The organism is Nocardia sp. A7 (assembly GCF_046549215.1).
GTDB lineage: Bacteria > Actinomycetota > Actinomycetes > Mycobacteriales > Mycobacteriaceae > Nocardia.
On record NZ_JAJPWE010000002.1, the window covers coordinates 1,030,824 to 1,146,166 of the forward strand.

The 115,343-nt window shown below is 66.4% G+C and carries 107 protein-coding genes (2 of these 107 cut by a window edge); 62 read left to right on the forward strand and 45 right to left on the reverse strand.

Translation table 11 applies throughout. The annotated features are described in order from the left end of the window. The 5 genes from ACLJPD_RS16195 to ACLJPD_RS16215 form a co-directional block, all read left to right on the forward strand. Positions 1–5 carry the 3' end of a CHAT domain-containing protein gene (locus tag ACLJPD_RS16195; RefSeq protein WP_410872962.1) on the forward strand. It extends 1,213 nt beyond the left edge of the window, so the window shows 5 of its 1,218 coding nt (coding positions 1,214–1,218); the start codon falls outside the window, past its left edge; it ends in the stop codon at positions 3–5. Then, complete coding sequence (locus ACLJPD_RS16200; RefSeq protein ID WP_410872963.1) at positions 2–2,101, forward strand: caspase family protein; 2,100 nt, start codon at positions 2–4, stop codon at positions 2,099–2,101. Before ACLJPD_RS16195 ends, ACLJPD_RS16200 begins: the two co-directional genes overlap by 4 nt. Before the next feature lie 219 nt (positions 2,102–2,320). Then, on the forward strand, positions 2,321–2,728 hold the full coding sequence (locus ACLJPD_RS16205; RefSeq protein ID WP_410872964.1) for a hypothetical protein: 408 nt from the start codon (positions 2,321–2,323) through the stop codon (positions 2,726–2,728). Between the two features lie 163 nt (positions 2,729–2,891). Further along, positions 2,892–4,094, forward strand: coding sequence for a histidine decarboxylase (locus ACLJPD_RS16210; RefSeq protein ID WP_410872965.1), 1,203 nt, complete (start codon positions 2,892–2,894; stop codon positions 4,092–4,094). An 89-nt stretch (positions 4,095–4,183) separates the two neighbouring features. Beyond that, complete coding sequence (locus ACLJPD_RS16215; protein WP_410872967.1) at positions 4,184–4,495, forward strand: hypothetical protein; 312 nt, start codon at positions 4,184–4,186, stop codon at positions 4,493–4,495. On the opposite strand, the gene ACLJPD_RS16220 is transcribed toward ACLJPD_RS16215, so the two are convergent. Together ACLJPD_RS16220 and ACLJPD_RS16225 are read right to left on the reverse strand one after the other, a co-directional pair. Continuing rightward, the gene (locus tag ACLJPD_RS16220; RefSeq protein ID WP_410872968.1) at positions 4,477–5,058 is read right to left on the reverse strand and encodes a dihydrofolate reductase family protein; all 582 of its coding nucleotides are present in this window, start codon (positions 5,056–5,058) and stop codon (positions 4,477–4,479) included. The two genes, ACLJPD_RS16215 and ACLJPD_RS16220, sit on opposite strands and share 19 nt — an antisense overlap. 67 nt (positions 5,059–5,125) lie before the next feature. Beyond that, on the reverse strand, positions 5,126–5,971 hold the full coding sequence (locus ACLJPD_RS16225) for an AraC family transcriptional regulator (protein WP_410872970.1): 846 nt from the start codon (positions 5,969–5,971) through the stop codon (positions 5,126–5,128). Between the two features lie 433 nt (positions 5,972–6,404). On the opposite strand from ACLJPD_RS16225, the gene ACLJPD_RS16230 reads away from it, so the two are divergent. Further along, positions 6,405–6,989 (forward strand): copper resistance protein CopC, encoded by a 585-nt coding sequence (locus tag ACLJPD_RS16230; protein ID WP_410872971.1) that lies wholly within the window; start codon positions 6,405–6,407, stop codon positions 6,987–6,989. Positions 6,990–7,352: 363 nt separating this feature from the next. Further along, positions 7,353–8,003 carry a double zinc ribbon domain-containing protein gene (locus tag ACLJPD_RS16235; RefSeq protein WP_410872972.1) on the forward strand — a complete coding sequence of 217 codons (651 nt, stop codon included), beginning with the start codon at positions 7,353–7,355 and terminating at the stop codon, positions 8,001–8,003. Between the two features lie 264 nt (positions 8,004–8,267). On the opposite strand, the gene ACLJPD_RS16240 is transcribed toward ACLJPD_RS16235, so the two are convergent. From ACLJPD_RS16240 to ACLJPD_RS16250, 3 genes are all read right to left on the reverse strand, one after another. Continuing rightward, on the reverse strand, positions 8,268–9,011 hold the full coding sequence (locus ACLJPD_RS16240; RefSeq protein WP_410872973.1) for a dienelactone hydrolase family protein: 744 nt from the start codon (positions 9,009–9,011) through the stop codon (positions 8,268–8,270). A 403-nt stretch (positions 9,012–9,414) separates the two neighbouring features. Further along, positions 9,415–9,657, reverse strand: a complete 243-nt coding sequence (locus ACLJPD_RS16245; protein ID WP_410872974.1) for a hypothetical protein — start codon at positions 9,655–9,657, stop codon at positions 9,415–9,417. Between the two features lie 141 nt (positions 9,658–9,798). After that, a complete protein-coding gene (locus tag ACLJPD_RS16250; protein ID WP_410872975.1) occupies positions 9,799–10,005 on the reverse strand; it encodes a hypothetical protein in 207 nt (68 codons plus the stop codon). Between the two features lie 482 nt (positions 10,006–10,487). Between ACLJPD_RS16250 and ACLJPD_RS16255 the strand changes: the two genes are divergently transcribed. Together ACLJPD_RS16255 and ACLJPD_RS16260 are read left to right on the forward strand one after the other, a co-directional pair. Next, positions 10,488–11,144 (forward strand): helix-turn-helix transcriptional regulator, encoded by a 657-nt coding sequence (locus ACLJPD_RS16255; RefSeq protein ID WP_410872976.1) that lies wholly within the window; start codon positions 10,488–10,490, stop codon positions 11,142–11,144. 36 nt (positions 11,145–11,180) lie between these two features. Continuing rightward, positions 11,181–12,083 (forward strand): alpha/beta hydrolase, encoded by a 903-nt coding sequence (locus ACLJPD_RS16260; protein WP_410872977.1) that lies wholly within the window; start codon positions 11,181–11,183, stop codon positions 12,081–12,083. Between the two features lie 34 nt (positions 12,084–12,117). On the opposite strand, the gene ACLJPD_RS16265 is transcribed toward ACLJPD_RS16260, so the two are convergent. Continuing rightward, complete coding sequence (locus ACLJPD_RS16265; RefSeq protein ID WP_410872978.1) at positions 12,118–12,597, reverse strand: DUF6326 family protein; 480 nt, start codon at positions 12,595–12,597, stop codon at positions 12,118–12,120. A gap of 159 nt (positions 12,598–12,756) precedes the next feature. Here ACLJPD_RS16265 and ACLJPD_RS16270 point away from each other — a divergent pair, with 159 nt between their 5' ends. The 4 genes from ACLJPD_RS16270 (at position 12,757) to ACLJPD_RS16285 (ending at position 16,292) form a co-directional block, all read left to right on the forward strand. After that, positions 12,757–13,896 carry a sensor histidine kinase gene (locus ACLJPD_RS16270; RefSeq protein WP_410872979.1) on the forward strand — a complete coding sequence of 380 codons (1,140 nt, stop codon included), beginning with the start codon at positions 12,757–12,759 and terminating at the stop codon, positions 13,894–13,896. Continuing rightward, on the forward strand, positions 13,893–14,549 hold the full coding sequence (locus ACLJPD_RS16275; RefSeq protein ID WP_410872980.1) for a response regulator: 657 nt from the start codon (positions 13,893–13,895) through the stop codon (positions 14,547–14,549). The genes ACLJPD_RS16270 and ACLJPD_RS16275 overlap by 4 nt, the downstream gene beginning before the upstream one ends. Before the next feature lie 279 nt (positions 14,550–14,828). Then, positions 14,829–15,608 carry a type II CAAX prenyl endopeptidase Rce1 family protein gene (locus ACLJPD_RS16280; RefSeq protein WP_410872981.1) on the forward strand — a complete coding sequence of 260 codons (780 nt, stop codon included), beginning with the start codon at positions 14,829–14,831 and terminating at the stop codon, positions 15,606–15,608. Positions 15,609–15,737: 129 nt separating this feature from the next. Beyond that, a complete protein-coding gene (locus tag ACLJPD_RS16285) occupies positions 15,738–16,292 on the forward strand; it encodes a DUF3558 family protein (protein WP_410872982.1) in 555 nt (184 codons plus the stop codon). Positions 16,293–16,382: 90 nt separating this feature from the next. Here the strand turns inward: ACLJPD_RS16285 and cysC are convergent, their stop codons facing one another. Continuing rightward, complete coding sequence (gene cysC / locus ACLJPD_RS16290) at positions 16,383–16,961, reverse strand: adenylyl-sulfate kinase (protein WP_410872983.1); 579 nt, start codon at positions 16,959–16,961, stop codon at positions 16,383–16,385. A 221-nt stretch (positions 16,962–17,182) separates the two neighbouring features. Continuing rightward, a complete protein-coding gene (locus tag ACLJPD_RS16295; RefSeq protein WP_410872984.1) occupies positions 17,183–17,785 on the reverse strand; it encodes a TetR family transcriptional regulator in 603 nt (200 codons plus the stop codon). 147 nt (positions 17,786–17,932) lie between these two features. Between ACLJPD_RS16295 and ACLJPD_RS16300 the strand changes: the two genes are divergently transcribed. The 10 genes from ACLJPD_RS16300 to ACLJPD_RS16345 all read left to right on the forward strand — a co-directional run bounded on the left by ACLJPD_RS16300 (position 17,933) and on the right by ACLJPD_RS16345 (position 26,040). Then, positions 17,933–19,159, forward strand: coding sequence for an alkane 1-monooxygenase (locus ACLJPD_RS16300; protein ID WP_410872985.1), 1,227 nt, complete (start codon positions 17,933–17,935; stop codon positions 19,157–19,159). Continuing rightward, the gene (locus ACLJPD_RS16305; RefSeq protein WP_410873428.1) at positions 19,156–19,332 is read left to right on the forward strand and encodes a rubredoxin; all 177 of its coding nucleotides are present in this window, start codon (positions 19,156–19,158) and stop codon (positions 19,330–19,332) included. The genes ACLJPD_RS16300 and ACLJPD_RS16305 overlap by 4 nt, the downstream gene beginning before the upstream one ends. Further along, entirely contained in the window at positions 19,329–19,511 is a 183-nt protein-coding gene (locus tag ACLJPD_RS16310) for a rubredoxin (RefSeq protein WP_410872986.1), read from the forward strand. The genes ACLJPD_RS16305 and ACLJPD_RS16310 overlap by 4 nt, the downstream gene beginning before the upstream one ends. Next, the gene (locus ACLJPD_RS16315; protein WP_410872987.1) at positions 19,508–20,686 is read left to right on the forward strand and encodes an NAD(P)/FAD-dependent oxidoreductase; all 1,179 of its coding nucleotides are present in this window, start codon (positions 19,508–19,510) and stop codon (positions 20,684–20,686) included. The genes ACLJPD_RS16310 and ACLJPD_RS16315 overlap by 4 nt, the downstream gene beginning before the upstream one ends. A 359-nt stretch (positions 20,687–21,045) precedes the next feature. Beyond that, positions 21,046–22,764, forward strand: coding sequence for an AMP-binding protein (locus ACLJPD_RS16320; protein ID WP_410872988.1), 1,719 nt, complete (start codon positions 21,046–21,048; stop codon positions 22,762–22,764). Further along, positions 22,713–23,501, forward strand: a complete 789-nt coding sequence (locus tag ACLJPD_RS16325; protein WP_410872989.1) for a ferritin-like domain-containing protein — start codon at positions 22,713–22,715, stop codon at positions 23,499–23,501. The genes ACLJPD_RS16320 and ACLJPD_RS16325 overlap by 52 nt, the downstream gene beginning before the upstream one ends. A gap of 5 nt (positions 23,502–23,506) precedes the next feature. After that, positions 23,507–24,049 (forward strand): PaaI family thioesterase, encoded by a 543-nt coding sequence (locus tag ACLJPD_RS16330; RefSeq protein ID WP_410872990.1) that lies wholly within the window; start codon positions 23,507–23,509, stop codon positions 24,047–24,049. Beyond that, a complete protein-coding gene (locus tag ACLJPD_RS16335; RefSeq protein WP_410872992.1) occupies positions 24,046–24,309 on the forward strand; it encodes an acyl carrier protein in 264 nt (87 codons plus the stop codon). The genes ACLJPD_RS16330 and ACLJPD_RS16335 overlap by 4 nt, the downstream gene beginning before the upstream one ends. Beyond that, positions 24,306–25,139 carry an SAM-dependent methyltransferase gene (locus ACLJPD_RS16340; protein WP_410872993.1) on the forward strand — a complete coding sequence of 278 codons (834 nt, stop codon included), beginning with the start codon at positions 24,306–24,308 and terminating at the stop codon, positions 25,137–25,139. The genes ACLJPD_RS16335 and ACLJPD_RS16340 overlap by 4 nt, the downstream gene beginning before the upstream one ends. Positions 25,140–25,155: 16 nt before the next feature. After that, positions 25,156–26,040, forward strand: a complete 885-nt coding sequence (locus ACLJPD_RS16345) for an acyl-ACP desaturase (RefSeq protein WP_410872994.1) — start codon at positions 25,156–25,158, stop codon at positions 26,038–26,040. On the opposite strand, the gene ACLJPD_RS16350 is transcribed toward ACLJPD_RS16345, so the two are convergent. Genes ACLJPD_RS16350 through ACLJPD_RS16360 form a run of 3 tightly spaced genes read right to left on the reverse strand, consistent with a single transcriptional unit; the run spans position 26,012 to position 29,720 of the window. Beyond that, entirely contained in the window at positions 26,012–27,343 is a 1,332-nt protein-coding gene (locus tag ACLJPD_RS16350; RefSeq protein ID WP_410872995.1) for a cytochrome P450, read from the reverse strand. The genes ACLJPD_RS16345 and ACLJPD_RS16350 overlap by 29 nt on opposite strands. 2 nt (positions 27,344–27,345) lie before the next feature. After that, complete coding sequence (locus ACLJPD_RS16355) at positions 27,346–28,581, reverse strand: aminotransferase class I/II-fold pyridoxal phosphate-dependent enzyme (protein WP_410872996.1); 1,236 nt, start codon at positions 28,579–28,581, stop codon at positions 27,346–27,348. A gap of 11 nt (positions 28,582–28,592) precedes the next feature. After that, positions 28,593–29,720: a sulfotransferase family protein gene (locus ACLJPD_RS16360; RefSeq protein ID WP_410872998.1), complete on the reverse strand. Its 1,128-nt coding sequence runs from the start codon at positions 29,718–29,720 to the stop codon at positions 28,593–28,595. 205 nt (positions 29,721–29,925) lie between these two features. Between ACLJPD_RS16360 and car the strand changes: the two genes are divergently transcribed. Then, positions 29,926–33,414 (forward strand): carboxylic acid reductase, encoded by a 3,489-nt coding sequence (gene car / locus ACLJPD_RS16365; protein ID WP_410873429.1) that lies wholly within the window; start codon positions 29,926–29,928, stop codon positions 33,412–33,414. A gap of 55 nt (positions 33,415–33,469) precedes the next feature. On the opposite strand, the gene ACLJPD_RS16370 is transcribed toward car, so the two are convergent. Then, positions 33,470–33,664: a three-helix bundle dimerization domain-containing protein gene (locus ACLJPD_RS16370; protein WP_410873000.1), complete on the reverse strand. Its 195-nt coding sequence runs from the start codon at positions 33,662–33,664 to the stop codon at positions 33,470–33,472. Positions 33,665–33,865: 201 nt separating this feature from the next. On the opposite strand from ACLJPD_RS16370, the gene ACLJPD_RS16375 reads away from it, so the two are divergent. Further along, positions 33,866–34,816 (forward strand): LLM class F420-dependent oxidoreductase, encoded by a 951-nt coding sequence (locus ACLJPD_RS16375; protein ID WP_410873002.1) that lies wholly within the window; start codon positions 33,866–33,868, stop codon positions 34,814–34,816. A gap of 162 nt (positions 34,817–34,978) precedes the next feature. Next, entirely contained in the window at positions 34,979–36,802 is a 1,824-nt protein-coding gene (locus ACLJPD_RS16380; RefSeq protein WP_410873003.1) for an alkyl/aryl-sulfatase, read from the forward strand. Between the two features lie 40 nt (positions 36,803–36,842). Here the strand turns inward: ACLJPD_RS16380 and ACLJPD_RS16385 are convergent, their stop codons facing one another. Next, positions 36,843–37,562, reverse strand: a complete 720-nt coding sequence (locus ACLJPD_RS16385; RefSeq protein ID WP_410873004.1) for a TetR/AcrR family transcriptional regulator C-terminal domain-containing protein — start codon at positions 37,560–37,562, stop codon at positions 36,843–36,845. Between the two features lie 436 nt (positions 37,563–37,998). Here ACLJPD_RS16385 and ACLJPD_RS16390 point away from each other — a divergent pair, with 436 nt between their 5' ends. Together ACLJPD_RS16390 and ACLJPD_RS16395 are read left to right on the forward strand one after the other, a co-directional pair. Beyond that, a complete protein-coding gene (locus ACLJPD_RS16390; protein WP_410873005.1) occupies positions 37,999–39,387 on the forward strand; it encodes a hypothetical protein in 1,389 nt (462 codons plus the stop codon). Positions 39,388–39,569: 182 nt separating this feature from the next. After that, complete coding sequence (locus tag ACLJPD_RS16395; RefSeq protein WP_410873006.1) at positions 39,570–40,052, forward strand: DUF4333 domain-containing protein; 483 nt, start codon at positions 39,570–39,572, stop codon at positions 40,050–40,052. Positions 40,053–40,196: 144 nt separating this feature from the next. Here the strand turns inward: ACLJPD_RS16395 and ACLJPD_RS16400 are convergent, their stop codons facing one another. Then, entirely contained in the window at positions 40,197–41,678 is a 1,482-nt protein-coding gene (locus ACLJPD_RS16400; protein ID WP_410873008.1) for an FAD-dependent oxidoreductase, read from the reverse strand. Between the two features lie 375 nt (positions 41,679–42,053). On the opposite strand from ACLJPD_RS16400, the gene ACLJPD_RS16405 reads away from it, so the two are divergent. From ACLJPD_RS16405 to ACLJPD_RS16425, 5 genes are all read left to right on the forward strand, one after another. Then, positions 42,054–44,111: a hypothetical protein gene (locus ACLJPD_RS16405; RefSeq protein ID WP_410873009.1), complete on the forward strand. Its 2,058-nt coding sequence runs from the start codon at positions 42,054–42,056 to the stop codon at positions 44,109–44,111. Between the two features lie 16 nt (positions 44,112–44,127). Then, a complete protein-coding gene (locus tag ACLJPD_RS16410) occupies positions 44,128–45,126 on the forward strand; it encodes a hypothetical protein (protein ID WP_410873010.1) in 999 nt (332 codons plus the stop codon). Between the two features lie 266 nt (positions 45,127–45,392). Further along, positions 45,393–46,322: an anti-sigma factor RsbA family regulatory protein gene (locus ACLJPD_RS16415; protein ID WP_410873011.1), complete on the forward strand. Its 930-nt coding sequence runs from the start codon at positions 45,393–45,395 to the stop codon at positions 46,320–46,322. Positions 46,323–46,546: 224 nt separating this feature from the next. Then, positions 46,547–50,809: a HAMP domain-containing protein gene (locus ACLJPD_RS16420; protein WP_410873012.1), complete on the forward strand. Its 4,263-nt coding sequence runs from the start codon at positions 46,547–46,549 to the stop codon at positions 50,807–50,809. Continuing rightward, complete coding sequence (locus ACLJPD_RS16425; protein WP_410873013.1) at positions 50,806–53,136, forward strand: SpoIIE family protein phosphatase; 2,331 nt, start codon at positions 50,806–50,808, stop codon at positions 53,134–53,136. The genes ACLJPD_RS16420 and ACLJPD_RS16425 overlap by 4 nt, the downstream gene beginning before the upstream one ends. A 67-nt stretch (positions 53,137–53,203) precedes the next feature. Here the strand turns inward: ACLJPD_RS16425 and ACLJPD_RS16430 are convergent, their stop codons facing one another. After that, complete coding sequence (locus ACLJPD_RS16430; RefSeq protein WP_410873014.1) at positions 53,204–54,571, reverse strand: APC family permease; 1,368 nt, start codon at positions 54,569–54,571, stop codon at positions 53,204–53,206. A 404-nt stretch (positions 54,572–54,975) separates the two neighbouring features. Between ACLJPD_RS16430 and ACLJPD_RS16435 the strand changes: the two genes are divergently transcribed. The 4 genes from ACLJPD_RS16435 (at position 54,976) to ACLJPD_RS16450 (ending at position 60,787) form a co-directional block, all read left to right on the forward strand. Then, positions 54,976–56,571, forward strand: a complete 1,596-nt coding sequence (locus tag ACLJPD_RS16435) for a GMC oxidoreductase (RefSeq protein ID WP_410873015.1) — start codon at positions 54,976–54,978, stop codon at positions 56,569–56,571. 34 nt (positions 56,572–56,605) lie between these two features. Continuing rightward, entirely contained in the window at positions 56,606–57,949 is a 1,344-nt protein-coding gene (locus ACLJPD_RS16440; protein ID WP_410873016.1) for a GDSL-type esterase/lipase family protein, read from the forward strand. A 100-nt stretch (positions 57,950–58,049) separates the two neighbouring features. Continuing rightward, positions 58,050–59,342 (forward strand): family 1 glycosylhydrolase, encoded by a 1,293-nt coding sequence (locus ACLJPD_RS16445; RefSeq protein ID WP_410873018.1) that lies wholly within the window; start codon positions 58,050–58,052, stop codon positions 59,340–59,342. A 620-nt stretch (positions 59,343–59,962) separates the two neighbouring features. Further along, positions 59,963–60,787 carry a DUF1206 domain-containing protein gene (locus ACLJPD_RS16450; protein WP_410873020.1) on the forward strand — a complete coding sequence of 275 codons (825 nt, stop codon included), beginning with the start codon at positions 59,963–59,965 and terminating at the stop codon, positions 60,785–60,787. A 44-nt stretch (positions 60,788–60,831) separates the two neighbouring features. Here the strand turns inward: ACLJPD_RS16450 and ACLJPD_RS16455 are convergent, their stop codons facing one another. Continuing rightward, positions 60,832–61,482, reverse strand: coding sequence for a response regulator (locus tag ACLJPD_RS16455; protein ID WP_410873022.1), 651 nt, complete (start codon positions 61,480–61,482; stop codon positions 60,832–60,834). Next, positions 61,479–62,618, reverse strand: a complete 1,140-nt coding sequence (locus tag ACLJPD_RS16460) for a sensor histidine kinase (protein WP_410873024.1) — start codon at positions 62,616–62,618, stop codon at positions 61,479–61,481. The genes ACLJPD_RS16455 and ACLJPD_RS16460 overlap by 4 nt, the downstream gene beginning before the upstream one ends. A gap of 192 nt (positions 62,619–62,810) precedes the next feature. On the opposite strand from ACLJPD_RS16460, the gene ACLJPD_RS16465 reads away from it, so the two are divergent. Together ACLJPD_RS16465 and ACLJPD_RS16470 are read left to right on the forward strand one after the other, a co-directional pair. Next, positions 62,811–63,482: a class I SAM-dependent methyltransferase gene (locus tag ACLJPD_RS16465; protein ID WP_410873026.1), complete on the forward strand. Its 672-nt coding sequence runs from the start codon at positions 62,811–62,813 to the stop codon at positions 63,480–63,482. Then, positions 63,479–64,105, forward strand: coding sequence for a DedA family protein (locus tag ACLJPD_RS16470; protein ID WP_410873027.1), 627 nt, complete (start codon positions 63,479–63,481; stop codon positions 64,103–64,105). The genes ACLJPD_RS16465 and ACLJPD_RS16470 overlap by 4 nt, the downstream gene beginning before the upstream one ends. Positions 64,106–64,140: 35 nt before the next feature. Here the strand turns inward: ACLJPD_RS16470 and ACLJPD_RS16475 are convergent, their stop codons facing one another. The 7 genes from ACLJPD_RS16475 to ACLJPD_RS16505 form a co-directional block, all read right to left on the reverse strand. Then, a complete protein-coding gene (locus ACLJPD_RS16475; protein WP_410873028.1) occupies positions 64,141–64,938 on the reverse strand; it encodes a SigB/SigF/SigG family RNA polymerase sigma factor in 798 nt (265 codons plus the stop codon). Positions 64,939–64,988: 50 nt separating this feature from the next. Further along, the gene (locus ACLJPD_RS16480) at positions 64,989–65,189 is read right to left on the reverse strand and encodes a hypothetical protein (RefSeq protein WP_410873030.1); all 201 of its coding nucleotides are present in this window, start codon (positions 65,187–65,189) and stop codon (positions 64,989–64,991) included. Between the two features lie 150 nt (positions 65,190–65,339). Next, positions 65,340–65,798 carry a hypothetical protein gene (locus ACLJPD_RS16485; protein WP_410873031.1) on the reverse strand — a complete coding sequence of 153 codons (459 nt, stop codon included), beginning with the start codon at positions 65,796–65,798 and terminating at the stop codon, positions 65,340–65,342. Between the two features lie 49 nt (positions 65,799–65,847). Then, a complete protein-coding gene (locus ACLJPD_RS16490) occupies positions 65,848–66,381 on the reverse strand; it encodes a sulfurtransferase (RefSeq protein ID WP_410873032.1) in 534 nt (177 codons plus the stop codon). Between the two features lie 21 nt (positions 66,382–66,402). Continuing rightward, complete coding sequence (locus ACLJPD_RS16495; RefSeq protein WP_410873033.1) at positions 66,403–66,726, reverse strand: hypothetical protein; 324 nt, start codon at positions 66,724–66,726, stop codon at positions 66,403–66,405. Between the two features lie 263 nt (positions 66,727–66,989). Further along, a complete protein-coding gene (locus tag ACLJPD_RS16500; RefSeq protein WP_410873034.1) occupies positions 66,990–67,265 on the reverse strand; it encodes a nuclear transport factor 2 family protein in 276 nt (91 codons plus the stop codon). Between the two features lie 361 nt (positions 67,266–67,626). Continuing rightward, entirely contained in the window at positions 67,627–68,109 is a 483-nt protein-coding gene (locus tag ACLJPD_RS16505; protein ID WP_410873035.1) for a nuclear transport factor 2 family protein, read from the reverse strand. A 231-nt stretch (positions 68,110–68,340) separates the two neighbouring features. Between ACLJPD_RS16505 and ACLJPD_RS16510 the strand changes: the two genes are divergently transcribed. From ACLJPD_RS16510 to ACLJPD_RS16525, 4 genes are all read left to right on the forward strand, one after another. Next, a complete protein-coding gene (locus ACLJPD_RS16510; RefSeq protein WP_410873036.1) occupies positions 68,341–69,957 on the forward strand; it encodes an ABC transporter substrate-binding protein in 1,617 nt (538 codons plus the stop codon). A 6-nt stretch (positions 69,958–69,963) separates the two neighbouring features. Then, complete coding sequence (locus ACLJPD_RS16515; protein ID WP_410873037.1) at positions 69,964–70,917, forward strand: ABC transporter permease; 954 nt, start codon at positions 69,964–69,966, stop codon at positions 70,915–70,917. Positions 70,918–71,006: 89 nt separating this feature from the next. Continuing rightward, on the forward strand, positions 71,007–71,822 hold the full coding sequence (locus ACLJPD_RS16520) for an ABC transporter permease (RefSeq protein ID WP_410873430.1): 816 nt from the start codon (positions 71,007–71,009) through the stop codon (positions 71,820–71,822). Then, positions 71,819–73,444, forward strand: coding sequence for a dipeptide ABC transporter ATP-binding protein (locus ACLJPD_RS16525; RefSeq protein ID WP_410873038.1), 1,626 nt, complete (start codon positions 71,819–71,821; stop codon positions 73,442–73,444). Before ACLJPD_RS16520 ends, ACLJPD_RS16525 begins: the two co-directional genes overlap by 4 nt. Here the strand turns inward: ACLJPD_RS16525 and ACLJPD_RS16530 are convergent. Next, complete coding sequence (locus ACLJPD_RS16530; protein WP_410873039.1) at positions 73,433–74,275, reverse strand: LLM class flavin-dependent oxidoreductase; 843 nt, start codon at positions 74,273–74,275, stop codon at positions 73,433–73,435. The two genes, ACLJPD_RS16525 and ACLJPD_RS16530, sit on opposite strands and share 12 nt — an antisense overlap. Then, the gene (locus ACLJPD_RS16535) at positions 74,272–74,928 is read right to left on the reverse strand and encodes a TetR/AcrR family transcriptional regulator (RefSeq protein WP_410873041.1); all 657 of its coding nucleotides are present in this window, start codon (positions 74,926–74,928) and stop codon (positions 74,272–74,274) included. Before ACLJPD_RS16535 ends, ACLJPD_RS16530 begins: the two co-directional genes overlap by 4 nt. 224 nt (positions 74,929–75,152) lie before the next feature. Between ACLJPD_RS16535 and ACLJPD_RS16540 the strand changes: the two genes are divergently transcribed. The 4 genes from ACLJPD_RS16540 (at position 75,153) to ACLJPD_RS16555 (ending at position 78,965) form a co-directional block, all read left to right on the forward strand. Further along, complete coding sequence (locus tag ACLJPD_RS16540; protein ID WP_410873042.1) at positions 75,153–75,611, forward strand: helix-turn-helix domain-containing protein; 459 nt, start codon at positions 75,153–75,155, stop codon at positions 75,609–75,611. Next, complete coding sequence (locus ACLJPD_RS16545) at positions 75,611–77,077, forward strand: MFS transporter (RefSeq protein WP_410873043.1); 1,467 nt, start codon at positions 75,611–75,613, stop codon at positions 77,075–77,077. Before ACLJPD_RS16540 ends, ACLJPD_RS16545 begins: the two co-directional genes overlap by 1 nt. A gap of 222 nt (positions 77,078–77,299) precedes the next feature. Then, positions 77,300–78,415, forward strand: a complete 1,116-nt coding sequence (locus tag ACLJPD_RS16550) for a MerR family transcriptional regulator (protein WP_410873044.1) — start codon at positions 77,300–77,302, stop codon at positions 78,413–78,415. Positions 78,416–78,599: 184 nt separating this feature from the next. Next, on the forward strand, positions 78,600–78,965 hold the full coding sequence (locus tag ACLJPD_RS16555; protein ID WP_410873045.1) for a VOC family protein: 366 nt from the start codon (positions 78,600–78,602) through the stop codon (positions 78,963–78,965). A 131-nt stretch (positions 78,966–79,096) separates the two neighbouring features. Here the strand turns inward: ACLJPD_RS16555 and ACLJPD_RS16560 are convergent, their stop codons facing one another. From ACLJPD_RS16560 to ACLJPD_RS16575, 4 genes are all read right to left on the reverse strand, one after another. Further along, on the reverse strand, positions 79,097–80,461 hold the full coding sequence (locus ACLJPD_RS16560) for an NtaA/DmoA family FMN-dependent monooxygenase (RefSeq protein ID WP_410873046.1): 1,365 nt from the start codon (positions 80,459–80,461) through the stop codon (positions 79,097–79,099). 10 nt (positions 80,462–80,471) lie between these two features. Beyond that, positions 80,472–81,680 carry an LLM class flavin-dependent oxidoreductase gene (locus ACLJPD_RS16565; RefSeq protein WP_410873047.1) on the reverse strand — a complete coding sequence of 403 codons (1,209 nt, stop codon included), beginning with the start codon at positions 81,678–81,680 and terminating at the stop codon, positions 80,472–80,474. A 251-nt stretch (positions 81,681–81,931) separates the two neighbouring features. Beyond that, on the reverse strand, positions 81,932–82,393 hold the full coding sequence (locus tag ACLJPD_RS16570; RefSeq protein WP_410873048.1) for a cupin domain-containing protein: 462 nt from the start codon (positions 82,391–82,393) through the stop codon (positions 81,932–81,934). Next, positions 82,390–83,484 (reverse strand): LacI family DNA-binding transcriptional regulator, encoded by a 1,095-nt coding sequence (locus tag ACLJPD_RS16575; RefSeq protein ID WP_410873049.1) that lies wholly within the window; start codon positions 83,482–83,484, stop codon positions 82,390–82,392. The genes ACLJPD_RS16570 and ACLJPD_RS16575 overlap by 4 nt, the downstream gene beginning before the upstream one ends. Positions 83,485–83,641: 157 nt before the next feature. On the opposite strand from ACLJPD_RS16575, the gene ACLJPD_RS16580 reads away from it, so the two are divergent. From ACLJPD_RS16580 to ACLJPD_RS16595, 4 genes are all read left to right on the forward strand, one after another. Continuing rightward, a complete protein-coding gene (locus ACLJPD_RS16580) occupies positions 83,642–84,937 on the forward strand; it encodes an aryl-sulfate sulfotransferase (RefSeq protein WP_410873050.1) in 1,296 nt (431 codons plus the stop codon). Between the two features lie 69 nt (positions 84,938–85,006). Next, entirely contained in the window at positions 85,007–85,864 is an 858-nt protein-coding gene (locus tag ACLJPD_RS16585) for an ABC transporter permease (protein WP_410873051.1), read from the forward strand. Position 85,865: 1 nt separating this feature from the next. Beyond that, positions 85,866–86,624: an ABC transporter ATP-binding protein gene (locus ACLJPD_RS16590; RefSeq protein ID WP_410873052.1), complete on the forward strand. Its 759-nt coding sequence runs from the start codon at positions 85,866–85,868 to the stop codon at positions 86,622–86,624. Between the two features lie 25 nt (positions 86,625–86,649). After that, the gene (locus tag ACLJPD_RS16595; RefSeq protein ID WP_410873054.1) at positions 86,650–87,612 is read left to right on the forward strand and encodes an ABC transporter substrate-binding protein; all 963 of its coding nucleotides are present in this window, start codon (positions 86,650–86,652) and stop codon (positions 87,610–87,612) included. 92 nt (positions 87,613–87,704) lie between these two features. Here ACLJPD_RS16595 and ACLJPD_RS16600 read toward each other — a convergent pair whose 3' ends face one another. The 4 genes from ACLJPD_RS16600 to ACLJPD_RS16615 form a co-directional block, all read right to left on the reverse strand. Then, a complete protein-coding gene (locus ACLJPD_RS16600) occupies positions 87,705–87,878 on the reverse strand; it encodes a CsbD family protein (protein ID WP_410873055.1) in 174 nt (57 codons plus the stop codon). A 115-nt stretch (positions 87,879–87,993) separates the two neighbouring features. Beyond that, the gene (locus tag ACLJPD_RS16605; RefSeq protein WP_410873056.1) at positions 87,994–89,499 is read right to left on the reverse strand and encodes a phospholipase D-like domain-containing protein; all 1,506 of its coding nucleotides are present in this window, start codon (positions 89,497–89,499) and stop codon (positions 87,994–87,996) included. 200 nt (positions 89,500–89,699) lie between these two features. Further along, on the reverse strand, positions 89,700–90,092 hold the full coding sequence (locus tag ACLJPD_RS16610; protein WP_410873058.1) for a hypothetical protein: 393 nt from the start codon (positions 90,090–90,092) through the stop codon (positions 89,700–89,702). 124 nt (positions 90,093–90,216) lie between these two features. After that, positions 90,217–90,951, reverse strand: a complete 735-nt coding sequence (locus tag ACLJPD_RS16615; protein WP_410873059.1) for an ATP-binding cassette domain-containing protein — start codon at positions 90,949–90,951, stop codon at positions 90,217–90,219. A 109-nt stretch (positions 90,952–91,060) separates the two neighbouring features. On the opposite strand from ACLJPD_RS16615, the gene ACLJPD_RS16620 reads away from it, so the two are divergent. From ACLJPD_RS16620 to ACLJPD_RS16635, 4 genes are read left to right on the forward strand one after another with little or no spacing between them, the layout of a single operon-like run. After that, a complete protein-coding gene (locus ACLJPD_RS16620; protein ID WP_410873060.1) occupies positions 91,061–92,431 on the forward strand; it encodes an MFS transporter in 1,371 nt (456 codons plus the stop codon). 46 nt (positions 92,432–92,477) lie between these two features. Further along, a complete protein-coding gene (locus ACLJPD_RS16625) occupies positions 92,478–93,137 on the forward strand; it encodes a response regulator transcription factor (protein ID WP_410873061.1) in 660 nt (219 codons plus the stop codon). A 16-nt stretch (positions 93,138–93,153) separates the two neighbouring features. After that, entirely contained in the window at positions 93,154–94,608 is a 1,455-nt protein-coding gene (locus ACLJPD_RS16630) for a sensor histidine kinase (RefSeq protein ID WP_410873063.1), read from the forward strand. Next, positions 94,605–95,528 carry a TAXI family TRAP transporter solute-binding subunit gene (locus tag ACLJPD_RS16635; RefSeq protein ID WP_410873064.1) on the forward strand — a complete coding sequence of 308 codons (924 nt, stop codon included), beginning with the start codon at positions 94,605–94,607 and terminating at the stop codon, positions 95,526–95,528. Before ACLJPD_RS16630 ends, ACLJPD_RS16635 begins: the two co-directional genes overlap by 4 nt. Before the next feature lie 67 nt (positions 95,529–95,595). Here the strand turns inward: ACLJPD_RS16635 and ACLJPD_RS16640 are convergent, their stop codons facing one another. The 6 genes from ACLJPD_RS16640 to ACLJPD_RS16665 all read right to left on the reverse strand — a co-directional run bounded on the left by ACLJPD_RS16640 (position 95,596) and on the right by ACLJPD_RS16665 (position 101,984). After that, positions 95,596–97,401 carry an AMP-dependent synthetase/ligase gene (locus ACLJPD_RS16640; protein WP_410873066.1) on the reverse strand — a complete coding sequence of 602 codons (1,806 nt, stop codon included), beginning with the start codon at positions 97,399–97,401 and terminating at the stop codon, positions 95,596–95,598. Continuing rightward, positions 97,394–97,849: a MarR family winged helix-turn-helix transcriptional regulator gene (locus ACLJPD_RS16645; protein ID WP_410873067.1), complete on the reverse strand. Its 456-nt coding sequence runs from the start codon at positions 97,847–97,849 to the stop codon at positions 97,394–97,396. Before ACLJPD_RS16645 ends, ACLJPD_RS16640 begins: the two co-directional genes overlap by 8 nt. A gap of 50 nt (positions 97,850–97,899) precedes the next feature. Beyond that, positions 97,900–98,325 (reverse strand): cupin domain-containing protein, encoded by a 426-nt coding sequence (locus ACLJPD_RS16650; protein WP_410873431.1) that lies wholly within the window; start codon positions 98,323–98,325, stop codon positions 97,900–97,902. A gap of 439 nt (positions 98,326–98,764) precedes the next feature. Continuing rightward, positions 98,765–99,637, reverse strand: coding sequence for a sugar phosphate isomerase/epimerase family protein (locus ACLJPD_RS16655; RefSeq protein WP_410873068.1), 873 nt, complete (start codon positions 99,635–99,637; stop codon positions 98,765–98,767). Further along, positions 99,634–100,824, reverse strand: coding sequence for a dihydrodipicolinate synthase family protein (locus ACLJPD_RS16660; protein WP_410873069.1), 1,191 nt, complete (start codon positions 100,822–100,824; stop codon positions 99,634–99,636). Before ACLJPD_RS16660 ends, ACLJPD_RS16655 begins: the two co-directional genes overlap by 4 nt. Continuing rightward, on the reverse strand, positions 100,821–101,984 hold the full coding sequence (locus ACLJPD_RS16665; RefSeq protein ID WP_410873070.1) for a Gfo/Idh/MocA family protein: 1,164 nt from the start codon (positions 101,982–101,984) through the stop codon (positions 100,821–100,823). Before ACLJPD_RS16665 ends, ACLJPD_RS16660 begins: the two co-directional genes overlap by 4 nt. Before the next feature lie 177 nt (positions 101,985–102,161). On the opposite strand from ACLJPD_RS16665, the gene ACLJPD_RS16670 reads away from it, so the two are divergent. From ACLJPD_RS16670 to ACLJPD_RS16690, 5 genes are all read left to right on the forward strand, one after another. Further along, the gene (locus ACLJPD_RS16670) at positions 102,162–103,202 is read left to right on the forward strand and encodes a LacI family DNA-binding transcriptional regulator (RefSeq protein WP_410873072.1); all 1,041 of its coding nucleotides are present in this window, start codon (positions 102,162–102,164) and stop codon (positions 103,200–103,202) included. 126 nt (positions 103,203–103,328) lie between these two features. Further along, a complete protein-coding gene (locus ACLJPD_RS16675; protein ID WP_410873073.1) occupies positions 103,329–104,201 on the forward strand; it encodes an ABC transporter permease in 873 nt (290 codons plus the stop codon). Positions 104,202–104,244: 43 nt separating this feature from the next. Further along, entirely contained in the window at positions 104,245–105,285 is a 1,041-nt protein-coding gene (locus tag ACLJPD_RS16680; RefSeq protein WP_410873074.1) for an ABC transporter substrate-binding protein, read from the forward strand. Between the two features lie 17 nt (positions 105,286–105,302). After that, positions 105,303–106,106 carry an ABC transporter ATP-binding protein gene (locus tag ACLJPD_RS16685; protein WP_410873075.1) on the forward strand — a complete coding sequence of 268 codons (804 nt, stop codon included), beginning with the start codon at positions 105,303–105,305 and terminating at the stop codon, positions 106,104–106,106. Between the two features lie 31 nt (positions 106,107–106,137). Next, a complete protein-coding gene (locus ACLJPD_RS16690; RefSeq protein ID WP_410873077.1) occupies positions 106,138–107,250 on the forward strand; it encodes a glycerate kinase in 1,113 nt (370 codons plus the stop codon). A gap of 22 nt (positions 107,251–107,272) precedes the next feature. Here the strand turns inward: ACLJPD_RS16690 and ACLJPD_RS16695 are convergent, their stop codons facing one another. Further along, positions 107,273–108,451: an AI-2E family transporter gene (locus tag ACLJPD_RS16695; RefSeq protein WP_410873079.1), complete on the reverse strand. Its 1,179-nt coding sequence runs from the start codon at positions 108,449–108,451 to the stop codon at positions 107,273–107,275. Positions 108,452–108,555: 104 nt separating this feature from the next. Here ACLJPD_RS16695 and ACLJPD_RS16700 point away from each other — a divergent pair, with 104 nt between their 5' ends. Then, the gene (locus ACLJPD_RS16700) at positions 108,556–109,197 is read left to right on the forward strand and encodes a TetR/AcrR family transcriptional regulator (RefSeq protein ID WP_410873080.1); all 642 of its coding nucleotides are present in this window, start codon (positions 108,556–108,558) and stop codon (positions 109,195–109,197) included. Further along, positions 109,194–110,786 carry an MDR family MFS transporter gene (locus ACLJPD_RS16705; protein ID WP_410873081.1) on the forward strand — a complete coding sequence of 531 codons (1,593 nt, stop codon included), beginning with the start codon at positions 109,194–109,196 and terminating at the stop codon, positions 110,784–110,786. The genes ACLJPD_RS16700 and ACLJPD_RS16705 overlap by 4 nt, the downstream gene beginning before the upstream one ends. A gap of 297 nt (positions 110,787–111,083) precedes the next feature. On the opposite strand, the gene ACLJPD_RS16710 is transcribed toward ACLJPD_RS16705, so the two are convergent. The 4 genes from ACLJPD_RS16710 to ACLJPD_RS16725 all read right to left on the reverse strand — a co-directional run. Then, positions 111,084–112,085, reverse strand: coding sequence for an AraC family transcriptional regulator ligand-binding domain-containing protein (locus ACLJPD_RS16710; RefSeq protein WP_410873082.1), 1,002 nt, complete (start codon positions 112,083–112,085; stop codon positions 111,084–111,086). An 87-nt stretch (positions 112,086–112,172) separates the two neighbouring features. Further along, positions 112,173–113,864, reverse strand: coding sequence for a dihydroxy-acid dehydratase (gene ilvD, locus ACLJPD_RS16715; protein ID WP_410873084.1), 1,692 nt, complete (start codon positions 113,862–113,864; stop codon positions 112,173–112,175). Between the two features lie 182 nt (positions 113,865–114,046). Further along, positions 114,047–115,024: a fatty acid desaturase family protein gene (locus ACLJPD_RS16720; protein WP_410873085.1), complete on the reverse strand. Its 978-nt coding sequence runs from the start codon at positions 115,022–115,024 to the stop codon at positions 114,047–114,049. Between the two features lie 96 nt (positions 115,025–115,120). Next, on the reverse strand, positions 115,121–115,343 hold the 3' portion of the coding sequence (locus tag ACLJPD_RS16725) for a hypothetical protein (RefSeq protein ID WP_410873086.1). 71 nt of this gene lie beyond the right edge of the window; the window shows 223 of its 294 coding nt (coding positions 72–294); its start codon lies off the right edge, out of view; its stop codon occupies positions 115,121–115,123.

Consider the following 115,343-nt stretch of genomic DNA (forward strand, 5'->3'; position numbering starts at 1 on the left):
CATGACACACCCCGTCTCATCCGCGCGAGCAAGCTCCGGTTTGACTCGCGATGAGTTGGAAGCACTGCGCCCCCACGTCATCAACCTCCGCGACGGACGCCTCGCTGAGACGCCGGTCGGCGAAGGCGAGTTCTTCACCACCGCCGAAGATGTTGCCGCGATATTCGACGAGTACCTGCCGGCATTCGTAGCAAAGAACGGTACGCGCCCCGTCCCGCTGGTGCTTTACGCTCACGGGGGGCTTATCGCCGAGGCGAACGGCCTGCGAATCGCGCACCGCCAGGTCCGCTGGTGGCTCGATAACGGCGCCTACCCCATTCACTTCATCTGGGAGACCGGACTTCTCGAGGCGCTCTCCGATGCTCTTGCCGGCTGGCTCAGCCCGAGCACCCGCGGCTGGCTCGGCGACGCCAGGGATCGAGTCCTCGAAACAGTCGCTCGGGTCGGCCAAGGCAAACGCCTGTGGGATGCGATGAAAGACGATGCCGAGGCCGCGTGCGCAGACGGCGGGGGAGGGCAATTTTTCGCCGACGTCCTCGGCACGTACATCACGGCTCACCCCGGGGCCGTCACCGTGCACTTGGTCGGGCACAGTGCCGGCTCCATCCTCCACGCCCATCTGCTGCCGACGCTGCTCGATGCGGGCGTCGATCACGTCGACACCATCTCGTTCCTGGCCCCGGCCGTGCGCGCTGACCTGTTCGCACGGAACGTGCTGCCAGCTCTCGAGGACGAGCGCGTCCGCCATCTGACGATGTTCACTATGAACCAGCAGGCCGAACTCAACGACACGTGCGGCGACATCTATGGCAAGTCGTTGCTCTACCTGGTCAGCGCGTCGTTCGAGCCAGAGATCGGCGCGCCGATCCTCGGCCTACAGCAATCCGTCCATGCCGACCGCCGGCTCGACAACCTGTTCTCCGGTGCGTCGAACTCGGTCACAGCGGTGTGGTCGTCAGTTAACGCGGGCCCTCGCGACTCCAGCACCGCACTCAGCCACGGGGCTTTCGACGACGACACCACCACCATGGACAGCGTGGCCCGCCGCGTTCTCGACCGCGACGACATCGTCTCCTTCCCGGCGCCGCGCGGCACGCAGCGTGCAGCGGAATCCTCCGTCCTCCATACAGCATCGGTAGCGGCGCCGCTATGGTCGAACAGGGCGACCCGGAAGGCGCTGTGCATTGGGGTCGACCGGTATCCGAACACCGAGGACCGCCTCGCCGGATGCGTCGCCGACGCCCGCGATTGGGCCGCCGCGTTCCGCGGCGTCGGATTCGACGTCGCAGAACTGCACGACGCGCGGGCCGACCGGGACGGGATCCTGCGTGCGCTGGTGGAACTCGTCTCCGGCGCCACCGCCGGGGACGAGCTGATCGTGCAGTATGCCGGACACGGCACGAACGTCGACGACCTGGACCACGACGAGAGCCTCGGTGGCGATCTCGGCGACGACCGGGACGAGGCACTGTGCCCGGTGAACTTCCGTGACGGGGAACTGCTCATTGACGACGACCTCGGACGGGTCTGGGACCTGCTGCCCGACGGAGTCGTCCTCACTCTGATCTTCGACTCCTGCCACTCCGGTTCCGCCCACCGTGGCTTCACCGCTGCGGAGATCGGTGGTGCCCAGGACGACACACCGCCGGACACACGCCCACGCTATGTGGCGCTCGACAACGACACCCGGGCAAAGTATCGGAAACTACGTGGCCATGCGTCCCGGGCGGTAGAACGACTGGATAAAGAACTGCTGTTCAGCGCCTGTCGCGCTTCCGAACTCGCTTTCGAAACGGCCGGTCACGGCGATTTCACCGCAAGGGCGGCGCCCCTCGTCGTCGCGTCCGCTGGATCCCTCACCAACCGCGAATACCTGGACCGCATCCTCGCCGGGTTCGGTTCCCGGCAGACCCCGGAGATCCACGGTGCGCCAAACCTTTACGACAGGAAGTTTCTGATCAAGACGGTCGGAGATCTCCCGGTCGCGGCTGACCGAATCCCGGTGCCCGGATCTGGCTTGGCCGCGACCGACGGCGATGCCCGGACCCTCGCCGTGGCTGCATTTCTGCGCGCCACCGCAGACCTCCTCGACCCCAGATGAATGCGGACCGAAGTGCACCCGAGTCGACAGGTCCTGATCAACCGATCGTGATCGAGATCCGTTGGGACAGTTGGTGTGTAGTGGTCGAGTCGTCCTCCGGACAAGTGAAATAGCAGTTCAGGGGGCGTAATCGAAAGATTGCGCCCCTTCTGCGTCCACATTGCGGTCCACAAACTAAGGAATCTGAGGGGATTCGGCCTCAGCCGAAGGACCATGCCGATGGCACGTCCCCGCAAGACCACTCCACGCGTCCGTGTTCGCGAGGACGGCTCGACCGTGAGCCAAGTGCACTACCGGATCCCTCGCCCCGGCCTCCCCGAGCCGATCGCAACCTCTCAGAGTTTCGACGACCATGCCGCCGCGATCCGCTGGGCCGAGCTGCTCGACCGCGTCGGCCCCGTCGAGGCCGAGCGCGTACTCGCCGCCCAGCTCGCCGCGGCGCCGGATGTGATCATGTTGACACCGTGGCTTCGCCGTCACCTCGACTCGCTCGGCGAGAGCGTCGAGGAAGAGACCAAGCGTAAATACCGGAGCATGATCGACCACGACATCACTCCGTTCTTCAACGGCGAGCATTTGCCTGTCGACGCGGTCACGACCGATATGAATGTCGCGTGGGTCGAGTGATGCGGATCGGTAGCTCTTTTCTCAGGTCGCGGTCGATGGCGGCGTTGCGTCGGACCGGCAGAGTTCACTGCTGGTTCACCGGTGGGCCAAGGGCAGGCGGGCGATCAGCGATAGCTTGACCGCGATGCGGTTGCTCGAAAGTGCCTGGAGAACTGGAGAACTGGTGAACACGACTGCTGAACTCGGAATCGTGAGCGGGGACCGTCGGTCGGCGGCCGACGACTACGCCATCGGGTCGTTTCCCCGGCCGACCGGAGAGATCCGCGACCGCGTGGACACTTTCATCTCCGAACTGAGGGCGGACAAACCCTACTTCCTCGGGTTCCCGGCGAACCTGGATTTCTCCTTCAGCGGGCTGAGTGGACTTCTCGACATCTTCGTCAACAATGTGGGCGATCCCAGGAGCACGGAGAAGGCCGCGATCAGTGCCAAACCGATGGAATGCGCTGTCGTGGACGCCATCACGGAATTGGCGAACGGTCGTCCCGAACACACCTACGGTTACGTCGGCGCGAGTGGTAGCGAGGCGAATCTGTTCGGCCTCGACCGTGGGTGCACGCTGCTACCCGACGCGAAAATCTATTGCAGCGCGGCGACTCACTACTCGGTCCGCAAGGCCGCGCGTCTGATGCGAAAAGAACTCGTCGTCCTCGACTGTGACGAGTCGGGCCGAATGGATGTCGACGCGCTCGCCGACGCCTGCCGCCGCGACGCGGGCCGCGGCGCGGTGGTGGTGGCGACCCTCGGTACCACCATGACCGGAGCGATCGACGATGTCGACGCCATCGTTGACGCGGCCGCGTCGGCCGGTCGGGTTTACGTGCACCTGGACGCCGCGCTCGGCGGCCTGATCGTGCCGTTCACCGAGCACGGTACGACGTGGGGGTTCGCGAAGGCCGAGGTAGGAAGTCTCGCGATCAGCATGCACAAGGGGCTCGGGATGCCGGTGCCCTGCGCGTTGGCGCTGTGCCGCGCGGAACTGGTGCGAACCGCGGTCGAAGGCGAATACGTCGGTGCGACCGATGCCACACTCGGCTGCTCACGCGCGGGAATGGCCAGTGTCCTGCTGTGGTACGCGCTGTCGGACAAGGGGATCGCGGGGCTGGAACAGCACGCCCGACGCGCTCTGACGACGGCCGAATACGCCGTCACCACCCTGGCGGCGTCGGGGCTGAATCCGATGCGGCATCGGGAGTCGATCATCGTCGTCTTCGACCGGCCCGCCGAGTGGATCTGCCGCAAATATTATCTCGCCACCGAAGGCGAGCGCGCGCATATCGTCACGTTGCCGCATGTTCGCGAGTCCATGATCGATTCGCTGTGCCTCGACATCCTGGAACCGGGTGCGGCGGTCACTCGCGGATAACCAACAAGGGCACGGCGTCGACCTGTCCCGTGGCGAATTTCTCCAGGGGTGGTTTGGATCCGGCGAGACCACCGAAGCCAAGGATGGATATGGAGTTCAAGGCGCTCTTCAACATGGTGCAGGCCTCATGTTTTGATTGCGTGGAACGAATTCGCGGACTTCCCATGGAGTCGTATATTCCGACGAAATGCTATAGCCAGGTGCTCGACGCCTACATCGAGAACAGGTGGCGGCATGCGGTGCAGTGGGTTTCAAAAGCCGCCCGCGGCGTCATCGTCTTCGAAGGCACTATCTCCAACAGAGCAGTTGTCGGGCCACTTCGATTTCGGGGTTGTGTGATGGTTGCGCGTCCGCGCGGGTTGCCAGTAGCCACGCAGATCGGTCACCGGCGCACCCGATAGCGCAGGTGAAGCACTCGGTTGCCTTGAATCACCACGTCTGGATCCTCCAACAAGTGCTGCGCGTCGACGGAACCGAAGTAGCGCTTGCCGGACCCGAACGCGACGGGCGCAACGTCCATGCGAACCTCGTCGACGAGTCCCGCGGCAAACACCTGCCCACCGACGTCGCCGGCGGCTACCTCGACAATGCGGTCACCGGCAAGCTCCCGCGCCTTGGCCACGGCTGCCTCGATGCCGTCGACGAAGTGAAACGGCGCCTCGGCCCGCCAGCCCTCGGGCGTACCCCGGTGGGTCACGACGACCACGTGGTCGATCCCGCTCGGAGGCGTGCCGTCCCAGCCCTCGGTCATGTCGAAGACGTGGCGGCCGGTGATTGTCACCCCGATCTGGTCCCAGTACGGCCGGATGTAGTCGTAGGACGTCTGCGACACCTTCAAGAAGCCGCTGTCGTCCAACAGCACGTCACCGCTGGACAACCACTCGAACAGTGCACCGGGGTCGTCGTTCTCGGCCGCGATGAAACCGTCCACCGACACCGAGGCGTACATGACCACCTTGCTCACGGGCTTCCTCCTCTGCTTTTGGGTGCCCCAAGTGTGGCGTGTCGTGAGCTGTCGCTCTTGTAAGAAATCAATCGGCCGGCAGCGGCCAGCCGTCCAGCACGTGGCCGGGATGATCGCGCAGGAATCGCTGCCGGACTTCGACGTACCGGGTCGGCGTGAGCCCGGTGAACTCCCGGAACTCGTGGCCGAAGTGGGCCTGGTCGAAATAGCCCGCGCCCGCGGCGACGTCACCCCAGTCGATCGGTGCAGCGACGTTGATCGCCAACGTGGTGGCGGTGAAGCGGTAGCTGCGCGCCAGCCGCTTCGGCGTGACACCGATGATCTCCTTGAACCGCTTTGCCAAATACGTGCTGCTGACACCCGCTGCCACGCAGAGGTCGCTGACCGCCACCGCCCCGCCGGTCGCCGCGATGACGCTGCTCGTTCGGCGGACCAGTTCCAGACCGTCGGTCTCGTGCAGCCGTCGCATCAGCGCCTCCTGAAGCAGCATCAGCATCTGTTTCGGCGCGTCCGCCGAGGTCAGTCGGTTACGTAGCTCAGCAATCGCGGGCTGGCCCCAAATCTGCTCCACCGTCGCCGGCCGGTCGCACAACTCGGCCGCTGGCATCGGCAGGAACGGCGCCAACCCCCACGGCTTGAAGTGCACGCCGACGGACCTGGTCTGGGGTGGGTAGCCGAACTCCCATGCGCGGGTGGGCGTAGTGACCACGCAGCCGTCGGCGTACTCCGCCGCCTCGACGGCGGTGCCGGCGCGGATGTGGAACGGCGCCCCGAGGTTGACGATGAGCAACGGCGCCGGCGCCGCAGGCAGCATCAACCGGGCGTACGGCGGCACGCCCTCCAGGTAGTAGAGATCGTCGATCAGCCCGTCCAGCGGCGGAGGCGGCACTATGGACACATACTCCACGCCCACATCATCGCTGACGGCCCGCAGGGCATCGCGCGTCGGGATGGTTCGGCCGCGCCGATATAGATCGAACAGGTGCGCCGTTCGTCACGATGAATCAGCCTGAAAGTGGTTGCGTGCCAGGAAGAAGCGAGTTCGCTCATCGGTACGGCATGGCATGCCCAACTCGGGTTGCCACGAACACTCACAGAAGCCATCATGTCGTCCGGCCAGTTCCTCGTCGATTCTGGAGCTATTCAGACACCGCGCGGCTACGACACAGATCTCGTACTTCAGGGCGATCAACTCGTGCGTGTGCGACAGACATCGAGGCGAACGGGCGAAGTCGTTCGAGATGAGGAAATATCGGACCCGGTCGGCGCACAAGCGGACAAGGTCTTCGGTACGGTTTCAGATTCCGGCAGGTGATCACACGAGTGAGGCTCGGTACTGTGCCGATATGAGTCGTCCCCTGGTTCGTTTCAGCACCCGCACGCTGGTGCGTACCGCTACCTTGTTCGCCGCTGTTTTCGCCGCTCTCGCCTTGACCGCAGGGCCCGCCGCTGGCCATGCTGCCCTCTCTGGCAGCGACCCCGCCGCCGGTGCGCGGATCGACACCGCGCCGACACGCGTCACCCTGACCTTCAACGAAGCCATTCAGTTGAGTTTCGCCTCGTTGACCGTGCTCGGGCCCGACGGCACTCACTACGAAGGCGGCGACCTGCGCGCCAACGGAAGCGATCTCTCCACCGACCTGCGCGCTCTCGGGGCGGCGGGGCAGTACACGGTCGGATTCCGGGTGGTGTCCGAAGACGGTCACCCGATTCAGGGCAGCTACAGCTTCGAACTCACCCGTGCGGCGACCCCGGCTCCTGCGGCCACTGACGCTGCCGCTCCTACCAGCACACCGGTCGCGGCGGCCGAATCCGAAGACGACCCCGCCGGAGTGCCGATGTGGATCCTGGTTGTGGGCGCGATCCTGCTGGTGGGTGCGGGTCTTGGCGTGGTGCTCGGTGTTTCTCGGAGCAAGGGCAGCGGCAACTGATCCACTGCGGTGTCCGCTGCACGATGGCAGTGGGCGCGGACCAGAACCATCCGATGACCTACTCGAGTCAGTCACCGATCTTCCCAGCTGGATCGCGATCCTGCCGGGCGCCGGATTCGGGTTCCTGTACTTCGTCGTCTTCGAAGGGGGTGGCTCGGCGGGCTGCTGTGGTTCATCGCGGCCATCGGCATCGCGGTCACGGTGAGTTCGAGCCCGAGTAAGCAGGGCTGGCAAGACGCGTTCGCAGGTGGTCAAGGACTGATGCGGCCATGGTGCGGTCGTGTGTTGCGTTCTTCGCGGCCCCGGCGATAAGGATTCGGCGAACGCCGAAATTTCCTGCGCCGGAAGAGGAACCGAGCACACATGGCCGCACCGGTGGTTTTCACCAGCAACTATTCCGATCAGTCCAACGACAACGGTTTCCAGTGGGAGTTCCGTTGCGAACGCTGCACCACCGTCCATCGGTCAGCGTTCCAGCAGAACTACCTGTCTCGTGGTCGCGGTGCGCTGCGCTCGATGCGTGATCTACTCGGCGATCGAATCCCGCTCCTTCACAAGGCATCCGCGGCGGCAGAGAGCTACTCCAACAGTTGGGGTGGCTCCGCGTCGAGCACCAAGGACGCTGCGTTCGCCAAGGCCGTCGACGAGGTCGCGCGTGAGTTCCGCCTGTGCGCGGGTTGCGGTTCGTGGACGTGTGCGCGTATCTGCTGGAACGACCATGTCAGTCAATGCACCAATTGCTCGCCGCAGGTGGGGCACCAGATCGCGCGGGCGCAGGCAGCTGCCCGCGGCGCGCAGATCCACCAGGCGGCCCAGCGGCAGGAGTGGGCCGGACAACACGACCTCGGTACTCCGGCGCGCGTGGCCTGCCCCACCTGCGCCGCGGCCACCGACGGCGGCCGGTTCTGCCCATCCTGTGGCACCGCGCTCGACATCCGCGTCGATTGCCAAGGCTGCGGCTCCCAGATCGGTGCGGGCGCGGTGTTCTGCTCGAACTGCGGTCGTCCCCGATAAGCGCGCGCGATCGAACGCGATCACGGCACCGGCGAGAGCGCCATTGTTTATCGGACGGTGTCGGGCCGACCGAGCCCGCCGCCACAGTGACGTAGACATCGAAGCCCCAGGACCCGCCCGGTCGAACCGCCGTGCTCTGCTTTAACTGTCATCCTGCCCAACCCAACTCGCGCCACAGGCCGGCAACTGCGTTGGTGGGCTCACGCGGAAGGGCCGCCCACCGATCCGACCGAGTGCCCGGTTACGCGGAGCCGACGTTTCCGGTTACGAGCCGACGATGATCTCCGCTTCGTCGTTGAGATTTTCACCGAGCAGCTCGACGACATCGCGCCAAGCCCGTTGCGCGTGCCGGGCGTGATAGCCGACGCCGGGGACCACGGGTTGGTCGACCGGCGGGTGATGGAAGGCGTGCAGGGCGCCGCCGTAGACCACGAGGCGCCAGTCGAGGCCCGCGGACTGCATCTCGGTGGCGAACGCCTCGCGTTTCGCGGCGGACATGATCGGGTCTTCGGACCCGATCCCGGCCCAGACGGGGCAGCGGATGCGCGCCGCCTCGCCCGGCTGGCCGGTGATCAGTCCATTGACAGTCGCGATCGCGCGCAGGTCGACTCCGGCCCGCCCGAGTTCCAGTGCGATCGCGCCGCCGGTGCCGTAGCCGATCGCGGCGATGCGGCCGGGATCGGTCCGTGGTTCGGCGCGCAGCACGTCGAGCGCCGCGTAGCCGATGTCCCGCATCCGGCTGGGGTCGTCGAGCAGCGGCATGCAACGAGCCAGCATGGCCTCGGGGTCGGCCAGGTACTGGCCGCCGTGCAGGTCGAAGGCGAGGGCCACGTAGCCGAGCTCGGCCAAGGCCTCGGCCCGGCGGCGCTCGACATCGCTGAGCCCTGGCCCTTCTGGGCCGAGGAGCACCGCCGGCCGGCGCTCGTCACCGGCAGGGAGAGCGAGGTGTCCGGCCATTGTCAGGCCGTCGGCATGGTATTGGACCGTGCGCGTGGTAACCGTTGCCATGAGATCAACCGTAGTGATCTCCGACCCGGCCAGCTTGCTGTTCTGCCGCAGGCAGAACGCGGTATCGGTCAGGACGGCGCAATGGTAGGGAGCCGCGCGAACCTCGCAGACCCAACTACGCCGCGAGCGACTCCGGGTGGTGGACGCGGCGATGCGCCAGCCAGGGCTCGCGCCGCTCCTGTTCCGACATCGCTGGCGCGCAGGTTTGGGGGCAACGCAGGTCAGGCGCTGAGATGATCTCAGCGCGTGGATCTTTGGCGCATGACGCGTGACCGATCGGATCGCCCGAGTCCGCCTGAACCCGCACCGCTGTGAGCGCACAGCCCGGATGCGTTGCCTACCAACCCCGATGTGGGTGATCCGCTCGAGCTTGCCGATGCGGTGCGGGCGGGGTGGGCTGGATTCAGCGGGCCGATGAAGTGAACAGTTTCGCGGCGAAAATGGTTGCGGTGGCGGGTATTTCATTGGCAATCGGGAGTGCGCCAGCCATAGCTTCGGCCGCGCCGGTCGCGGCGAACAGCGGTTCGGCTTTGCTCGAACCGCTGGCCACGGCGTCGTCGTCCGGATCCACCAATCTGGCGAACACGCCCCGGTGGCTGCTGCGCTGTCTGACGACCGGCTCCAAGACGCAGCCCGGCGATCCCATGGGTTTCCCCGGTCTCTGCTGACTTCGGCTACGGTGTGCGCGCTGCCCGTGCCGAGCTCGCGGCCACCGGCGGCGAGCTCGGCATGACGGATACCCATCGTCGACATCGGCCCAGGTGCCGAACTCACACCCGGGCGCGGCTCAGGAGTCGGGTATCAGGTCCGCGGCTTCTGTCAGGACCTTCTTGTAGAGGCCGTCGAGCTCCTCGTACTTGGTGGTGGCCGCTTCGAGGTCGACTTGCAATTCGCCGACTTGCCGTTCGAGACCCGCTACCTTGACGTCCAATTCGCGGTTCTTCTGCTGCTCCTCGATCAGCGCGTGTTTGAGGTCGTCTTCGTGGTCGCTCATCGGCTCTCCCGCCTATCTCGGGTCGGTCCGCCCGACCCAGCGGCAACTCTAGAGCGTCGCGGACTATCGGGAGATCTGTTGCACCACAGTCACATCGGATCGCGAGTCGACGACCTCCCCCGCCTGCGATTATGCGGACTACGCACCGATCGATTGCCACGCAGGTCGCCTCCTCGGTGAGCCTGCACGTTCGGTCAGCTAGGAAAGCCCGACCGCGGTCTGCACGGTCTACTCGATGTTTCGGCCGCGCTGGCGCGGGCCGGCTGTCGCCGGCTCGAGGACTCGGCCATCCATCTTGACGACCGGCCATCCACGGTGACGATTCAAGGGCCGCCGTTTCGCGGCGGTGTCGGAGCGCTTCCGTGTCGCGTATATTCCAGCCGATGCACGCGTCGGACGAGCGACAGCCATTGATCTCGCGGTGGTCTGGCACAGGGCGCTTGCGTCCCGGTGTACTCGAGATCGAGGGTCCGCTGGGAAGTTTGCCGCGACATTCTCACCACTCCGTGCAGGTGGCCGTCGCCCACCAGGGGACGTTCGTCATCGAGGATCGCCAGGGCCGTCAGCGACGTACGAACGCGGCGATCGTTCCCGCCGATCAGTCGCACGCGTTCAGCGCCGCCGGCGCCTGGGGCGTCGTGGCGCACGTCGAGCCCGAGTCATCTCTGGGTGCCGAGCTGATCGAGCTGGTCGACGATCCGTCCCACGCTCGCGCCTGGGATCACGCTGGACAGGCCCTGACCAAGGGGCACAGCGCGTACGAGGAAGGGCGCCTGCGCTCTCCCGGAAACACCTCGCACCCGCTTCATCCGGGAGTCGCCGCCGCGCGCGCCCGCCTTCAGACCGAGCTGGACTCACGACCCATCCGGCTTCGCGACCTCGCCGCGACTGTTCATCTGTCGGAGAGCCGGCTGTCCCATCTCTTCGCCCAGGACCTCGGAATCACCTTCCGGGCTTACGTGCGATGGCTTCGGCTGCTCCGGGCGACCGCAGCGGTCGCGCAGGGCCGGACGCTCACCGATGCGGCTCACCTGGCGGGGTTCACCGACAGCTCCCATCTCACGAGGACGTGTCGCCGAACCTTCGGCGGCGCTCCCACCGCGTTCAGCACGATCCGTTGGGAGATCCTGCCGATCTAGCAGGTTGGTCCAATCCTGGACCAAGGTGAAGCGGCGATGCTCGAGCAGACCAGAAAGGAACTGCTCGTGCACAAATCACCCATCTTCGACTCCTTCACACCGGACGGCGGCGGCCCCCGACTCACCTCACTGCGCTGGGTCCCGAGCGGGCCCGCGCGGGCCAGTGTCGTCATCATGCACGGTCTCGGCGAGCACGCCGCCCGCTATGACAGCACGGCTCGGTTGTTCACTGCGGCCGGTTTCTCCGTGCTTGCCATGGACTACGAAGGATTCGGGCGATCCGAAGGGCGCCGCGGCGACGTCCGATACCAGTCGACGGCGCGGGCCGTGGACCATCTCATCGCACACGAGCGTGTGCGAACGGGCGGCGCACCGGTCGTGCTGTACGGCCACAGCCTGGGCGGGCTATACGCGTTCCTCTACGCAGCGGACCGGCCGGGGACGGACGTGGCCGCGGTGGTGGTGACCGGACCCGCTTTCGACTCGGAGCTGCGGAATCAGCGGCTGAAGGTGGCCGTGGTCAGGAGCCTCGGCCGCGCCTTCGCCACCCTGACGTTGCCGAACGGGCTGCGGTTCGAGCGTGTCAATCGCGACCCCGACGTCGTCGCCGAACGGTACGCCGATCCATTGGTCCATGGGCGAGCGACCGCACGCTTCGCGATCGACGTCTTGGCACAGATGGATCGCGTGGCATCGGCTGCCACCCGAGTCGCCGTACCGCTACTCGTGGTTCATGGAGACGCCGATCTGATCAATCCGCTCTCCGCCAGCCGCCGGGTGGTCGACCTCGTGCCGTCGGCGACACTGAGGACCTGTCCGGGCGTCTACCACGGGTTGGAGGATGAAGCCGAGGGGCCGGTCATCCTGGCCGACGTCATCGCGTGGATCGACCGCACGCTTCGCGGCGAGACGTCCGACACCAAAGGGCTTCCGGGGTAACCACTTTACGAACAGGACGGGGACTGCTCTTGGTTCAGGCTTGCTGCTGCGCGCGAACGGTTTCGAGGTCCGGGCTGGTCGCCGAAGGCGCGGTGCGGGGCCAGGTCCAGGCGTACCGCAGGATGAGCACGAGAAGGATCAATTCCAATACGACGCCGAGGCCGTAGAAGTACAGCCAGGACTCGCCCACCACGTTGAATACCGTGACGGGGACATAGAGCGAAGCCACGATGAGGTTCACGATGCGGTTCACCCTGGCGGGCAGCGTCATCGACAGCACGATCATGAAGATCGGGATGGCCATGAGGGTCAGCGCCGTGGTCGAAAAGGTCTGGGAGAGGTCGAACTCGAAGACCCTGCCGTCGAGGATGTCCTCGATGGTGCCGGGCGTGAAGAAGTTGAGAATGTCGACGTAGGCGTACAGGAACATGAAGCTCGTCCACGCTGCGGCGAGCTTGGCTCGCACCGGGATCGGCTGGTCGTCCAGGGTGGTGGTGGGTTGACGTGTTCTCATCATGGGCTCCGTTGTGGTGCGAATCGGTAGGTCCACGATCGCTGAACCCGGCGGCGGGCACACCGGCCCGGAGGCTGGAGTTCACCTGGCCGATGGCATGATCTCCATCTCGTTCTTTCGGCGGATACGCCGGCACTCGCCGATCCCTAAGCTGGAGCAGTGGTCACTGTCCGGCGCTCCATCTGGCATGAGCCGCGGCCTGCTGACGCCCCACCCATCGGTCGTCTCGACTGGCTGCTGGTTGGCGTGTTCGCGGCCGCCGCCTCGGTCGAGAGCATCGTTGCGCCGGGCTCGGCCTGGCGCCCCCTGGTGGCGGTGCTCGCCCTGACGCTGATACCCGCCCTGCTCTGGCGGCGGAAACGACCCTTGACGGCCGCTCTGCTCGGGTGGGGCGTCGCCGGGCTGCTCTCGGTCCTCCAGTTGACTGCGCACACCGGGGACCTCGGCCTCTACTCCATGATGGCCGTCCTGATCCTGCTCTACTCCCTGGTGCGGTGGGGCTCGGGACGGGAGATGGTCTTGGGGACGGCATTCGTGGCAGTCGTCGTCGCGCTGGGGATGTACGCCTCCGCCGCGGGCTGGGCCGACGTTTTCGGCGGAAGCGTTCTCTTGCTGTTGTTCGTCGCCTTGGCGGCGGTGTTCCGCTACCGCGCGGACCTCTGGCATCGCCAACAGCGCGAGATCCGCAATCAGGAACGGGTGGCGCTGGCGCGCGAGCTGCACGACACCGTGGCCCACCACGTCTCGGCCATCGCGGTGCAGGCGCAGGCCGGTCGCGTGGTCGCCGCCATCCAGCCCGAGAAGGCTGCCGAGGTCCTTGCCGCGATAGAGTCCGAAGCGTCGCGAACCCTGGCAGAGATGAGATCCATGGTGCGGGTGCTGCGTGAGGACGAAGCCGTCACCTACTCACCGCAGCCGGGTGTCGCGGACCTGTCTGCTCTGGCGCGCGCCGACACGACGCCCACCGTCGAGGTCTCGCTGGACACTTCGTCGACCCGGCTGGCACGACCCGTGGACGCCGCGATCTACCGGCTCGCGCAGGAGTCACTGACCAACGCCGTACGGCACGCCCGGAGCGCGACCCGCATCGGGATCGACGTACGCCGGGACGGCGACACCGTCAGGCTGCGGGTCAGCGACGATGGAAAGACCGAGCCGGGGCTGGTCCCGGAGCCCGGATTCGGCCTGCTCGGCATGGCCGAACGCGCCCAGCTCCTGGGCGGATCGCTCTGCGCGGGACCGGGGCCCGAGGGTGGCTGGGTGGTCGAGGCCGTGCTGCCGGTGGCGGCGCCGACATGAGCATTCGTGTGCTCGTAGCCGACGACCAGGACTTGGTCCGGACCGGGCTGGTGATGATCCTCGGCGCGCAACCCGACCTCGAGGTCGTGGGGGAGGCGGCAGACGGGCTCGCAGCGCTCGACCTGGCGACCCGGCTGCGTCCCGATGTCCTCCTGGTCGACATCCGGATGCCCGGGCTCGACGGCGTCGAGGTGACGCGACGCCTCGCCGGGCCAGGCGTCACAGGCCCGATGGCGGTCGTCGTGATCACCACCTTCGACCTCGATGAGTACGTCCTCGGAGCCCTACGCGCCGGCGCCCGCGGCTTCCTGCTCAAAGACGCCGGGCCGGAGCTCCTCGTGCAGGCCATCCACGCGGCGGCCAACGGGGACGCGCTGATCGCCCCCAACGTCACCCGCCGGCTGCTGGCGACCTTCGCCGACCAGGCGCCGGTGGTACCGGTCCAGCCCATCGACCCGCTCACCGAGCGCGAGGAGGAGGTGCTCGCACTGGTGGCACGCGGCCGGACCAACGCCGAGATCGCCACCGACCTCTTCGTCGGCCTGAGCACGGTCAAGACCCACGTCGCATCGTTGATGACCAAGCTCGGCGCCCGCAACCGCGTCGAGATCGCGATGTGGGCATACGACACCAGACGGATGCGAGCCGATTAGCGATATTCATCGGCGGCGAGGACGTCGGGTAGGGGAGCTTTTCAGGGTAAATTCCGGGTCTTTCCGGGATTCGGAGACCGAAACCTATTGCTACGGTCCGTGAATGAACCATGATGGCTGCTTTTCAACAGTGAACTCTGGTCGTTGTGGCCCGTTGTCACCGTCGAGATCGAAGCGAACACGGGTCGGCGAGGATTCTGTCGCCAGAGCTGGCAGACAGTCATGACGACCGTCCGTGCGCGCGGCAGTGCTACCGGATCGAATTTCATCGAAGTCGCGTTGTTCTTCGCGATCGCCATCGTGCTGTGCTACACGCTGTCCGTTCCGATGGTCTTTCGGCTGGTCTCCACGGACTTCAACAACCTGATCGTTCCGATCCTGCAAATGACCCCGCTGCTCGCTGCGATCATCATGTGGCTCGCCCGACGACCCGCAACGTTCGGAGAAACTTTCGCCACCGGGTGGCGCGGCGCACCCAAGTGGGCAGGCATCGGCATCGGCCTCATCGCCGCGATTGCCGCCATCCAGGCCTGCATCGCACTGACATCGGGGATCTGGCCGCTCAACCCGCTCGACCAGATCTTGGCGGCGACAGTATGGGTCATTCCGGTCTTCCTCCTGCAGTCGGTCTTCGCTATCGGAGAGGAGTTCGGCTGGCGCGGCTGGCTGGCGACCCGCGCCGCGTCATGGGGATTCTTGCCGCTGGCCCTTGTCAGCGGTGTGGTCTGGATCGTCTGGCACCTGCCGGTGCTCGCCGTCATCGGAGACCGCCCACCGTGGGACATCGTCATCTATTTCGCGGGCATGCTGCCGTGGGCGCCGCTGCTGCTCGCGCTTCGCTGGCGGTCGGGGAGTGTCTGGCCGGCAGTCATGACGCACGGGGCGATCAACAGCGTCCGGGTGTACCTGCTGCAATCGGTCCCCGACGCGACAGATCATCTGCTCATCGAAGTGATCGGCTGGGTGCTGACGCTCGCCGCTGCGCTGTGGCTGATGCGCACGAGCCCGGCGCCGGTCGTCCAGGCCGCCGTTGAATCTCGCGCCGTTCCCAGGCGATGACGTCGTCGAGGTTGGAGCGCCGAATTGTGCGCCGTGAAGCGAGCTCTGGTTTCATTGTGGTGGGAGGGATATCTGATGGCGGTGAATTCCTGTGCCCGTCCATGGTGGCTGGGATGGTCGGCTGTGGGGATGGTTGCCGCAGCGACGGCCGGGTGTGGCATCGGTGTCGGCTCGGGGCCTGCGGTTGTGACGACGGCGAGCACACCGACCTCGCAACCTCCAACATTGGCACCGCAGCCGTGGACGTTGGCCGACCTCACTTATCATCCGTGCAGCGTGCTCGACAGCGAGTATCTCGCGCGCTTCGTGCTCGACCCCGCCGCCCGAGCCGAAACACCCCCGCAGGATCTGCCCGCGTGTTCGTGGTTCTCGATCCAGACGTCGCTGGCAGGGCGTTTCAACATCCGATTCGCTCCGGCCACAAGCGACCTCACCGATCTCGCACAGCGCAGGGTGTCGAATCCGGCCGAACGACAGATCACGATCGCGGGGCAGCGCGCGGTGTTGAACCCTCAGGTTCGTCCCGATGGCCGAAACGGCAGCTGCAGTGTGCATGTATCGGTGCCCTCCGGTGGCTCGTTCTACCTCGGCACCGCCGCTCCGGGGATTGCCACCGGCGTCGATTGGGACGTGTGCGCCAAGACCGTCGACATCGCCACCGTTGTCTCCGCGCGCTTACGTTGAGTCAATTCAGGCCGAACGCCGCCGGGTCGAACCGGATCGGGGCGCGGTCAGAGGCCGAAGATCGCGCGTGCGCGAGGTGGTTCGCCTGCTTCACGGTTGTGGGCCCGATACGGGGGCAGTGAACAGACCCCGTCGGATCAGGAGTTCGAGCACGCGGTCGGCAGATTCGGCGACCGACTCGACAGTGGTATCTATCCGCAGATGGGGGAGCAGAGGTTCCTCGTAAGCCGCATCGACCCCGGTGAGCTGGGTCAGCTCGCCCCGCAACCGGCGCCCGTACAGGCCTTTGACATCGCGTTGTTCGCAGGCAGAGAGCGCGGTGGCGATGTGTACTTCGACGAAGTCCAGGCCGGCCTCATCGTGGCGGGCCCGCATCAGTTCACGATCGGCAGCGTACGGCGCGATGGCCGCCACGAGGACCAGCACGCCGTGGCCCGCCAGCATCAGCGCGAGGGTGGTGATCCTGCCGAGGTTCTGCCCGCGGTCGGCGCGGGTCAGGCCGAGTTCCGGCCACAGCCGCCCGCGCACGTCGTCGCCATCGAGTACCTCGACCGGGTACCCGGCGTCTGCCACGCGGTGCCGGGTGGCGGTGGCGATGGTGGTTTTGCCTGAACTGGGCAGCCCGGTCAGCAGCACTGTCCCGCCCGGTCTGCAAGGCCCGTCATTCATCAGACATTTCTGACAGGGCGAAATGATGTGGGGGCATCGATTGCACGATCCACGCGTAAACGCGTGCTGCCCAAGGGAATGCGTCCTGGTCCGATAGAAGAAGCGTTGCCACTGATAGTGAATCAGCGCATATCAGGTGCGCGGAGCGGACAGGTCGAGGCCCGAGAGCCAAGTGGATGGATTCCACAGTTGTCGGGCCGACGAGGTGGCGGAGCCGACTCTCAGGCGGCGGGCATCACTCCGGACAGGACAGCGCCGATCTGCGCCACCGCGCGGTCGACGCTGCCGGTCGGCTGGAACAGGTGGCTCAGCGTCAGCCGGACCATGATCTCGACGACCGAGGTCAGCTCGTCATCGGTCAGGGTGGCGAATTCATACCGCTCGCGGACGGTGGCGGTGAGTGCGGCGACAGCCCGGCCGAGTACCGGTTCCGGGTCGCTCACCAGGGCAGGCAGCAAGGCGGTGTCGCCGTCCTGACGAGCTGACAGCACGGCCTTGATCAGCGTGTTGTCACCCGCGGTGCGCAGCGTGTACTCGGCGGCCGCTGTCATGCCCGAGATCGGATCGGCCGGGTGTTCGGCCAGCGTCTCGGTGATCCCGGCCAGGTAGACGCCGGTCTCGCGCTCGATGAGGGCATCCGCGAGCGCCTGCTTGGTGCCGATCTCCTTGTAGAGGACCGGCCTACTGATGCCGACCTCCTTGGCGACCCGCGACATGTTGACCGCGCCCCAGCCCTCCGTGACGACCATCGTGCGCGCGGCGTCGATCATCCGGTCGCGCAATAGCTGGCGCATTTCTGCTTGAAAGTTCGGTGGTTCGGCCACGTGATCATCCTACATGTGTGGGGCGATGTGCTCGAACGTTGACAATATTCTCATGGTGTATCCAATAGGAACACAACGCGCTATTGTGTAAACGAAACGACTTCGAGCGGGTTGTTGTTCGAAGTCTCGGTGATCAGGAGAATGGCAATGACGACATCTCGAATCGGTGACCACGAAGCATCGACCACGCCGTCGCACTGGCGAGACCCCAAGCGCTACCTGTGGCTGTTCGGCCTCGTCGCCCCGAGCGCGACCCTGCTGGCGACCGGTTTGGTGTGGGTCTTCAACCAGTTCGGCTGGCAGGTGGTCGCGCCCGTGTGGTGGTGGCTCGGGCCGATCCTGGTGTACGTGCTGCTGCCGACACTGGACCTGTTCTTCGGGCCCGACGGCAAGAACCCGCCCGCAGAGGCGATGGAGCAGCTGGAGAACGACAAGTACTACCGCTACTGCACCTACGCCTACATTCCGGTGCAGCTGGTCAGCCTGGTGTTCGCCTGCTACCTGTGGACAGCGGACAATCTGTCCTGGCTCGGCATCGACGGGGGTCTCGGCCTGATCTCCCAGATCGGGCTGGCCTTCACCATCGGCGCGATGGGCGGTGTCGGCATCAATACCGCGCACGAACTCGGCCACAAGAAGGACGAACTCGAGCGATGGCTGTCGAAAATCACGCTGGCACAGACGTTTTACGGCCACTTCTACATCGAGCACAACCGTGGCCACCATGTGCGCGTCGCGACGCCGGAGGATCCGGCGAGCGCTCGATTCGGCGAGTCGTTCTGGGGTTTCCTGCCACGCAGCGTGTGGGGCAGCTTGACGTCGTCATGGGAGCTGGAGCGCAACCGCATGCAGCGGTTGGGCAAGAGCACGTTCTCCCTGCGCAACGACGTGCTCAACGCGTGGCTCATGTCGGTCGTGTTGTGGGCGGCGCTGGTCGCGGTGTTCGGTCCGTCGATTCTGCCGTTCCTGGTGATCCAGGCGATCTACGGATTCTCGTTGCTGGAGACGGTGAACTATCTCGAGCACTACGGTCTGCTGCGGCAGAAGACCGCCTCCGGCCGCTACGAGCGCTGCACCCCCGAGCACAGCTGGAACTCCGACCACCTAGTCACCAATATCTTCCTCTACCACCTGCAGCGGCACAGCGACCATCACGCCAACCCCACCCGCCGCTACCAGATCCTGCGGCACATGGACGGCGCGCCCGAACTGCCCAGCGGCTACGCGAGTCTGATCGGCCTGGCATATCTGCCTCCGATGTGGCGCAAGGTGATGGACCATCGCGTCCTCGCCCACTACAGCGGCGACATCACCCGGGTGAATATCCAGCCCAGCAAGCGGGCGAAGGTCCTGGCGAAGTACGGGGTGAACTGATGGCCTACGTCTGCCCTGTGTGCGATTACGTCTACGACGAGCGATCCGGCGCTCCCCGCGAGGGTTTCGCCCCCGGCACGGTGTGGTCGGAGATTCCCGACGACTGGTGCTGCCCTGACTGCGGTGTACGCGAGAAGGTCGATTTCGAACTGCGGGAAGGCGCGTCCAGATGAGCGACTACAAACTGTTCCAGTGCGTCCAGTGCGGTTTCGAGTACGACGAAGCGCTCGGCTGGCCCGAGGACGGCATCGAACCCGGTACCCATTGGGACGACATCCCCGACGACTGGTCCTGCCCCGACTGCGGCGCTGCCAAAGCCGATTTCGACATGCGTGAGGTGAGCCGCGGATGACCGGGCGGATCGTCATCGTCGGTACCGGTGTCGCCGGTGCTACCGCTGCCCAGACCCTGCGACGGGAGGGTTATGTAGGCGAGATCGTGCTCGTCGGCGCGGAACCCGACCTGCCGTATCGGCGGCCCGCGGTCTCCAAGGAACTGCTCGCGGGCACCGCGCCGTTTCAGCGCGCGGTACTGAAGCCGGTGAAGTTCTGGGCCGACAACGCGATCGATCTGCGCCCGGCCACCTGGGTGCGTGCGGTCGACACCGGCAGCGCGACAGTACGATTGAGTACCGGCGAGGTGCTCGGCTACGACAGTCTGCTACTCGCCACCGGGGCCAAGGCACGCACCATCGACACCGCGTCCACCCGCGTGCATACGCTGCGGACACAGTCCGACGTCGCCGCCCTCCGAACAGCGATCGACACCGATGGCTCGCTGCTCATCATCGGCGGCGGATTGATCGGCTGTGAAGTCGCCGCCACCGCCCGCGGTCTCGGTGCCGAGGTGACCGTGTTGAACGCGGGCCCGGCATTGCTCGATCGGGTAGTGCCACAGACCGTGTCGGATCTGGTGCGCGACATCCATGTCGAGCACGGCGTCGTAGTCGAAAACGGTGTCGCCACAACGCAGCTCGTCGATACCGACGGTGGCGTCACCGCCACCACCGCCGACGGCCGCACCTTCACTGCGGCCGCCGCCCTGGTCGCCATAGGCTCGGTCCCCGACGCAACCTTGGCCGAATCCGCGGGCATAGCGGTGAACGACGGCATCGTCATCGATCAGCACTACCGTACGTCGGCACCCGCAGTTTTCGCCGCGGGCGATGCCACCACCGGATTCAACCCCCGCCGTGGTGAATTCGAACGCGGCCAACACTGGAACACGGCGATGTCGGACGGCGCCGCGGCGGCGAAAGCTATCCTCGGCCACCCCGCCGCCCTCGCCGAAATCCCTTGGGGCTGGACCGACCAACACGGACTGTCGATGCAGTTCTCAGGCTGGATACACCCCCACGACGAACTGGTCGTCGACGGCGACCTGGACTCCAGAGACTTCCTCGCGATCGCCCTGCTGGACGGCCGTCCCGTCGGCGCCGTCGCCATGGCGAGGCCGAGAGAACTCCGCGCGACCCGCACCCTTATCGCCGCGGGCGAGCCGTGGTCGTCGGGAGTAGTCGTTCGATAAAACTCGTGGGTGATCGCGGTCAGGATTTGGCTGCGATGGGTGGGATCAGCGTGACCACCCCGGTTACCTGGTCGCCGATCGGATAGAGGCGATGCGCAGTGTGGAGTTCTTCTTCGAGTTGGGGGTCGGATTCGATCATCGTCGGACAATCTCAGCGGTCTGCGTTGTCGGTTGTCAATGGTCAGGATCTAGTGGCAGAGCCGTCAACCCAGGGTCCGCGAAGCATTATGCCGCCTGCCGTGCGGTGAAGCTATGGAATTTTCGCGGTATTGTTATTGGCGCAGCGGACTATGTTATCGCCGCCCCGCATTTAACTGATCGTTCAGGGTTTGGATACCTGGGGCCTTTGTCATACAACAATGACATCGTCCGCATCGGGCCCGACGCTGCATCAGCGGCTGGCCGAGGTCGCGACCGCACACCCGCAGGTCCGCACCACGTTCTGGTCATTGTCGCAGTCGACGCTCACCTACGCCAAACTCCGGGAACGGTCCGTTGTCGGCGCTGCGGCGCTGGTCGCCCGCGGCATCGGGCGCGGTGAGCCGGTCGGCCTGCTGTGCCCGAACTCGCCGGAGTTCCTCATCGGCCTGTTCGCGACCACGACCGCGGGCGGGGCGGCCACCCCGCTGCCACTGCCCGCCGGGGCCCGCCAATTAGCTTCCTACCCAGCGCGTTTGGCGGGAATCGCCGCCGCAGCCGGGATGCGGACCATCCTGGTGTCGCCGCAGTTCGCCGCCATCGTCGAACCACTGCGAGCGGCCATGGACGTCGAATTCCTCGATACCGCAACCCTGTTCGCTGAATCGACGACAGCGGGGCTGCCCCGGGTCGATCCGGACGATGTCGCGGTCGTGCAGTTCACCTCGGGGAGCACCGCCGCACCGAAGGGCGTGCGTCTCACCCACCGGCAGGTGCTGGCCGGGCTGGCCGCCATCCGCACCGGGATCGACCTCGGCCCGGCTGATCAGGGCGGGTTCTGGCTGCCGTTGTTCCACGATATGGGCCTGATCGGTACGCTGTCGGCGATCCTGCGCGGTATCCCGTCGCATCTGTGGTCGCCGACGGCGTTCGTCAAGGATCCCGAGCGCTGGTTGCGCGAGTTCGCCGCCAGCGGGTCGACCATCTCCGCGATGCCGAACTTCGGCTACGAGGCTCTGCTGGCCGCCGTGCCGCCGGACCGCGCGGCCGACTACGACCTGCGAAACTGGCGGATCGCCTTCAACGGCTCCGAACCCATCGTTCACCACGTGGTGCGAGAGTTCTGCGCGCGCTTCCGTCCGGCCGGATTCGACCCCGCGGCCATGTTCGGGGTCTACGGCATGGCCGAGGCCACCCTCGCGGTCACCTTCCCGCCGCTCGGTCGCGAACCCGTCTTCGACTGGGTCGACCGTGTGACGCTGTCGGACTCCGGTAGGGCACAGCGGGTTTGCCCCGAGGCCGAGGGGGCCCGGGCTGTCGCGGGCGTCGGCACGGCGGTCGCCGGTCTGCAGCTGCGCGTGGTCGACCCCGACTCGCGCATGACCGTGCCCGACGGCGAGGTCGGCGAGATCCTCATTCGCGGCGAGTCGGTGACCGACGGCTACCTCACCGCCGACCCCGAAGCCACCGCCGAGCTGTTCAGCGAGGGCTGGCTACGGACCGGCGATCTGGGCTACCAGCGCGACGGCGAGCTGTATGTGACCGGTCGCAGCAAGGACATGATCACCGTGCGCGGGGTCAACTACTACGCGCACGACGTGGAAGCCGTCGTACGTGATCTCGACGGTGTCTACAAGGGCCGCTGCACCGCCGCGGCCGACCCCGACGGTGGCGACACCATCGCCGTCATCGCCGAAACCGAATTCGCTGTCACCGCCGGAGCGGAGCTCACCGCCGCCATAGCCGGACGGATCACCGCCAGGCTCGGCTTGACCGCTGTGCGGGTGCATCTGGTGCCGCCGCGCAGCATCCCCCGAACCAGCAGCGGCAAACTGCGGCGGCTGGCCGCCAGGGAACTGATCGTCACCGAAAGAGATTCGGAGCAACCATGCACAGCTACGACGTCTTCCGCCACTACGAGCGCCAGCACTGGCGGCTAGGTGACCTCGACCTCGACTCCATCGACCCCGCACTGGTCCGGCCCGAGTACGTGACCCTTGCCAAGAGCGCGACCATGGGCGAATCCAATGTCATCGCCGCCGTGCACGGATTCCTCAACGAATTCGTCGACGACTATGATTTCTCCACCTTCGCCGTGGTGTGGGGCTACCAGGAGGTGCAGCACCACTACGCCTTCCGGGCTTGGCTGGCCGCGGTCGGCGAGAGCGTCGACGACAAGGCGGTCGGGGCGATGCGTGCGCCGTACGCGCCTGGCACGACGCCGTCGGCGACGCTGGCCACCAACATCATCTCCGAGCTCACCGTCAACCACGTCTACCGCGCGGTGTCGCAGTGGGTGGAGGAGCCGGTGCTCGAGGGGCTGCTGTTGAACGCGAGCCGCGACGAGGCAGGCCACGCACGGGAATTCATCCACTACACCACGCAGCGTCTCGCCGCGCGACCCGAGGAATTGCCGTCGGTGCTGGAAACGCTCTACGTCTACAGTTCCGAGGCCAAGATCAAGCATCCGGTGAGCACTTTCAAGTCCGGCCTCACCGAACTCGGCGAGCACGAGACCATCGACACCGGCTTCGAGCTGTTCTTGGAACAGATCGCCGCCGAAGGCGAGCTGGAGGTGCTGCACGACAAGGTTCGGCGCACCTTCGCCGGCATCACCGGACTCGACCTGTCCTCCAACGCCCGGGTGCGGCGCGCCTTGGCCGACGCGATCTCCTGAGCTGAATGCGTACCCCTGAGCCCGCCGGCGCGGGCACCCCCGACCTCGCGGTACGGCTGCCCTGGGAAGCGGTGCCGGACTACCACTGCTTCGGCTGCTCGCCGCACAACCCGGCGGGTCTCGGGCTGCGCTTCACCCGCCACCCCGGCGGTCTGCGAGCCGGCTTCCGCCCGACCCGGTCCTTCGAGTCCTATCCCGGTGTCCTGCACGGCGGTCTGGTCGGCGTGATCTGCGACGAGGTGATGGCCAACGTGATCATGTTCGAGCGTGGCGTGCCTGCCTTCACCGTCTCGATGCGCACTCGCTTCCTGACGCCGCTACGGGTCGACCGCGACTACCACTGCACCGCGACAATCTCCCGCGCGGGCGCCGCAGTCATCACGGCGAGCGCGGAGATTCACGACGTGGACGACGAGCTCTGCGCGTCCGCCTCGGCTACCTACCGGCCGTTCGCTCTCGGCGATGTCCGCCACCTGCTCACCCTTGACGACGCCGACGCCGCCCGGCTCGAGCACGCCATGTCAACCCAGAACGGAGCTCGCTTATGAGCACCCCTACCGTCGCCGACATCCTGCTCACCGTCACCGAGATAGCCACCGCCGAGATCGGCGTACCCGCCGCCGAACTGGGGTCCGACGTCGACCTGCGCGGTGTGGCCGGCGTCGACTCGGTCCGCGTGCTGCGCATGGTGGCCCGCATCGAGCGCGCCTACGACATCGAGCTCGACGACCAGGACGTGTTCGGCATGTCCACTCTCGACGACGTGGCGGTTGTGGTGCACAAGGCGTTGGCCGAGGTTCCCGCGTGACCGAGGTCGCCGACACCAACCAGCATTACGATCTCGATCCCGAGGTCTTCGGCGAATTCCTCGACCCGTTGCGCAAATACAGCTCCGGTCGGTACTCGACCGACACCGACACCCTCGAACAGGCGCAGCGGAACAAGTTGCGTTTCGTGGCGGGGCGGCTCGGCCTCTCTGGCGGTGAGCGGGTGCTCGACGTCGGCTGCGGTTGGGGTTCGCTGATCCTGTTCATGGCCGAGGAATTCGCCTGTCAGACGGTGGGGGTCAGCCCCGCGCCGCGCCAGCACGAGTACATCGCCGAGCAGGCCGCTGCCCGCGGCCTCACCGACCGCGTGCGAACGCAGGTCGCGCACTTCGAGCAGCTGGAACTGCCCGCCGCCACCTTCGACGCGGTGACGATGCTCGGGTCGATCGTGCACATGCCCGACCTGGACACCGCGTTCGCCCGCGCCCGGCGCGCACTGCGACGCGGCGGCATGCTCTACGTGTCGGAGAGCTGCTTTCGCAACGCTCGGGCGCGAACCGCGTTCGACGATCGAACCGGCACCCGGTTCATCCGTTCGGACATCTTCGGATTCGGCGAGCTGCGCCCGCTGTCGGAGCTGGTGGCCGGTGCCGAGAACGCCGGGTTCGCCATCGACTCGGTGGACGATCTCACCGACGACTACCGCCGCACCATCGACGACTGGATCGCCAACGTGGACGCGGCCGCGGAGCGGATCGACGCGCACGGGCCGGGACTGGCCGCCAAGCTGCGGCGGTATCTGGAGATCGCCAACGCCGGCTGGGGTTACACCACCAAGCATTACGCCCTGACCTGCCGCAATGCCCGCTGACCGGGAGGGAGTCCCCATGTCCGAGAAGTCCATGCCTGAGCGTCTTTCGGCCGAACGCCCGATGGTCGGAGCCGAGATGATCCCGGCCGGCGACGTCGGTGCCGCCGTCGACGGATTCTTCGCCGCCTCCCCGGCCGCGCGCGGCTGGGACGTGGAAACCGCCTTCGACTGGGCTTGCGCCGACGCGGGCCGACTCACCGAGGGTCAGCGCTCGGCCGTGCAGTTCATCACCTATATCGAGGATCACCTGCCCGGCTATTTCGATGTCTATCACCGGTATTTCCCCGTGGACGACTCGGTCGACGCAGAGACCTTCGTCCACAATCGCGAGCTGTATCACTTCACCGTGCGCTGGGCGGCCGAGGAGGACACTCACGCGCGGGCGCTCGCGCGCTATCAGGAGGCCGCCGGGATGGCCGACCGCGCGTCGCTGCGTACCGATCTCGCGGTGGAGGGGCGCAAGCCGTTCGATCTGCCCTACCGGCATCCGGTGCAGTTCTTCGCCTACGCACTGGTGCAGGAGAAGGCGACTCAGCTGTACTACCAGCAATTACGCGATGTGGTCGCCGATCCGGTGCTCGGCGCGGTGTTGACTCGCCTGTCCCGTGACGAGGCCCGGCATTTCACCTTCATGGCCGACGTCGTGAGCCGGTACGTGCGGGTGCACGGCGACGCGGTGGTCGAACCGATCCGTGAGGTCATCGAGGGATTCCGGATGCCGTTGGCCGACACCATGCGCGGCTACTGGCGCTGGGCTCTGCGCATCGCAGACGTCGCCGACTACGACCACACCGCCGCCTACGCGCACCTGGTCAAGGTGGTCGACCGCGCGGTCGACGTGCGCTCGGACCGGGCCGACGAGCTGGTCCGCTTCATCGAGCAGTGTCGCGCTCTCGACTGACCTGTCGACGACGCAAGGCCACCCGACCGCCTTTCCCCGGCATATAGGCGATACCGCGATCGCGCATCCGCTCCCCGGTCGCGGTAGTCGGCAACAGCTCGAAATCCCTGAGCAGGCTGCGCAGGATGACCTTCAGCTCGGTATCGGCGAAGTCGGAACCGAGACAGCGGCGATTCCCGCCGCCGTACGGAAGCCACGACAGGGGATCCGGTCGGCGTCCGCGAAAACGGTCGGGATCGAAGACATCGGGGTCGGGATAGACGGTTTCGTCGCCGTGGATCAGGGCGATCGAGACGATGATCCGGTGGCCGCGCGCGATCACCCACTCGCCCAACTGCAAGCTCGGTGCCTTCACCTGCCGGGAAACCGTGCCGATCACCGGTCGAACGCGCTGAACCTCCCAGATCGTGTGCTGGAGCACCTCGTCGTTTCCGGCGTTCAGGTCGTCTACCAGCCGGGCCAGCGCCTCCGGGTGTCGGCGCAGGCGTTCCAACGTCCAAGCCAGGGTGTTGGCGGAGGTCTCGTTGCCCGCGGTGAGCAAGGTCGCCAACTCGTCGGCGATATCTCTGTGCGACAGCGTCTTTCCGTCTTCGTAGTGGTTTCGCAGCAGCAGCGCGAGGATGTCCCCTCGATCCGACAGGCGCGGATCAGCGAGTGCGCGGTTGATCAGCTTCGCGATCAGCGCGTCGTATTCGCTGCGGTGCTCATCGAGTCGGGTCCGCGCCGAACGGCCACGACCGAACCCGATCGCACGGCCGGTCGCCAACCGCGAGCCGATCGCGCCGAGGGTCGGCATCAGTCGGCGCAGTGCAGCGAGTTCCGCGCCGTCCGCGCCGAAGACCGCGCGCAGGATGGTGTCGAGCGTGATGCGGATGGTCGCGGGCAGGATCGGGAATTCGATGTTCTCCGGCCACGTCGCCGCCTCGTCCGCGTACGCCCGTTCGATGAGCGCCTCGTACTCGCGCATCCGTGTGCCGTGAAAGAGCGGAGACAGCAGCCGGCGCCGTCGGCGGTGGGGATCGTCGTCGAGACTGAACAACGACCCGGGGCCGAGCAACGCACCGAGGTTGGGTTCGGCTTTCCCCGCGACCGAGGGACCGGCCGCGAACACCTGACGGGCCAGCACCGGGTCGCCGACGAAGACCGACGGTCCGATGACCGGCAGATTCAGCGTGAACACCGGGCCGAACCGGCGGCGTGAGCGCCGCATCATCCGGCGGCGACCGCTGAGGTAGAGAAGTCCCTGGACCGAACGGGGTAGTCGAGAACCCGGCGGCAGCGAGATCGCCGGCGCGGCGGTCATGTTCAGAACCCGTACTTCTCTCGGAGTTCGGCGAGGGTGTCGACGAAGCCGTCGAGCTGCTCGTCGGAGATCCGGTTGTTCATCAGCAGGCGGATCACCGCGCGGTCCTTCGGCACCGCCGGGTAGCCGAACATCGGCACCAGGTAGCCGCGGTCGATGAACTCCTGTCGCACCCGCACGGCGGTGTCGTTCGCGCCCACCAGGATCGAGGTGACGTACGTGGGTGTCGGGTTGATCGTGCAGCCGATCCGGACCAGTCGCTCCCGCAACCGATCGACCCGGTCGAGATAGTTCTCCATGATCGACGGGTCACGCCGCATCCGACGCAGCACGTGCACGATGGCGCCGACGGTCGGCGGCTGAATGTTGGTGGTGAAAACCGTTGTGCCGGAGAGGAAGCGAAACGCGTTCAGGGCGTCGGCCGGTCCGGCGAGCGCACCGCCGCTGAGCCCGACGCCCTTGCCGAAGGACACCATCAGGAAGGTCGCCCGGCGCAGCGCCGCGTACTCGGCGGCGAACCGGTGACCGCCGTTGCCGTAGACCATGAACCCGTTGGCGTCGTCGACGAAGCTGATCGCGCCGAACTCCTCGCACAGATCGAGGATCTCGGCGACCGGGGCGAGCGACCCGTCCGCGGAGTACACGGCCTCGAATCCGACGATGATCTTGCGTCCCGCCAGCTGCTCCAGCTCGCGTCGAAGACTGGCGGTGTCGTTGTGGTCGAACATGATCAGGTTGCGGCCGAACTTGAATCGTTCGGCGGCCTTCCACATGCTCCAGTGGCATTCCCGGTCCAGCACGAGCACGGTGTCGGTGTTGTCGACCCCGTGGGTGTTGTTGAACGAGAACCGGGTGCTCATCGCGTTCACGAAACCGAGGTTGGCCAGCATTCCGGTGGCGAAGGTGAGCGCTCGCTCCTTGCCGGTGATCTCGGCGACGAGCGTCTCCAGCTCGAGGTGCGGCCGGGAGACGCCTTGGATGATCCGGGAGCCGCCGACGACAAGGCCGTAGTCCGTGGCTGTCTCGGTGAAAACCTCGCGCACCCGCGGGTCGTGCTGCCAGCCCAGGATGCCGATGCCGGAGAAGTTGACCAGCTTCTTGCCATTGATGCTCACGACCGCGTCGTTGATGCCGTCGAGCTCGGGCAAGGTGATGAATTCGCCGCTCTCGCGTGCGCTTTCGAGCCAGGCGGAGAAGCCCCAGCGATCCAATGCCGATACCGAGGACTGCGTCGCCATGATCGTTCCTCTCAGAGCAGAGTGCTGAGTCGGGCGTCGACCTCGTCGGCGGTGATGCCGTAGTCGGTCAGATCGTAGGTGTGTGAGCGGAGGCGATCGTCCTCTGCGACCACCGCGAGCATCGCGGTTCGGACCTCGTCGGTGATCTCGCGGCCGAGACGCCGGTAGATGTCGCCGACGATGGCCAGCGGGTCGGCCGTGAACTCGTCGAACTCGACGTCGTGGAAAACGGCCGGGTCGTATTTCGCCCGGTCCGTGGCGTAGCGCTCGAGCGAGCGAACAGCGAATTCGAGCAGGATGGGGCCGATCGCCTCGCCTTGGAAGCTCGCTGACCGGCCGGCGACCATCTTGTTCACCATGCTGCACGCCGAGGCGAGCACCACGCTCGCGGGCCGACGATGGGTCTGGATCACCAGCGCGTCCGGGAACGTCGCCAACAGCGCGTCGAGGCACACGAGATGGCTCGATGACTTGAGCACCCAGCGTTTGCCTGCGTCGGGCAGCCCGATCAGTTGCAGGTTGCGACGGTACCGCTGATAGGTCTCGGTGAAGTCCTGCTCAGCCAGCCACGCGGAATACGACGGCAGGTTCCCGGTGAACTCGAAATACGCCGAGAGCATCGACTGGCGGGTCAACAGCCAGCATTCCTCGACCTCGTCGGCTCGACGATTGTGAATACCCAGGTAGCCGGGGACCTGTTCGACGAACCCGTCGATGCCTTTCTGCACCATCTGGAAGACCGGGTCGGCCGCCCAGTCCGCGCGCGCCGGCCGGGGCTGTGGCGCGTAACCGAGCCACATCTGCAGGCCCTGGTGCGCTGGGTCGGCGGTCAACATCCGGTGCAGGGTCGTCGTCCCGGTGCGCGGCATGCCGACGATGAACACCGGCCGCTCGATCGCGACCTCGGCGTATTCGGGGCGTGCCGCCCACTGGGCCTGACTGATCAGGCGGGACGCGAGGATGCCGGTCAGCTCGCCCTGAACCGCTTGGATGCCCTGCGGGCTCAGATCGGCCTCGTCCTGGTAGGAGGACAGGAGCACCCCGAGCCCTTCCCGGTACTCCGACGGGCCGAAGTCGGTGAGCCCGGTGAGGTTGGAGGCCGCCGCCTCTAGTTCCTCCGCTGCGCCGAGTCTGTTCACGTCAAATCCTTTGATTCGTCCTCGTTTGAATCGAAACCTTAAGGAAGAGAGCCGATCTCGTGTGGCCTGGTCGCATTTTCGAATCGGTCGATAGGAAAGCGATTTATCGACTTCACCATCGAATGCGCAGTGGTCGATCGCCGTATATTCCCTATCCGGGGTCGCGGGTGGCGAACAGGGAAATTGCATACGGAGGCTGGCAATGGTGACGGTTTCGCGCTCGGGGACCAGCGATCTCGACGCTCGACGCGCGCGCCGTATCGCCGAGTTACACGCCGCAGACCGACAGTTCCGCGACACCGAGCCGAACACGGCGGTCACCGTGGCGATCCGGAAGCCGGGGTTGTCGCTGGGGCGGATCGTGGCCACGATCATGGAGGGTTACGCGGATCGGCCCGCCGTAGGGGAACGCGCGCGGGAAACGAGCACCGATCCGGCGACCGGTCGGACGACACTGCGCCTGCTGCCGGCCTTCGAGACCATCAGCTATGGCGAACTGTGGTCGCGGGCGGGCGCCGTCGCGACCGAATGGCACCACCATCCCGAGTCGCCGTTGCGCGCGGGCGAGTTCGTCGCCGTCGTCGGTTTCACCGGTACCGACTACGCCACCATCGAGCTGGCCTGCGTCCGGCTCGGCGCGGTGTCAGTGCCGTTGCCCGCCAGCGCCTCCGCCGACCAGCTGACACCGATCATCGCCGAGACGGCGCCCCGCGTGCTGGCCACCAGCCTCGAACGGCTGAGCACCGCCGTCGAGTGCGTACTGGCGAGCACATCGGTGCGCCGCCTTGTGGTCTTCGACTATCAGGCGGCCGTCGACGAGCACCGCGAGCAGGTCGAGGCAGCGTGCCGACGCCTGGCAGACAGCCCGATCGCGCTCGACACACTGGCCGACGTGCTCACGCGCGCAGCGACCCTGCCGCCGATACCGCCGTTCGAAGCCGATCCGGCCGACGACCGACTGGCCATGCTCATCTACACATCAGGCAGCACCGGGGCACCCAAGGGCGCCATCTACACCGACCGCATGGTCATCCCGGCGTGGCGCGGGTTCTGGCCGGGGACCGACGAGCTGCCGATCATCGGCGTGCACTGCCTACCCATGAGCCACGTGTCGGGACGTGCCGCGTTCTCCGGCACCCTCGCGGCAGGCGGCATCGGCTACTTCACGGCGAAGAGCGACCTGTCCACGCTGTTCGAGGACATCGCCCTGGTCCGGCCGACGACACTGCGGCTGGTGCCACGCGTCTGCGACATGCTTTTCCAGCGCTACCACAGCGAACTGGACCGACCGGCGTCCGGCGACCAGGTCGAGGTCGCGGCGCGGGTGCGCGAGGAACTGCGTGAACGGTTCCTCGGCGGCCGCGTGGTGTGGGTCGGCACCGGGTCGGCGCCGATGTCCGCGGAGATGACCGCCTTCGTCGAATCCTGTGTCGACCTTCCACTACAGGACGGCTTCGGCTCGACCGAAGCGGGTCGAATCATGGTCAACGGGAAGGTATGCCGACCACCGGTGCGCGACTACAAGCTGGTCGACGTGCCCGAACTGGGCTACTCGCGTACCGACTCGCCATATCCGCGCGGGGAGCTGCTGGTCAAGACCGATGCCATCATTCCGGGGTACTACCAGCGTCCCGAGGCCACCGCGGAGATCTTCGACCGCGACGGCTACTACCGGACCGGCGACATCATGGCAGAGATCGGGCCGGACGACCTGGTTTACCTCGATCGCCGCACGAACGTGCTCAAGCTGTCCAACGGCGAGTTCGTGGCTATCGCCCGGTTGGAGGCGCTGTTCGTCACCAGCCCGCTGGTGAGGCAGATCTTCGTCTATGGCAACAGCGAGCGCGCCTATCCGCTCGCGGTCGTGGTGCCGACCTCGGCGGCGCTCGAACGCGTCGGCGCGGCCGTTGCGGACCTGAAACCGCTGATCGGCGAATCGTTGCGGAGGATCGCGAAGGACGCGGACCTGCCGCGCTACGCGATCCCGCGCGACTGCCTGATCGAGACCGAGCCGTTCAGCACGGTGAACGGCCTGCTCTCCGACATCCGTAAACCGTTGCGCCCCAGGCTGAAAGACCGCTACGGCGAGCGCCTGGAGCGGATGTACGCCGAGCTGGCGGAACGGGAGACCGGTGAGCTGAGCGCACTGCGTCGTGCCGGTCGGAACCAGCCGGTCGCCGACGCCGTCCTGCGGGCCACCCAGGCGTTGCTGGGTTGTGAGAGCGGCGGGTTGCTCGGGGAGGCGCATTTCACCGACCTCGGCGGCGACTCCCTGTCCGCGCTGTCGCTGTCCGGCTTGCTCGGGGAGATCTTCGATATCGAGGTGCCGGTGAGCGTCATCATCAACCCCGCGAACAACCTACGACAACTGGCGAGACACATCGAGACAGCATTGCTCGGCGGTCCGCGACAGCCGACGTTCGCGGCAGTGCACGGCGCGGGCAGCATCCGAGTCCAGGCCAGTGACCTCACGTTGGACAAGTTCATCGACATCGCGACCCTCGACGCGGCACGTGCCCTACCGCCGCCGAGCGGCGCGACGAACACGGTGCTGCTCACCGGCGCGAACGGCTACCTCGGCCGGTTCTTGTTACTGGAGTGGCTGGCCCGCACGAGCGGCACAGTGATCTGTCTGGTCCGTGGCGCTACGGCCGCCAGCGCACGCCAGCGGCTCGCCGCGGCGTTCGATCGGGGCGACCCCGACCTGGTCCGCCACTTCAACGAGCTGGCCGCGGACCGTCTCGAGGTCCTTCCGGGCGATATCAGCGCGCCCGGCCTCGGCCTGGACGAGCTGACATGGCACCGACTGGCCGACACCGTCGACCTGATCGTCCACCCGGCCGCGCTGGTCAATCACGTTCTGCCTTATCCAGAACTGTTCGGCCCCAACGTCATCGGCACCGCCGAGCTGATCCGAATGGCACTCACCGCGCGGATCAAACGAGTCAGCCACGTGTCGACCATGGGGGTGCTCGCCACGGCGACATCGTCCGCCGACGAGGACGCCGATATCCGGCTCACCAGCCCGGTTCGCGAACTCGACGAGACCTACGCCAACGGCTACTCGACGAGCAAATGGGCGAGCGAGGTTCTCCTGCGCGCGGCACACGAACGTTTCGGTCTGCCGGTTTCGGTGTTCCGGTCGGACATGATCCTCGCGCACAGCAGATACTCCGGGCAGCTGAACGTGCCCGACGTCTTCACCCGCCTGCTGCTCAGCCTCATCGCCACCGGCATCGCGCCGCGATCGTTCTATCCGACCGAGGACCGAGGACGCACCTATAACGGTGGCCTTCCCGTCGACTTCACCGCCGCGGCCATCGCCACACTCAGTGAGCAAACGGTGACGGGATATCGCACCTACAACGTCGTCGATCCGCGCAGCGTCTCGCTCGACGTGATCGTCGACTGGCTCATCGACGCCGGCCATCCCATCGCGCGAATCGACGACTACGACGAGTGGTTCACCCGCTTCGAAACGGCTATCCGCGCCATGCCGGAAAGCCGGCGACGACACTCACTGCAGCCCCTACTCCAGGCGTTCGGCAACACCCGCGAAACCCTCGACCGCCCCGAATTCCCCACCAACCGCTTCCACTCCGCCATCTGGACAGCCGAAATCGACATTCCCCCAATGTCAGCCTCGCTCATCCGCAAGTACAGCACCGACCTCCGTCAACTGAACCTGATCTGACCTGTCGCCGGTCGTGCACGCCGAGGAATCGACGAGACAGCCGCACGGGAACCGGTCAGTGAGGGGCGGTGAGGCTCCGCATTGCTTTGCGTTCGACCAGGAGCGGAACGAAGTCGCGGATGGGTACGTCGGCGAACCCGTCGTAGACGTGTTGGACGGTATCGTCGATGTCGTCAGCGGGGATGCTGGGATATCGCTGGGCGAGGCGTTGGACGACCTCATTGATCTGCTGAGCTTCATCAGTAGCCATAATCTATGGTGTTGCCCGACCGCCGAAAGATCAACGAGCAGGAGTTCTTAGTTGCTCAAAAGTGTCCTGGCGGGGCTGCATTTGTTGGGCGGTGTGATCGCGGAGCGGGCGAACCTCCGAGTCATTGCCGTGTGCGGTTGGTTGATCGGCATGGATTATCGCTCCCGGTCGACGCGGGAGACGACCGTAGGGTTTCAGAGCATGAGCATTCGTCTCGGATACCAGATGCCTTACTTCGGCTACGCGGCCTCACCGCGCGAACTGTTCCCGCGGGTCATCGCGCAGGCGCAGGAGGCGGAGGCGGCCGGCTTCGATGCCGTGCTCTTCATGGACCACTTCTATCAGGTCTATGGGCAGCCCGATGACTGGATGCTGGAGGCCTACACTGCCCTGGCCGGGCTGGCCACCGTGACCGAGCGAATCCAGCTGGCCACCCTGATGACCTGCAACACCTACCGCAATCCGGCGCTGCTGGCCAAGATCGTCACGACACTCGACGTGATCAGCGGCGGCCGCGCGGCACTCGGCATCGGCGCGGGCTGGTTCGAGCAGGAGCACATCGGCTATGGCTTCGAATACGGCAGCTTCACCGACCGGTTCCAGCGCCTGGACGAGGCCTTGCAGATCATCTCGCCGATGCTGCGCGGGCAGCGGCCGACCTTTCACGGCAAGTGGTACCGCGCTGAGAACGCGATCAACGAGCCGCAGGTGCGCGACGACCTGCCGATCCTGCTCGGTGGCGGCGGTGAGAAGAAGACCTTCGGGCTGGCCGCGCGGTACGCGGACCACCTGAACATCCTCTGTCACACCACCGACCTGCCGCAGAAATTGGCCGCACTGCGGCAGCGCTGCGAGGAGTCCGGGCGTGACCCACAGACCTTGGAGACCAGCTTCCGGGCGGTCGTGGTCGTCGATGAGGACGGTGATCGGGCGCGCAAATTGGCGCAGGGGTTCATGCAGCGGGATCTTGTGGTGGTGATCTCGGAGGACAGTGTGTTCGCCGGCACTCCCGACGATGTGGCGGAGCAGATCCAGCGCCGGATCCTGGATCACGGAGTCGACGGCATCATCGTGAATATGGTCGCCAACGGTCACGAGCCGGGCATCCTCGAATTGGCAGGCAAGGCACTGAGTCCGCTGGTGCACGGCTGAGTCGCGACTGTTCCGCGCGCAGCGGTTCACCCGAAACGGATGAGGTCTACATCAGCGTCTGTTGCGACGATGGGACGTATCCGAAAACTTCGGAGTCGAGACCGGTGCCCACAGGGCCGGTTTCTGGTGATGACCAGGCGCGATGATCTCGAGGATGGTGTGATGACCGACCTGCGTTTCGATGACAAGACCGATTTCGAAGATGCCGAGCGAGGGTTTGTCGCGGCTCTGGAACCTGCTGTCGTCACCGACGCGGCCGGTACCACGATCTGGGACGCCGACGCGTACGGCTTCCTCGACGGTGAATGCCCTTCAACGGCGAACCCGAGTTTGTGGCGACAGGGCCAGCTCTGCGCCAAGCAGGGATTGTTCGAGGTCGCCGAGGGGATCTACCAGGTCCGCAATCTGGATCTGTCCAATATGACGCTCATCGAGGGCGAGCGTGGCGTCATCGTCATCGACCCGCTGATCTCCGCGGAGACCGCCGCCGCGGCGCTGGAGCTGTACCGGGCGCACCGTGGTGATCGTGCGGTGACGGGGCTCATCTATACCCATTCCCACGGTGATCATTTCGGTGGCAGTCGCGGGGTGGTCCCGCACGGCCACGACCCTGTGCCGGTGCTCGCGCCTGCGGGGTTCCTCGAACACGCGGTGAGCGAGAACGTCTACGCCGGTAACGCGATGACACGGCGCGCGGTGTACATGTACGGCGCGACGCTACCGAAAGCGCCGGACGCGCAGATCGGTTGCGGGTTGGGGATGACCACCTCGACCGGCACGATCACCCTGATCCCGCCGACGGTCGACATCACCCACACCGGGCAGGAGGAAACCGTCGACGGTGTGCGCATCATCTTCCAGATGACGCCGGGCACCGAGGCTCCTGCCGAGATGAACTTCCTGTTCCCCGATCGGCGTGCGATATGTATGGCCGAGAACGCCACCCACAACATGCACAACGTGTTGACCCTGCGTGGTGCGGTGGTGCGTGATTCGCGGATCTGGGCGCGCTACCTCGACGAGGCGATCGCGATGTTCGCCGATAAGATCGATGTCGCGTTCGCCTCCCATCATTGGCCGGTGTGGGGGCCCGACCGGTTCGTCGACCTGCTGGCCAGCCAGCGCGACATGTACTCCTACCTCCACGATCAGACACTGCGCTTGACCAACCAAGGACTCACCGGCGCGGAGATCGCCGAGCAACTCGAGTTGCCGCCCGCCCTGGACGAAAAATGGTGCAACCGAGGCTATTACGGGTCGCTGAGCCACAATGTCAAGGCTGTCTATCAGCGGTATATGGGCTGGTTCGACGGTAATCCCGCCCATTTGTGGGAGCACCCGCCCGTCGCTACCGCCCAGCGGTACGTCAAAGACTACGGCGGCGTCGACGCCGTGCTCGCCAAAGCCGAAACCTATGTGCAGGAGGGTGATCTGCGGTTCGCCGCGACCTTGCTCAATCACGCGGTCTTCGCCGAGCCGGGCAACACGGCGGCAAAGGCCGCGTTGGCCGGGGTGTACGAGCAGTTGGGTTGGGGCGCGGAGAACGGTACGTGGCGAAATTTCTATCTCACCGGTGCGCAAGAACTTCGCCATGGTCCCGGGCATACCGAACTCGACACCGCCAACCCCGAGATGGCCTCGGCGCTGACGGTGGACATGATCGCGGACTCGCTCGCTGTCCGTATCGACGGGCCACGGGCGGCGCGCATCGGCGGCTTCACGATGGACTGGAAGCTCACCGATGAAAACCAGGTCGTCCGTCTGACATTGTCCAACGGTGCGCTCACCCCGCGCACCGCCACCGCCGAGGTGCCCCACATCGGTTCCGCCGACCTCACGCTGACGTTGACCAAACCGCAATTGCTCGGGGTGCTGGCGGGCAAAGGCCTCCACGATGTCGATGTCGAGGGCGACCCGCAGGTCCTCGCGACCCTGTCCGGGCTGTTGGATACACCGAACCCGGACTTCGACATCGTCATCCCCTGATCGAGGTACCTTATCGGGAACTGTTGCCGCAGAAGCGTATTCAGAGATCGTCGGTGGCAAAGCCGTTGATCAAGGCACGCAAGCCCACGCGGAAGTCTCGTTCCAAGTTGGGGTGCAACGCATATCTCCCGAGTTTGACAACAGTGGGGTATTCATCGGCGGACAATGTGTCGAGCAGTTCATCCAATCCGGTGCTGACACGCTGACTCGGATCTCGGTACTGCGGGGGAAACGCGTTCGCCGCGAACAGTGCGGAGCAAATTGTGTAGTGCACGACCGCGTAATAGGTCCGAATGGTGATCTCGGGCGGACATCCGGCCTGATCCATCGGCTGCCAGAACATTTCGCGAAGCCGCAGCGCGTTCGGACCGAACAGTGGTGAGCGGATCCCCACCCTGGTCATCCACGCATGCTCGAGCATGACCTGTCGAAGGGCGACCGCGACTTGCTCTACCGCGCCCTGCCAGTGGGTGTGCCCTTCCGGTACCGAGACCGCACCGAGGACGTAGTCGGTGACGTGGATGAGCAATTCCTCGCGGCCGTCGACATGCCGGTACAGCGAGGGCGCCCGCGAGTGCAATGCGGCGGCGAGGTTGCGCATGGTCAGGCCCTCGACGCCGTCGCGGTCGAGGATCTGACACGCGGCGACGTTGATGGAGTCCATGGTGAGCAGGCGGGTGTTCATCGAGCGCTGTCGCTCCAGCTGCGCCTTCCACCACGCCGCTGATCCGGGGACCAAGGGGTTGACATCTCGTGGCACGTGTCTCTAACCTCCTAGCGAACAATGTACGCTGCAAATCTGTTTCTGCTGTTCAGCGGTCCCTTTTGCGGCATCATCCGATGAGGTATCAATGCGTTATCGCTATATTCATCCGGTACTGGCTGTTGCTGTGCTGACGGGGAGCCTACTGACGAACGCCGCAACGCCGTCGACCGCGGCACCGCTCAGCGAGCGGACCGAGTTTCTGTGGACATCGAGCTCTCCGGTCGACGGCGTCATCAGTTCCGAGATCACTGTGCGGGTGCCTCTCCCTGCCGACGTAGCCCCGCACCCGGATCAGTGCGACAACCTGTCCTACCTTCGGTGGCGCTCGTCTTCGGGCCCAGCGGACTCCGCGGCCGCAGATCGCATCCTCGTGGCTCAACCGGGCGTATTCGAAGGTGCTGGAGCATTCGACAGCGTCGCACGAAATACTGTGGCCGCCGCGGCAGCCGGGGGCAGGTCGGTCGAGTTCTGGGCACTGGACCGCCGATCGAACTGCTTGGAAGACCACCGCGGCGTTCAAGCCGCACTGAAGTCCAAGAATTTCGACACCGCTGCCGACTATTATTTCCGCGGCGCTGAGGTCGACGGCCGAAAATTCGCCGGGTACGCGGACGGGCCGGCCACTCAGTGGCTCGAAAGCCAAGGTCTGGAACAAACATTGCGGGACCAGTACGACATTTTGAGACTCGAACTCCCGGACCCCGGTGTGCGCAAAGACAAGGTTCTCTGCGGTGGGCACTCACTCGGCGGATTCCTCACCGGGTACTTCGCCGAATGGGACTTCGACGGTAACCCCGCCACCACAGACGACGCCGGATACAACCAATGCGGCGGATACTTCGCCCTCGACACCGTCATCAAGGCCGGAATGCCCGCGTTGGGAGGGCCGGAAGCAGGCGAGATACCGCCATTGCTGGCTGGGCCGTTGGAACAGGCGTCGCTTGCACTCGACAGCGCCCTCCCCGTGCTCCGCCTCCCTGCGGTCATCAATCCGGAAACGACGAACCTGCTCGCACTGGCCGGTTTGGCTGCGACCTTGGACCCGGACGGCGTGAACGCCCTCCTCGACCAGGCGCCGGACAACACCAACATCGAGCTGACACTCCGTACGCTGCTGTCCAAGGACGCAGCCATGGCGGTCACTGGATCACCGGACGTGCGCGATCTCAACGTCACCAATGAAGCCACCGTCGGTGCCCTGCTCGACGAAAACTCCCAGCCCCTCGGTTTCCTGCAGGCCAGCATGGGGTTCTTCGCCGGAGGGCCCGTCGTCGAGAAGTCGTTCCCGCTACCATCCTCGATTGCCCTCGCCGACACCGCAAACAGCGCCTTCGGAGACGCGCCCAAAGCGTCACCGTCGGTCTACGGCAACCCGGACGTCACCTACCGGTGGTTGGATTACGACGAAGTCGGCAGCGCTGCCTCGCTACCCAACGAGGGTGCCTTCACGAACCGAGCGAGTGAGGTGTCCTCCGTCGCCAAGGTCGCACGTAGCCTCAGCGAGCCGCCGCTCGACTTCACCGAGTGGTATTTCCCCTCGCGACTGAATTTCGACCTCGCCCAGACGACGGCCCCGTCCATCGCCGAGAACCACCTTCACCTGGACGGCGTCAGTCGCAATCCGATCGTCACATTCCAGGGCGGCGGCGGGATCTCGTTGCCGAAGTCGAGCAACCCCACCGACGTCCCCATCGTTCTGCCCGGATACAACCACATCGACGTTCTCACTGCCGCGCCGGTTCAGAACGACGGTCGCCCCGAGGTCGTTTCCACGACCCTCGCTCGGTTCGCAGCCAACCCTTCCGGCGGCGGACGATGAGGTCGATCGCCCGCGGGTCCGAGCGTTCCGGCGTGCGTCGCGCGCCGATGTACTCGGGAGAACTCGCTCGAGCATTCTTGTGTGTTCGAGGCTCGATGTTGCGTAACTTGATCTATGTGTCCAACACTGATGCTGTGCGCCGTTCCCGTACTCGGGTTGCGCTGAGTGCCTTGTCAATTCCGATGACGCTCGCCCTGTTCGGGTGTAACGCGTCGGTCTCGATCGGCGGCCCGGATTACGGGGCGCTGGAGAAGAACATCACCACGGAGCTGGACAACGCCTACGCGTCGATGTCGCGCAAAGTCTCCTCGGTCAAATGTCCACGGCTGGCCGACGATCCGAAGGCCGGCGACACCTTCGTCTGTATCGCCGATCTCGGCGGCAACGACGTGCGCGTCGATGTGACGGTCGAAGACGACGAGGGCGCGGTGAAGTTCGTGACCCGTGACGTCGTGTTCGACCTCGCCGCGACCGCGAGCGGACTCACGACCGATGTCGCGAGCCAGGTGGGCTTTGCGGTGACGGTGGATTGCGGGCAGGGACTGAAGATCGTCGAGGTCGGCAGCACCTTCCCGTGTACAGCGGTCGATGCGCAGGGCGACTCGGCGACGATCGAGGTGACCGCCCGCAACTCGGGTGACAGCGACTGGCGACTGGTGGAATAGCACCCGTTGGCACCTCGCCGCGGCGATGCGCGTCGATACCGGCGCGTTCGCCAGACGCGCGGGGATCGGAACACGCTCGGCTGCGGCAGGTCGGGACGTGGGCCACCATGACCACCGTGGTGGCCCGGTCGGGGGTAACCGGGGTTACGCCCGGCTCAGTGGGCCGCAGCGAACATCGAATCGTGTGCGCACAGTGTCCAGAGTTTGCCGGAGGTGCTCGCGTCCGCGGCGGTGGGTGAGCATGAACCTCGTGGTTCCGATCATGCGGCGCGGCAGCGGGTACCAGCGATCGAGATCTATTCCGCAATCGAGGAACACTCTGTTCGGGACGCTGTCGAGGATGAGGCTGAGATTGTGCATGGCCAGCGAGCCGAGCACATAGGGAAGTGCCGCATTCGACTTCTTCCGCAGGTCCGGCGCGTCGAGTTCGTACAGCGGAACTTCTCTGAGCTTGTCCAAGAACAGCAGGTGGGTCAAAAAATAGCCCATGTACGACGTCAGATGGAATGTGGCAGAGCGCGGCTGCATCGAGACGACCGCACCGCTGTCGGAAACGTAGGGCTCGTACGGCAACGGCGGATCGCCGCGCAGTATGTATCCGGTGCAGTTCACTATCCAGCTGCCCGGTTGGATCTTCTTCGCTGATCCGCTCCGGAGGACCAAGTCGATCTGGCCGTCGCGGTCGACGGCATCAACGACGTGATCCATGATCACCTCGTTCAGACCGGCGGCAATCGTCTCGGTCTCCGATCCGGACAGCAAGCCCAGCAGGAAGTTGCCCGTGGTGGGGGTCAACCACGTGCCGTAGGTCGTGCGTAACCACGTCGCGACCTCGGTCTCGTTGGTCCCGTCGAAGCGTCGACCCAGTTCCGTGAAGACACCGGTTGCCAGCGTGCCGCCCCACCATCGTCGGCTGCCTGCGGGGAACAAACGGTCACGGTCGGAAAAGAACGTGCCTGAACCTGCCACGAGGTTCACTTCCCGACCTGGGTATTCCGTGATCAGCGCATGCGCGGTATCCATCGCGGTCTTTCCCCCACCCACGATCCACACAGGGGCCTCGCTCGCCCGCATCTCGTCCCCCCGCATATCGCAGAAGTCGGGTGACACCGACACGACACGTGGGCTGGAAATCGCGAGCGGGCTATTGGGTACAACCCCGAATCCGCCGGCTTTGATCAGTCGCTTCGCCTCGATCACCATCAGACGGCCGTCAGACTTGCAGGTTAGGCGCACAATGCTGTCGGACTCCTGGTGTGACTCCAGTGTCCAGCCGAAGTACTCCTCCACCTGCACTCGTTGTTTGACAACCTCGAGGCAGTGGTCGAAGTGGGCGAGCACCTCGTCCTTGGTTGCCAGGTAGGAGCGATCTCGGCCAAGGGTCCACTTGATGTTGCCAGCGGTGAACAGGCCATGCGGTTGGTGCAGTCGTACGTAAGCGTAGGTGTCGACCCACATGCCGCCGGAACGATCGCGGCGGTCGACCAGGATAATTTTCTGCGATCGAGACAGGTATCGACTGGCGACGAACAGGGCATTGATTCCGGCGATGCCGGCTCCGACGATGCAGACGTCGCAGCGCTCTACCCGAACGGACGTCTCGGCTGAGGCGGCGCCATCTGTCACCGCAACCTCCTGGGGGAGACTCTTCATTCAGCGAGAGTGGAGCTGTCGGGATGTCACGCTCCAACGCGATCTTGGTTGCGATCAGTTGATTCTCTGTCGATCCTCCTCGCAGCAGGCACGAATGTCACCGATGGTTCGCTGTCCTAAGGGCTTCTATCGGGCTCGGTTGCTGAGCGATTGCGCAGACACCGGCACCTGCTAGGTACTGCTGACGGAGGGTCGACACGCGGTCGAACAGAACGAGAAACAGCAATGCCCGGGGGAAAGCTGGCTCGGCTGCTACCGTTATTGCTCAAATAAGCACCGGCACAACAGCTTTGCCTAAGTAACTTGTTGTACCGATGGCGTGTCTCAGTGGGTTGACCGGGAGGTCTGATGCCAGGGATCGTGACGCAGTTCGCCATCGCCGATCTGGTGTTGGAAGCACGTCGTGCCGCCGGTGAGCCGGTACCCGAAGGGGATGATCTTCGGTTCTTCTATCTCGGTGCGGCCGGGCTCCAACTCGCCGAGCTCCTACCGGCCAAAACCGAACTCGCCGCCGCCGAGCCGAACAGCCGGGTCTTCGCGGCATGGTTGCCGGTTTTGAGACTGTTGGCCGGTACCCCGACGACGCCGGGGCTTTACGGCAACCTGGTCGAGATACGTGGGACACTCGAGTGGCTGCGTGGGCTGGCCGAGCAGGCAGACGTTGCAGCCAAGGTCGAGCTGATCAAGAACCGCGACCGTGCCGAGCGCCTGCGTGACTTGGTCCCCGCTCTCTCCGGCCAGTTGGCTACGGTGCCGGGCCTGCTGGGCGGATTCGCGGCGACAGCGTTGAGTGCGGGCCCCCAGGCTTCGGATGGAACCTCGGTACTGGGGTCGTATGAGCGCTGGAAGTCGCGGCCGCCCGAGCAGTGGCGGCCCCGCGCTACCGTCCACGGCAGCCGCACTGGGAAGTTCTTGCAGGAACTGCGTCGCCTGGCCAAGGACAGCGGTGACAGCCGACTACTGGCATTCGTTGACGGATACACGGTCGCGAACGCCGCGGCACTCTCGGGTAAGCCGTTCCTCAACGGGGTTGTCGGTGGACCGCACCGCAACCAGTGGTGGCGCCACACCTGGGTGGCGAACTACATCGATACCTGGTCGTGGGGCTATGTCAACAAACGGCGAGCCGTCCGGGCAGAGGGCGCCGAAATCGTGTTCACCGCGTCGAATTCCCTGCCCAATCCTCGGCTGCGCTACTGGGACAACGCCTGCGGTTCTGAACTCCAGGACCGGATTCGGTTCGGCAACATCGATGCGCCCAGCGTGCTCAGCGCGATCGCCAACGCCACCGCTCTGCCCGCCGAGCTGCCGCCCCAGCTGGTGACGCTGTGGTTGGACGCTTACACCTCCGTCTACGGGCCACCTCTGCCGGCAGCGGGCATCGACGCGGGAGGCGTGCACAGCGCCTACTCCCTGACCTGGCTCACGCTGTGGCTGAAGACGTCACAGCAATTCCTGCCCGAAGTGCCGCCAGAGCGGATCAACCTGCCCGACAACTGCGGTGCGAAACCACCCTGGGTCGACAGCGACGGCTCGGTCTTCCTACCCGACGGCCAGGTCGTCCAGCCGCCGGAGGCGCCATCAGGAAGCGTGTCGGTCGCCGAAATCGCCAGCGCGATCGCCGCTGTCGTGCTGGCCGCGCTCAACTACGCGATGGGCAACGTCGTCGTGGGCAGCGCGCTGATCGTCGGCGCGGTCGAACGAGTCGATGAAGCGACGCCACCGGACTGGGACGAGTTGCTGTGCCACCTCGAATGGGTTGAGGTGTATCTGACCAACTTCTCGAATTCGATTCGTCAACTGCTGGTCGCCGCGGGACTCGCGCTGCCCTACACCTCCGATCTCGAACACAATGTGATCCAGTTCAGTCCACTCGGGGGCGGCCAGATCTGGCCGGTCACGGCGGCATTGAACACCTGTCGCAGTGCCGCCGCGGCCGAAAACGGCTATCCGCGCTCTATGTGGAAACCGGCGGGCGGGGCGAGCACTTGGCCGTTGTACCCGAGTGAGGCTCCCGAACCGCCGGTGCAGGTGTCGGCCGGGACGACGCTGGCGTGGCCGTTGATCTTCCTCGACGGCTGGACCTTCACCGACAACGGCGTGGGCACTGTCCCGCGCTACACCGGCACCCAGTCCAACCCACTCGCACTGAGCGGTGCTCTCCCGACCGTTTTGGACGCCGACGAGTGGCGCCGACGAGTCGATATCGTCACCTCGGGTCAGGGCGCACTCGACGTGTCCGGGTTCGGCAACGCTGTCGATCTCGCCCGAGCACTGCTGGATGCGAATCCCGACGAAACGCCTTATCTGGACTGGGATCTCGATGCCGATCGCGGACTCGGCTGGCCGGCCTGGATATGGCGTGACCAGACCGGGAGCCCCGGTGACGTCCTCGGCGGCGGGTAGCGAAGGAGTCTGACACATGCGCGAAGGCGAAGAAGAACCCGGCGAGCCGACCGGCGGAACAGGACCCCGACTGGTAGTCGGCTACACCTACAGCGACACCGGTGCGCGCCCCCTCGCGGCGAACACCGTGTTCTACGCCTCGCCGATGATAGAGGTGTCGACCGCTGACCCGCAGACCGGCGTCATTCCCGTCGATGTTCCGGCCGGCGTCAGCGTGATCGTGCAAAACCTTTCCAACGGTCCGGCGCTCGGTACCACTGCGACCTTCTGGTTCGCCCGACCGAGCTTCGGCGCGCTCGTCGACATCACCCGGATCGGGACGGCCACGGCGACCTCGATACCGCCCGGCGGCGCCGACCTGCTCACCTGCACCACCGAATGGACCCCTAGCGCCGACTTCGGTACCCACCAGTGCCTGCTCGTGCAGGCCGAATGTCTCAACGACACCCTCCCCACCACACCACCAGGCCTGGCGTTCCGACCTGACCTCGCCCGCCACGTGGGCCAACGCAACCTCACCATCACCGCCCACGGGCAGCCGATGCTGCTCACCGTGAGTAACCCGTTCGACCACGAAAACCTCGCCGTCTTGCGCCACCGCGGCTGGCGCCTGACCGGCGTCACCCCCGAGCTCTGCGAGACTCTCGGCATCCATCCCGCGGACCTCGCTACGCACGCCCTCGAACCGCGTGTGCAACGCATGCTGCGCCGGTACGAGGTCGGGTTGTCGCACGAGGTGGAATCGCGAATCGAGCTGTCCGACACCGGAAACGAGGGTCGGGCCGACACCATCGACCCCGACACCGCAGACCTGCTCACCCAACGTCCCGGCGAACCAACCGGCGAGCCCTTCGCCGAATTCGCTCTCCCCGATGCAACATTCAGAGAAGTTGAACTGACCATTTCGTCCGCCGACCTCGGCCCGGACGACCTGGAGGTCCACGAGTTCGTCCAGACGGTCGGCAATATCGAAGTCGGCGGCTATATAACAGTCGGTATCGCTGGACCGAGGTGACCCCGCAGTATCGCCTGCCGTCTCCGCCGCGTCGCTAAGCAAGCGGAGAGTGTGGTTTCACGCATCGAGCAGGCTCGGCACTCTGTGTCCGATCATCCGTGCTCGACGCGGCGGGCTAGACTGTGCGCCCGGAAGGGTCTTGCCTTCTGCCGATTCCGGCTGAGAGTCGGCCGACGGTGACGAAGGAGTCCCCGCGTGGAAACGCCCTTCCGGTGGCCGCGTGTATCAACGCTGTCCGCCCGAATCGAATCGACGGTAATGCCCCGATGAGTACTGTGACCGCACACGAGGCGTTCGAACACCCTGCCCTCTTCTATGGGAACGAGCAGGAGTACAGGCAGCAGACGGCGGCATTCCTGCGCGAGGGTGCGGCGGCGGGGGAGCCGATGGCCGTCGCGGTGCCGGGGCCCAACCTCGCGCTGATCAAGGACGAGCTCGGCGTCGATGCTCGCGGCATCTCGTTCCTCGATATGACCGAAGTCGGCCGCAACCCGGGGCGGATCATTCCGAAGGTGCTCAAGGGGTTCGCCGACGCGCATCCCGTGGGGCGGGTTCGCATCATCGGCGAGCCGATCTGGGCTGGGCGTAGCGCCGTGGAATACCCGGCGTGCGCGCAGCACGAAGCGCTGATCAATGCCGCCTTCGAGGGCCGCGCGGTGACCATCCTGTGTCCCTATGACGAAACACGCCTGGACGCGGCGGTCCTGGCCGATGCGCGGCTCACCCACCCCACCGTCATCAGTCAGGGGCGCGAGCAGGCCAGCAACGACTACGACTGGCAGGCGATCGTGGCTCGCTACAACGAACCGCTGGTGTCGGCGCCCGATGCCGTGGTCTTCCCCTTCGGCGAGGCCGAGCTTCGATCGGTCCGGCAGTTCGCCGTCGACCACGCGAGTAGATGGGGACTCGACGCCGTACGGCTCGAAGACGCCAAGCTGGCGGTCGCAGAACTGACAACCAACAGCGTGGTGCACGGCGGCGGCCGGGGTCTTTTCGCAATGTGGTCCGAGCCGGGGCGCCTCGTGTTCGAGGTTCGCGACGGCGGGCGCCTGAGCGATCCGCTGGCCGGCCGCAGGCCACCTGACCAGGGACAGCTCGGTGGTCGGGGTCTGCTGCTGGTGCACTACATGGCAGATCTGGTGCGCATACACACCGGCGAGGACGGCACCACGATCCGCTTCTATCTCGACGTGTGAATCGGGATCTGCGAATCCGGCCGCGCGTATCGCGGTAGACCCGTAGGGCTCAATCCGGGTAGTCGGGTTCACGCCGAACGATCGCAGCGTAAAGTTCTGCGGCGGGTGGTCATCCGAATCCGACAACTCACCGCTGCGTCGTGTGTGGGTGACGACGGGTCGGCGATACCTCACACCGATCGGATAGGTGTTCGGTTCGGACCGGTCGACCAATGAGGACAGCAATGACGGATACCGCAGCACCGGCCCGAGCAGTGCCCGAGCAGGCCCCGCCGAAGCAGGCCACGGACGAAGTCGAACTGCGGCGGCTTCTCGCCGGTTTGACCGCGGTGCGTGACGGTGATTTCGGCACCAGGTTGCCCACCGACGCCGACGGGTTGCTCGGCGAGATCGCCACGGTGTTCAACGGCATGGTGGACCAGCTGTCGCTGTTCACCTCTGAGGTCACCCGTGTCGCGCGCGAGGTCGGCACCGACGGACGCCTCGGTGGGCAGGCCGAGGTGCCCGGTGTGTCCGGCACCTGGAAGGACCTCACCGACTCGGTGAACGCGATGGCGGGCAACCTGACCAGCCAGGTGCGTGACATCGCTCAGGTCGCCACCGCGGTCGCGCGCGGTGACCTGAGCCAGCAGATCACGGTGAACGCGCGCGGGGAGATCCTCGAGCTGAAGAACACCATCAACACGATGGTCGACCAGCTGTCCTCGTTCGCCGACGAGGTCACCCGTGTGTCCCGTGAGGTCGGCACCGAGGGCAGGCTGGGCGGGCAGGCCGATGTCAAGGGTGTGTCCGGGACCTGGCGAGATCTCACCGACTCGGTGAACTTCATGGCGGGCAACCTCACCGCACAGGTGCGCTCGATCGCGCAGGTCGCCACCGCGGTGGCGGGTGGCGACCTGACCCAGAAGATCCGGGTCGATGCCCGCGGCGAGATCCTCGAGCTCAAGGAGACCATCAACACGATGGTCGACCAGCTGTCCTCGTTCGCCGACGAGGTCACCCGCGTCTCGCGCGAAGTGGGCACCGAGGGCAGGCTGGGCGGGCAGGCCGATGTCAAGGGCGTCTCGGGGACCTGGAAGGACCTCACCGAGTCGGTCAATGTCATGGCCGACAACCTCACCGCACAGGTGCGGTCGATCGCGCAGGTCACCACGGCGGTCGCGGGTGGCGACCTGACCCAGAAGATCCGGGTCGATGCCCGTGGCGAGATCCTCGAGCTCAAGGAGACCATCAACACGATGGTCGACCAGCTGTCCTCGTTCGCCGACGAGGTCACCCGCGTGGCCCGCGAGGTCGGCACCGAGGGCAACCTGGGCGGGCAGGCGACCGTTCGCGGCGCGTCGGGTACCTGGAAAGACCTCACCGACAACGTCAACGTGATGGCCTCCAACCTGACCAACCAGGTGCGCTCGATCGCCCAGGTCGCCACCGCGGTGGCGCGCGGTGATCTGAGCCAGAAGATTACCGTCGAGGCCAAGGGTGAGGTCGCCGCGTTGGCCGGGGTGATCAACACCATGGTCGACACGCTGTCGGCGTTCGCCGACGAGGTCACCCGCGTGGCCCGCGAGGTCGGCACCGAGGGCATGCTCGGTGGTCAGGCCCGCGTGCCCAACGTCGCGGGTACCTGGAAGGACTTGACCGACAACGTCAACTCGATGGCCAACAACCTGACCAACCAGGTGCGCAACATCGCCCAGGTCACGACCGCGGTCGCGCAGGGCGACCTGACCCGCAAGATCGACGTGGACGCGCGCGGGGAGATCCTGGAACTCAAGACCACGATCAACACGATGGTCGACCAGTTGTCCGCCTTCGCCGCCGAGGTGACCCGAGTGGCCCGCGAGGTGGGCTCGCAGGGCCGACTGGGCGGCCAGGCCGAGGTCGAGGGCGTCTCGGGCACCTGGAAGCGGTTGACCGAGAACGTCAACGAGCTGGCGGGCAACCTGACCCGCCAGGTCCGCGCTATCGCCGAGGTCACCAGCGCCGTCGCCGAGGGCGACCTGACGCGCTCGATCACCGTCGAAGCCTCCGGCGAAGTCGCCGAGCTCAAGGACAACATCAACTCGATGGTGGAGTCGTTGCGCGAGACCACCATGGCCAACCAGGACCAGGACTGGCTCAAGAGCAACCTGGCCCGCATCTCGAGCCTGATGCAGGGCCAGCGTGATCTGCATGTGGTGGCCGAGCTGATCATGGACGAGCTCGCGCCGCTGGTGTCGGCGCAGTTCGGCGCGTTCTACCTGGCCGACGAGACCGCCGAGCAGCCGGAGCTGCGATTGATCAGCTCCTACGGCAGCCCGGACGGAACGGGCAGCGCGGCTCGGCTCACCTTCGGCCAGTCACTGGTCGGGCAGGCGGCGCGCAGCCGCCGCACGATCGCCGTGGACGACGTTCCCGGGGACTACCTCGCCATCTCCTCGGGGTTGGGGCGAACCGCGCCGGTCAATCTCCTCGTGCTGCCGATCGTGGTGGAAGACCAGGTGCTCGGGGTGATCGAGCTGGCCTCCCTGCATCGCTTCACCCGCATCCACCTCGATTTCCTCGATCAGCTCATGGAAACGGTGGGCGTCAATGTCAACACCATCGTGGCCAACGCGCGCACCGACGAACTGCTGGTCGAATCCCAGCGCCTGACTTCTGAGTTGCAAGCACGCTCGGAAGAGCTGCAGGTACGCCAGGAGGAACTGCAGCTGTCCAACGCCGAGATGGAGGAGAAGGCAGCGCTGCTGGTTCAGCAGAACCGCGATATCGAAGCCAAGAACCTCGAGATCGAGCAGGCCAGGCAGGAGCTCGAGACCCGCGCCCAGGAACTCGCGCTCGCCTCCAAGTACAAGTCGGAGTTCCTGGCCAATATGAGCCACGAGCTGCGCACACCGCTGAACAGTCTGCTCATCCTCGCTCAGTTGCTGGCGCAGAACCCGACCCGCAACCTCACACCCAAACAGGTCGAGTACGCGGGCATCATCCACTCGGCGGGTTCGGATCTGCTGCAGCTGATCAACGACATCCTCGATCTGTCCAAGGTCGAGGCGGGCAAGATGGACATCACGCCCGAGCGGGTGCCGCTGCGTAGATTGCTGGACTACGTCGAGGCGACCTTCCGGCCGGTGACCACGCAGAAGAGTCTCGGTTTCCGCATCACGACCGGTGCGGGCCTGCCACTCGACCTGCTCACCGATGATTCTCGGCTGCGGCAGGTGCTCGGCAATCTGTTGTCCAACGCGGTCAAGTTCACCGAGAGCGGGTCGGTGGAGTTGCGCATCGAGCCGACGGAGACGCGGGAGTTGCCCGCCGCGGTACGCCGCCACGGCATGGCCATCGCCCTGCGAGTGATCGACACCGGCATCGGCATCGCCCAGCATCAGCTGGAGTCGATTTTCGGTGCCTTCCAACAGGCGGACGGCACGACCAGCCGCAAATACGGCGGCACCGGGCTCGGTCTGTCGATCAGCCGCGAGATCGCCTACCTGCTCGGCGGTGCCATCGCGGCCGAGAGCACCCTCGGCCAGGGCAGCACCTTCACCCTCTATCTGCCGGTCGCTCGCCCGGACTTCCAGGAAGTGCTCGAGGTCGAGCACGAGGACCGCGAGCAGACGCACGACCGGCTGGAACTCGCGTCGAGCTCGGCGACGCCACCGCAGCGTCGGCTGTTGGTGGTGGAGGAGCGGCCGCAGGGCCTGCTGTCGCTGGTCGCGCAGAGCGCGGTGGCCGACCTCGCCGACAACAATGACCCGCGCGGGCCTGTCCAGGTGGTCAGTGCGATCGGTGTGGTGGAAGCGGCCGGTGCACTCGCGGCCGAGTCGTTCCATTGCGTAGTGCTGGAGCTGGACATGCCAGACAGCGCCGCGCTGAATTTCCTCGAGACGATGGACGGCGATGCCGCGTTGAGCAGCGTGCCGGTGCTCGCCCACAACCGCCGCCTCGACGCCGAGCAGGAACGCCTACTGCAGGAACACATGCGGCGACGGCCGTTGGAGTTGCTGTCGAGTCTGGACGAGCTGCGCGAGCGGATCGCCTTGCACGTCACCGCCGAGGCACCCGGGGACGTACTGCCCCTGGTGCGCCGGGACGAGGCACCGACCGCCACACCGCATCGCCCGCTCGGTGAGCTGGCCGGGCGCACTGTGCTCATCGTCGACGACGATGCCCGCAATCTGTTCGCGCTCAGCAGCATCCTCGAACTGCACGACATCACCGTGTTGCACGCCGAGAACGGGCGCGAGGGCATCGACAAGCTGCTCACGCACCCGGAAACGGATCTGGTGCTGATGGACGTGATGATGCCCGAGATGGACGGGTACACCGCGACATCCACCATCCGCGAGATGCCACAGTACGAGAAGCTGCCGATCATCGCGGTGACCGCGAAGGCCATGCTGGGTGACCGGGACAAGAGCCTGGCCTCAGGCGCCAACGACTACGTCACCAAGCCGGTCGACGCGGATGCGCTCCTCGCCTGCATCGTGCACTGGCTGGGTGCCAGATGACCGATTCCGGAGTGCCACGCCTCGCGGCCACGGTGGAGCGGTTGCACAAGCAGATTCGGGAGGCGCAGGCCACGGCAGACGGCCGGGCGCTGATCGAGATGGCAAAGGGTGTGCTGGTCGAACGGCTGCAGTGCGGGCCCGCGCAGGCGGCAACCCAACTCGAGATCCTGTCCGCCCGAGCCGGGGTCGCGCCCCTGGAGTTGGCCGTAGACCTGGTGAACCAGGCGGCGCAGGACAAAATGAGCGCGGTGGTGGGGGAGTTTCTGCAGAGCACCGCCACCACCGGCGAGCCGACGGCGGTCGTGCGGCTGCGCACCGCCGAGAGCGGGCTGCTCGCGGCGGGCGATACCCAGCGGGTAGCGGAGTCGGTGCTCGAACACGCGGTGTCACCGCTGGGTGCCACGGCGGTCGCGATCTGGTCTGCGGGCATCGACGCGTCGCTGTCGCTGGCGGGTTTCGCCGGGATCGCCGAGCACGAGGCCCAGCGGTGGCGCTATGTGCCGCCGGGGGTGGTGACCCCGGCGCGGCAGGCGCTGATCCAACGCAAGGCGCAGTGGATCGAGGACCTCAGTGTGTCGGGGCTGCCGTCGATCGGAGACCGTGCAGGCGGCCGCGCAGCGATACCGGTCGGCTCGGCCGGCAAGATACTCGGGGTGCTCGAGGTGTGCTGGCCTCGGCCGATCGACGTGCAACCGCGCCAGATCCACCGGCAATTGGAAGCGCTGGCCGAATTGTGCGCGCACACGCTCGAGTCCGACTCGGCCGCGGTGCGGACCACTGAACGCGCCGATGTCGCCGACCTCGTGCGCTTGGCCGACGGCTTGTTCGATCCCGCACTGGTGCTCATGCCCCAACTCGACGAGGGCACGCTCGCCGACTTCTCCATCCACCACCTCAACAGCTGCTTCGTCGACCCGGCCGGTCGACCTCCCGGCCTGATCAGTGGCTCGTCGCTACTCGAGATGTACCCGATGGCCGCGGTCGAGGGGCGACTGTTCGAGCGGATCGAGCATGTCTTCGCCACCGGTGAGACCTACCGCGCCGACCGGGTCATGCTGACCGAACTGGTCGACCAGATCCCCTTGACCGTCGCGGCCGCGCTCAGCATCAGCCGCTACGGCGACGCCGTGCTCATGGTGTGGCGGATGGAGGACGAGTCGGGGCGATTGGCGACGCTGCTGCAGCACGCCCAACGGCTCGGCCGCGTCGGCGGTTTCGAAGAGAACGCGGCCACCGGCGAGATCACTTGGAGCGATCAGCTTTTCGCGCTCTACGGATTGGCACCGACCACCGACCCGGTCCCGCTGGCCCAGCTGCCGGGCCACGTCCATGACGCCGACACCGAGGCGGTGCGACGGTTTCTGCGCACGCTGCTGCGCTACCGCCGTCCTGCCTCCACCGCATGCCGCCTGACCAGATCCGACGGCGTGACCCGGCACGTCAGGATCATCGCCGAACCGGTTGTCGACGCGGCCGGGCACCTGCACGCCATTCGCGGTGCGTACCAGGATGTCTCGGCCCAACACTGGACCGAGATCGCGCTGTCGGCGACCCGGGACCGGCTCACCGACACCGAAATGCACGCCGCCGAACAGAGCAGTCTGGCAAGGCAGCTCCAGCAGGCCATCATGCCCGAGGCGCAGCCGTCGACCGACGCGTTCGGTTTGCGCATCGCGGTGCGCTACCGGCCGACCGAGCAGGACGACCTCGTCGGTGGCGACTGGTACGACACCATCGTGCTGCCGTCGAAGGAGATTCTGGTATCGGTCGGTGACATCACCGGCCACGGCATCACGGCCGCGACCGGAATGGTCGTGCTACGCAACGCCTTACGTGGCCTTGCCGCAACCGGCGCCGGACCGGGCCAGATGCTGGCATGGCTGAATCTGGTGGCACACCACCTCACCGACAGCATTTTCGCCACCGCCGTCTGTGGCGTCTACGACCCACAGACTCGGGTCCTGCGCTGGGCTCGCGCGGGCCACCCGCCACCAGTGCTGGTCCGAGCCGGCCGCGCCTGGTCGCTGCCTGAACTCGACGGCATAATCCTCGGCGCGGTGGCGGAAACAAGCTACGAGGAAGGCGAAATCCAGCTCGAACTGGACGACACTCTGCTGCTCTACACCGACGGCCTCATCGAGCGTCGCGACCTAGGGCTTGACCTCTGCGTAGAACGACTTCTCACGATCTCGGCCGAATTCACCGGAAGCCTGGATGACCGTCTCGACCACCTGCTCGACTGCAGCGACTCCGACACAGACGACGACACCTGCGTAGTCGGCATCCAGGTGGGAACAGGCATGGGCCCGCCGATCGGCGGCGTCTGACAGCCGCGAGCGTGGGTCCTGGTCCCGCACCTCGACGGCATGGTGATCGGGGAGCTTCAACCGCGTTCTATCGGTGTTGTTGATCCTCGGCAGGAGAATCCTCCGTCGTCGTCGCTGCGCCGTGCTCGTTGCGGTCTGCCTCGATCACGCCGTTTCGGCGGGCGCGGATCGCGTTCACGAGGGCGAGTACGGCGCCGAAGGCGACGAGCACGAGCCCGCGCAGCCATACCTCACCGTCGATGCGGGTGAACAAGAACAGGCACGAGGCCAAGCCGAGGCAGGGAAAGATGGTCGGAATTCGGAAGTGGTCGGGTTCGCCGTTGTCTCGGCGCAGAACCAGCACTGCCGCGTTGACGCTTGCGAAGACGAACAGCAGCAACAGCACCAAGGTGGCAGCCAACGAGTCGACTTCGCCGGTCAACGCCAAGAGCAGCGATACGGCAGACGTCGCGAGAATCGCGACCCACGGTGTGCGCCTGCTCGCCAGGACACGGCCCAGAACCGGCGGTAGCAGACCGTCGTTGGCCATGCCGTATGCCAACCGTGACGACATGATGCCGGTGAGCAGCGCGCCGTTGGCGACGGCGACCAAGGCGATCACGCTGAACAGCCAGTCGGGGATACCACCGGCGGCGCGAACCACCTCGAGCAGCGGCCCGCTGGACTGCGCCAACTGATCGGTGGGCACGCAGGCGCTGGCGACCACGCCGATCAGCACGTACACCACCCCCGCGGTGAGCAACGCCCCGAACAGTGCCGTGGGGTAGGACCGCCGCGGATCCTTGACCTCCTCGGCCAGATTCACCGAGGTCTCGAACCCGACGAACGAGTAGAACGCCAGTACCGAGCCTGCCAGCACTGCCCCGATGGCGCCGTGCTCGGCGGTGCCGACCTGGGTGAGCCGGTCCAGATCCGCGTCGCCTCGCAGCATCACCCAGGCGCCCAAGCCGATGATCAGCAGCAGGCCGCCCACCTCTATGAGAGTGGCCACCACATTGGCACCGAGAGACTCCTTGATCCCGCGGATATTGAGCGCGGCGAGCAGTGCAAGGAACACGACTACGACCATGAGAGTCGGCACCGTGATCAATGCTTGCAAGTAGTCACCGGCGAACGCCCTGGCCAGCGCGCCCACCGAGACGATGCCCGCGGCGAGCATGCAGAAACCGACGAACGAGCCGGCCGCGGGACCGAACGCGGTGGTGACGTAGTGGGCCGAGCCGCCCGCTCGCGGGTACTTGGTTGCCAGTTCGGCGTAGGAGCCCGCGGTGAGCGTGGCCAGCACGAGTGCGGTCAGCAGCGGTAGCCAGACCGCGCCACCGGACTCACGCGCGACGGATCCGACCAACACGTACACGCCTGCGCCGAGAACGTCGCCGAGGATGAAGAAGAACAGCAGCGGGGTGGTGACCGCCCGCTTCAGCGAGTCAGGCATGAGACAGCCATACCCAGTTGTCTCCGACGCAAGCACCCGGGTGCGCCGGTCGTCGGTCGTGACCGGATTCGTGCGCGCTGAACCCGCAGCGATGAGTAACCGTGTTACTGTACGACAGCCTTGCTGTGACGCACCTCATGGTGCACAGCAAGCGAGCACACCGGAGCAATGAAGCAAACGGGTGGCGTACATGGAGCGTGTCGTATGTGTCGGCTGAGTCAGCGTGAGTTCGCGACGGCAGGACGGCTCAGCGAGGTGGTGTCCATCCGCCGTACGGCTGCGGTGTCGGAGGTCGGGGCCGACACCGCCAACGCGTCTGCCGCAACCCTGCCGCCGCTCCGCGTGTGAATACGCAACCACACCCGCTCTGCCTGCTTGGTCAGACGAATACGAAGGATCTCGTGATGCCTGCATTCTCCCGCCGCTCACTGCTGAGCGGTGTTGCCGCCGCCAGCGCTCTCGCTCTCGGCGCACGCTCGGTCGGTTCGGCTGCTCCGGCCGCCGCGCAGCCCGGCACGGTCCCACTGACGCGGGAAGAGCACAGGGTCGTGGTCATCGGCTCGGGATTCGGCGGTGGCGTCAGCGCCCTGCGACTGGCGCAGGCGGGGGTGCCGGTGACGGTGCTCGAACGCGGACTGCGCTGGCCCACCGGCCCCAACGCCGAAACCTTCCCCCGGGCCTCATCTCCGGACAAACGACTACTCTGGCACCGCTCCAGCCCGAACCTGTTCGGCCGCCCCATGATCTTCGAGCCCTACACCGGCCTGGTCGAAGCTGTGTCGGGAGTGAACATGACCGCCCTGTGCGCGGCGGGGGTCGGCGGCGGTTCCCTGGTCTACCAGGGGATGTCACTCCAGCCCACCAGGGATGTCTTCGACACCCATTTCCCGGCCGAACTCGACTGGGCGCTGATGAACCGGGTGCACTATCCGCGGGTGGCCAGGATGCTGAAACTGGCCGAGGCTCCCGACGAGTTGGTCGCGAGCGAGAACTACCGAGCAGCAAGGGTTTTCGCCGAACGCGTACAGCGCGCCGGGATGCCGTTGGCGAAGATCCCGATGCCCATCGACTGGGATTTCGCGCTCGCCGAACTACGCGGGGAGATGAAACCGTCCTACACCAACGGTGACGGCGCGATGGGTGTGAACAACGGCGGCAAGCATTCGGTCGACGTCACCTACATCGCGGCTGCCGAGGCCACCGGACTGGTGAAGGTCGAGACGCTGCACGAGGTGACCGACGTCGAACGCGGAACCGACGGCCGCTGGATCGTGCACGTGCTGCGCCTGGACACCACCGGTGCGGTGGTCGAGAACAAGATCCTCACCGCAGGCACCCTGATCATGGCCGCGGGCAGCCTCAACACGACTCGCCTACTGGTCCGCGCGGGCGCCAAGGGGCTGATCCCCGATCTGCCCGACAAACTCGGCCAGGGCTGGGGGACCAATGCTGACCGGATCTATGTCTGGACCGACCCGTCGGCCGAATTCGGTGCGCCCCAAGGCGGTCCGGTGGTCTACGGCAGCAAGAACTGGGACGATCCGCGTTCGGCGCACACCGTCATCCAGGCGTCGATCCCGCCGCTGTCGCTCGACCCGCGCAGCACGATGATGGTCGGCTTCGGTGTCAGCGACAGCCGGGGCACCTTCATTTACGACTCGGGTCGCGACGACGCGATCCTGCACTGGCCCGCCGACGGCGACAGCTACATTCAGAACAATCACATCGACCCCGCCGTACACCGCATCGCCGGACCTGACGGCATGCTCCTCGACACCAACGCACTGTTCCCGTCCACCTGGCACCCGCTGGGTGGGGCGAGCATGGGCGCGGTCTGCGACCTCGACGGCCGCGTACATGACCAACCCGGTCTCTACGTCCTCGACGGTGCGCTGATGCCCGGCAATACCGCGGCCTGCAACCCGTCGATGACCATCGCCGCGGTCGCTGAACGGGCACTGGACAATATCGTCGCCCGCGATATCGGCACCCTCATCTGACTCGGGACTACAGGGAATGGGGCAATTCTCCGACATGACAACCCACTCACCTGCGCAATGGCTCTCATCGGCCTGGCGCGTGCCGTTCGTGGTCGTCGCTACCGCAGGCACCATGGTCTTGGGCGCACTGCAACCCGCCTCCGCGCAAGCCGAGGAATACGGTTGCGATGGAGAGCATTTCGTAGCGTCCTGGGCGGCCAGCCCTACCGATTCGGTCACGCCGTTGGATGCATCCGGTGGGCCTGTCCCGCTGACGGTGAACAATCAAACCTTTCGCATGGTCATCACCCCACATCTGGGCGGCACCCAGCTACGTGTCCGCCTGACGAACCGATTCGGGCTCACACCTGTCACTTTCGACGCGGTCAGGGTCGGTGATCAGGTGTCGGGTGCGGCCGCGGCGAACATCGCACCGGTGCTGTTCGACGGCAAGCCTTCGACCACCCTCGCTGCCGGAGCCGATGCGCTCAGCGACCCGGTGCCGTTCACTGTCGCCTCGTTCGGTCCGCTGGCGGTCAGTATCCACGTCGCCGATTCAGTCGGTCCGCCGACGAAACACTGGAATTCCAACGCCACCTCCTACTATTCCCCCGCCGGCAGTGGCGACCTGACAGGACAATCCGACTCCGCGCGGTTCACTTCCACGACCAACGCCTGGTTCTATGTCAATGCCCTGGATGTGCTCGCACCCGCCCAGACCCGAGCCATAGTCGCGTTCGGCGACTCCATCACCGACGGCTTCGTCGGTACCACCGCGGCCGCTGTCCCCGCCGACCGTGCGGTGGCCGACACCAACGGACGCTACCCGGACTTGCTGCAACGGCGACTCGATGCCGCGGGCATTCCCCTTTCGGTCGTCAACGCCGGGATCGGCAGTAATCGACTTCTGACCAGCGGCGAACCACTGCTTCTGGGTCCGAGTGGCCTTTCCCGGTTCGAACGAGACGTACTCGAACAAGCCGGAGTCGGCGGAGTTCTTCTCCAAGAGGGCATCAATGACCTCGGTCTGCCACCACAGGCCGACGCGGCAGCAATGATCGCCGGATATCAGCAACTCATCACCACAGCACGCCGGCACGGGAAGAAGATCTGGATCGGCACCCTGCTTCCAGCCTCCGACGCCCTCGTCAACGGCGTCATGTCGGCCCCCCGCAGCGAGACCGACCGTCAGCAGATCAACACCTGGATACGTAACCAAACCCTCGCCGACGGCGTCGTCGACTTCGACGCCGCCCTGCGTGACCCTGCCAACCCCGCTGTCCTGCAAGAGGTTTATGCCAGTCCGGACCGCCTACACCCCAACCCCGCCGGCTATCAGGCAATGGCGGATACGATCCCACTGTCCATGCTGGAGCAGACGCGTTCCCCCGCCTGTTGACGCCGGGGCCACCAGCACATGCGCCGGTGAGGTGAACACGGCTCAGTTTCGTGAATTCCGAACAGAGGAAGTTATGCGTCAATCGGCAACTGTCACCGCGATGCTGTCCGCAGTGGTCTCGGTGCTGGCTCTCACTGCCCTTGCGGCGCCCTCAGCGGCCGAAGACCTGCCCGCGTTACCGGCGGACTTCGAGTTCGGGATCTCTCAATCCGGTTTCCAGTCCGAAGGTTTCAACCAGGACTCGAACTATCTGCGCTACGGCAACGAAGGGAAATTGCACGAGCCGGTGGGAAACGCCGTGGACTTCTACCACCAGTACGAAGGCGATGTCGCCAAGGCGGCCTCGATCGGTGTGGACAACTATCGGATGTCGGTGGAGTGGTCGCGCGTCGAACCGCAGCCCGGTGTCGACGATGCGGCCGGTTGGGCGTTCTACGATGCGGTGATCGGCGCCGTCGTGGCCTCGGGCATGCGCCCCATGATCACGTTGAATCACTGGGTTCATCCTGGTTGGGCGGTCGATCGTGGAGGGTGGAACAACCCGGAGATGGCCCCGGCCCTGACCGCTTTCGGGCGACGTGTCGTTGATCGCTACACCTGGGCCGAGCCGATCTGGATCACCTTCAACGAGCCGAGCGAATACGTCCGGCGGGAACTGACCTACGGCGGTTTGGCGCCGCTGAACACCGGGCTCATGGTCGATGGGATCATCGAGGCTCATCGAGCGATCACGACCTACATCCATGCCGTGCAGCCCGGCGGCCAGGTCTCCTCGAATATCGCCTACATCCCAGTGCCCGGTGTGGAGCCGGCGCTGGAGACCGTGTTCTCCGACCGTATGGTCGATTCCTTCGACTTCATCGGCATCGACCAGTACTACTCGATCGCGCCCTCGGAACTGTCGTCGTTCATCACCTCGGGCGGATCGTTCTGGAACCTGCCGCAATCACCGGAGAGCATGTACTACGTGCTGCGCCACTTCGCCGCCAAATATCCGAACAAGCCGCTGCGGGTGATCGAGAACGGATTGGCTACCGACGCGAATCAGAACCGTGCCGACGGGTACCGCCGCGACGACCATCTCCGCGACACTATCTATTGGATTCAGCGCGCGCGCCGAGACGGCATCAATATCGTCTCCTACAACTACTGGAGCCTCACCGACAACTACGAGTGGGGTGAATACGGATCCCGATTCGGTCTCTACAGCGTCGATGCCGTCCACGACCCTGCCCTGACCCGCCGACCGACAGTCGCGGTGGCGGCCTACCGTGAGATCACCGAACACCACGGGGTGCCATCCACCTACCGGCCGACGCGCCAACCAGCCCCGTGCTCATTGGTTGCGCTGCCCGACAGTTGCGGCGATCCGGTGTCGGTCGAGCCACGCTGACGAGTCCGATACCAGCTGTGGCTCGACTACGGGTCCAGCCACAGCGCTTCGCAGGGCATTCGCCGTTTGGGGAGGAACCCATCGCTGATCTCGCTGGCAGTGATCGAGGGGTGAGGATGGGAAAGCCAGTCGTGCAAGAAGTTCCGCACCGCGGTACGGCAACCGCAGAGGTCGACCACCAGGCCATCCGTGATCACTCGGAGGTGAGTGTCGGGTTCGGCGGGGCGTGGAGATCGACGCAGTGACATCAGAAGCTTCCCCGGCCTCCGGGGGTAAGAACCGAGCCGTTGTGCGACCAGCCGCGATCCACGACTGTTGCCGGTGACTGCCGACTGATTGTCGCTGTGAACGATCTGCGCGGTGGCTCTGTGTTCATGCGTTGCCCTTATATGCGTGGTGGTGAGCATGTTCGGTCGTGCGCGGCAGGTGAACGGCCGCGTGGCGTCGCCGATTGCCGAAAGGGTAACACGGTTATCGTTCAGGGGGCTTGCCTGCGGGTATTCGCTACGCTGACCGGGTCAAGGGTTGGCAGGATTGGGCCGAGCTGTCAGCCGGGGCGGAGGCCGACCCGCGGTAGCCGTCCCGCCGATTCTGCCTCGGTCAGCCGGAAGAGTGTGGTTATGAGCAAGTCGAATCAGGTCTCGCACGAGGTGGCCGGGAGCGCGCCGTTCCAGTTAGCGGCGCGGGTGGGCCTGGTGGCGTATGGCGTGGTCCACCTCCTCGTGGCCTGGGTCTGTGTTCAGGTCGCGCTCGGCGACCTCGACGGCGGCGGGGTCGGAAAAGCGGACAAGACCGGCGCGCTGCAGAACCTCGCGGCGAACCCCGGCGGCGGGTTCGTGCTCTGGCTCATCGCCGTCGGACTCGGGTTCGCCGTGCTGTGGCAGTTGCTCGAGACCTTCACCGGCGCGCGGAGAAGCCGCAAGGACAAGCTGCTGCGCGCGATGAACTTCGGTGAGGTGGTCCTGTTCGGTTACCTCGCCTACAGCGCGGCCAAGCTCGCGAACGGCTCGCCGGCCTCCTCGACCGACCAGGCACAGCTCGGTCTCATCGGTAGCCTGCTCAGCGAGGAGTGGGGCAAGCCGGTGGTGATCGTCATCGGGCTCGCCATCGTCGCCGCGGGCCTGTTCGTCGCCCACCATGGCTGGTCGAAGCGGTTTCACGAGGAGCAGGACTTCAGCAAGGCGAGCCGGTCGACGGAACGGGCCGTGATCCGGCTCGGGCAGGTCGGGTACGTGGCGCTCGGCGGGGTGTACGCCGGTGCCGGGCTGCTCGTCATCGTGGCTGCCGTGCAGAGCCAGCCGCAGAAGGCGACCGGGCTGGACATGGCGCTAAGGACCCTGGCGGTCCAGCGGGATGGCACCCTGCTGTTGCTCGTCGTCGCGGTCGGCCTGGCCGCGTTCGCGTTCTTCACGTTTCTCGACGCCCGGTTCCGCAAGGTCCACTAGCCGCACCCGCATGAGGGGAAACGCGCGGCCGCACCTCCGACGAGTCACCGGGTGAGGCCGGCGTCGTGGGCCAGTAGGGCTGCTTGGACGCGGTTGGTGACATCCAAGGTGGAGAGGATGCGGCTGACGTGGGCTTTGACTGTGCTTTCCCGCAGACGCAGGCGGACCGCGATGTCGGCGTTGGTTTCGCCTTGTGCGAGTAATGCGAGTACGTCCCGCTCACGGGGGGTGAGGCGGTCGGCGCGGGCCAGGGCGGCGGCTATCCGCCGCTGATCGGATCGGTGGAAGCGGTCGATGACGCGACGGGCCGCTCGGGGGTGCAGCATGGCGGATCCGGCAGCGACGAGATGAACCGCACGCAGGATCTCGGCGGGGTCGGTATCTTTCAGCAGGAAACCGTCGGCGCCGGCGGCGAGGGCGTTGTAAACATATTCATCGAGGTCGAAGGTAGTCAGGGTGATCACCTTCGGCGGATGGGGCAGCGCCCGGAGACGAGCGATGGCGGTGATGCCGTCCATCCGGGGCATCCGGATATCGACGAGGGCGACGTCGATGTGATGGGTCGTGGCCAGCTCGACAGCGTGCACCCCGTCGGATGCCTGGGCGGTCACCTCGACATCGTCGTCGCCGGCGAGCAGATCGGCGAGTCCGAGGCGGACCAGGGCGTCGTCGTCGGCGATCAGCACACGGATCATGTACTCCAACCGTTCTGTGCGAGATCTGCCGGATGGGGAATTGTGCTGAAAAGTCGCCAGGAACCGGCGCCGGTGGGACCGGCGACCAGGTCGCCTCCGAGGGCGGTGACCCGTTCCCGCAGTCCCACCAGACCGAAGCCGGAATCGACAACACCCGGTGCCGGGGCTCCGGCCGTATTTGTGATCTCCACTGTGGTGGTGGGCGGCTGATAACAGACTCGGATGGTGACCTGTGCGCCGCGGGCGTGCTTGCGGGCATTGGACAATCCTTCCTGGACGATCCGGTAAACGGCGAGGCGATGGGCTGCTGGAGCTTCCTCGGGGCGCCCGGTGGCGTCGATCTGAACGTGTTGCCCGGCCACCCGACTCTGCTCGACGAGTTCGTCCACCTCGCGTAGCACGGGATCGCGTGGGGCGGAGCCGGTTTCGGTATCGTGCAGGGCGCCCAGCACGTCGCGCAGGTCGGCCAGGGCTTCGGTGGCGGCGGTGCGTAGCAGGGCCAGCCGTTCGGCGATCGGCGGCGGCAGGGTGTCGGCCTTGGTGGTGAGCACGCCGGTATGCAAGGCGATCAAGCTCAGTCGGTGCGCGAGGACATCGTGCATTTCGGCGGCGATCCGGGACCGTTCGGCCGCGCGAGCCGCCTGTTCGCGCAGTTTCCGCTCCACGCGCAGGTGCTCGACCTGGGAATTGAGCGACTCCACCAGGCGGCGGCGGCTACCCAGCCACAGACCACCCACCACGGCCACCATCAGGAACAGGGTCGCTCCGTACTGCTGGGGCGTCCACAGCGCGGTCACCGGGTCGGTGAACACATTGGCTACGAGCGCGACCAGTGCGCACCCGACCGCGACGGGTGCGCGACGATGCGCGGCCAGTTCGAACATGGCGACCAGCAGCAGGGGCAGCAGCGGCCACCCCCAGGCCGCGGCCGCCACCGTGGCCAGCGCCGGTGCTACCGGCCACGGCAGCCGGGGCGCGAGCAGCGCCGCACCGCACAGCACAGCCGCCGCGGCAGGCATGGTCAGATAGCGACCGCCCGTGGCAGAGGCAGTGTTCTGGACGGCCACGAACGTCAGCAGCACCACCAAGGCCCAGCGCCCGTACTGCTTCCACGTGGGTCGCGCGATCCGAGTCACGTACAGAAGCCTAGGCGGTGACGCGGCAGGTGACCTCCGCCGATCTGACCGGTTCGACCCCTACTTTCGTCGGGGGACGCGGTCGTCGTTCGGCGGATTCGCACAGGTCCGAGCGTTTCTAGCGTCGAGTGCATGGATGACCGGACCACATCGAACGACTGTTCCCGCGCGCGGCGCCGACCGGAGGGTTGGATGTTTCTCGTCGAGGCGGCCCAGGATCTGCGCACCACCGGCGCCGTCGCACCGAGCGGACGGGCCCTGGCCGAGGCGCTCGTCGACCCCGTGCGCACGCGGGGTCCCCGGCCGCTGATGGTCCTGGAAGCGGGGGCGGGCACAGGCGCGGTGACCCGTACTCTGCTCCGGTGGCTGGCACCGGGCAGCAGGCTCGATATCGTCGAAGCCAACCCGCGTTTCGCCGATCGGCTGCGCCACCTCGTCCAACCGTATTCGCGGGCGGACGGTGAACCGGGGCTGGTTCGAGTCCACCAGGGCTACGTCGAGGAGCTGGACCCGGACTGCCGCTACGACGTGATCGTCTCCGGTCTGCCGCTGTCCAATTTCACGCCCGAACAGGTCGCGACGATCATGACCCGTTACCTCGACCTGCTCGCCCCGGGCGGGACACTCACCTACTTCGCCTATCTCGGCACGCGCCGGGCACGCACGCTTTTCTCCTCCCGCGCCGAAGCAAGCCGCCACGGAGTGGTCGAGGAACTCATGAGCGGATACCAGCGCCGCCACGGCATCCGGCGCCGGACAGTCTGGGCCAACCTACCGCCGGCCGCGGTATGGCAGCTCGAGGGTTTCGCGGGCACGCTCGAGCTACCGATCGCGACACCCGGCGCCACGGAAGTCGGCCGGTGACCGACCTGTCTGTCCTCTTCGGAGAGGTACCGCCCGCCGTTGCCTACCCTGTCCTCGCCGCGGCGCTGCTGGCCGAGTCCGTCCTGCTGATCGGTGCGTTCGTCCCCACCTTGACCCTCATGCTCACCGCCGGCGCGCTCGCCCGCACCGGTCAGTTGCACCTGCTTCTCGTGATCGGCGTTGCCGCGGCAGCGGTGGTGGTCGGCGATTTCCTCGCCCACCGGACCGGACGCGTACTAGGGGCGCGCCTGCGTACCGCGGGAATCGGCCGGCGAATCCCGGGCACTGCGTGGCTGCGGGCCGAGCAGTTGATGGAACGGCGTGGTGGACAGGCGGTCGCGGTCGCCCGGTTCGTCCCGGTGATCCGCACCCTTGTCCCACATCTCGCTGGAGCTACCCGGCTGCCCTACCGCCGGATCGCGCCCTACAGCGCGGGGGTGGCCCCGCTGTGGGCCGCGGCCGAGGCCGGCGTCGGCTACGCGGCCGCCACCTCTGTGCAGCACATAGTGGCGGTTGGCTTCCCGGCCGCCGCCGCGTTGTTCGTCGTGATCACGGCGGTGGCGCTGTGGCGGCGGACGCGCCGGAAACCCGAGGTCGGACGTGCGGGCCGAGCGGCAATCTGAGGAACGGCCGAAGGTATGTCGCGCAGGGCCGGAGTTCAGGCCGCGAGCGCGAGTTGGTCGTCGGTGGTCTGCGCACGCAGATCTCCCAGCAGTCTGGTGAGTTTGCGGGACACGCTCATCTGCGAGACACCGAGTCGTTCGGCGATCTCGCCCTGGGTGAGGGTGTCGTAGAACCGCCAGATCAGCAGCTGGCGATCGTCCGCCGACAGCTGTGCCAGCAGGGGCGCGACGGTGATCGTGTCTTCGGTCAGTTGGTAGTGGGGGTCTTCGTCGCCGAAGGTGTCGGCGATGGTCATGCTGGGATCGCCGTCGGTGTCGCGCGCGGGGGTGTCGAGGCTTCGCGTCTGGAACGCGTTGGCCGCCACCAGGGTACGGGCGATATCGGTGACCGGGACATCGAGTTCGGTCGCGAGTTCTTGGGCGGTGGGGGAGCGGTGGAGTCGACGGGTCAACTCGTCGGTCGCCGCCCTGACTTTGCCCTGTAGCTCCTTTTCGCGACGCGGGACGTGTACCGGCCAGATGTGGTCGCGGAAGTGTCTGCGCACTTCACCCATGACGGTGGGGACCGCGAACCCCAGGAACGGTGATCCGGTGCTCACGTCGTAGCGGTCGACCGCCATGACCACGCCGACCCGCGCGGTCTGGAGCAGATCGTCGAACATTTCACCGCGGCCGACATATTTGCGAGCGATGTGCTCGGCCAGCGGCAGGCAGATTTCGATGATCTGCTCGCGCAGAGCAGCGTGTTCAGGGCTGCGCGGGTCGGTCAGTGCCAGGTGCACGAACAAGGGTTCGGCGTGTTCGTAGGTGGTGTGGGCGGTGGTCTTGGACATGCGGATCAGCTCCTGGCGTTCGTAATGCTCAACGGTGTGGAGGAGGTGGACTACAGGCTGGTGAGGCTCAGCATTTTGGAGGACATCGTCATCGCCGCACCCAGGCTGACGGCGCCGAAGGAGGCGATGGTCAGCGACCCGGTCGAGGCGGCCAGACCGAACAGAAAGAACACGCAGGTCGCGAACACGATGGTGGTGCTGGTCAGATCCACCGTCGGCGTGCTCGGTGCCCGAGTGCGTGAGTTGGTCATGAGCGCAGGGTTGACCGTCGCGGACACGAATAAACCGGAACTGGTCGACGATGTTGATACAGCGACGATTTCGGATTTCGGGGTTGAAACACCGTCCCGTGGGAACACATCAGTTCGCATCTCGCCGGAGACACGCCTGATGCGGTCGAATCACTTGTCAGGCGCTGCCGGGCACCTGAGCAGGATGTCGTCGCGCCACTGTGTCGAATCGTGGACGTACCACGCGGCGCTGTCATCGTCGAAGCTCACGCTGAGAAGCGGACGACCGACCGATTTGCCTGCGTGGGAACGCACGATCTCCACCGACGTGATCGACGCGAGCGGAATCTCCAGTGGGTCATCCGATCCCGCTCGTCGAAACCACAGTCGCGTATCGGTCAGTACGAGCGCGCCGTTGCCGCGCACCTGCTTTCCGCCCTTCGAGGCTCGCCCGAAGTAGTTGGCGACAGGGTCGCTGCGCACGGCTTCGCCGGGGGCGAAGTTCGCCGAGATCGCCGTCTCGGCGCTCCGGCGGATGGCGCGGAGGGTGAATCGGGCGATGAGCGTGATGACCGCGAGTGTCGCGACCACGATGACGATGACCATGAAGACGATCCACCCGACTGTCATGGAGGCAGTGTAATGCTGTGGCGGCGAGCGATGGCGGGACGCTGTTGGGTCAACCAGGCTGCTCGCCCACGACCAGAGGCAGCGCGGGGTCGGCGGTCCATGCGGTCAGAGATCCGTCGTAGACGCAGACATCGTCGCGCCCGACGAGGGCCAACGCATGGGCGAGTGCCGTCGCCGCGACGCCTCCGCCGCAGTAGGTGACGGGCGTGATCGCTGGATCGAACAGGCCGGAGGCAGCGAACAATGCCCGCAGTTCCTCGATAGGGCGCAGTGTGCCGGTCTCCGGGTCGCGAATCCGGTCGATGGGCAGGTTCATGCTGCCCGGGATATGGCCGGGTCGAGCGAAAACGTCTGTCTCGCCGCGGTACGTCGCGGCATCGAGGACGCCCACGATGTGGAACTTGTTGTCGGCAATCGCAGCCGCCACCTCGTCGGTGGACATGATGAGGCCGGGTCGGCGGCGGGCGGTGAAGGTGGCTGGTGAGGGCGTCACCGGGGAGTTCGAAACCCTGGCGCCCGCCGCTCGCCATGCGGGCAGGCCGCCGTCGAGAACCGCGACGTCGTCGAACCCTTCCAGCCGCAAGTGCCACCAGAAGCGGGTGGCCTAGATTCCGTCGTGCTGGTCGTAGACGACGACGCGCACCCCGTCGCCGATCCCGATCGCGCCCGCGGCAGCGGCGAAACGCTCCGATTCCGGTGCGGTACATGGCTGCTCGGACGCGGGATCGGCGAAGTCGGTGAGCAAGTCCGCGAACACCGCGCCCGGGATATGTGCTGCCGCGTACGCGAGGCGTCCCGGCTCGAGTGTGAACGTTCCGTCTGCGAGCGCCGTGAAATCGGTGCTCGCGTCCACGACGAGTAGATCGGGCTCGCCGTGATGGTCACGGAGCCAGGAGACGGACACTGCGTGGGGGGCAGTCTGCCCCATGTGGACCTCCGATCACGCTGGTGGGCACTGGATTCCGAATCTAGCGAGCATCGTCAGGTGATCGCCAGACCACCGATCGTCGTGAATGAAACCAGGTTCTCTCGTGCCCTTGAGTTGAACTCACCGATACAGTTAGCTGGTCTTCTGAGATGACATCGATGAACTATCCCGTTACCGTGATCATCGAGACTGTTCGACGAGACGAGGAGGCAACTCGCCCGGCACCAGTCGCGCCGGGCCGCGGACGAGCCCAGATCCGAGGCCTACGCCCAGACCTTGTCGCTGGCATCCTCCCAACTGTGCGTTGGCAGCCCCGCGAAGTACGCCTGGATGGCGGCTCGACCATCGGCCTGGCCCAGATGTCGGTAGTCGAGAAAGGCATCGGCACTGAACAGTTCGCCGACCTGGTCCCATCTGCCCTCGTTGATGTAGCGGGGTAGGTCGTGACGCAAGGTGTTGAGCGCGCGGACGGCCTCGAGCGTCGCGAGGCGTTCGGTGAGCTGCTCGACCTGCTCGACCAGGTCCAGGACTTCTGACATCGCTGTGGCACCTCTCGTTTCCGGGCCGTCGTGTTTCTCCGGCCGGGCCGAAATCACCTTCGCACGCGATATTCGGAGGTCACAAGATCGCATTCGAAACCCTGCGGTTCGACCGTAGGTTTCGGCTGTCGCTCCCGCAGGGTTGCGATATCACGGAGGCGACCGGATAAGTGTTGTCGGAACATCGGTGACAGTTCGAGCGTGGTGTCGGAAATTGCGCGGTGAATTGTTTCCGAAGTCGTCGGAACATATTGTCACCGATGTGTCCGAACAATTCGGCGACCGAGTGCGTCGAAGTCCTGTGCACGCAAAATCGGACCGGACTCGGTGAGGAGTCCGGCCCGATTTTCGGTGGCGGTGTTCAGCCCGGTCCGTGCCCCGCGGCGACCCGGCCCGCCACATGGCGCACATCGCGATGCGAGATGAGCCACTCACCCTCGTACTGCTCGAACTCGTCCTGGACCAGCCCGATGACGACCCAGTCGGCCGGTCGCCCCACGTCGGTGGCGGCCGTGCTCGAGAACCAATGCCACACCGTGGCATACGCGGTGAGCAGGGGTTTGTCGCCGTTCCACTCGATGCTGGCCTGCCCGATGACGTGGGCGACCAGGGAGCGTTGCGACTTGGGCACCCGGCTCATGTGACCGGTGAACTCGTCACGGCCGTGGAACAGCACCGGCGGGCCCGGCATGATCCGGTACTCGATCAGCGCGTCGGGGGTGAAGCACTCGCTGAATCGCTCGCTCTCCTGGGTGTCGGCGATCCGGAAGAATTTGTAGAACGTTCGGAAGATCGCCCGCTCCGCTTCGATCGTGGCGAGCAGGTTGTCATGTACAGCGGTCACGTCGGTCCCTTCTCTGCCGGACGACAACACGTCGTTCGATTATCGACACGGTGCGAAGCTAGCACGGTGCCGAACACCGCCCGATGGTGTATCGCACTATTCGGTGCGACGATGTATTCCGAGCGCGGTGATCCGAATTGTTGACCGGGTATTTCGAGGTGTGAAATGTTTCGTCGTGTCGCCCGCCGTGAGTCCCACGTGAATCCGGGCAGTAGACAGAGGAATTCTGGCGTGAGCAGTGTTGTGCGTTCGAAGTCGATTCGCTGTGCCGTGGCATCCGCGGCGGTGGTCACCCTGTTCACCGGTGCCTGTGGCACCGGTGGCGAGCGAGGCGGCGATGCCGGTCCACCGAGATCCGGTGGCACGCTGCGGTTCTCGGTCGCCTCCGACGCGGGCTGTGTCGATCCCCAGCAGGTCGGTAGCAGCGACACCCTGTATTCGCTGCGCGAGACGGTCGATTCGCTGACCGACCAGGATCCCACCACCGGCCAGCCGGTGCCGTGGCTGGCGCAGAGCTGGGAGGTGAGCCCCGACGCCCGAACGTTCACCTTCCGGCTGCGACCGGACGTGACGTTCAGCGACGGCACCCCGCTGAACGCGCAGGTGGTGAAGGCGAACTTCGACGCGATCCCGAAGTTGGGCGCACTCGCCATCCTGTCCAAGGGCTATATCACCGGGTACGTCGGCACCGAGGTCGTCGATGAGCACACCGCCGAGATCACCTTCGAACAGCCCAACGCGCAGTTCCTGCAGGCGACCTCGACCGCCGCGCTCGGCCTGATCTCGACGGCCGACGCCGCGAAGACGCCCCAGCAGCGCTGCAGCGACGGTGTGATTGGCTCCGGTCCCTTCGTGCTGTCGGAATACGTTCCCAACCAGTCGATCACGATCACCAAGCGGGTCGGCTACGGGTGGGGTTCGCCGTTGTGGACCAAGCAGGGCGAGGCCTATCTCGACTCCATCGAGTTCACCGTCATTCCCGAATCCGGGGTGCGCGCGGGCAGTGTGCAGTCCGGGCAGCTCGACGTCGCCACCGGCCTCGGCCGAGCCGACGAAGCGGGATTGAAGGCGTCGGGCATCTCCCTGTTGACGCGATCGCACCCGGGCGCAGTGTTCAACCTCGGCCTCAACAACTCTCGGCCGATCCTGCGGGATGTTCAGGTGCGCAAGGCAATTCAGGCCGCGGTCGACCGACGTCAGATCGTGGAGGCGGTCTTCGCCAGCGGAACTGTGCCCGCCACGGGCATCCTCTCGCACACGACCCCCGGCTACACCGATCTGTCGGCGGATCTCGCCCTCGATGTCGCCCGGTCGAAATCGCTGCTGGACGCGGCCGGCTGGCAGGTCGGCGGTGACGGCATCCGGCGCAAGGACAACACCCGACTGAGCCTGACCGTGGTGTGGTTCAACAACTCCCAGAACACCCGGGCAGCGCTGGAACTGGTCCAGCAGCAGCTCAAGGTGGTCGGGGTGGAGTTGCAGCTGCAGGAGCTGCAGGTCACCCAGTTCCCGCAGCTGCTCGGTTCCGGTGACTTCGACGGACTGTGGGGCGGCGACCTGAGCCGGGCCGACCCCGATTGCCTGCGCACGCTGTACTCGACCCAACAGGTCAACGCCTACCGGCTGCCGCCGAGCGAGCTCGACGGACTGCTCACCGCACAGGCGGCCGAGGCCGATCCGGCCAAACGCGCGCCCCTCGTGGAACAGGCCCAGCAGCTGGTCGTGCGCAATGCCTATGTGATCCCGGTGGTGGAACTCGAGACCGTGCTCGCGGCGGCGCCGACCGTGCACGGCCTGACCTTCGAGTCGTCGAGCCGGACCCGGCTGCACGACACCTGGCGGAGCTGAACCGGCATGGGACGGTACGTGTTACGCCGCCTGGCTCAGGCGGTCGGGGTGCTGTGGGCGGCGTACACCGTGTCGTTCTTCGTGCTCGAATTCCTGCCGGGCGACCCGGTGTCGGCGATGGCGGGCGGTGGACTGAACTCCTCGCCGGTGGATCCGGCCGAGCTCGCCGCACTGCGGGCGGAGTACGGCTTCGACAAGCCCATCGTGGTGCAGTACCTCGACTATCTCGGCCGGGCGCTGGTCGGCGACTTCGGTGATTCGGTGGCCACGGGCCGGTCGGTGACCGGCACGATCGCCGCGGCGCTTCCGCCGACCTTGCAGCTCACGGCGGCGGCGCTGGTGCTCGCCGTACTGTTCGGCGGCGGTCTCGCCGTGGCGGCCACCTACACCTCGCGGCGCTGGCTACGGCAGGTGCTGCTGTCGCTGCCGCCGCTGGCGATCTCGATCCCGTCTTTCTGGGCGGGCCTGATGCTGGTGCAGCTGTTGTCTTTTCGGATCCGGCTGTTCCCCGCGTTCGGCAACGCCGGACTGGCCGGGTTGGTGCTGCCCGCGGTCACGCTGGCCATCCCGACCGGTGCGCTGATCGCTCAGGTACTGGCCAAGAGCCTGCTGACCACCCTGGACGCGCCGTTCGTGCAAAACGCTCGGGCCAAGGGAGCGAGCCGGATCCGGGTCCATCTGCGGCACGCGCTGCGCAGCGCGTCGCTGCCCGCACTCACCATCGTCGGACTGCTCGTCGGACAACTGGTGGCCAGCGCGGTCGTGATCGAGACGGTGTTCTCGCGCAACGGACTCGGGCGGGTCATGGCGGGCGCGGTGAGCGTGCAGGACATTCCGCTCGTGCAGGGCGTTGTGGTGTTCGGCGCGTTCGTCTTCGTCGTGGTGAACCTCATCGTCGACCTGATCTACCCGGTGCTCGACCCACGGATCGTGGTCGCGCGCCCGAGGAGTTACGCGTGACCGACACCGTGCTGACCGAGGCGGCCGTCATCCGAACCGTCGTCGACGAATTCGACGACGAGCACCGCACGGGTTTCGACTGGCGCAGACTGCCGCGGTTCCTGCTGTACCGGCCGGGCCTGGTGCTCTCGGTGGTGACGCTCGTACTGATCGTGCTGGCCGCGGTGTGGCCGACGCTGTTCACCGCGCGCGATCCGCTGTTCGGCGTCCCGTCGGAGATCTTCGCGCCACCCAGCGGAGAGCACTGGTTCGGCACCGACGAACTCGGCCGCGACCTGTTCACCCGCGTCGTGCACGGCACCGCGCTGTCGTTGCAAGCGACGGTGATCGCGGTGGCCGTCGCGTTCGTCGTCGGGGGCGCGATGGGCCTGGTCGCCGGGTTCGTCGGCCGCTGGGTCGACGACGTGCTGATGCGCTTCGCCGATGTGCTGCTGTCGATCCCGTCGCTGTTCCTGTCGTTGGCGCTGGTAACCGCGCTCGGCTACGGCACGGTGAAGGTGGCGATCGCGGTGGGTGTGGCCAGCGTGGCCGGCTTCGCCCGGGTGATGCGCGCCGAGGTGCTGCGATTGCGGCAAGCGGTGTTCGTCGAGGCCGCGTGGTCGTCGGGAGCGCGCTGGTACACGGTGCTCGGTCGCCACGTCCTGCCGAACGCGATCGGCCCGGTGGTCGTGCTGGCCACCTTGGATCTCGGTACCGCCGTGCTGGCGGTGTCGTCGCTGAGCTTCCTCGGCTACGGCGCGGTGCCACCGGCGCCGGAGTGGGGCTCGCTCATCTCGAGCGGCCGCAACTATCTCGCCAACGCGTGGTGGATCTCGACGATGTCGGGCCTCATGGTGGCGTTCGTCGTGCTCGCGACCAACCGGATCGCGCGGGCACTCGATGGAGAGTGGGCGAATCGTCGATGACCGGGAATCTGCTCGAAGTGCGTGGCCTGTCGATCTCCTACCGCACCAGCACCGGCCGGGTGCGGGCCGCGCGGGAGATCGATCTGGACATCGCGCCGGGCGAGATCGTCGCGCTGGTCGGTGAATCCGGCTCGGGGAAGAGCTCGACCGCGCACGCCATCACCGGATTGCTCCCTGCCGCGGGGCATATCGACGCGGGACGGATCCAGTTCGGCAGGAGGGACCTGACGAGGGCGGGGGACCGGGAACTACGCGCGATCCGTGGGGCGCAGATCGGTTTGATCCCGCAAGACCCCGGTGTCTCGCTGAATCCGGTGCAGCGCATCGGCACCCAGGTCGCCGAGGTCCTGCTCATCCACGGCCTGGCGACCCGGCGATCGGCGCCCGAGGCAGTGGTGGACCTGCTCGAACGGGCCGGGATGCCCGACCCGAGAACCCGTGCCGACCAGTATCCACACGAACTCTCCGGTGGCATGCGCCAGCGGGCGCTCATCGCGATCGCCATCGCCGCGAACCCGGCGCTGATCATCGCCGATGAACCGACCAGCGCGCTGGATGTCACCGTGCAGCGGCTCATCCTCGACCACATCACGAGCCTGACCGAAACCCTCGGCACCGCAGTACTTCTCGTCACCCACGATCTCGGCGTAGCCGCCGATCGCGCCCAAAGGATCGCGGTGATGTCGCGAGGCCGGATCGTGGAGAGCGGGCCGACCCGCGAGATACTCGACAACCCACGCGATCCCTACACTCAGCAGTTGTTGCGCAGCGTGCCCGGACGTTCCGGTGTCCGGGCCCGGCCGCGCCGACCGGGTACCGAGCCGTTGCTCGCGGTCGAGAACCTGGTGAAGGAGTTCCCGCTGCCACGCGCGAAGATCCGCGCGAAGATCGTTCGTGCCGTCGACGACGTGAGCTTCTCGCTGCACCGCGGGGAGACCTTGGCGCTGGTGGGGGAGTCGGGGTCGGGCAAGTCCACCACGGCCAGAATGATTCTGCGCCTGGCGCCGCCGACGTCGGGGCGCATCGTGTTCGACGGCGACGATGTGACGGCCGGCAAAGGCGCGCGATTGCGGGCGCTGCGGCGCCGCGCTCAGGTGATCTACCAGAACCCGTACGAGTCGCTGGATCCGCGGTTCTCGATCCAGGAGGTGATCAGCGAGCCACTGCGGGTCTTCGGCGTCGGTGACCGCGCCTCGCGTGCGGCGCGGGCGCGCGAACTGCTCGACCGGGTCGCCCTTCCCACGTCGACGCTGGGGCGCAGGCCCGCGGAGCTCTCCGGCGGACAGCGTCAGCGGGTCGCGATCGCCAGGGCGCTTGCCCTGTCGCCGGAGCTGGTGGTCTGCGACGAACCGGTCTCGGCGCTGGATGTCTCGGTGCAGGCGCAGATCCTCGACCTGTTCGCCGAGTTGCAGGCCGAGACCGGTGTGGCGTACCTGTTCATCTCGCACGATCTGGCGGTGGTGCGCCAGATAGCCCATCGGGTGGCGGTCATGAGACAGGGCCGCATCGTCGAAATCGGCACCACCGAAGAGCTTTTCGACAATCCCACCCACGAGTACACCCGTCAGCTGCTGGCAGCCATCCCCGGCGCCGACCTCGTCGAGGGCAGCTCAGGTGCCTGACAGCAGGCTCACCACGGGCGCCAGCTCGCGCGCCGCGTCGTCGTCGAGAACGATGTAGGAGATACCGAACTCGTCGCGAAGACGGCGCAGCTGATCGGCCGCCTGCGCGGGCGATCCGATGAGCAGGTTCGGGGCGTCATCGGGCATCGGCGGCCCGATGGTGCTCGTCGGGGTGCTGAAGCGCAGCGCCCGTTCGATTTCGGAAAGCCTTGGGCCCGACGCACTTTCGAGCCATCCGACCTGTCGGGTGAGCTGGTGGCGGGAGAAGGTGCTGAACGCGACGGTGTCGGCCTCGGCCGCGGCGAGTTCGGTCGCCCGTCGCCCGCCCGCGGCGAGTAGCAGCGGCACCTTCCTCGGCGGTGGAGGAACCAGTGACGTTCCGGTATTCGCGTAGTGGGTGCCGGTCGCCTCGACCCGCTCACCGCGAAACAGTGCGTTGACGATGCCCACCGACTCGGCGAGGCGCTCGAACCGAATCCGGTCGGACTCGGCCGCGATCCCGAGTTCGCCGTAGCCGATGGCGGTGTGACCGGCGCCGAGCCCGAGCTGGAAGCGCCCGCCCGACACCAGGTCCAGGGTGGCCGCTTCGCGGGCGAGGACGAACGGATTGCGGAAGTCGTTGGCCAGCACCCATGTTCCGACCTCGAGTGTGGTCGTCACCGCGGCGGCGTAGGCGAGCGCGGTCAGTGGCGCGGGCACCGGTGCGGGAAGGTCGGGCAGCAACAACGCCGAGATCCCGGTGTCCTCGGCCCACCGCGCGGTCGAAGTCCATGCCTTCGTGTCGGCGGGGGAAACGGTGACGAGGCCGAATCGAAAAGAATGGTGGCTCAAGGGGTCTCCGGTGTCCCGTAGGCGCGAAGGAAGGTGTCGACGGCAGCGGTGGCGACTGCGTGCATCTCGGCGGTGGAGACCTTGCGGGTGCCGAGCCGAGTGCGGCCTTCCATCGGGCCGGTGATCAGTACGAGGAATTGCTCGGCGGCGATCGCCGGATCGCTCGCGCGCAGGTCGCCCGACAGCGACAAGCGCGCCAACCGATCGGCGAGCGCGTCACCGAGCTGATCGGAGGTCCGGCTCACCACCACATCCATCAGATCGGGGAATTGCGCGACCTGACCGTAGGTGAGCCAGCGCAGCGACCGGGACTGCTCGGTACAACAGGACCGGATCAGCCGGTACGCCACGTCTTCCAGGGTGGCGCGCAGATTCTCACCGGGGTTGCGCAACCGCTCGATCACCGCCAGGTTCTCGGCCAGCACCGCGTCGCTCACGGCTGCGAGGGTGTGCCGGAACAGCGTTTCCTTGTCGTTGAGGTGGTTGTAGATGGTCGGTTTGGCGACACCGGCGACCTCGGCGATCTCCTGCACGCCCGCCTGCGCGTACCCGCGGCGAGCGAAGACGACGAACGCCGCATCCAGGATCGCCTGCCGCTTGTCGATCCGTCCTCGCGAGGCCGACTGTCCGGTCGGCGGTGTTGCTACAGCCATCCATGAACCATAGCTCAATCGCGTCACAAGTTTCCTCATGGGTTCATTCTTGTATACCGAGTTGCGAGTCATATGGGAGAACATTAAAGTGAACTGGCAAGTTCAATTGCTCTGTTCCATGTCGGGAGATATCTATGATGCAACCCCCCGGAGACAGGTTCGATCCGATTGCGCTCCAGCATGTTCGGCGAGGCGGCACCCGCCCGCCAGACGAACGCGGTGCAGTGATCGGGCTCGCGGCCGAGCCGTGGCTGGAGATCCTGCAGGCGCCCGACCGCAACGGGTTGACGGTCACCGAGGTATGTCGGCGATACAACGTTTCGCGCAAGAGCTACTACAGCTATCTCGCGCGCTACCGGGCACACGGCGTGGCGGGATTGGCACCGCGGTCGCGCCGCCCGAAGAGTTTTCCCGCCCGGACATCGGCCGACATCGAGGCCGTCGTGGTGCGCGTACGGCTGGACCGTCCGCAGTGGGGAGCACGCAGAATCCGGGCGCACCTGCTGCGAGTCGGTTCGACTCGTGTCCCGGCTGTGTCCACAGTGCACGCGATTCTGCGCCGCCACGGTTTGGTCGGCACCAGGTCGGACCACGAGGCGCTGTGCACAGCGATGCCACCGGCGATGCCGGAGCAATTGATGACCACACACCGGACACCTAGCCGTGCAGGGAGCTACACCTGATGACCACATCGACTTCCACGCAAGACGACGCGACCGAAGCGTTGTTCCCGCGGCGCTGGGCCGCGATGGTCGTGCTCGTCCTCGGGTTCACCCTGGACCTGCTGAACGTCACGATCGTCAACGTGGGCCTGCCTGCGATCCAGGCCGACCTCGGGGGAACTCCTTCACAGGTCGGTTGGATCGCGACGGCCTACCTGCTGGCGTTCGCGGCAGCGCTGATCACCGCGGCCCGGTTGGGTGACCTGTGGGGCCGCAAGCGGGTATTCCTCGTCGGTCTGGCCCTGTTCGCTGCCTCCGGGGCCTGGTCGGCGCTCGCGAACAGCCCGGGCGAACTGATCGCCAGCCGCGCCGCCCAAGGCGCGGCCGCGGCGATCCTGGCGCCGCAAGTTCTCTCGAGTCTGTTCGTCCTCTTCCGCGGGCCCGAGCGTGCCACTGTCCTTGGCATATTCGGTGTGGTCGCTGGACTCGCGCAAGCCGGGGGGCTGCTGCTCGGTGGTGTGCTCGTCACCGCGGACGTCGCCGGTCTGGGGTGGCGAGCGATTTTCTGGATCAGCGTCCCGGCGTCCCTCATCCTGCTCGGCCTCGGCGCCTGGCTGGTCCCGGAGAACCGTGGCGAAGGTGCGCTGCGGCCACGATGGCTCGCTGCGATCGGCCTGACCGCGGGGTTGGTCGCCATCGTGTTCCCGCTGTTGGAGGGCCGCACCTACGACTGGGCGCCGTGGATCTGGCTGCTGCTGGTCGCGGGCATCGCCGCGGTAGCGCTCGTCGCCATCGGCGAGAATCGCGATGCCGCCGGTCGGGCCGGCGCGCTCTTGCCGCTGGAGCTTCTTCGCGCGCGCATCAGCAGCGTCGCACTCGTCGTTCAGCTGGTCGCCTTCGCCGCCTTCAGCGGATTCTTGCTCGTCTTCGTCCTCTGGCTCCAAGAAGGCCAGGGCTACACCGCACTGCGAGCCGGCGTCGTGACCGTCGCGTTCTCCGTCGGTGGATTGGCGGTCGCCCCACTGGTGGGACGGCTCACCATGCAATTCGGCCGATACGCCGTTGTCGCGGGCACCCTTTTCGGCGCCGTCGGTACCTTGGCGGTACTGGGCGCGGCACTGACCGCGACCACCGATGTCAATCCGTGGCTGCTCGCGCCTGGACTGTTCGTCGTCGGTGTCGGCATCAACCTGGTTCAGCCTCCGTTGACTACCTTGTTCCTGTCGACGGTCCCGACGCGCTACGCGGGGTCGGCGTCGGGAATCTGGACTACCGGCCAACAGTTCGGTGGTGCAGTGGGTGTCGCTTCCTTGAGCGCCATCTTCTTCGGTGTTGCCGCCAGTGACGGCTACCGCAGCGCTTTGACGGCCTGCGCGTTCACGATCAGCGCAGCGCTGGTGGTCAGCGCGGCACTCTGCTTCGCGTTGCCTTCCCCGGCACCTACGCCAGAAGCGGCCGAGCCCGTCGTCGAGAACGCCGAATCGTAGCGCTATGACCGAGATCGGGCCGTCCGCTCGGTGTCGGCGGGGCTCTGCGGCCGGGATCGACTAGTGAACGGGCACTGAGAGATTCGCAGACGAGAGCTGAGGCCGTCGGGGCGACAACCTACCTGCTCGTTGACGGTCGTCATGTGTCCCGGGGCACCGGCTCTCGCTGCCAGATTCCAGGTGCTTGACTCTCACGTGGCGTCAGGCTGCATAGTCGGTGTCGTGGAGGAGCACCTGACCGTGGGGCGCGTAGCCGAGTTGGCGGGCGTGAGCGTTCGCACCTTGCATCACTATGACGAGATCGGGCTGGTTCGGCCGTCGATGCGGACTGCAGCCGGGTATCGGGCGTACTCGGCCGGTGACGTGGAGCGACTACGCGAGGTACTTGTATACCGCCGCTTGGGTTTCGGGCTGCGGGAGATCGCGGACCTGGTCGGCGACCCGTCCACTGACGCGGTCGCACATTTGCATCGACTCCGTGGTCTCTTGCTGGAACGGCGCGAACACACCGATGCCATGATCGCCGCCATAGATCGAGAACTCGAGGCACGGGCGAAGGGAGTCATGGTGGGTCCAGAGGACCAACTGAAGACGTTCGGCGCACAGCTCTACGACGCGATCGGCGGCGCCTACACCGCCACACGGCGCACTGACCCTCGCATCGCCGCGCAGATCTGGGACGGGCTCGGTGACGCGCAGACGGTGCTGAACGTTGGGGCCGGAACCGGGTCCTACGAGCCCTCCGACCGGGAGGTGACCGCAGTAGAACCGTCGGCGGTCATGCGCGCGCAGCGCCCCGCCGGCTCAGCACCGTGCGTGGCTGCCGCAGCCGAAAGACTGCCGTTCGCCGACCAGTCCTTCGACGCGGCGATGGCCGTGTCCACCGTCCACCACTGGCGCGACCCGATCTGCGGGCTGCGCGAAATGCGGCGTGTGGCCCGCCGGGTGGTGGTGCTCACTTTTGATGCTTGCGAGCCCGGGTGGCAGGACCGGTTCTGGCTGACTCGCGACTATCTGCCAGAGTTCGGCGACCTCCTTGCAGACTTCCCCTCGCTTGCGGCAATGGCCGAGCCGATCGGCGCCATCGCGGAGCCGGTGCCCATTCCGTGGGACTGCACCGATGGTCTGTTCGAGGCGTACTGGCGTCGGCCAAGGGCGTATTTGCAGGATCATGTTCGCCGTGCGGTATCGACCTGGACGAGGGTCGGACCGGAGGCCGAGCATCGGGCGGTGCGCAGCCTGAGCGACGACCTGGCCTCGGGGCGGTGGGCCGCGCGTAACGGTGATCTCACCGGTCTCGACATGGCAGATCTCGGCCTTCGGTTGCTTATAGCCTGAACGCAGTATGGGAGCTGCATGACGGCCATAGACAGCGCCCAACCGCGCCCGCGCAACCAGGTGGCATCGTCGACGTCAATGGCATCGCGGAAACCTCATATCGCGGACCGGACCTGTGTATCGCGTTGTGAGCGTGTCGATTCGAAGTGGAGACGAGGTAGGACCCGGTCCCTATGGTGGATCGATGGCATCGGTTAAGCAGATCCAAGTCACCTTCGATTGCGCAGAACCTGAGCGTGTTGCTCGTTTCTGGTCGGAGGTGTTGGGGTACGAGCACCGGGGCTCGGCCTGTATCGATCCCTCAGGTGTGGGCCCTCGCCTGTACTTCCAGCGTGTGCCCGAGGGGAAGGTCGTGAAGAATCGGGTGCATCTCGACGTGCGGGTCGGCACCGGGCTTGTGGGTGAGGAGCGCGTGGCTGTACTCGAGTCCGAATGCGCTCGATTGGTCACGCTCGGCGCGGCACGTGTGCGACTACTGCGTGCCGATGGTGTCAATGAGTCGTGCCTGGTGATGCAGGACGTCGAGGGCAACGAGTTCTGTCTCGACTGAGCAGCCGAGTACCGGGGCGCCTCGACGTCGGCCAGGGTCTGTGCGATCGGCGCATATGGTCGGGAGGTCGGTTGGCGACGTAGGTTGCTGCTGTGGGTGTTGATACGAAGTGCCCACAGCAGCAACACAACTCAGGCGTCGGCGGGTACGTTGGCCGATCGTAGGTCGGGTAGGCCGAGGTTGTCGCGCAGCGTGGTTCCGGTGTATTCGGTGCGCAGGACGCCGCGGTCCTGGAGTAGCGGGACCACGTGGTCGACGAATTCGTCCAGGCCGGTCGGGACGAGGTGCGAGCCGAGGATGAAGCCGTCGGATCCATCGTTGCCGACGAATTCGTCTATCTTCTCCGCGACCCGGGCCGGTGTTCCGACGATCGGCCCGCGTTCGAACTGATCGATCACCGTCTCGCGCAGCGTCAGCTTCTTGGCCTCGGCGACCTCACGCAACCGCTGGACCGTGCCGAATCGATCCTGGTGCAGAAACGCGCGGCCCTGAATGAACGCAGGCGCGTCGGGATCGGGGTCGATATCGGGAATCGGACCCTCGGGGTCGTAACCGGAGAGATCGCGGTTCCAGATCTGTTCGAGCAGGATCAGCGCGGTCTGTCCGGTGACCTGTTCGTTGCGGATCGCGTGGTATTTCTCGATCGCTTCGGCCTCGGTGTCGCCGAGGACGAAACTCGCCGAGGGCAGGATCTTGATGTCATCGGCCGAGCGTCCGGCGGCTACCGCGCGAGCCTTGATGTCGCGGTAGAAATCCGCCGCTTCGGGCAGTTTGCCGTACGGGGAGAAGATGGCGTCGGCATTGGCCGCGGCGAAATCGCGGCCCTGCGGTGAGACACCGGCCTGCAGAATCACCGGCCTGCCCTGCGGACTGCGTGGGACCGTGAACCTGCCCGCGATGTCGAATTGCTTGCCCTGGACGGCGAACGTGCCTGCATCGGGCCGGGCGAGGAATTGCCCGGTTTCCTTGTCGGCGACGATGTCATTGACATTCCACGAATCCCACAGTGCGCGCACGGCATTGAGGGTCTCTTCGGCACGCACGTAGCGGTCGGCCGGGTCGAGGAAGCCGCCGCGGCGGAAGTTCTGTCCGGTGAAGGCGTCGAAGGAGGTGACCACGTTCCACGCGGCGCGACCACCGGAGAGATGATCGAGGGTGGCGAACTGGCGGGCCAGTTCGTAAGGCTCGTTGAAGGTCGCGTTGATGGTGCCCGCGAGGCCGAGATGTTCGGTGACCGCGGCGATAGCGGCCAGCACCCCGAAGGTGTCGGGGCGGCCGATGATGTCCTGGTCGAAGATCTGGCCTGCGCGTTCACGCAGGATGAGACCTTCGGCGAGGAAGAAGAAGTCGAACTTGCCGCGTTCGGCCGTGCGCGCGGTGTGTTCGAAAGAGCTGAAATCGATTTGGCTGCCCGCCCGAGGGTGCCACCAGGCGGTGTGGTGGTTGACGCCGCCGAGGTAGGCGCCGAGGATGACCTGCTTACGGGGTGTACTCATCGGTGGGACCTCACACTCTGGCGTAGCGGTTGGGCACGGTGGTCGACAGACCGAGCAGTCCGCGCAGGGAATCCTCGGGGTAGCTGGTGCGGAACACTCCGCGATGCTGCAGGGCAGGCACGAGTCGTCCTACGATCGCGGCCAGGTCATCGACCGCGACCCCGGGTCGCAGCCGGAACCCGTCGACGCCCTGGGTGTCCCAGTCGATGAGCAGATCGGCGAGCTCCTCGGCGCTGCCGGTGAAAAGGGCTGCGTCGGAGCTGAATTCGGCACCGGACTGATCGTTGAGCCGGGCGAGGCGCTGCGCGCCGCTCTCGTCGTCGGTGTCGAGGAAGACGACCAGGTCGGCGTATACCCGCAGTGGTTCGCCCACCCTGGTCGCGCCGGCGGTCGCGACCTGCCGCAGGATTCCCGTCGGTCCGTGCTCGCGCGTGGGTGTGATGAAGACGAGATCTGCTGCCGCAGCGGCGAACTCGTAGACGCGTGGCGCGTGGCCCAGTGCGGTGACCACTGGTTGACCCTGTGGTGGGCGCGGGGTGATGGCGGGACCGCGCACGCTGAAGAAGCGGCCTTCGAAGTCGATGTAGTGCAGTTTGTCGCGGTCGATGAAGCGGCGGGTGGCGACGTCGCGGATCTCGGCGTCGTCCTCCCAGCTGTCCCACAGGCGCCGCACCACTTCGACGGCGTCGGTGGCCTCTTCGAACAATGCTTCGGCGTATTCGGGAAGCTTGCCGGTCGCGATGATCTCGGCGAACTCGGCGGGTGTCGGTTCGGTGATCTCGCGGCGCCCGAAGTGCTCGGCTTCCTCGGCACCGGCCGAGACCCTGACCTGCCAGCCCGCGCGACCACGTGAGGTGTAGTCGAGGGTGGCGATGGCGGTGGAGACATGGAACGGTTCGGTGTGGGTGGTCGTCACCGTCGGGATCAGGCCGATGTGTCGGGTGATCGGGGCGAGTCGAGCGGCGATGAGATGTGCGTCGAGCCGGGCACGGACCTGGTCTACGGCGTCATCGCCGCGGGTGTGCACTGGGCCGGGGACGCGCAGGCTGTCCTCGATCGTGACGAAGTCGAGCAGGCCACGCTCCGCGGTGGTGACCAGGTCGGTCCAGTATGCGGCGGTGAACAATTCGGTGGGCCGCGAGTTCGGTGCTCGCCAGGCGGCCGGGTGCCAGCCCGCGCCGTCGAGCGCGACACCCAGGTGCAGTGGGTTCGGTGCCATCGTCTGCCATTTCTGTGGTTCGGTGAACGGTCCCTGGTGCAACGCTCGATGCCGGGCACCGTGTTGTGGGGCGGGTAGGAGCGGCGCAGTCGAAGGATGGGCAACGCCTCGATGTCGGCAACGATCACAGGTGGCCAGCGGGGGTGCTGGGTGATCGGGACCGGCCCGCTGCGGCGACGTCAACCGTTGAATTCAGCCCGATCGACGGGAAATAGGCCGCCGCCTGCAGTTGGTCCGCGAGGGTCGCGTTTCTATGGCTGGTGGTGGATGGGGTCGATCCAATGCACGGCTTCGGGCTTCTCGATCGGCTCGATCTCGAGATTGACGACGACGGCTTCGCTGTCGCTGCGCACGAGCACGCATTCCAGGGATTCGTGGGTACTGGCGTTGATCTCCTGGTGCGGGACATACGGTGGCACGAAGATGAAGTCGCCCGGCCCGGCCTCGGCGACGAATTCCAGCTGCTCGCCCCATCGCATCCGTGCGCGGCCGCGGATCACGTAGATGACACTTTCGAGTGCGCCGTGATGGTGGGCGCCGGTCTTGGCATCCGGATGAATCGTGACGGTCCCGGCCCAGATCTTCTGCGCGCCGACCCGGGCGAGATCGATCGCGGCCGCCCGCTCCATCCCGGGTGTCTGCGCGGTGTTCGGATCGAGCTGATCCGCCTTGATCACCCGGACACCGTTGTGCCGCCAGTCCTCGGCAGTCATGGTTGCGCTCCTCCAGTTCCACTCGCTTCGAGCTGCATCGCCGAATGCGGGTCGATGTCGATGTCGGGTCTGCACCCGCAGGACTCGCCCCGATCGAGGGTGACGGGCATCGGGGTGCGCTCCACGGAGTCATCTGTGGTCGCGCGATCGAGAACGTCGGCGATCGCGTGCTGCGCGATGATCTCGATGGGTTGTTGCGCCGAGGTAAGGGTGATCTGTCCGAAGTTCTGAGTCGTACCGGCGTCGAATCCGACGATGCGGATGTCGCCGGGCACACGCAGGCCCGCATCGGTGACCGCGCGCATGGTCGCGGCAGCTTGCCCATTCGTGCCGACCACCAGACCCTGTGGGGGAGGACTGCCTGAAGCGAGATGGGCGCTGACTGCGCGGTAGGCGCCCTCGGGGGTCAGATCCGTGTGGATCAGGGTGCCGGAGCCGGTGATCGAGACGAAGCCTTCATAGCGCTGCGCGACGGTTTCCCGGTCACCGTATTCGACATCGTCGGCGGTGAATCCGCCGACGAAGGCGATGTCGTGGCAGTGGTGGACCTCGGCGAGGTGGGCGGCCGCCAGCCTGCCTGCCGCGACATGGTCGGCGCAGACCAGCGGTGTCGGGGCGTCGACCGGTCCGCGTCGGCTGTGCACCCAGGCGACGGGCACGCGGGCGCGGCGGCAGGACTTACTGATTTCGGGGGTGTTGACCGCGCCGACCACGATCAGTCCCTCGATGCCGACGTCAGTGAACGCCGCGGCGAACTCGAGTTCGCGGTCGGGGTCGTATCCCGTGTTGCCGATCATGGTCAGGTGATCGCGGACGCGCGCCTCGATCTCGAGTCGCCCGGCCAGCGCGGCATACAGCGGCAGTGTGAGATCGGGTACCAACAGACCGAGTTGACGCCACTTGCGTGGTCGTCGCAGTGCTCTGGCGTTGCGGTCGGGGCGATAGTGCAGCTCGTCGGCGGCGGCGAGAACCTTGGCGCGCAAGGCATCCGACACCGGCCGCGGCCCGTCGTTGAGGACGTAGCTCACCGCGGCGGTCGAGACGCCGGCCAGTGCTGCGACATCGGCGAGAGTGGGCCGTTTAGTGGTCACATTCGCTCCAGTATCGCAGCCCCCGCCGGAGGCCGTTCGGGTTTTGTTCATGCGGATTCCTACCCTATCCGGCGCTCGAATCCTGATTACGCTAATCGATTAGACACGTTACGAGCGCGACCCGGTGCCGCAACATACGACAGGTGAAGTAGACAACATGTCCCACACACGACTCAGCGGAGTCACCCATCACGAACCCGACAACGCCTACGACAGCTATGTCCTGTTCACCGGTGCCGACTCGATCACCCGCCTGATCGACCTGGCAGGCACCGTCGTTCGGCAGTGGCCGTTCACCGGGGTCCCGCCCCGGATCATCGACCCGGCGCTCAACGGCGGCCGCATCGGTGACATCGGAGTTCAGCTCAGCGAGAGCGGCGACGCGCGGGGCGGCATCTACGCCAACGGAACTGTCGGCCAACTCGATTGGCAGGGGAACACGGTGTGGGAATGGGGGAGCCAGGCGCCCGGCGGCGCCGCACGTCAGAATCACGACTGGGAACTGCTGCCCAACGGCAACCGGCTGTTGCTCGTCACCGTGCCACGGGTGGTGCCCGATCTCGGCGAAGCGACCGTCGGTGATCAAGGACTGTACGAGGTCGATCCCGACGGCGCCATCGTGTGGCAGTGGCTCGCCGGTGACCACCTGCACGAGTTCGGCTTCACCGAACTCGGGTGGCAGGCGCTGCGCGCCACCGCAGCCCGTGATCCCGAAGACCCGTGGGGCTACCTGGAAATGAACAGTGCGAAATCGCTGGGCCCCAATACCTGGCACACCCAGGACCCCGACACGGTCTTCCATCCGGACAACATCGTCGTCAGCTTCCGCAAAGCCAATATCGTCGCCCTGATCGACAGGGCATCCGGCTCGATCGCCTGGAAACTCGGCCCGTATTTCGACGCCGTTCCCGGCGCCCAGCATCAGCGCATCAGCGTGCACAAGGTACCGCGCCCGGTCGACCAGATCTCGGGCCAGCACAATCCGCACATGATCGCGCCCGGCCTGCCGGGTGCGGGCAACATCCTGGTCTTCGACAATCAGGGTGGTGCCGGGTATCCGCCTGCGCCGCTGGGTATCTACGCGGGATCGCGAGTGCTCGAGATCGATCCGACCACCGAGCAGATCGTCTGGCAGTACACCGCCGAGGACTCCGAGCGGCCGCCGTGGACGTTCTTCAGTTCCTTCGTCAGCAACGCTCAGCGACTGCCCAACGGCAACACCCTCATCACCGAGGGAATGCGGGGCCGGTTGTTCCAGGTGACCCCGGAGGGCGCGGTGGTGTGGGAGTACCACAGCCCCTATGAGGGCTACGGCGTCGCCGGTGAGCCCGAGGTTCGCGTACCTCGCGTGCCCGGAGTCGACCGACTCTCGTTGACCCCGTTGGTGTATCGGGCTCAGTCGGTTCCCTTCGAATGGGTTCCCGACCTCGCCGCGGAATCCGCGAACAGCTGACCCGACCACGTCGCCGCCGGTGCGGGCAGCCCGCTCGTGCTGACACAGAACCGAAGAAAGGACGACGAGGTGACAACCAGCGTGGGAACCAAGACAGCATCCGATCCACCGGCAACCTCGAAACGCAACGCACGACGCCCACACCACACCGGCACATCAACGTGGATCGCCCGCGCGAAGGCACTGGCGTGGACGATCACCGGGCTCGGTCTGGCCGCCCTGGTGTGGTCGCTGGTCGCGGCAGGTGGGCAATTCCCGGACGAGCTGTTTCCGGCCTTACCCGAGATCGGGCGAGCCGGGTACAGCATGTGGCTCGACGGCATCTTGGCCGACGACATCATCGCCAGCTTGCGCCGTGCCGCAACGGGATTCGTCATCGGCGCGCTGGCAGGCATCGCCGCGGCGGTCCTGACCGCGAACACCACGACCGGACGCAAACTGCTGCAACCGGTCCTGCGGTTGCTCTCGCCCATTCCGACGATCGGACTGGTCCCGCTGGCGATCCTGTGGTTCGGGCTCGGCGAGGACAGCAAGGCGCTGGTGATCGCGCTCGGCGTTTTCGTACCGGTGTGGATCAACAGTCACGCCGGCTTGTCGGGCACTCCACAGGACTACCTGCAAGCCGCGCGCTGCCTGGGCGCCGGGCGGCGTCAGACGCTTTTCGGGATCGTGTTGCCCGAAGCGGCGCCCGACATCGTCTCCGGACTGCGTGTCGGTGCCGCGATGTCGTTCGTCCTCATCGTCGTTGCCGAAATGACGGGAACGACCGAGGGCATCGGCTATCGCATCTACCAGTCGCAGATGTTCTCCCAAGCCGACCGGGTGATCGCGTGCCTGATCGTGCTCGGCATCATCGGCGCCGTCTGCGACCTGGCGATCGCCTCGCTGACCGCGCCGCTGACGAAATGGTCGGAAAAGGAGCACTGAGATGGCACTACACACCCACGACCTCGTCGTTCAGTACCCCGGACAGTCGGCCCCGACGCTCAACGGGATCAGCATGTCGATCCCCGACGGCTCGTTCACCGTGCTGGTCGGCGCCTCCGGCAGCGGCAAGTCGACCCTGCTGCACTGTCTTGCCGGTCTCATCACCCCCACCACTGGGACGGTGACCGACAACGACACGCCGGTACTGGCCCCGGATCCGCGCCGTGGCATGGCCTTTCAGCGCGATGTGCTGTTTCCGTGGATGTCGGTGGCCGACAATATCGAGTTCACCCTGCGGGCGCGGGGTGTTCGCGCCCGGGAACGACCGGCGCGCGTCGTCGAACTTCTCGATGTTGTCGAGCTGCCCGATGGAGTCGGCGCACGCCGTCCCAGCGAACTGTCCGGCGGCATGCGACAGCGAGTGAGCATCGCCCGCATGCTCGCCGGCGAGCCCACCGTGATGCTGATGGACGAACCCTTCGCGGCACTGGACGCGCTGACGCGCCTGAAAATGCAGGACCTGGTCATCGACCTGTGGACCAGATATCACCGCACCGTCGTGTTCGTCACCCACGACATCGACGAAGCGATCCGGCTGTCCGACACCGTCAGCGTGCTGCGTGACGGCCACATCGTCGAACACCTCGCGAATCCCTTGACCCGGCCGCGTCATTCGGACGCACTGGCCGAACAACCCGGCTACAGCCAGATCCGCAAGCTCCTGCACCACGAGCTCGGCATCGACCACGCCATCGCCTGACCCACCTTTCGAGCTAGGACACATCGTGAAGAAATCTCTCCGACGCACCGTTGCCGCGGCCTTGGCCGTACTCGCCCTCTCGGGCGCTACCGCCTGCGGCGAAGCAGGCAACACCGATCCCGCTACGCTCACCGTCGGATTCGTCGTCGACCCGTCCTGGGCTCAGATACCCGTCGCCGACCGGCTGGGGCTGTTCGGCAAGCACAACGTCAAGGTCGAAGTCATCAACTTTCCCTCCGGGGTCGAAGCACTGCAGGCGGTCGCCGCCGGACAGGTCGACATCGCCACCGCCGCCGATGTGCCCACCTCCGCCGTACTGACCCGGTCACCGTTGCTGCGGATCGTCGGTGACGGCTCACGCTGGCAGGGCTCGCGCATCGTCGCCCGACGGAGCGCAGGCATCAACGACGTCGCGGACCTGGCGGGCAAATCCATCGGCACACCATTGGGCACCAGTGCCGCGTATTTCGTCGCGAACACCTTGGCGCACAACGACATCGCGGCGAACCTGGTTCAGGTGGCCCCCTCGGCGATGGTCACCGCGGCCACCCAACGCGACGTCGACGCGGTGTCGATCTTCCAGCCCTACCAGGCCCAGGTCATCTCCGCGCTCGGCGCCGACGCAGTCGAACTGTCCGGCGGCAGCTACAACCAGCACAGCCTCTACCTGGCCACGCAGGACGCCGTCACCCGCAAGGCCGACGCCGTGACCTCGTTCTTCGCGGCCCTGTCCGACGCGAGCGAGCAGTTGAAGGCTCTCGCGGATCCCGCCGTCGAGGCGGTCTCGGCGGCCACACAGCTGCGTCCCGACCTGCTGCGCACTGTGCTTCCGCAGTTCGACTTCACGCTGCAATTGCCGCCCGCGCTTCCGGGCAAGCTCGACGAGCTGGGACGATGGGCCGAGAGCCAAGGCAAGATCAAAGCCGGTACCCCGCTGCCGGACTACGCGACGCTGATCGACAACCGCTTCCTTCCGGTGAGCAAGTGACCGGCGCCCGCTGCCGACCGCGAAACGGTTGACCGGGCCGTCGCCCTGATCGACCAGCCGGCCGAGGACCTCGAGCTGAAGTGTGTGCGGGACTATCGTTTGAAGGCGTCTTTGACCTTGGCGGCGGCCAGTTTGAGGTTGCCCCTGGCTTGGTCGGCACGGCCTTCGGCCTCGAGGCGTTGGTTACCAACCGCTCGACCGATCACCTTCTTCACCTTGCCCTTGGTGGCCTCAGCTGAATACGCGAGCTTCTTGCTGATACTCATGGTTGTGCGCTACTCCTCGAGCGGTCAGCCACCGAATACTCACTGACACATGACGATGACAGGCGGCCGACGGCCGCTGCGGATGACACCAGTCAACGCGGCGATCGGGTCGGTGTCAACGATGTTGCTGTGTGCCAGAACCGGATTCGTTCTCGTGGATGCGCGTGCGGCGAACGTCTCGGTTCGGAAAGAGTCCGTCCCACAGTCTTGTCGGGGTGCGTTCGGGATCCATCAGGTCGTTTTCGGCCAGGAGGCTGTCCTCGTTCGCGACGGTTTCGGGGTCGAATCGGATCAGGGTTCGGCCGTCGCCGCGCAGTGCTTCGACGGTGCGTACGAGCGAGGATGTTTCGGCGAGGGTGGCGTCGAACTTCGCGGGGTCGGCGTCGAGGTGTTCGCAGAGCAGTCGGCGGCGGATGCCGAGAATGGTGTCGCGGAGGAGTTCGCCGTCGGCGGTTGTCGGGGTGACCTCGACGGCGAGATCGCATTCGGTGTCGAAGCCCATCGACCGATTGTTGAGGTTCGATGATCCGACCCGCAGGAGCCGGTCGTCCATCACCAACACCTTGGCGTGGACGTAGATGGGCGCACCGGCGGCGGTGACCGGGTAGTAGACGCCGAGCCGGTTGTTGATATCGGCTTCCCACAGCAGATGCAGGAGGCGTCGGCGGGCGCCGTCCATCGCCGCTTGTTCGAGCCAACCGTCGGCGTGGCGGGGGAGTACCAGCACGATCTCCGGGCCGTTCGGTTCGCGCAGGCGGGCGGCGATCGCCTCGGCGATGGTGCGCGACCCCAGGTACTGGCTCTCGATGTAGAGCGAGCGGGTGGCGCCCGCGATCGCCGCGCGATACAGCGCCTCGATCTCGCGGACCTCGGTGCGGTCGGCGAGCTCGGGGAGGGTGCGGGCGATCCCCACGTCGACGGACCGCATCGTCGGCTCCAGGTCTTCCGGCCACGGTCCGTCGCCGGTGATCTCGTCGATCGGGGGCAGTTCTTGCCCAGTGGCCGATTTCCATCTGGTGGCGGCCAGTTCGGCGATCGCCTTCGCCGCGGCACCGTCCACGGCGGTGGTCGCGTCGTGCCACGGGCCGTAACGGTTGCCGTTCGGGGCGGTTCGGTAGGTGTTGTCGTCGTGATGGTCGCTGGTGTCCCAGCGGTCGACGGTCATGTCGATGCCGCCGCAGAACGCGAGTTGGTCATCGATCACGATGATCTTCTGATGGTGCGCCGAGCCGATGGGGTGCGCGCCGTCCATTTCGAAGTGCAGTCGTCGGTCGGTCATCCAATTGACGACAAAGATCGGCGTCATCCCCCGGCCGATCGCGGCGAACGCACCGACATTCCATTTCAGCAGGTAGATCTCGAGATCGGGACGTTGTTTCGGCAGCCAGGACAGGAATTTGCCGAGCCGATCGGGCCCCTGCAGGGTCTGGCCCTGCGGTTCGAACTTGATCCGGGTGTCGAAGTCCCAGCCGATCAGCACGATGCGTTTGCGAGCCCGCAGCATCGCGGCCTTGGCATAGCGGAAATAGTCCGCCGCGTCGATGATGCAGGCCAGGCGATCTGCCTGGGCGATCTGCCAGCAGGTTTCGCCGGGAGTGAGGATTTGTCGCGCGTCGCTCATGTGTCGTTCAGTCCAGTCCCGTCGATCGGCACCCGTCCCCGCAGGTGAACGACTCACAATACTGGGTGGGCTGCCGCCAACGAAAAGTCCGAGGCGGGCAGTGTGCCCCACCGCACTTTCCGTCCGTCAGTACAGCTGTTCCCGCGCAGGCTCCGAGTCGGCGTGCGTTTGCGGTCGAGGAGCTGGATGGTGTGTGGCTCTCAGGGCGTATCCAACACACTGGCCGGAACCCCGTAGGGCAGGAACCGCACCCGTCGGCGATCGTCGGTGTTGTCGCGATGTGCCCGTAGAGCCTTGAGCTCGGTCGGAAATACCTGGTCGACCCGAGCCTGGCCGAGGTCGTCGATGCTGAAGATCGCCCACACCCCCGCGCCGGTCTCACCGGTGGTCTCACCCTCGGGCCCCGGCGGACGTGGCCGCTCCGGCTCGAAGAACTGACCGAACAATGACGTCAATGAACCGACGCCGACCTGATCTACACGATCCAGATACCCGCCTGCTTTTCCGAGCAGCCCCCGGAGTTCGGTTTCCGCCCCGCGCAGTGCACGCTCGAAATCTTCCGGATCGAGGCCGAATGGTCCGTTGGTTGCCATCGCATGTGCTCCTGGGGACGAGTTGGACGCTAGCCCTCAGTGTCCTCGCGAAACGACGACTTCGCCACGTCGGCCTTGCACTGGCTCGACGCCGACACGACCGGCCGTGCGAATTTCACCTGCGTCAGAGGCCCGAGCTGAGAATGGCCCGGACGAACGTGTCGGTTGATTCGGTCAGCTCCGCGACCGTGCCTGCGGCGAGGACCCTGCCCTCGTGCAAGATCACCATGCGGTCGGCGAAGCCGCTGTGGGCCAGCATGTGGACCTCGTTGCTGACCACGAGCACTGCCGCACCGGAGTCGGCGTAGTCGCGCAACGATTTCCACACCGCGTATGCCGTCCCCATATCGAGGGAGTTGGTCGGTCCGTCTGCGATGAGGATGGGTGGGGCGGGCAGCAGCGCGGCGGCGAGTGCGGCGCGTTGGATCTGCCCGCCTGAATGTTGATGGGGGAGAAGGTCCAAGGCGTCGGCGGGATACTGCGCAGCGGTGCACGCTCGCTCGACACTCCACGCTCGGTGGCGCATTTGCAGCGTCTGCAACTGTTCGCCGACTGCCTTGTCGGTGTCGAAAGTGGTCACACCTTCTTGCGGCACGTAGCCGACAACGCGCTCACCCAGTGACTGCCAGTGCCGACCGTCGACAGTCTCACCGTTGATCGAGATGAGCCCCTGTTGGTGCGCGGTGCTCGGCAATCGACCGGTGAGAGCTGAAGCGACCATTGTCTTTCCGGCGCCGGGTCCGCCGAGCACGGCGGTGATTCGACCGGGAATTACGGCGACATCGACGTCTGTGAGCACCGTTTCGCTCCAGCGGCCGGTGTTGATGCGGACCGTGAGGCCGGACAGTTCTGCGGTCATCGTCCTAAGGGAACGTTAGGAACCGCCCGTGCGGCTTCCTTTCGGCTTGTGACAGCCGACACAGTGGTCTGCGACGGTGCAAAGCCGCGCCGATAGAGGAGGGTCCAAGGTGACAACGGCACAGGCCGGTGGTGAACGGCGAGTAGTGGCGAACGTGCTGCGCGGCTCGATCGGCAACCTGGTCGAATGGTACGACTGGTACGTCTACGCCGCGTTCAGCGTGTACTTCGCGAAAGCGTTCTTCCCCGACGGCGATCCCACGGCGCAGCTTCTGTCGACGGCGGCGGTCTTCGCGGTCGGGTTCATCATGCGCCCGATCGGCGGCTGGGCACTCGGGCGCTACGCCGACCGGTTCGGCCGTCGTTCCGCCCTCACCCTGTCGGTGACGGTGATGGCCGCCGGCTCGCTGATGATCGCGGTGACACCCGGATTCCAGACGATCGGTATCGCGGCGCCGGTGTTGCTGCTCATGGCGCGGCTGCTGCAAGGACTGTCGGTGGGCGGCGAATACGCCACCAGCGCCACCTATCTGTCGGAGGTCGCGTCGCCGGGCAAGCGCGGCTTCTACTCGAGCTTCCAGTACGTGACGCTGGTCGCGGGTCAACTCGTCGCACTCGGGGTGCAGATCGTGTTGCAGCAGCTGCTCACGTCGGAGCAGATGTACAGCTGGGGCTGGCGCATTCCGTTCCTGATCGGCTCCGGCGGCGCGATCGTGGTCATGCTGCTGCGGCGCGGCATGGACGAGTCGGACTCGTTCAAGTCCATGGAGAAGACGTCCGGGACCGGCGAAGCGGCCGCGAGCAGTTCCCGCGGTTCGCTGCGGGTCCTGCTGCAATACCCCAGGGAATGCCTGCTGGTGGTCGGCCTGACCCTGGGCGGAACCGTGGCGTTCTACACCTACACGACCTACATGCAGAAGTTCATGATCAATACCTCGGGCATCTCCAAGGACACCGTGGCCTGGATCAACTTCGTCGCGCTGCTGGTCTTCGTGGTGCTCCAGCCGATCGCTGGTGGTCTGTCGGACCGGATCGGCCGACGCAAACTGCTCATCTTCTTCGGTGTCGCGGGCACGGTGCTGACGGTGCCGATCATGACGATGCTCGCGCACACCTCCAACGCGCTGGCGGCCTTCGGCCTGATGATGCTCGCACTGGTGATCGTCACCGGCTACACCTCGATCAACTCGATCGTGAAGGCGGAGCTGTTCCCCACCAAGATCCGCGCGCTCGGTGTCGGTCTGCCGTACGCGCTGACCGTGGCCATCTTCGGTGGTACCGCCGAGATGATCGCCCTCGCGCTGAAGAAGGCGGGCCTGGAGTCCCTGTACTTCTTCTACGTCGCCGGATGTATCGCGATCTCGCTGATCACCTACTACTTCATGCGGGAGACCTCGGCCGAGTCGACCATCGAGGCCGAAATCGGTGTCGATGCCGAGCCGGGTGAGCAGGATCGGGCGATGGCCGCCGTGCGTGGCTGACCGTCCGGAAAACGCGCCGGTCCTGCCGCTATGGGAGGATCGGCGCGTGCGGCTTGCGGTGGTCGAAGACGACGACGGAGTGGGCGACGCCCTGGTAGAGGCGCTCACCGCGCGCGGCTACCGGGCCGGGCGGATGCGTCGTGGCGCCGACCTGCTCATCGCCCACCGCGACTACGACGCCGTGCTCCTCGACCTCGGCTTGCCCGATGCGGACGGGCTCCAGATCCTGCGTCAGCTGCGTGAGGTCAGCACCATCCCGGTGCTGATCCTGACCGCCCGCAGCGATGAGCGCTCCATCGTGCGCGGCCTGCGCGGCGGCGCCGACGACTATGTGGTCAAACCACCACGGATCGCCGAGCTGATGGCACGGTTGGAAACCGTCCTGCGCCGAGCCGCGGCCGTTGCCCAGCAGGCCAGGACCGAAGTCGTCACCGGCGATGTCCGGGTGGATCTGCGCGCCAGGGTCGTCGAGGTGGCAGGCACCCCGATCGCGCTCACGCAGAAGGAATTCGAGCTGGTCGAGGTACTGGTGGAACGGCCGGGCGCCGCGGTGAGCAGACAGCAGTTGATGGACCGTATCTGGGGCGACGCGTTCGTCGCGGTCTCGCGCTCGCTCGACGTCCACATGACCGGGCTGCGCGCCAAACTGAACCGGCCCGGACTGATCACCACCATTCGCGGCTACGGGTATCGGTGGGGCGAGTGAGCGCCGGAGGTCGGGCATGCGCCGCAGACTGCTGATCGCTCTCACGGTGTTCGCGGCGCTGGCGGTGCTGGCTTTCGCGGTTCCGCTGTCGCTGACCACCGCGACCAGCCGGACCCAGCAGTTGATCCTCGGCCGTTCCGGTGACGCCGACCGTTTCGCGGCTCTCGCCGACGCGGCGGGGACTGCGGGCGGGGTGCAGGCGCTGGCCGACGAGGTCGGCCGCTATCACGAGCTGTACGGGGAGAACGTGCTGGTCGTCGATGCGCGCGGGGCGCCGATCGTCAACGCCGGGGTGCAGGTGAGCGATCCGCGGATCAGGGCCGCCGTGGCCGCGGCCCGCCGCAATCAGCGCCCGCAGCAGGTGGATCGGCTGATGCCGTGGAGCGCGCCGGCGATGCTCATCGCGCGTCCGGTGGGCACCGGCGTGCAGGTGAACGGTGCCGTTGTCATCGAGGCGTCCACTGCCGCGGCACGCGCGGCGATTGCCAGGATGTGGGCCGTGATCGCGCTCGGCGGGCTCGGCGCGATGGTCGTCTTCGTGCTGTTGGCGCTGGTCCTGAGCCGCTGGGTGCTGCGCCCGTTGGCCGCGATGTCGGCCGCGGTCGCCGAACTCACCGCGACTCTGCCCAAGCCACGCGGGCGCGCTCCGATCTCCAGGAGATACGGTGGCCCACCCGAGGTTCGTGACCTCGCCGAATCCGTCGACGCGATGGCCACCGCAGTCGCTGATTCGGCCGACGCGCAACACCAACTCGTCGCCGATACCGCACACGCCATGCGAAACCCGCTGGCCGCCTTGATGATTCGCCTCGACTCGCTGGAAGCCGCCGTCCCCGACCGTGCCTCGGCGACCTTCCGCGGGGCGACCGTGGAAGTGGAACGGTTGACCGCGCTGCTCGACGATCTGCTCGAGCTGGCCGTGGCGCAAGCCCCCGCATCGTTCGGGACCGCCGCGTCCGTCGAGCAGTACTGCGACCCCGCGCAGGTCGCGGCCGACCGCATCGACGCATGGGCTCCGGCGTTCGACGAGGCGCAGATAAGGTTGACCGCGGCACAGCCCGACCACGGGGAGAACATCTCGGCGACGCCTGTTCGCCCTCCGCTGCCGGGTAGCGACAGTCGCGCCTCGGCGGCGATCAGCCCGGCGGCGCTCGCGCAGATTCTCGATGTGGCACTGAGCAATTCGTGCCGGTACGCCGGGCCCGGCGCGCACACGGTCGTCGATGTGACGGCCGAGCCCGGCTGGGTGACGGTCGCGGTCACCGATGACGGGATCGGCGCCGCGCCGGACGAACTCGACAAACTCACCGCCCGGTTCTTCCGCGGTACCACCGCGGTGGCAGGCGGTACGGGGCTGGGACTGTCGATCGCGCAGGCGTTGGCCAAGGCGCGGGGCGGGACTTTGACAGTCGAGGCGGTGCGGCCGCACGGGCTCGCGGTGGCGGTCCGGGTGCCCGCGGTGGCGCGATGAGGGCCGCCGCGCCGATCTCGCGTCGCCGGATGCTGGCACTGGCCGCCCTCGCGTCGGCGGGCGTGTTCGGATGTGGCGCGAACGACCGCGTGCCCGTGCGGCTGGCCTCGGGCGAGGACGGTGGTTTCTACTACGCCTTCGCGCGACTGCTGGCCGCCGCGGCCGCGAACGAAACCGGCGACCTCCGCATCGAACCGGTGGAAACCGCTGGATCGCAACAGAATCTGCGGATGGTCGCCGACGGCGATGTCGAAACGGCACTGGCGCTGGCGGATTCGGCGGGCGACTTCGGGGGTCGTGTGGTCGCGCTCGGCCGCGTGTACGAGAACTATCTGCAGCTGGCGGTTCGCACCGACGGTCCGATCGTCGAGGTCGCCGACCTACGGGGACGCCGAGTCAATCTCGGTGCCGCGGGCTCGGGAGCGGCGGTCACCGGGCGGCGGCTGCTCGCGACGGCCGGTCTCGATCCCGTCGACGTCATGGTCGAGCACCGTCCGCTGCGTGACGCCGCGCAGGCACTGACGGACGGCAGCATCGACGCATTACTGTGGGCCGGTGGCGTGCCGACCGCCGCGCTCACCGTGCCCGACCCGATGCGACTGATCGACCTCGGTGCCCTCGCCACCCCGATGCGAGCACGGTACGGCCCCGTCTACGACCAGGTCGCCATCCCCGCCGACGCCTATCCGGGCAGCCCGGCGGTCGACACCATCGGCGTCGCCAACCTCCTGCTCGCCGCCGCCGACCTGCCCGACGAGACGGCGGGCGCCATCGTCGAACTCCTGGTCCGCCACGCCGACACCCTCGTCCCCACCGAGGCCGCGGGCACCCAGTTCCTCGACAGTCGATTCCTGATCGGCACCGGAACCGTCCCACTGCATCCGGGCGCCGCTGAGGTCTACCGCCGCTGGCATGGCTGACCTACCTGCTCCGTACCGATCGGCGCTGCCCGTCGAATTGGCACTGCTGCTCGGCCGGGGGCGGCGATCAGGCTCGGTAGAGCTGCTCGATTTCGTCGGCGAACCGCTCGGCGACCACGTGCCGCTTCACCTTGAGGGTGGCGGTGAGCTCACCGGCTTCCTCGGTGAGGTCGCGGTCGAGGACGGCGAACTTCTTGATGGATTCGGCGTGGGAGACAGTGCTGTTGGCGTCGTCGATCGCCTGCTGAACATCGGCCAGCAGCGCCGGATCCGTGCGCAGCTCGGCGATGGTGGCGTCAGCCGGTCGGTCGCCTGCTGTCTTCCATGCCGTGAACGTCTCCGGGTCGATGGTGATCAGCGCGGTGATGAACGAGCGACCGTCGCCGATCACCACGGCTTGCGAGATCAGCGCGTGCGAACGGATGCGATCTTCCATCGGGCCGGGGGAGACGTTCTTGCCGCCCGCGGTGACGAGGAGGTCCTTCTTGCGGCCGGTGATCGACAGGAATCCGTCCTCGTCGATGGCACCGAGGTCGCCGGTGCGCAGCCACCCGTCGTGCAGCGCGGCGGCGGTGGCTTCCTCGCTACGCCAGTACCCGGCGAACACCACACCGCCGCCCACCTCGATCTCGCCGTCGTCGGCGATGCGAACGGCGTTGCCGCCCAACGGTTGTCCCACCGAGCCGATCTTCACCGAGCCCGGCACGTTGACACAGTGCGCCGCGGTGGATTCGGTCAGGCCGTAGCCTTCGTACACCGGGACGCCGACGCCACGGAAGAAGTGCCCGAGTCGAGGCGTCAGCGCGCCGCCGCCGGAGATGACGAACTCGCAGTCACCGCCCAGCGCCGCCCGCAGTGGGGTGTAGACCAGCCGATCGCACAGCGCGTATTGCGCACGCAGGAGCAGCGACGGCCGTCGTGCGAAACCGCCGGTGTGGTTCAACGACTCACTCCATCGGACCGCGGTCTGTTCGGCGAATCCGAACACCGCGGCTTTGATCTTGCCGCCGTCGCGCGCCTTCTTCTCCGCGCCGTCACGCACCTTCTCGAACACGCGCGGCACCCCGAGAATGGTGTGTGGGCGGAAGCGTGTGAACTGTCCGGTGATGGTCTTGAAGTCCGCCCAGTGCGCCTGCGTCATCCCGGATTCGAACGCTGCCAGCGACACCGCCCTGGCCAGCACGTGCGCCAACGGCAGGAAGGTGAGCATCCGCTGCCCCGGACGGGCCACCTCGCCGATGCTGGCGCTGCGGATGCCGCGGACTTCGGAGAGGAAGTTGCGATGGGTGAGCATGCAGCCTTTGGGGCGGCCGGTGGTGCCGGAGGTGTACACCAGCGAGGCGAGGCCGTCGGCGCGCAGGCCGTCGAGCCGTTCGCGCAGGCGGTCGGCGGGTAGATCGGCGCCGTCGGCGATCAACACGGTTTCGGCGCCGTCGTCGATGACCACCGTCCGCCGAAGCGTGTCCGGCGCACCCGCGAGCAGGTCCTTGTGCGTGACGGTCTCGACGATCGCGAGCGCCGCACCGGAATCCTCGAGTATCCACCGCACCTGGTCGGCGGAGGACGAATCGTAGACCGGGACGGTGACCGCACCGGCGGCCCAGATCGCGAAGTCGAGCAGCGTCCACTCGAAGCGGGTGGCCGACAGCAGCACGACTCGGTCTCCGGGCTGAATTCCGTTGGCGATCAAGCCTTTCGCGACCGCGGACACCAGACGCGCGAACTCCTCGGCGGTGACGTCGAGCCAACGATCCCCCGCGGGCCGGGAGAACAACACCCGCTCCGGGAACTGTGCGGCCTGGGTGTAGACCGAGCCGACGATGGTCTCGTCCTCGGCGATGGTGAATGTGGCCGGCGCGGTGAACTCACGCATGCTCGCCTCCAAGGGTCTGGTCGGGGTGCGCGAATCGCCGCAGCGCCGCGGCGAAGTCGGCGATGTCGTTGGCTGTCCAGTCGTTCGTGCGCTCGCCGAGCAGCCTGAGGTCCTGCTGGATTGCGGCCTCGTGCGCCCGGCGCCCCGCGGCGGTCAGCGTCAGCGGATATCCGGCACGCAGATTGCCCTCGCCCGCCGCCACCCAGCCCGCGTCGATGCAGGTCCGCAACTGTCGCGACACCGTCGAGCGATGCACACCGAACGCTTCGGCGAGCTCGGTGGCACGACAGCCGGGGTTCCGCTCGATGTAGGACAACGCCGACCGCTGCGCGAACGAAGGGATGCCCTCCGCCGCGGGGCGCCCCGCGATTGTTTCGCGGACGATCTGGGTGAGCGCGTCGTGGACCGCGACGAGCTCGGGCGACCATCCGCCCGACTGGTGTTGCATGATGCAACTATAAACCCGTCGGTCGACAGGGTTGCGGGGAGGTCGATCCCTCAGCTCCGGAAGTCCTCGAAGTCGAAGCCCGGCGCGACTACGCAGCTGACCAGCACCTCCTCGCCGCCGCAGGGCCGGGCGGCCTGCCAGGTGCCTGCCGGGACGAGGTGCTGCACGCGGTGCCCTGATTCGATGGCGGGGCCGAGGATCACGGTCTCGGTCGCGGCGGGTGTGTCGCCGTCGCCGCCCAGCGCGAGTTCCAGTGGCCCGCCTCGGTGCCACATCCAGAGTTCGTCGGAGCGCACCGCGTGCCAGATCGACTGCTCGTGCTGGGGCAGCAGGAACAGGATGCCGGTCGCGGCGGCGCGCGGCCCCGGGTAGTCGGCGGGGACGAAAGTATGCGGACTGCGCCAGGTTTCGCGGAACCAGCCGCCTTCGGGATGCGGCAACAGGTCCAGGGTTTCCGCGGTCGGCGGCCGGTGCAGGAGTTCGGTGTGGCGGCCTGCGGGTCCGCGCCGGGCCCACCGGACATCGCCGACCCAACGATGCCCGGTGGTGGCCTCGCGCGGGGTGATCACGAGGATCTGTGCGGTGGCGGGCAGTGCGTCGGCGGCGAGGAGCGCGGCCTCGTCATCTGCCGCCCAGACGGTCCGGTCGTCGTCGACCGACAGCTGGTCACCTGCCGCCTGCCAGTCGTCGAGTGTGGTGACCAGCATCGGATCGGTGCCGGTCGCTTCAGGGGCAACGGGTTTCATGCCATCGAGTGTTCACGAAAGTCGCGGGCACTACCGACACGAACCCGCCGACCTCGCCGGTTCTACGGTGTTGCCTGCGTCGGACAGGCGGTGCGTGCCCTACCCGCAGGCGACAACGTCCAGCTAGCCGGCAGACCACGGGTTCGCGGTCCGCCGACAGCCTTTCGGGTCAGTCCACGAGGGCCGGAAGGACCAGATCTCGGTAGCGGGCCTTCATCGTCTCGATCACGTCCTGGCCATCGGTGGACCACACCGCGGCGTTGAAGATTTCGACCTCGACGTCGCCGCGATAGCCCGCGGTGCGGACCCACTGACCGATCGTCGCGAAGTCGATGACACCATCGCCCATCATGCCCCGCGACAACAGTGGATCGGCCGTCATCGGGTTCAGCCAGTCACACACCTGATAGGAGCTGATCCGTCCGGCGGCACCGGCCTCGGCGATCTGTTGTTCCAGGGTCGGATCCCACCAGATGTGGAAGGTGTCGACCACGACCCCTACGACGTGCGCCGGATGCGGCTGCGCCATCGACAATGCCTGTGCCAGTGTGGAAATCACCGCACGGTCGGCGCAGAACATCGGGTGCAACGGCTCCAGCGCGAGACGGACACCGCGCTCGGCCGCATACGGGACCAGCAGTGCGAGCCGCTCCTCGACCCGCGCCCGCGCGGCGGCGAGGTCCCGGTCCGGCATCCCGCCCATCACCATCACCAGTTCTCCCGTGGCCAGCGTGGCCGCGTCATCGATGGCGCGGCGGTTGTCGTCGAGTGCCGACTGCCCGTCGCCCGGCTCGGTCAGGAAGCCGCCGCGGCACAGACTCGAAACACGCAACCCCGCATCGGCGACGATCTTCGCCGCGGTGACTGCACCGATCTCATCGACCCGATCGCGCCACAGCCCGACCGCGCCGAGCCCCGCACGGGCAGCCCCGTCCACTGCCTCGGCGAGTGTCCACTTCTTCGTCGTCGCCGTGTTCAGCGACAGCGACCGGTACGGGTGGTCCAGATCGAATGGCATGTGCTGTGCCGCAACCGATGTCATGAGTGCACTCCGTTCAGTTCGAGATAGATCCGCATGCGGTGCGCTGCCAGTTCCGGGTCAGAGAGCAGTCCGGCCTTGTCCGCGAGCCGGAGCAATTCGGCCAGGTGTGGAACGGATCGGCCCGTGGACAGCCCGGCCACCATCGAGAAGCCCTGTTGCTGACCGTTGAGCCACGACAGGAACGCGATACCGGTCTTGTAGTAATAGGTCGGTGCGGCGAAGATGTGCCGACCGAGTGCCTGTGTGGCACTGAGGATTTCGGATGCCCGCGCGCCGTTGCCGTTGTCGAGTTCCTGCAGGGCGGTCGAGGCAGCGGGGTAGATCGCGGCGAAGATACCGAGCAGAGCGTCCGAATGTCCCTGCGCGTCACCGATGATCAGCTCGGGGTAGTTGAAATCGTCGCCGGTGTAGAGCCGTACCCCGTCGGGTAGCGCGCGTCGCAGTGCGATCTCGTGTGCCGCGTCGAGCAGCGAGACCTTGACTCCGTCAATCTTGGCTCGGTTGTTCTCGATGAGCGTGCGGAAGGTCTCGGTGGCGGTGTCGATATCGGCGCTGCCCCAGTAGCCGTGCAGTGCGGGATCGAACATGGTGCCGAGCCAGTGCAGGATCACCGGTCGATCCACCCCGGCGAGCAATTTCTCGTAGACGGACACGTAGTCGGCGGCCGATCGGGCGACCCGCACGAGGGCCCGCGAGGCCATCAGGATCACCTGGGCTCCGGACTCGGTCACCACGTCGATCTGCTCGCGATAGGCATCGACGATCCTGGCGAGTCCGGCCGATCCGGCGGGAAGCCCGTCGAGGTCGAGTTGGTCGGTGCCTGCGCCGCAAGCGAGCCTGCCACCGACCGTGGCCGCCTCGGCCCCCGATCGGCGGATCAATTCCGCTGTCGCCGTCCAATCCAGGCCCATGCCGCGCTGTGCGGTGTCCATGGCGTCGGCGACACCGAGTCCGTAGGACCACAGTTCGTGCCGGTAGGCCAGGGTCGATTCCCAGTCGACAGACGCGGGCGCACCCGGGGTGTTGTCCGCCGTCGCGTGCGGAATCACGTGCGCGGCCGCGAAAGCCACGCGCGAAGTGATCGGTCGGGTCGGCCGTGTCCAGGCGCCAGGCGAACCGAGTACGTACCGCTCGAGTCGGCCGTCGACGGGCAGCATGATGGACATGCCGGTGGACGTCGTGGTCACAGCGTGACCTCGGGGATCTCGATCCGACGGCCTTCGGCGGAGCTGCGCAGCCCCAGTTCGGCCAGCTGAACGCCGCGGGCGGCCGACAGCAGACCGTAGCGGTGCGGGCGTTCGTTCACCACATCGGCGAGGAACTCCTCCCACTGCAATTTGAAGCCGTTGTCGAGCTCCGCGTTCGCCGGGACTTCCAACCATTGATCGCGGAACGGCTCGGTGACCGGGAGATCCGGATTCCAGACCGGCTTGGGTGTGTGCGAGCGATGCTGCGCAACGCACTTGCGCAGGCCGGCGACGGCGGAGCCGTGCGTGCCGTCGATCTGGAACTCGACGAGCTCGTCGCGGTACACCCGCACCGCCCACGAGGAATTGATTTGTGCGACAACGCCGTTCTCCATCTCGAAGATCCCGTAGGCGGCATCGTCGGCGGTGGCCGGATACGGCTCGCTGTGTTCATCCCATCGGGTGGGGATGTGGGTGGTCGCCTTCGCGGTGACCGCCTCGACCTTGCCGAGCAGCCCCTCGAGCACGTAGTTCCAGTGACAGAACATGTCGACGACGATGCCGCCACCGTCTTCGGCCCGATAGTTCCAGCTGGGGCGCTGGGCGGGTTGGCCGTCGCCTTCGAAGACCCAGTAGCCGAATTCGCCACGCAGCGAGAGGATCCGGCCGAAGAAACCTTCGTCGACGAGTCTGCGCAACTTCACCAGGCCCGGCAGGTAGAGCTTGTCGTGCACCACTCCCGCGGTGACGCCGGCGTTCGCAGCGACCCTGGCGAGCTCGACGGCCTCGGTCAGCGTTTCGGCGGTCGGCTTCTCGGTGAAGACGTGTTTGCCCGCCTTCATCGCCGCCGCGAGCGCCTCGGCGCGACGGGAGGTGACCTGCGCGTCGAAGTAGATGTCGATGGACGGATCGGCGATCACGGCGGCGGCATCGGTACTCCATTCGGCGATGCCGTGTTCTTCGGCGAGTTCGGCGAGCTTGGCGGCATTGCGGCCGACCAGGATCGGCTCGACCTGGACGCGGGTGCCGTCGGGGAGCAGCAGCCCGCCGGCGTCGCGGATCGGCAGGATCGATCGCATCAGGTGCTGGCGGTAGCCCATGCGGCCGGTGACGCCGTTCATGGCGATGCGGAGCGTGCGTGGGGAAGTGGAATCGGGCATTGGGTTGTGCCTCTTCTGATTTGCGTGGCTGACGACCGCAGAATGGGTCGCGCACGGTGCGGTGGGACCCGCACAATGCGGGTGGACAAGGCAGCGTCGGAATGCGCTTTCCAAGCTATGCTAAGTCACCGAGTTCGGTCAACCCCCACATGCACCGAGAGAGCGAGGCACGAAGCCATGGCGGCTGTGAGACTGCAGGATGTCGCAACCAGGGCGGGGGTTTCCCAGGCGACCGCCTCGCGCGTGCTGAACGGATCGTCACGGGTTCCCGGCGAAGGGGTCGCCGACCGCGTTCGCGCCGCCGCCGCCGAATTGGGTTATGTGGCAAATGCCCAGGCCCAGGCCCTCGCGCGGTCGTCGACGGGGCTCATCGGGCTCGTCGTGCACGATATCGCCGACCCCTACTTCTCCTCGATCGTGCAGGGCGTCCAGACGGCGGCGCGCCGGGCGGGCAAACTCGTCCTGCTGGCCAGCACGCAACGCGATTTCGACATCGAACGCGAATCCGTGAGCACCTTCATCTCGCACCGCGCCGACGCGATCATCCTGGCGGGCTCCCGTCAGAGCGGGGATCTGGACCGCGATCTCGAGAAGGAATGCGCGCGATATCTGGACAACAGCGGCAAGGTGGTCGTGATCGGGCAACCGCTCTCCTTCGGTGCCGCTGTCGAGCCCGAAAACTATGCCGCATCAGCACAATTGGCGTATGCCCTGCTCGGCCAGGGGCACCGGGATTTCGCCGTCATCGGCGGTCCCGGCCATATCAGGACCGCCGTCGACCGGCGCAACGGCTTCGTCGAAGCGCTCGCGACGCAGGGGGTGACACCGCTGGTGGAGATCGCGGGAGACTTCTCTCGGGACGGTGGTTTCAGCGCCGCTCGCCGCCTCGCCGCCGCGTTGGACCTGCGCCCCGGGCAGGTCGGTGGGGTCGCGCCCTGCGTCTTCGCTGTGAGCGACGTGATGGCGATCGGGGCGATCGCGGCGTGGCGCGAGCGCGGCCTCGTCGTCCCCGACGATGTCTGCGTCGCCGGTTTCGATGACATCCCGACGCTGCGCGACCATGTGCCCGGTCTGTCGACGGTAGCGCTGTCGCTGGTCGAGATCGGCGAGCGCGCCGTCGCGCTCGCGCTCGACGACGCCGCGACGCCTTCGCGGGCGCACGAATTCGTGCCCGGTCGCGTGATCTTGCGCGGCAGTAGCGATTTCCGCCAGATCTGACCAGGGAAAATGCGAAACCCTTGACACTGTGGGTCCGGTCACACTAGCCTCGGGTCCAGCTTCGGAAAGCGCATTCCCGGCGGGTGCAGTTCGAACCCCGCTCCACTACTAGCTTTAGGACTCCAGATGGCGGTAGTCACGTCCGTCGAGGCCAGTTCCTCCGCACCGAAAGCGGCGCAACCCGTTCGCACTCGGCGCCGCAAGCTCCCATCCCTCTCCGCGCTGTGGTCGACCGTATGGCGGCCGCTCGCCCTGGTCGCGGTGCTCGTCGTCGCCTGGTGGGCAGTCACGAAGTTCGAGCTCGTCGAGCCGTACATCCTGCCGTCGCCGGGCGACACCTGGCGAACCACTGTCGACAATTCGACCTATCTGCTCGAGAACACCTGGGTCACCACCTATGAAACGGTGGTCGGTTTCCTCATCGCCGCGCTGGTCGGTGAAGCGGTCGCCCTGGTGATGATCTACTCCCGCGGTGTCGAGCGCACGATGTACCCGCTCATCCTGTTCGCGCAGGTCATCCCGAAAATCGCGATCGCACCGTTGTTCATCGTCTGGCTCGGATTCGGCACCAGCCCCAAGATCCTCGTGGCCGTGCTGATGGCGTTCTTCCCGATCGTCATCTCCGGCATGGCCGGATTGCGGTCGGTGGATCCCGAAATCCTCGAACTCACCTCCACCATGGGCGCGAGCAATTGGAAAACCTTTGTGAAGGTGCGTTTTCCGGCATCGCTGCCACAGTTGATGTCCGGCCTCAAGATCGCCGCCACCCTCGCGGTCACCGGTGCGGTCGTCGGCGAATTCGTCGGCGCCAACGAAGGGCTCGGCTATGTGATTCTGCAAGCCAACGGAAATATCGACACGGCGATGCTGTTCGCCGCCCTGATCATCATGTCGATGCTGGGCATCATCCTGTTCGCGATCATCGAAATCGCCGAGCAGTTCCTCATTCCATGGCACGCCTCGCGTCGGTCAACGGCTTCGGTCGTCGGCGGGGCATGAGCATGTCGAACAATTGTATTCGCGCCACAGCTGGAGAACTCGCATGAATTTCAGAACTCGCACACTCACGTCGATCGGCGCCGCCGCGGTGGCCTCGGTCCTGGTATTGACCGGTTGCGGGGGCGGCGGTGACGACGCGAAGGCCCCCGGCGCCGACGGGAAGACCACCGCGGTGTCGCTGATGCTCAACTGGTATCCCTACGGCGAACACGCACCGTTCTATTACGGGGTGCAAGAAGGCATCTTCGCCAAGCACGGGATCGATCTGAAGATCTCGGCCGGGCAGGGCTCGACCAAAACCACGCAGGCCACCGGCTCGAAGCAGACCGACTTCGGCTGGGCCGACACCCCGGCTGTCCTGAGCAATATCGACAAGGGCGTGAAGGTCAAGAGCGTCGGCGTTTTCCTCCAGACGACGCCGTCGGCAGTGCAGGTCTACGCCGATTCGAATATCCGGACCCCGGCCGACTTGGTGGGCAAGACCATCGCTGTCTCCGCGGGTGACGCACCGACTACCACCTTCCCGGTCTATCTCGACAAGGCGGGGGTTCCGGCGGATCAGGTCATCCAGCAGAGCCTCGACTCGGCAGGCAAGATGGCGGCGATGCTCTCGGGTCGCGTCGACGGGCTGATCGGATTCGCGCACGACCAGGGCCCGACCATCGCGAACAAGAGTGGCAAAGAGGTTCGCTACCTGCGCTATTCGGACCAGGGCCTGAACTTCTTCAGCAACGGCCTGATCGCCAACCAGGCCACCATCGAGTCCTCGCCCGAGTTGGTGCAGGCCATGGTCAACGCGACGAGTGAGGCCTTCGCCGCCGCGGTCGCCAAGCCCGAGGCAGCGGTCGCCGCGATGGAAGGCAAGGATCCGCAGCTGCCGCCGACGCAGGTGCTGCTGCAGCAGTGGCAGCAGACCATCCCGCTGCTCAGCACGCCGGAGACCGCGGGTAAGGCGCCGGGAACCAATGTCGAAGCGAACTGGCGCGCCACCGTCGAGGTGCTCAGCAATGCCAAGCTCCTCGAAAAGGCGGAGGACCCGGCCAAGTACTGGGATGCCAAGTTCACGCCCACCAGCACACCGTGACCGGAGTAGGTGACGATATGAGCACACCCACCGACACCATCGCCCGCACCGATACCGCGGTAGCCGTGGACAATCTGAGCGTGCGGTTCTCGTCCAAACGTGGCGAGGTCACCGCCTTGCACGAGGTGGACCTCCAGGTCCGACGCGGCGAATTCGTTTCGATCGTCGGCCCGTCCGGCTGCGGCAAGTCGACGCTGCTGAAAGTCGTCGCGGGCCTGACCGATCCGAGCGGGGGCAGCGTCGAACTCGGCGGTGCCCCCGTGCGGGGGCCGCAGCGCAATATCGGCTACGTGTTCCAGCGAGCCGCGCTGCTGGAATGGCGGACCGTCCGCAAGAACATCCTGCTCCAAGCCGAGATGCGTGGCATGAACAAGCGGGCCGCGGCGGCCGAATGCGCGCGTCTCATCGAGATGACCGGTCTCAGCGGCTTCGAGAACGCACTGCCGCACGAACTCTCCGGCGGTATGCAGCAACGGGTTTCGCTGTGCCGGGCCCTGCTGCACGAACCGGAAGTGCTGCTGATGGATGAGCCGTTCGGCGCGCTCGACGCGCTCACCAGGGAACGGATGAACGTCGAGCTGCATCGGATCTGGCGGGAAACGGGCACAACGGTGCTGCTGGTCACCCATTCGGTGGCCGAGGCCGTCTACCTCGCCAACCGGGTGGTCGTGATGAGCCCAAGGCCCGGCCGGATCATCGAATTGCTCGATGTCGACCTGCCGGCGCACCGGGATTACGCCACGACGATGGAAACGCCGGAGTTCATCACCGTCGCCAACCGGGTCCGGGACTTGCTCGGCTCGGTGGCGCACGCGGATTGATCATCGTCGGTACTGAGAGGAAGTCAACGGCGTGAGGGTGCTGCTTGCCCCGGACAAGTTCAAAGGAAGCCTCTCCGCGGCCGAGGTAGCCGATCAACTGGCCGAGGGCTTGTCGGCAGCGGGGATCGACAGTGACCGAATGCCGTTGGCCGACGGCGGTGACGGGAGTGTCGAGGCTGCGATAGCGGCCGGTTTCACTCGGCATCCGGTGACGGTGGCCGGGGCAGCGGGAACGCCGAGCTACGGTCAGATCGCCGTCGGCGACGGCACCGCGGTGGTCGAGGTCGCCAACACGTGCGGCCTCACCACCCTGCCGAACGGTCGCCGGCTGCCGCTGGACGCGAGCAGTCTGGGTGTGGGACAAGCCATTTCGCAAGCATTGCGCTTTCGCCCGCACCGGCTGGTGCTCGCCCTCGGTGGCAGTGCCAGCACCGATGGCGGGATGGGACTGCTCGCAGCGCTCGGCTTCACGTTCGCCGATGCGCAGGGAAGGCAACTGCGAGCGTGCGGACGGAACTCGGCCCGAGTCCACACGGTCGACTCGTCCCGGGCGGCGAGGCTGACCGGGGTCGAGATCGTGGTCGCCAGTGATGTCACCAATCCCTTGCTCGGGCCGAACGGCGCGGCCGCCGTGTACGGGCCGCAGAAGGGAGCCACCGCCGCCGAGGTCCAGTTTCTCGACGCCGGTCTGCACAACCTCGTCCGAGCGTTCGCCCGCTGCGGCTACGCGGACGCGATGGCTGTGGCGTCCGTGGCCGGGGCGGGCAGCGCGGGCGGAATCGGCTTCGCCGCGTTACTGCTCGGCGGCACGATCGTGTCGGGTGCCGAGTACTTTCTGGACTTGCTCGAGTTCGATCGCCACCTGAGCGAGGTCGACCTGGTCGTCACGGGGGAGGGAAGTATCGATGAGCAGACAGCGAACGGCAAGCTGCCCGCGGTGCTGGCCCGCCGCGCCCACCCCGTTCCGGTCGTCGCCGTTGCTGGTCGGAGCACGCTGTCCCCGGACCAGTGGGGTCCGGCAGGATTCGCCGACATCTACTCCCTCGGCGACTACACCGACCGTGATACCGCAGGCGACCCTGAGCTGACCAGGCAACTGCTGACTCGAATCGGACGACAGATCGGCCGCACCACCTGTGCGTAGCGCGAGCCAGACGCTCGCCAGATCAATCAGGTTTCTGAATTTCCTGTTGTGCGACAACACCTTCGGCTTTGCCTGCGGCCCGCTTTCGGCGCGCTGTCGTCTGCTCGATGCGCGGATCTTCTTTCACCGCATAGTGTTTCACGTATTCGGACAGGAACGCCTGCACGGTCGCGGTGGCCGGGATGGCCAGCAACGCACCGACCGCTCCGAGCAGCGCGCCACCGGCCAGCACCGCCAGCAGTGCGATCGCGGCGTTGACGTCGACTGTGCGCGCGGTGATCCGGGGCTGCAGCAGATAGTCCTGGAACCACTGGTAGACGACCGCGAACAAGACGATCCACACCGCGTCCATCGGATCGACCGTCAGCGCCACGAACACCGGCACGATCGCGGCGATGTAGGTGCCGATGGTGGGAATGAACGCGGAGATCACGCCGAACCACACACCCAGGGCGATGGGGTTGGGGAGGTGCAGGATCGACAGGAAGACGCCGTGCACGACCGCGGACACGATCGCCAGCAGGATCCGCGAGAACAGGTAGCCACCGGTTTTGTCGATGGCGAGGTCCCAGGCGTGCAGGAAGGTCTGCTGGCGTGCGGGCGGGAGCAGCGAACACACCGTGCGTCGCACCTTCGGGCCGCCCGCGGTGAGGTAGACGCTGAACAGTGCGATGGTCAGGACCTGGGCCAGACCGCCCAGGACCGTGGTCGACACGCCCCAGGCATTGTCGGCGGCGGTGTGCGCGTAGGTCTCGAGCAGGTCGGACTCGCGCAGTAGTCGCTGGCTCAAGTCGTGCATCGTGAAGTGCTGACCGAAGGTGTGATTGAACCGGTCGACGCCCTCGTTGAGCAGTCGTGGCGTTTCGTGGGCCAGGTTGGTCGCCGTCTCCACCAGCAATGTCACCAGCGCGGCCAGAAAGGCCAGCACGCAGGCGAAGGTACCGACGAATACCAGCCCGGTGGCGAGCCCGCGCGGCACACCTCGGCGCACCAGTACCGCGACGGCTGGTTCCATCGCCAGCGAGATGAAGAACGCGACGAACAAGATGATCAGGAGGTCGGTCAGCCGATGGAATGCCCAGTCGGCGAGCAGGAACAGCCCGAAGAACACCAGTGCCAGCACCATCGCCCGGGGTAGCCACGTGGGCATTCTGGTGCGCGCGGGCGCCTGCGGAGCAGTGTCGTCGGAGTCGATGTCCACGACTCAGTGTCGCCCCGGACCGGCCCGTTTCCCGGCACCGACGCGGCTGTCGGCGAGATAGTTGCAGTTTCTGAAATATTGCAGTTTGTGCTAATTTGTCGGGCGTGACACAGGAGTCGGCCAAGCAGGCCTCGGTCGGTCTGCGCGAGCAGAAGAAGCAGCGAACCCTGCTCGATCTCTGCCTCGCCGCGCGGCGACTGGCGGTCGAGCACGGGCTGGACGCGACCAACATCGATGACATCGCCAAGGCGGTGGGCGTCTCGTCACGCACCTTCTTCAACTACTACGACACCAAACTCGACGCGGTGGTCGGCCCGGTCGGGGAGATCGGCACCCCCGAAGCCAGGCAGGAATTCATCGCAGGCGGTCCCACCGGAGTGCTCATCGAGGATCTCACCTGGCTGCACGCCGCCGGTTTCCAGCCGGAAGACGAAGTGCGCGAGGGTATTTCGCTGGTCACCGAACTGGTGACGGCCGAACCGCGAGTGCTCGCCGTGTTCATCGCCTCCGGCGCCCGGCTGGAGGCCGCTACCGCTGTGCTCCTCTCGGCCCGGCTCGGGACCGACGTCGCCCCCGAATTCGCCTCGCTCACCGCGGGAATCATGACAACCATCACCACGCGGGCAGCGATGTCGCTGGCCGCGGACCCGAACGGGTCGCTGGCCGCCGCGCTGCACGCGCAGTGCGCCATGGCCGCCCGGCTGTTCGATCGGCCGGACGACAGCACAAGGGAGACGCTCCGATGACCACGACGGCTGACTCGCCGCCCGCCCCGATCGTCCTGACACAGAAGCGGATCTGGCTGATCTTCTCCGCGCTGATCGCGGGCATGTTCCTGGCCAGCCTCGATCAGATGATCGTCGGCACCGCTATGCCCACGATCGTCGGCGAACTCGGCGGCGTCTCGCACATGGCTTGGACCGCCACCTCCTACCTGCTCGCCACCACCATCGTGATGCCGATCTACGGCAAGCTCGGCGACATGTTCGGCAGGCGGTGGCTTTTCCTGTTCGCGATCACCGTCTTCACCGCCGCGTCCGTCGGTGCCGCTGCGTCGACCGGGTTCTGGGAGTTCATCGCCTTCCGTGGCCTGCAGGGCGTGGGTGGCGGTGGTCTGATGATCTTGGCGCAGGCCATCATCGCCGATGTGGTGCCTGCCAAGGATCGCGGCAAGTATATGGCTCCGATGGGCGCCGTTTTCGGGATCACCTCGGTCGCCGGACCGCTGCTCGGTGGTCTGTTCGCCGACCACCTCGACTGGCGGTGGTGCTTCTGGATCAATGTGCCGATCGGTATCGCCGCACTGGTCATCGCCTTCCGCTACCTGGACATCCCCAGCCATCGGCCCAAGTTCCGGCCCGACTACCTGGGCATCGTGCTCTTGTCGAGCGCGACCACGTTGCTGATCCTGATCACCGACTGGGGCGGCAAGCAGTACGAGTGGGGCTCGACGGTGATGGTGTCGATGATCGCGGCTTTCATCGTGGTGGTCGCGGCCTTCGTGTTCGTCGAGTCGCGGGCCGCGGAGCCGTTGCTGCCGCTGTGGCTGTTCCGCAATCGAACCTTCGTGCTGACCTCGGCGATCGGATTCCTCGTCGGCCTGGTGATGTTCGCGGCGATCGGCTTCCTCCCGACCTACCTGCAGATGGCCAGCGGCACCTCCGCCTCGGTGTCTGGCCTGCTGATGATCCCGATGATGATCGGCATGATGCTCACGCTGATCACCTCGATGGCCGTGATCACCAAAACCGGTCGCTACCGGGTGTATCCGCCGATCGGCGCCGCGCTCATCGGGATCGACATGCTGTGGCTGACCCGCCTGAACGCCGACACCTCGATGTGGGTGGTGTCGGCCATGCTGTTCGTCATGGGCGCCGGCCTCGGCCTGATCATGCAGATCATCGTGCTCGTGGTGCAGAACGCGGTGGCGCCCGACCAGATCGGCACGGCGACCAGCGCGAACAACTACTTCCGTGAGATGGGTGGTGCACTCGGCATCGCGATCTTCGGTTCCATCTTCACCAGCAGGCTGACCGAGAATCTCACCGGCGCGTTCCAGGCGAACTGGCAGGAAGCGGCGGCCGCGAAACTCGACCCGAGTGCGCTGATCCCCTCGGTGGTCAAGAATCTGCCGGAGAATCTGCACGACGCGATCGTCAGCTCCTACGTCGACGCGTTGGTCCCCGGGTTCTGGTACCTGATTCCCGGTGCCGTGCTGGCGTTCGGGCTCGCGTTGTTCATCCCGCACCTGACACTGTCCGACGAAGCGGGAATGGTCGCACGCGGGGAAGCGGTCATGGATGAGGACGGGACGGACCTGGTCGAGAAGGTCTGATCTGCGACCGGTTGGCGCGTTCGGCACGAGGTTGGCGCGTTCTGTTCTTGTCGTGATCCCGACTCGATTCGAGAATTACGTTCGTATTGTCAGAGTACGAACGATGGGAGAGTGCGGTGTCCGTGACAAGGGAGAGTGCCACCGCATACGTGATTTCCGCGTTGGAATCGAAGGGCACCGCAACCCGGGATGATTTCGATGTAGCCGGTATCGTCGCCACCTTCCGCGATCTCATCGACGGATGGGACTTCCGCTTGTTGGAACGGGAAATGTTCTGGCGGGTCGCCTCGACCTACCTCAGGACGTGACGGCCCGAACCGGACGGGAACCCGCTGACCAGCGCCGGGCAGCGCGGCGCAACGAACTCGCATCGGAGTAGCCGAGCAGCTCCGCCTGTCCGGCGCCGCCGACCGACCCGGCGGACACCGCTCGCGACAACCGGGTGCTGCGGGCGCGATCCAGTTCGGCCCGCCAGGTCGTGCCCGATTCGGCCAGCCGCCGCTGCAGGGTGCGCGGGCTGATGTTGAGGATCCGGGCGACGCTGTCTAGCGAGACGTCGCCGGCCTCGATGGCCTCGTCCACTGCGTCGGCCACCCGGTCGGGCCAGGCCGAGGCGAGGGTCGGCGGGGGGTCCAGCGCGGCGGCCAGCGGCTGCAGCACCGCGGCCAGTACGGGATCCGCGGTGGTCAGTGGCAGCGCCAGATCCGCGGAGCGGAAGGTCATCGAATCCGTGGGTGCGTCGAATTCCAATGTGGCCGAACCGAATACGGCGCGAAAGCCATTCATGTGCGCTGGTGCGGATTGGCGCAGTGAGACGCGCACCGGGTCCAACGGATCGTCGACGACCCGGCGCGCGCGGCTCAGCACGGCCGATAATCCCCACAGTTGGGTGTGGTCCCTTCCTCGGCCTTCGCCATCGAGCATCTCGAGGTAGAGGGTGGACTCGCCCTCCGCCTCGGCGACCAGGTCGAACCGATGATTGGTGGTGACCGCGGTGATGTAGGGACCACAGGTGGCCAGCCCGGCGCCCAGCGTCGGCGCGGACGCGAACAGGTAGTCGTAGAGACCGAGGCTGGACAGTTCGTAGCGCCGGGCGACCTGCAGGGCGACGTCCGGCCCGAGGCGATGTTCGCCGACCTCCCACAATCGGGAGAACGTCGAACTCGGCAGATGCACGTCGTGGCCGGTCATCGACCAATCCGGGACCCCGGTCTCCCGAATCAGCTGCGCACGATCCAGCCCGGCGGCCCCGAACTGGGAGATGACGAAACGGTGCAGCAAGCTCTGGTCGGTCGCCATCACGTCTCCTTCCGCGCACCTCGTCGGTGAACCGGTTCTACCACTTCCGTGCTTGTTCAGGCCCTCATCGGTCAGGATTCGTGCCGGTCAGCCCGTGACGGCGCCGTGTGCGGCCGAGCTGACGAGCTTGCGGTACTTGGCCAGCACACCCGAGGTGTACCTGGGTGGCAGCGGCTCCCAGCCGACCTTGCGCGCGGCGAGTTCGTCGTCGTCGATCTCGACGTCGAGGAGCCGGTTGGCGACGTCGAGGACGATCGGATCACCGTCGCGGACGAAGGCGATCGGGCCGCCGTCCACCGCTTCGGGCGCGACATGGCCCACGCACAAACCCGTCGTGCCGCCGGAGAATCGGCCGTCGGTGAGCAGCAGAACGTCCTTGCCGAGGCCCGCGCCTTTGATGGCGCCGGTGATGGCGAGCATCTCGCGCATGCCGGGTCCGCCCTTGGGGCCCTCGTTGCGGATGACGACCACATCGCCCGCCACGATCGTGCCGTCCTCGAGCGCGTTCATCGCGCCACGTTCCCCGTCGAACACCCGCGCCGTGCCACGGAAGACGTCGGAGTCGAAACCCGCGCTCTTCACGACGGCGCCCTCAGGTGCCAGCGAGCCGTGCAGGATGGTGAGTCCGCCCGTGCGGTGGATCGGCTGATCGAGGCGTCGGATGACATCACCGTCGAGGCCGAGTTCGATATGGGCGAGGTTCTCGGCCATGGTCGCACCGGTGACGGTCATGACGTCGCCGTGCATGAGACCCGCGTCCAACAGGGCTTTCATCACGACGGGGATGCCGCCGACCTTGTCGACGTCGTTCATGACGTAGCGACCGAACGGCTTGAGATCGCCCAGGTGCGGCACCTTGTCACCGATTCGGTTGAAGTCGGCGAGCGTGAGGTCGACACCGGCCTCGCGGGCGATGGCCAGCAGATGCAGCACGGCGTTGGTCGACCCACCGAGCGCCATGACGACCGTGATGGCGTTCTCGAACGCCTCCATCGTCATGATGTCGCGTGCCGTGATCCCCTTGCGCAGCAGCCCGACGACAGCCTCACCGGACTTCTCGGCGAAGTCGTCGCGGCGACGGTCCGGTGCAGGCGGGGCTGCCGACCCGGGCAGGCTCATCCCGAGCGCCTCAGCCGCCGATGCCATCGTGTTGGCCGTGTACATGCCGCCGCACGCGCCTTCGCCCGGACAGATCGCCCGCTCGATGCGATCGACCTCCTCCCGGGTGATCAGCCCCTTGATGCAGGCGCCGACAGCCTCGAAAGCGTCGATGATCGTGACGTCCTTGCCGTCGATGTTGCCGGGCAGGGTCGAACCCGCGTAGAGGAACACACTCGCGAGGTCCAGCCGCGCGGCGGCCATCAGCATGCCGGGCAGGCTCTTGTCGCAGCCCGCGAGCAGCACCGAACCGTCGAGGCGCTCGGCCATCATCACGGTCTCGACGGAATCGGCGATGATCTCGCGGCTGACCAGCGAGAAGTGCATCCCCTCGTGTCCCATCGAAATGCCGTCGGACACCGAGATCGTGCCGAACTCGAGCGGGTAGCCACCCCCGGCGTGTACCCCGCGCTTGACGGCCTTGGCCAGCCGGTCGAGCGAGAGATTGCACGGGGTGATCTCGTTCCAACTGGAGGCCACGCCGATCTGCGGCTTGACCCAGTCCTCGTCACCCATCCCCACCGCGCGAAGCATGCCGCGAGCGGCAGTTTTCTCGAGTCCGTCGGTGACGTCGCGAGAGCGCGGCTTGATGTCGACGGGCTGTTCGGAGTCGTGTGCCATAGCGCAAGCCTACGAGCCCCCGGTGCGACATCGCTACGACGGCACCGTTCATCGCCACCAAGGTGGGTGCGACCCGCGACGTCCAGGGCGGCTGGCCCACAGCCCGGCGCCCCGAGACGTGCCGCAAGCCGCCGATGGCATCGCCTACGTGCCGTTCTTCCCACTGGGAGGCTTCCACACCGCTACAGCTCGATCGGTCCGCGGAGTTGGCGGGCGACCGCGCTGAACCAGCCGAGGTGGTAGTGGCTGCCTTCGGCGTCGAATCGGGTGCGCAGTTCGTACCAGCGCAGGCCGGGGTGGCGGTGGTGCACGTCGTGCAGGTTGAAGCTGAGGGCGAAGCGTTCGAGTGTGCGGGGGAGGCGCAGATTCATTGCTGCCCTTGGTGATTCGAGGTCGGTGCCGTAGTGGTAGGCGTTGTCGGAGAGCGAGATGATGAGCGCGCGGGCGCCGATCGCGGTGAGCAGCATCCAGCCGTGCGCGCCGTAGGCGAGGAACGCGGCGGTGTGGAGGACGACGATCGCGGCGGCGTCGGTGCGGAACTTTCCCAGCACCACCGGCCGCGCCACTCGTTCGAGCACGAGACCGTCGACCGAATCCGGTGCGTCCGCCCAGCGTCCCAGCGCGCGGATGGTGCGTTCGGGCATCGCCGCGAACAGTAGTGCGATCACCTCGAGCAGGTAGAGGCCGCCGAACAGGGTGAGATAGAACGGGGGTGCGGCACGCCACCGACTGGTCGTGGCCGGATCGTAGATCTCGCTGCGCTCGCGGACCCGGCTGTAGCGATGGTGCAGCAGGTGGCCGACTTTCAGCATCGCGAACGGCGACCCGTACACGACCGCCAGCATGCGTCCGATCCGGTCGTTGCGCGGCCGATCCCGGAGCAGTGACCCGTGGATGGACTCGTGGATCAGCGACCAGAACGGGGTGGTGGTCAGTGCCAGCGGCACCAGGATCCAGCCCCAGGCGGTGTCGCGTGGAAGCAGCGCCAGTGGGATGACGAACAGCTGGATCGCGCCGATGGCCAACGCCAGCACGGCGAGTCGGACATTGACCAGGTCGCCGCGGACCGCTCGCGAGACACCGGAGGTGCCCGGTGCGCGGGTTTCGGTCATGGTGCAGCGCCGCTCTGTGTAGATCAGCCAACACACCGATCCTGCCATCGCCGCACGGTCGGCGACAGGCACGAAGGCGCTGTGTGCCGGGTGTTGGCCGAGAATTCAGATCGGTGCTCCGAGGGAGCTGGGGAACCGTTGGCGCTAGTCCAGCAGGTCGGTGTCCAACGCGAGCATGGGCATGCGGCTCACGGTCCAGGCGGCCAGCGCGGTCGATGCCAGCACATGCACCAGGTAGACCGAGCACACCAGGCCGATGCCGTAGTCGCGCATCCAGGCGCCGAGCGGAATCAAAGCCACCAGGTCGATGCCGAGCATCAGGATCGACAAAAGTAGGGCGGGGGCGGCCCACGACGGCGGTTCCGGC

Coding starts and splice junctions, on each gene's coding strand:
- ACLJPD_RS16200 (WP_410872963.1), top strand. CDS start 2: ATGACACACCCCGTCTCATCCGCGCGAGCAAGCTCCGGTTTGACTCGC.
- ACLJPD_RS16205 (WP_410872964.1), top strand. CDS start 2,321: ATGGCACGTCCCCGCAAGACCACTCCACGCGTCCGTGTTCGCGAGGAC.
- ACLJPD_RS16215 (WP_410872967.1), top strand. CDS start 4,184: ATGGAGTTCAAGGCGCTCTTCAACATGGTGCAGGCCTCATGTTTTGAT.
- ACLJPD_RS16230 (WP_410872971.1), top strand. CDS start 6,405: ATGAGTCGTCCCCTGGTTCGTTTCAGCACCCGCACGCTGGTGCGTACC.
- ACLJPD_RS16235 (WP_410872972.1), top strand. CDS start 7,353: ATGGCCGCACCGGTGGTTTTCACCAGCAACTATTCCGATCAGTCCAAC.
- ACLJPD_RS16240 (WP_410872973.1), bottom strand. CDS start 9,011: ATGGCAACGGTTACCACGCGCACGGTCCAATACCATGCCGACGGCCTG.
- ACLJPD_RS16245 (WP_410872974.1), bottom strand. CDS start 9,657: ATGGGATCGCCGGGCTGCGTCTTGGAGCCGGTCGTCAGACAGCGCAGC.
- ACLJPD_RS16250 (WP_410872975.1), bottom strand. CDS start 10,005: ATGAGCGACCACGAAGACGACCTCAAACACGCGCTGATCGAGGAGCAG.
- ACLJPD_RS16260 (WP_410872977.1), top strand. CDS start 11,181: ATGCTCGAGCAGACCAGAAAGGAACTGCTCGTGCACAAATCACCCATC.
- ACLJPD_RS16265 (WP_410872978.1), bottom strand. CDS start 12,597: ATGAGAACACGTCAACCCACCACCACCCTGGACGACCAGCCGATCCCG.
- ACLJPD_RS16275 (WP_410872980.1), top strand. CDS start 13,893: ATGAGCATTCGTGTGCTCGTAGCCGACGACCAGGACTTGGTCCGGACC.
- ACLJPD_RS16285 (WP_410872982.1), top strand. CDS start 15,738: ATGGTTGCCGCAGCGACGGCCGGGTGTGGCATCGGTGTCGGCTCGGGG.
- cysC (WP_410872983.1), bottom strand. CDS start 16,961: ATGAATGACGGGCCTTGCAGACCGGGCGGGACAGTGCTGCTGACCGGG.
- ACLJPD_RS16300 (WP_410872985.1), top strand. CDS start 17,933: ATGACGACATCTCGAATCGGTGACCACGAAGCATCGACCACGCCGTCG.
- ACLJPD_RS16310 (WP_410872986.1), top strand. CDS start 19,329: ATGAGCGACTACAAACTGTTCCAGTGCGTCCAGTGCGGTTTCGAGTAC.
- ACLJPD_RS16315 (WP_410872987.1), top strand. CDS start 19,508: ATGACCGGGCGGATCGTCATCGTCGGTACCGGTGTCGCCGGTGCTACC.
- ACLJPD_RS16320 (WP_410872988.1), top strand. CDS start 21,046: ATGACATCGTCCGCATCGGGCCCGACGCTGCATCAGCGGCTGGCCGAG.
- ACLJPD_RS16325 (WP_410872989.1), top strand. CDS start 22,713: ATGCACAGCTACGACGTCTTCCGCCACTACGAGCGCCAGCACTGGCGG.
- ACLJPD_RS16330 (WP_410872990.1), top strand. CDS start 23,507: ATGCGTACCCCTGAGCCCGCCGGCGCGGGCACCCCCGACCTCGCGGTA.
- ACLJPD_RS16335 (WP_410872992.1), top strand. CDS start 24,046: ATGAGCACCCCTACCGTCGCCGACATCCTGCTCACCGTCACCGAGATA.
- ACLJPD_RS16345 (WP_410872994.1), top strand. CDS start 25,156: ATGTCCGAGAAGTCCATGCCTGAGCGTCTTTCGGCCGAACGCCCGATG.
- ACLJPD_RS16350 (WP_410872995.1), bottom strand. CDS start 27,343: ATGACCGCCGCGCCGGCGATCTCGCTGCCGCCGGGTTCTCGACTACCC.
- ACLJPD_RS16355 (WP_410872996.1), bottom strand. CDS start 28,581: ATGGCGACGCAGTCCTCGGTATCGGCATTGGATCGCTGGGGCTTCTCC.
- ACLJPD_RS16370 (WP_410873000.1), bottom strand. CDS start 33,664: ATGGCTACTGATGAAGCTCAGCAGATCAATGAGGTCGTCCAACGCCTC.
- ACLJPD_RS16375 (WP_410873002.1), top strand. CDS start 33,866: ATGAGCATTCGTCTCGGATACCAGATGCCTTACTTCGGCTACGCGGCC.
- ACLJPD_RS16380 (WP_410873003.1), top strand. CDS start 34,979: ATGACCGACCTGCGTTTCGATGACAAGACCGATTTCGAAGATGCCGAG.
- ACLJPD_RS16395 (WP_410873006.1), top strand. CDS start 39,570: ATGACGCTCGCCCTGTTCGGGTGTAACGCGTCGGTCTCGATCGGCGGC.
- ACLJPD_RS16405 (WP_410873009.1), top strand. CDS start 42,054: ATGCCAGGGATCGTGACGCAGTTCGCCATCGCCGATCTGGTGTTGGAA.
- ACLJPD_RS16410 (WP_410873010.1), top strand. CDS start 44,128: ATGCGCGAAGGCGAAGAAGAACCCGGCGAGCCGACCGGCGGAACAGGA.
- ACLJPD_RS16415 (WP_410873011.1), top strand. CDS start 45,393: ATGAGTACTGTGACCGCACACGAGGCGTTCGAACACCCTGCCCTCTTC.
- ACLJPD_RS16420 (WP_410873012.1), top strand. CDS start 46,547: ATGACGGATACCGCAGCACCGGCCCGAGCAGTGCCCGAGCAGGCCCCG.
- ACLJPD_RS16425 (WP_410873013.1), top strand. CDS start 50,806: ATGACCGATTCCGGAGTGCCACGCCTCGCGGCCACGGTGGAGCGGTTG.
- ACLJPD_RS16430 (WP_410873014.1), bottom strand. CDS start 54,571: ATGCCTGACTCGCTGAAGCGGGCGGTCACCACCCCGCTGCTGTTCTTC.
- ACLJPD_RS16435 (WP_410873015.1), top strand. CDS start 54,976: ATGCCTGCATTCTCCCGCCGCTCACTGCTGAGCGGTGTTGCCGCCGCC.
- ACLJPD_RS16440 (WP_410873016.1), top strand. CDS start 56,606: ATGACAACCCACTCACCTGCGCAATGGCTCTCATCGGCCTGGCGCGTG.
- ACLJPD_RS16445 (WP_410873018.1), top strand. CDS start 58,050: ATGCTGTCCGCAGTGGTCTCGGTGCTGGCTCTCACTGCCCTTGCGGCG.
- ACLJPD_RS16450 (WP_410873020.1), top strand. CDS start 59,963: ATGAGCAAGTCGAATCAGGTCTCGCACGAGGTGGCCGGGAGCGCGCCG.
- ACLJPD_RS16455 (WP_410873022.1), bottom strand. CDS start 61,482: ATGATCCGTGTGCTGATCGCCGACGACGACGCCCTGGTCCGCCTCGGA.
- ACLJPD_RS16465 (WP_410873026.1), top strand. CDS start 62,811: ATGTTTCTCGTCGAGGCGGCCCAGGATCTGCGCACCACCGGCGCCGTC.
- ACLJPD_RS16475 (WP_410873028.1), bottom strand. CDS start 64,938: ATGTCCAAGACCACCGCCCACACCACCTACGAACACGCCGAACCCTTG.
- ACLJPD_RS16480 (WP_410873030.1), bottom strand. CDS start 65,189: ATGACCAACTCACGCACTCGGGCACCGAGCACGCCGACGGTGGATCTG.
- ACLJPD_RS16485 (WP_410873031.1), bottom strand. CDS start 65,798: ATGACAGTCGGGTGGATCGTCTTCATGGTCATCGTCATCGTGGTCGCG.
- ACLJPD_RS16495 (WP_410873033.1), bottom strand. CDS start 66,726: ATGGGGCAGACTGCCCCCCACGCAGTGTCCGTCTCCTGGCTCCGTGAC.
- ACLJPD_RS16500 (WP_410873034.1), bottom strand. CDS start 67,265: ATGTCAGAAGTCCTGGACCTGGTCGAGCAGGTCGAGCAGCTCACCGAA.
- ACLJPD_RS16515 (WP_410873037.1), top strand. CDS start 69,964: ATGGGACGGTACGTGTTACGCCGCCTGGCTCAGGCGGTCGGGGTGCTG.
- ACLJPD_RS16525 (WP_410873038.1), top strand. CDS start 71,819: ATGACCGGGAATCTGCTCGAAGTGCGTGGCCTGTCGATCTCCTACCGC.
- ACLJPD_RS16535 (WP_410873041.1), bottom strand. CDS start 74,928: ATGGCTGTAGCAACACCGCCGACCGGACAGTCGGCCTCGCGAGGACGG.
- ACLJPD_RS16545 (WP_410873043.1), top strand. CDS start 75,611: ATGACCACATCGACTTCCACGCAAGACGACGCGACCGAAGCGTTGTTC.
- ACLJPD_RS16555 (WP_410873045.1), top strand. CDS start 78,600: ATGGCATCGGTTAAGCAGATCCAAGTCACCTTCGATTGCGCAGAACCT.
- ACLJPD_RS16560 (WP_410873046.1), bottom strand. CDS start 80,461: ATGAGTACACCCCGTAAGCAGGTCATCCTCGGCGCCTACCTCGGCGGC.
- ACLJPD_RS16565 (WP_410873047.1), bottom strand. CDS start 81,680: ATGGCACCGAACCCACTGCACCTGGGTGTCGCGCTCGACGGCGCGGGC.
- ACLJPD_RS16570 (WP_410873048.1), bottom strand. CDS start 82,393: ATGACTGCCGAGGACTGGCGGCACAACGGTGTCCGGGTGATCAAGGCG.
- ACLJPD_RS16580 (WP_410873050.1), top strand. CDS start 83,642: ATGTCCCACACACGACTCAGCGGAGTCACCCATCACGAACCCGACAAC.
- ACLJPD_RS16590 (WP_410873052.1), top strand. CDS start 85,866: ATGGCACTACACACCCACGACCTCGTCGTTCAGTACCCCGGACAGTCG.
- ACLJPD_RS16600 (WP_410873055.1), bottom strand. CDS start 87,878: ATGAGTATCAGCAAGAAGCTCGCGTATTCAGCTGAGGCCACCAAGGGC.
- ACLJPD_RS16605 (WP_410873056.1), bottom strand. CDS start 89,499: ATGAGCGACGCGCGACAAATCCTCACTCCCGGCGAAACCTGCTGGCAG.
- ACLJPD_RS16610 (WP_410873058.1), bottom strand. CDS start 90,092: ATGGCAACCAACGGACCATTCGGCCTCGATCCGGAAGATTTCGAGCGT.
- ACLJPD_RS16615 (WP_410873059.1), bottom strand. CDS start 90,951: ATGACCGCAGAACTGTCCGGCCTCACGGTCCGCATCAACACCGGCCGC.
- ACLJPD_RS16630 (WP_410873063.1), top strand. CDS start 93,154: ATGCGCCGCAGACTGCTGATCGCTCTCACGGTGTTCGCGGCGCTGGCG.
- ACLJPD_RS16635 (WP_410873064.1), top strand. CDS start 94,605: ATGAGGGCCGCCGCGCCGATCTCGCGTCGCCGGATGCTGGCACTGGCC.
- ACLJPD_RS16640 (WP_410873066.1), bottom strand. CDS start 97,401: ATGCGTGAGTTCACCGCGCCGGCCACATTCACCATCGCCGAGGACGAG.
- ACLJPD_RS16645 (WP_410873067.1), bottom strand. CDS start 97,849: ATGCAACACCAGTCGGGCGGATGGTCGCCCGAGCTCGTCGCGGTCCAC.
- ACLJPD_RS16655 (WP_410873068.1), bottom strand. CDS start 99,637: ATGACATCGGTTGCGGCACAGCACATGCCATTCGATCTGGACCACCCG.
- ACLJPD_RS16665 (WP_410873070.1), bottom strand. CDS start 101,984: ATGCCCGATTCCACTTCCCCACGCACGCTCCGCATCGCCATGAACGGC.
- ACLJPD_RS16670 (WP_410873072.1), top strand. CDS start 102,162: ATGGCGGCTGTGAGACTGCAGGATGTCGCAACCAGGGCGGGGGTTTCC.
- ACLJPD_RS16675 (WP_410873073.1), top strand. CDS start 103,329: ATGGCGGTAGTCACGTCCGTCGAGGCCAGTTCCTCCGCACCGAAAGCG.
- ACLJPD_RS16680 (WP_410873074.1), top strand. CDS start 104,245: ATGAATTTCAGAACTCGCACACTCACGTCGATCGGCGCCGCCGCGGTG.
- ACLJPD_RS16685 (WP_410873075.1), top strand. CDS start 105,303: ATGAGCACACCCACCGACACCATCGCCCGCACCGATACCGCGGTAGCC.
- ACLJPD_RS16705 (WP_410873081.1), top strand. CDS start 109,194: ATGACCACGACGGCTGACTCGCCGCCCGCCCCGATCGTCCTGACACAG.
- ACLJPD_RS16710 (WP_410873082.1), bottom strand. CDS start 112,085: ATGGCGACCGACCAGAGCTTGCTGCACCGTTTCGTCATCTCCCAGTTC.
- ilvD (WP_410873084.1), bottom strand. CDS start 113,864: ATGGCACACGACTCCGAACAGCCCGTCGACATCAAGCCGCGCTCTCGC.
- ACLJPD_RS16720 (WP_410873085.1), bottom strand. CDS start 115,024: ATGGCAGGATCGGTGTGTTGGCTGATCTACACAGAGCGGCGCTGCACC.